Below are 114,959 nucleotides of genomic sequence, written 5' to 3' on the forward strand. Positions count from 1 at the left end.
CATCCGCTCCCTCCGCGATCCGCCGCTACGCGGCGGTCCCCTGTGCTCCTCGCGGCGCGGGGGCACGCCGCCCAAACTCGCTACGCTGCGCTCCGCTCAGACATGGGCGGCTCTTCGGCCCCCGCACCACTGCGGTGCTCGGCTCGCTCCGAAGTCGCAAGATCAACGGCAACAGCACAGCGACGGCAACGGCAACGGCAACGGCAACCGCAACCGCAACCGCAACCGCAACCGCAACCGCAACAACAACAACAACAACAAAAAACAAACACAACAACGGCAACGGCAACAGCCGACGAGCTCGCTCCCTCAGCGATCCACCCTCGCCGCCCACGCACGGATCACCTTCGCCATCTCCCGCACGCCATCGCTCAACGCAGCGGGCCCCGGCTGCAGGATGATCGGCGACTTGATTTCGTGCAGCTCACCATCGCGCACGGCCGGGATGACGCCCCAACCGGGACGTGCGGCGACCTTCTCCGGACGGAACTTCTTCCCGCACCAGGACCCCAGAATGATGTCCGGTGCACGGCGCACGACCTCATCGGGGTCTTCCAGGATGCGCTGCTTCGCCAGCGATTCGGCCGCGCGCTCGGGGAACACGTCATCGCCGCCGGCGATGCGCACCAGCTCGGCCACCCACTGGATGCCGCTGATCAGCGGCTCGTCCCATTCCTCGAAGTACACCTTCGGTCGACGCGACAGCGCTGCCGCCTCGCGTGCGATGTCGTCCAGCCCGCGCTGCAACTGGTCGGCATAGGCATCCGCACGCGCGCCCGCGCCGACCAGCGCGCCCAGGCGACGGATGTAGTCGAGGATCCCGTCGACGCTGCGGTGATTGCTGATCCAAACCTCGACGCCATGACGGATCAGCTCGCCGGCAATCTCCGCCTGGATGTCGGAGAACCCGACCACGAAATCCGGCCGCAGCTTGAGGATCTCGCCGATCTTCGCGCTGGTGAACGCGCTGACCTTGGGTTTTTCCTTCCGCGCAATGGAAGGGCGCACGGTGAAACCGCTGATGCCGACTATGCGGTCCTGCTCGCCCAGCGCGTACAGCGTTTCGGTCGGCTCCTCGGTGAGGCAGACGATTCGCTGCGGGCCGCGCTTCACGGGAACAGCATCCGCCGATGCCACTCACCGGCGACGTCGCGCTCATAGCACTGACGCTCGTGCAGGCGGAAGTTGGCGCCGTACCAGAATTCGATCACGTCCGGACGCACGCGCAGGCCGGTCCAGCGCGAAGGACGCGGCACGTCGCGGCCGTCGAATTCCCGTTCGGCCTGTGCCAGGCGCTGTTCGAACACGTCTCGCGATTCCAGCGTTTCCGACTGCTTCGACGCCCACGCGCCAAGCTGGCTGCCGCGCGGTCGTGAAGCGAAATAGGCATCGGCCTCGGCGTCGGAGACGATCTCCACCGAGCCCTCCACGCGCACCTGCACGCCGTCGCGCACGCGCGGCCAGTGGAACAGCAGCGCGGCGTGCGGATTGGCCTGCAGTTCGCGGCCCTTGCGGCCATCGAGATGGGTGTAGAACACGAAGCCGCGCTCGTCGTGCGCCTTCAGCAGCACCGTTCGCGCGGACGGTCGCGCGTCCAGGCCGGCGGTCGCGAGGGTCATCGCGGTGGGATCGGGCTCGCCGGCAACACGGGCTTCGTCGAACAGCGTGTCGAAGGTGGCGAGGGCTTCGGTCAGCAGGGCGGGGGTATCCATTGCGCTATTGTGGGCCGATGTCGCCACGGCCGCATCCCTCCACCGCACCGGGCTTCGACGCGTCGCTGGTGGAACGCGTGCTCGACGACGCCCTCACGCACGGGAGCCGCGTGTACGCGATCGCGGGGTTGCAGGGCTCGGGCAAATCCACGCTGGCCGCGCAGGTCGCGGCGCTGGCCCGGTCGCGTGGACTGCGCGTGGCGGTGCTGTCGGTGGACGATGCGTACCGTGGCCGGGCCGAACGCCAGCGCCTGGCCCGCACGGTCCATCCCCTTCTGGCCACGCGCGGCCCGCCCGGAACCCACGACGTGCCGCTGGCCTGCGCCACGCTCGACGCCCTGCGGGCGGGCAGACCGACCGCACTGCCGCGATTCGACAAGCTCGCCGACACGCGCCTGCCGCCCTCGCGCTGGCGTCGCGTCGGCGAGGTGGACCTCACGCTTTTCGAAGGCTGGTTCCTGAAGACGCCGTCGCAGGCCATCGAGGCACTGAGCACCCCGCTCAACCGCGTGGAGCGCGAGGAAGACCCGGACGGCACGTGGCGCCATTACTGCAACGACGCGCTGGCACGCGACTTTCCGGCGTTGTGGTCGCGGATCGACCGCATGCTGTTCCTGCAGCCCCCGGGCTTCGAAGCCGTGCCCGACTGGCGCTGGCAGCAGGAAGCCGCGCTGCAGGCGTCCGCGCGCACCTCCCGGCGCGGCATGGATCGCGCACAGGTCGAACGCTTCGTCCAGTTGTTCGAGCGCGTGAGCCGGCAGGCGCTGCACTGCCTGCCGAGCATCGCGGAATGGACGTTGCCGCTGGACCGGCAGCGGCGGCCGATCGGCTGATCGCCACCACGTCTCCCATGCAGCGCAGCTGGCTACAATCGCTGCATGAACCCCGCCACCAACCTCGTTCTCGTCGGCCCGATGGGCGCTGGCAAGACCTGCATCGGACGCCGCCTGGCCGAGCACTTCGGCCTGCGCCTGGCCGATGCCGACCATGAGATCGAGCAGCGCGCGGGCACGAGCATCAACACCATCTTCGAAGTGGAAGGCGAACACGGGTTCCGCACCCGCGAGCGCGCCGCGCTGGCGACGTTGCTGCACCAGGACGGCCTGGTGATTTCCACCGGCGGCGGCGCGGTCCTCGATCCGGACAACCGTCGCCTGATGCACGCGCGCGGTTTCGTGGTCCACCTGGACGTCAGCGTCGAACGTCAGCTGGAGCGACTGGCGCACGACCGCAGCCGCCCGCTGCTGGCGCGTGGCGATCGCGAGGCGGTGCTGCACACGCTGGCCGCCCAGCGCGCGCCCCTGTACGCCGAAGTCGCCGACCTGCGCTTCGACACCAACCCCTACGGCAGCGTCGAGGCCGCCACACGGCTGGCGCTGGAACTCGACGCGCACTGGCAACGCCCGGCCCTCGGCACGGCGCAGGCCGGCGTGCCCGCAAGCACGGAGTCCCCATGAGCACGATGCGCACGGTCAAGGTCGACGGCGAGGCGCGCTACGACATCAGCATCGGGCCGGGACTGCTCGGGGATCCGGTGCTGTTCGGCCATGCGCTGCGCGGTCGCCATGCACTGATCGTCAGCGACACGAACGTCGCGCCGCTGTACGCCGACACGCTGGAGGCAACGCTGCTCACGGCGCGACCGGCGATGCAGGTCGCGCGCTTCGTGATGCCTGCCGGCGAGCAGGAGAAGACGCTCGCGCGTTTCTGCCAGTGCCTGGACGCGCTGGCCGCGCTGGGCGCGACGCGCGACGCGACGGTGATCGCGCTGGGCGGTGGCGTGGTCGGCGACCTCGCCGGTTTCGCCGCGGCGTGCTGGATGCGCGGCATCGACGTGGTGCAGGTACCCACCACGCTGCTGGCGATGGTCGACTCGTCCGTGGGCGGCAAGACCGCGGTGGACCTGCCCGCCGGCAAGAACCTGGTCGGCGCGTTCCATCCGCCGCGCGCGGTGGCCGCCGACACCGCCACGCTGCGCACGCTGCCGCCACGGGAACTGCGCGCAGGGCTGGCCGAAGTGGTGAAGTACGGCGCGATCTTCGACGCGGAATTCCTGACGTGGCTGGAAGCGCGCACGCAGGCCTTGCTGGCCGGGGACGACGCGACACTCGCCGAGGCCATCGCACGTTCCTGCGAGTACAAGGCCGACATCGTCGCCCGCGATCCGTACGAGCACGGCGAACGCGCGCTGCTCAACTTCGGCCACACCTTCGGCCACGCCATCGAGGCCGAGCAGGGCTATGCGGGCGCAGGCAGCGAAGCGCTCAACCACGGCGAGGCGGTGTCGGTGGGCATGGTGCTGGCGGCGCGTCTGTCCGCGGCACTGGGCCGCTCGCCCGCCGCCGACACGCAGCGCCTGCAGGCACTCCTGCAGAAGCTGGGGCTGCCGACCGTCGTGCCGGCCGGGCTGGAACCCGAAGCGCTGCTGGCACGCATGCGCCTGGACAAGAAGGCCGATGCCACCGGGCTGCGTTTCGTGTTGTGGGACCGCGCCGGGCTGGCGAAGGTCGTCAGCGGCGTGGCGGATGAGAAGGTGCTGGACGTGCTGCGGGTGAGGTAGCCCCGGCGTCGCGGCTTCACCACCGCCCTCTTCCACTGCGGATGGGGCGTCCGTCCCGGCGGGGCCACGGGCCTCCAGTACAATGAGCCCCCATGCGCCTGCTCCTGCAACAACGGCCTGATGGCCGCGAAGCGCCGCGCTTCGTGCAACTGATGCTGCAGCCCGACCTGCTGGGCGGCTGGACGCTGGTGCGCGAAAGCGGCCAGATCGGCGGCCGCAGCACGCTGCGACGCGAGCAGTTCCTCGATCAGGCCAGCGCCATGGCCGCGCTGGAGGCCGCCCGCGACCAGCAGCTCAAGCGCGGGTTCCAGCTGATGTTCGTACAGGGCGCCGACGCACCGAAGTAAGCCCACCCCTGCAACAGTCCGGTGCGCGATGCGGCTTCGCCGCGCCGATCCATGCGTGGCGCCAGCCGCGATAATGCCGCCCTGCTCCTGCGCCCAACCGGCGCTCCCCCGCGCCGAAGGATTCCAATGACCGCCACAGCCCCCAAGAACGACCGCTTCCTGCGCGCGCTGCGCCGCGAACCCGTGGACCGCACGCCCGTGTGGCTGATGCGCCAGGCCGGCCGCTACCTGCCGGAGTACCGCGCCACGCGTGCCGCCGCCGGCAGCTTCCTGGGCATGGCGAAGAATCCCGAGCTGGCCTGCGAGGTCACGCTGCAGCCGCTGCGCCGCTTCCCGCTGGACGCCGCGATCCTGTTCTCCGACATCCTCACCGTGCCCGACGCGATGGGCGTGGGCCTGTATTTCGTCGAAGGCGAAGGCCCGAAGTTCGAGCGCCCCGTGCGCACGCATGAGGACATCGCGAAGCTGGCCGTGCCCGACATGGACCGCGAGCTGCGCTACGTGACCGATGCCGTGCGCACGATCCGCCGCGAACTCGACAACGCGGTGCCGCTGATCGGTTTCTCCGGCAGCCCGTGGACGCTGGCCTGCTACATGGTCGAAGGCGGCGGCAGCGAGAACTTCTCGAAGGTGAAATCGCTGGCGCTCAACGACCCTGCCGCGATGCACCGCCTGCTCGACGTGGTGACCGATGCCGTCATCGCCTACCTGGAAGCACAGCGCCAGGCCGGTGCGCAGGCACTGCAGGTGTTCGACACCTGGGGCGGCGTGCTGTCGCCGTCGATGTACCGCGAATTCTCGCTGCGTTACCTGCAGCGCATCGCGCAGGCGTTGCCGCGTGGCGAGGAGAAGACGCCGCTGATCCTGTTCGGCAAGGGCAACGGCGCGTACCTGGAAGAGCTGGCCGCCACGGGCGCCGAAGGCGTGGGCATCGACTGGACCGTGGGCCTGGGCGACGCCGCGCGCCGCACCGGCGGCAAGGTCGCGCTGCAGGGCAATCTCGACCCGGTGACGCTGTACGCGCAACCCGACGCGATCCGTCGCGAAGTCGGCCGCGCGCTCGACGACTATGCCGCCGGCAACGGCGGCTCGCGCGAGGGGCATGTGTTCAATCTTGGCCACGGCATGTCGCCCGACATGAGCCCGGACCATGTCGCCGCGCTCGTCGACGCGGTGCACGAACTCAGCGCACGCTGAGTTCCGGGGACATCGCGACGGCGGGCATATACCCGCCGTCGCAACCGCCTGCCTCAGAACTTCAGGTTCACGCTGGTGAAGAAGTACCGGCCGGCCTGATCGTAGCCTTGCGGTGCATTCGCGTTGTCTGCCAGCGTGTTGCCGACCATGGGCGGCGCCTTGTCGAACAGGTTGTTGACGCCCACGGTCCACTCCGCCATCGAACCGAACTGGAACGTCCCGGAGAGATCGAACCAGTTGTAGGCATCGATTCCGTCATTGCGGGCGAGCAGTTTGTCCGTGGTGGATTTCTCCCCGGTCAGTTCGTCCCGGTAAGCCAGCGACCCGTAGTAGCGCCAGCGAAGGTTCACGCTCCACGCGTCGCGGGAATACCGGATGTTGGCGATGTGCCGCCATTTCGGATTCTGGCAGGCGATGGTGATCAACCCCGTACAGTCGTAGTTGAAGCTGTCCACGCCGGGCAGCGGTTCGACCTTGAATGCCAGCTCGCGGGTTCCCACCAGCGAGACCAGCGCGCGCCCCCCGAACATCTCCCACCGGTAACTGGCATTGAGGTCGATGCCGCGGACCTGCTGATTGCCGATGTTGGCGCGCTGGTTCTCGATATAGCCCGTCGACCCCAGCCACAGGTCACCACTGGCCGGATTGCGGTGGATGCGATCGCACAGGATGGACACGCCCGACGTGGCGCAACCGTTGAGGATGTTCTGCGCACCGACCGAATCGATGCGGTTGTCGATGCGGATGTCGAAGTAGTCCACCGCCACGTCCAGGCCGCGGACCGGACTTGCGACGAAGCCCAGCGTGTAGGTGTCGGCCTCCTCCGGGGTGAGGTCCGGGTCGCCGCCGGTGTACTGGTTGTACTGGCCGGCCGGCGTGTCGGGGATCTTTCCGTACTGCGCCGCGGTCACTCCGGTGCGCTGGCATTCCGCCAGGGACAGGGTGGGCGAAGTTCCTGCGCACTCGTCCGCACCGCTGAACAGACCCAGCGACTGCGGCGAGAACAGCTCGACGATGACCGGCGCGCGGATGGCCCGGTTGTAGCCGCCGCGGATCTTGTAGTGATCGAGGAAATCACCGCCAAATCCCACTTTGTAGGTGCTCGCCGAACCTGAGCGGTCGTAATCGGAATAGCGGTAACCCAGGTCGAGATTGAAGCGGTCGACGATGCCCGCATCCTTGAGGATCGGCACCGCGGCCTCGGCGAAGAGCTCCTTCACTTCGGTCTGGCCGGAGATCGGCGGAGACGTGCCGCCGGAGCCGGCGAAGTTGCCTGCCTCGGAATTGCTGTCGGCGCGGTAGTGCAGTTCCTCCCTGCGCCACTCCGCACCCGACACCAGCGAGACGGTGTCGCCACCGGCCCACGGCAGCGCCACGCCGAGGTCGCCCGACACGTACCCGCTCACACCGGTCAGGCTTGTTTCGGTGACATCGGTGCTGACGCCCGCCAGCTGGTCCGCCGCTTGCTTCGTGACGCCGTTGGGCTTCCAGACGTTGTACAGCGAGCATCCCGGGAACGAACCCGGCGGGCAGCCCAGCAGTGCCGCCTCGACACGGTCAGAGAGGAAGTCGTTGATGCCGATCGCCGTCCGGTCGGTGCGGCCGAAGATGCCCGACACGTTGTACGTCCAGCTGCCGTCGATCGCGCCTTCGGCACCGGCCACGACGCGGTAGGAGTTGCTCTTGGTGTCCCAGAAGCGTGGCCCCCCTTCCACGTTGCGCTTGCCCACGTTGATAGTCAGGGGCCCGCTCGCATCCAGCCCTAGGTCGCCGCACATCGTGCCCAGCAACGGATCGCTGCAGGGCAACGAGAGGTCCTGCGCGAAGAACGTGCCGGACTCGGCGATCTGGGTCGAGCTGGTGCGATGGGTGAACATCAGGTCGATGAAGGGGCGGAAGTGTTCGTTCACCTCCAGCTTCAGCGAGGCGCCGGCGTTCAGTCGGTCCTCCGGCCGCTGGTAATAGTTGATCGGGGCGAAGTTGTAGACATCGTCGGTTCCCGCCGCCCAGGAGCCGTTCGGATTGAGGTGCGCGCCGAACCCGGACGCCGCGAGCGTATCGGCCGCATCGAAGACGAAGAAGTTCGGGCGCGCCGCAGTGGCCGAGCCACCGCAGGCGGTACCGCTGGCATTCAAAGCGCAGGACGAATAGTCGCGCTCGCCCTGGAACAGCGGATCGTTACGGCGCCAGGTCAGCCATGCACTCGCATGCCCCTGGCCGTCGGCCAGGCTGCTGCCCCAGATCAGGTCGATGTTGCGCGACTTGCCATCCAGGCCGGAATTGCCGGTGGGGTAGCCGAATCCACGCTTGTCCATCAGCCCCTGGAGGTACTGGCTGTCGTTGTCGTGCTGGAAGGCCGAGTAACCCAGGTTCACCTGGAAGCCCTCGAACTCATCGTCGAGCACGAAATTGACCACGCCGGCGACCGCGTCGGCGCCGTACACCGCCGACGCACCGCCGGTGAGGATGTCCACGCGCTTGATCAGACCGGAGGGAACCTGACTCAGGTCGACGCCACCGTCCGTACCGCCGGCCTGCGAGCGCTGGCCGTTGATCAGCGTCAGCGTCCGGTTGTTGCCCAGACCGCGCAGGCTCGCGGTCGGATAGCCCGTGGCTCCGTTGTTGGAGAACGAATCGAAGTACGGCGTCAGCTGCGGCATCTGGTTGACCAGATCCTCCACGCGCGTGGTGCCGGTGACCTTGAACTCCTCCCTGTCGATCTCCGCGACCGGGCTGGAAGCGGTGACGGTCTGGCTCTGGATGCGGGTGCCCGTGACGGTCACCGTGTCCAGGTCGGTGGCCGACTGCGCGGACGATGCGGCGTCCTGCGCGGAAGCGCGAGGGGCGATGGACGTTGCAGCCAATGCGAGTGCAAGAACGATCGCATCGCGCAGCTTGGATCTGTTCGGGATCATCTCTTCTCCTACTCCGTCGGGTGATGGCGGAACTTGTGAAAATCCGCAGCAGTCACCGGACGTGAAAGAGGCAGCTCGGTCATCGCATCGACATCGCGATCGAAACGCACCGCCGCATTCGCGGTCGGCGGCAACAGCGCACCGTCCGCAAAACGCGGCGAAGTTCGGTCAATGCTTCTTGCAGTGCCGGATGTGCCGTCCAGCGCTGCATTGCCGAGTCCCGCCCGTTCCCCTTTCACGTCCAGCCACTCACTGCGTGACTGGCCTATGAATGTCACAGGCGGTGGGCGCGATCATTGAGAAAGTTTCACCATCGATGATGCGAAGGCATCGATCAGCGGAATGCCGATGCGGCACGGTCTCGGATGACGTCCCTGATGAGGCAGATGCACCACTGCACGCAGCTCGTTGCGCGCATGCGACTGCACGCGACGAATCATCCAAACGAAAGTTGGGATGCGCTGGTCGTCCGTGCGTGAGGCTGGTGTCGAGGCGTCATTGCCACGCGACACTCACAAGCAGGCCGACCAGCATCGCCCTGTCACCTGCTTGAGAGCCGCGAAAACCCGCGCCCTTCCAGGCGCGCGTGCCGACTAGCGCCGCGGCACGCCCTCCAGCAGACCGGCCAGCATCGCGCCTGTCACGGGCTTGCGCAGGAAGCCCTGGAAACCCGCGGCACGCGCCTGCGGTTCCGCATCGGCATCGGCGCGCGCGGTGATCGCCAGCAACGGTCGCGTGTAACCCTGGCGACGCAGTTGCTGCGCCAGGGCCAGGCCGTCGAGACCGGGCAGATCCAGGTCCAGCAACGCCGCATCGAACGAACCGGTCGCCACTTCCGCCAACGCCGCCAGGGCGTGCGCGACGTGCGTGATGCGATGCCCCTGCGCCTTCAGCAATCCGGCGATGACCTCGGCCACGGTGGGATCGTCCTCGACCAGCAGCAGCGACAGCGGCTTTCCGCGCGAGGCCAGCAGCGATTCACCGCCCGTATGCGGCGCAGGCGCAGCCGAGGGCTTCAGTGGCAGGTCGACGATGAAGCGCGCACCGGCGCCGGGTGCGCTTTCCACCCGGATGTTGCCGCCCATCGCGATGGTCAGCTCCTGGCAGATCGCCAGCCCCAGTCCGCTGCCGCCGTAACGCGCCGTGGTGCGCGCGCCCTCGGCCTGCTCGAAACGGCGGAACAGCCGCGCCTGCTGTTCTTCGTTGAGCCCGGGACCGGTGTCCTCGACTTCCAGGCGCACACCGCCCTCTTCGAGCGCGGACGCACGCAGCAGGACTCCGCCCTGCTCGGTGAACTTGATCGCGTTGCCCAGCAGATTGAGCAGGATCTGGCACACGCGGCTGCCATCGCCGCGCAGGCCTGACGGTGTATCCGGCGCCACGTCGACGCGGAAGGCGAGACCGCGGTGGCGCGCAAGCGGCGCCATCAGCGAAGCAGCTTCGTCCACCATGGCGTGCACGTCGAAGGGCGCATCGGCCAGTTCGAGCTTGCCCGACTCGATGCGTGCCAGATCCAGCGCGTCGTTCACCAGGCGCAACAGATGGCGCCCCGCGCGGCGGATCGATTCGACATACCCGCGCTGGCTGGCGTCCAGCGGCGTGTCCAGAAGCAGTTCGCTCATGCCGAGCACGCCGGTCATGGGCGTGCGCACTTCGTGGCCCAGCGTGGCCAGGAAACGGGTCTTGGCGAGGGACGCTTCCTTGGCGACCTCACGCTCGTGCTCGGCCAGTTGCCACGCATGACGGCGCTTGAGCCGGCGACGGTAACCATCGGCCAACCACCAAGCCAGCAGCACCGCGATACCGAAGAAACCGGCCACTGCCGCCCATGTCTGCCACCACAACGGAGCGACGGTGAACGCCACGGTCTGCGGCGGCGACCACACGTGGTCGGCGGTGCGCGCCATCACCTGCAACCGATACTGGCCAGGGGCCAGGCGCGAGAAGATTCGCTCGCCCGCGGAATGCGATTCCACCCAGTCGGTGTCGTAACCGGCAAGGCGGAAGCGATAGACGTGGTTGTGCGCATCGTTGAACGACAGCAGGCGCGCGGCAATTCGCAGTTCGCGATCGTCCGGTTCGATCTCGAACGGACGCGCGGGATCGAAGGCCACGCGGCTGTCGCCACGGCGCACGTCGATGCTCTCCACGACCACGCGCGGCGGCTGCGCGTCGGGGCGCACCTGCGATGGATCGAACATCACCAGGCCTTCGGGCGAGCCGGCCAGCATGAGGTTGTCGCTCCGGCGCACGCGCGGCTGCGCGTCGAACTCCTGGCTCGGCAGACCGTCGCTGACGCCGTACACGCGTGTGGTCCGATGGACCGGATCCACTCGCATGAGACCGCGCACCGTCGTCAGCCAGGGCACGCTCGATGCGTCGATGGCGATGCCGCTGGGGGCCAGCAGCGGGATGCCATCGCTGCCCGACAGGCGCTGGTCGCGCTGCAGCGCGGCGCCATCCCAGCGAAACACGTCCACGCTGCCCAACCGGGCCAGCCATACGCGGCCGCGCGGACCGATCGCGAAGGCGTACACACGCTCGACGCCGGCACCGGGCACGGGCTCGAAGCGCCCGGCACTTTCGTTCCAGCGCGACAGCCCCTGCGACCCGGCGATCCACACGTTTCCGTCGCGACCGGTCCCCACCTGCTCGACGAAGACATCGTGCGGGAGGCCGTTGGCACCGGCGCGAAGCGTGGCGCGCACGCGCCCGTCCGTCGCACGGCGCTGCACGGTGCCGTCTTCGGTGGCCAGCCACACATCGCCGTCGACGGACTGCGCCAGGCGGCTTTCGCCCGCGAGCGATGCGTCCGCGCCGCTTTGCTCGTTCCAGCGTCGCACGTGCCCGGTGGCGGGCTCCACGCGCGCCACGCCATCGCGGTAGGTGACCCAGACCGCGCCGGTGGCGTCCTCGAGCACGTCGTCCAGGACCAGGCCCTGTCCGACATCGCGCGCCACATGCGTGACCGTGCCGCTGTCCGGGTGGAGCCGGTCGAGCACGCCACCGGTGCCGACCAGCCACATCGTGCCGTCATGCGACGGCGCGATGCTGGCGACGTTGGCATTGCCCAGCGACCCCGGATCGTCGAGCCGCCGGGAAAGCACCGCGAACTGCCGCCACTGGCGCGGCAGGTACCACAACCCGTTGCCGCTGCTGGCGAACCACAGGCCGCCTTCGCGGTCCTCCAGCGCGGCGATCCACGACGGCCGCACCATGCCCTGCGCAGCGCCGCTGTACAGCGGCACCACGCTCATCCGCCCCGCGTTGTCGCGTCCCAGGCCCTGCGGAACGTCGAACCAGTAGGTGCCGCCACGGTCATGCAGGAGCACGTGCAGGATGGTGTCTGTCAGGCCCTCGTCCCGCCAGGGCATGGCCGCGTACTGCCCGTCCGGGCGGCGCACGCCGACGCCACGCGGCGTGGCGAACCACAACGTGCCGTCGCGTTCGGCGGTGATGCCGTTGATGAGCGTGGAGGCCAGCGCGTCATCGGGAGCGCGCTCGAAGTCGCGTCCGGTCCAGCGCGCGATGCCGCCCTTGGTGCCGATCCACAACGTGCCGTCGGACGCGACCGCCAGTTGCGACACCTCCGCATCCGGCAAGCTGCGCGGGTCGCCCTCGCGTGGCATGAAGCGCGTCACCTTGCCGTCCGGATCGAGCCGGTGCAGTCCGCCGAACGGCGTGCCGAACCAGACCGCGCCATCGGGCGTGGAGGTCACGCACCAGATGATGTCGTCGCCCATCGCGGGCGTGTTGCCGCGGTTGTGGTAACGCAGGCGCTTGCGATCGCGGTCGAGCATCGCCAGCCCTGCCTTGGTGGCGATCCATACGCGGTCGGCCGCGTCGACGTGCACGGCCCAGACGAAGCTGTCGCGCAGGCCCTGCTCGGCGCGCCACACACGGAAGGCCTTGCCGTCGTAACGCGCCAGGCCATCGCTGGTGGCGATCCACAGGTACCCGTTGCGGTCTTCGGAGATGCCGTTGATCCGGTTGGACGGCAAGCCGTCGGCCACGGTGATCTGGCGCGGTCGCGGGGTCTCCGGAAGCTCGGCATGGACCGGCCACGACACCGCGAACGTCAGCAGCAATCCCCAGAGTCCCTTGAACAACATCGCGATCCGTACGTTGCGTCCCCGCGCTAGGCTCGGCCAATGCGCCCGGGTTGGCAAGCCCGTGACGGGCCTGGCCGGTCGTCGCGTGCAACGGTTCGTTACGCCGATATCGCCTGCCGCGTTCACCCGGCTGTGCCTAGAATCCCCATCGTCCCCATTCAAGGAGCCGCCGCATGCCGCTCGCCCGCCCCGCATCCGCGGCCGGCCGCGTTCCCAGGCGTTCCTTCGCGGGGATCGCGCTGGCGCTGGCGCCGTTGTGCGCGTCCGCTGCGGGACCTGACACCTATTCCCTGGATCCGGTCCACACGCGCGTGCTGTTCGCCATCGAGCACGCCGGGTTCTCCAAGGCGCTGGGCACGGTGTCCGGCAGCACCGGCACCCTGGTCTTCGATCGCGACGACTGGCGCAGCGCGCGCCTGGACGTGCGCGTGCCGCTGGAGCGCCTGGACCTGGGCGATGCGAAATGGAATCAGGCCGCGCTCGCGTCGAACCTGCTCGATGCCAAGCGCCATCCCGACGTGCATTTCGTGTCGACTTCCGTCGAGCCCGGCGAAGCGGACCACGCCCGGGTGTGCGGCGACCTGACCCTGCGCGGCGTGACGAAACCGGTGTGCATGGACGTCACGCTCAACGCGCTCAAGCGCCATCCGCTGCCCCCGTTCCGGCGCACCGCCGGATTCTCCGCGACGGCCACGCTGAGCCGCGCCGAGTTCGGCATGGATGCGTGGAAGAACGTGATCGGCGATACCGTCGAGCTGCGCATCGAGGCCGAAGCCACGCGTGCGCACGACGATGCCGCCGCGCCCGAAGGCACGACGACGCCTGCGCCGGCCGATGCCACGCCGCCGCCGCAACAGAACGAACCCCAACCTCAACCCGAACCCGAACCCGAACCGACACCATGATCCTGAAGAACACCGACGACCGCTGGGGCACCGTCAGCCAGTTCCTGCACTGGCTGATCATGGTGCTGATCCTCGCGCTGGGCGTGGTCGGCCTGGTGATGGTGGAGTTGCCCAAGTCACCCCGCTGGTTCTGGGTGTACGACCTGCACAAGTCCATCGGGCTGAGCGTGATCGCGCTGGTCGCGCTGCGCCTGGCGTGGCGCCTGTTCGCCGGCACGCCGCGGCCGGTGGCCGGTACGCCGCACTGGCAGGAACGCATCGCCTCGATCACGCACTGGATGCTGTACGCGCTGATGTTCGCCGTGCCGCTGTCGGGCTGGTTGTACGACTCGGTCAGCGGCCTGCGTCCGCTGCGGTGGTTCTGGCTGTTCAAGGTGCCCAAGCTCGCCGACCCGAGCCAGTCGCTGAAACCGCTGGTGCGCGACGCGCACGAATGGCTGTTCTGGGCGCTGATCGCGCTGGTGCTGGTGCACGCCGCCGCCGCGTTCTATCACCACGCGGTCCAGCGCGATGCCACGCTGACCCGCATGCTGCCGCGCCGACGCGGCACGCCATCTTCCCCCGCTTCGGAGATCCCCTGATGCCCCGCCCGTATTCCGTCTTCGCGACCGCCCTGGTCGCCGCCCTCTGCGCAACGCCCGCGTTCGCCGCCGACTACGTGCAGGCGGCCGGCTCCAGCCTCGTCTTCGCCAGCAAGTACGAAGGCGAAGCGTTCACCGGCAAATTTCCCAGCTTCAGCACGAAGCTCAGCTTCGATCCCAAGCAGCTGGCCGCCTCGAAGCTGGACGTGACCATTCCGCTGGCCGGCGTGACGACCGCCAACGACGACCGCGACGAATCGCTCAAGGGCAGTGACTTCTTCGCGATCGCCAAGTTTCCGCAGGCGCGCTTCACGTCCACGAAGTTCCGCAGCCTGGGCGGCAACCAGTACGCCGCGGACGGCACGCTGAGCCTGCGTGGCGCAAGCAAACCGGTGACGCTCACCTTCACCTGGACGCCGGGCGCGCAACCGGTGCTGAACGGAAAGGCGACCGTGAAGCGTCTGGACTTCGGCGTGGGCACGGGCGACTGGGCCGACACCGCGCTCATTCCGAACGAGGTGGCGGTGAGCACGAAGGTGGTGTTCGCACCGGCGAAGTAAGACGCCGTCGTTTTCGCCCTGAACGGAGCCGCAAGGCTCCGTTCGCGCATGCGCGCTGCCGTGCGTGGATTTACGCGCACACCACGCAATGATTACACCAGGCGTGCGTTGATGCGGTCGTCCCTCACGGGAGCGCAACGATGATCCGCAAGCTGTCCACCGGTGAATACCGCCTGTACTCGCGCAAGAAGGACCCGCGTACCGGAAAACGGCGCAACCTGGGCACCTTCCGCACCCGCGCGGCGGCGGAGAAGCATGAACGCGAGGTGCAGTACTTCAAGCGTCACGGCTGAACGCCGCAATCGCGAACGCCCGGATCAGCGTGCCAGGAAGCGCAGCACGCCCTCGGCGTCGAACGGCCAGTCCAGCTCGACGCCGCGCGTCTCGTCGCGCAGCACGGGCACGCGAATGCCATAGCGCGCTTCGAGCGCATCGTTGTCGTCGATGAAGACGCTTTCGAACTCCGGCGCGCGCGCATGGGCGAGCACGTCCAGCGCGAGATCGCACAAATGGCAGTCGTCGCGCTGGAACAGCGTCAGTGCAGGTGCCACGGCGGGTATGGAGTCGTCCATCTGCATGCGGCACGGTATGGCGGGGCGGGCCCGACGGGGCGCGTAGAATACCGGGATTCCCGGCGCACCCGTCGTGCGCACGCTGTCCACTTCCGGAGCCGTACGTGGCCGTCAGCAGTTTCGACCTCTTCAAGATCGGCATCGGGCCGAGCTCTTCCCACACCGTCGGGCCCATGCGCGCCGCCGCGCGCTTCGTGCAGCGGTGGCTGATCGAAGGCTGCAACGGCGATGAGGTCGACCTGGAGCGCACCGCCCGCGTGCGCGCCGAGGTGTTCGGCTCGCTTGCCCTCACCGGCCGGGGCCATGGCACCGACAAGGCCGTGCTGATGGGCCTGGAAGGCCACCTGCCCAACGAGATCGATCCGGACCTGATTCCCGCTGCGCTGGAGCGCATCCGCACCAGCAAGCGTCTGCGCCTGTTCGGCCGTCATGAGATCGGCTTCGACGAGAAGCACGACCTCATCATGAACAAGCGCCAGAAGCTGCCCTTCCACACCAACGGCATGCGCTTCACCGCGTTCGACGCGGACGGCAACGTGATCGCCACGCGCGACTACTACTCCGTCGGTGGCGGCTTCGTGGTCAACCAGGACGAAGCGGCGGAAGACCGCATCGTCGCCGACACCACCGACCTGCCCCATCCGTTCCATTCCGGCGACGAACTGCTGGCGCAGTGCCGCGAGAGTGGATTGAGCATCGCGCAGCTGATGTACGCCAACGAGCAGGTGTGGCGCACGCCCGAGCAGATCGATGCGGCGCTGGACGAACTCTGGAACGCGATGCAGGCCTGCGTGGCGCGCGGCATCCGGGAGAAGGGCACGTTGCCCGGTGGATTGCACGTGTCGCGTCGCGCACCGGCACTGCATGCCGAACTCTCCTCGCGACCGGAAGCGGCGATGCGCGATCCGCTGACCACGCTGGATTGGGTCAACCTCTACGCACTTGCGGTGAACGAGGAGAACGCCGCCGGCGGACGCGTGGTCACCGCGCCCACCAACGGCGCAGCCGGCATCATCCCGTCGGTACTGCACTACTACGACCGCTTCTGTCCCGGCGCCAACATCCAGGGCGTGCGCACCTTCCTGCTGACCGCCGCCGCGGTGGGCATCCTCTACAAGGAAAACGCCAGCATCTCCGGCGCCGAAGTCGGCTGCCAGGGCGAGGTCGGCGTGGCCTGCTCGATGGCCGCCGCGGGTCTCACCGCCGCCATCGGCGGCAGCCCCAGCCAGATCGAGAACGCGGCCGAGATCGGCATGGAACACAACCTGGGCCTGACCTGCGACCCCATCGGCGGCCTCGTCCAGATCCCCTGCATCGAGCGCAATGCGATGGGCGCGGTGAAGGCCATCAATGCCAGCCGCATGGCGATGCGCGGCGACGGCAAGCACAAGGTCAGCCTGGACAAGGTCATCAAGACCATGCGCGACACCGGCCGCGACATGCAGGACAAGTACAAGGAAACCTCGCGCGGCGGCCTGGCGGTGAACGTCATCGAGTGCTGATTCCTGCCGCCGGCGAACCTGAATGCGCCCTCCCGTCGGTCCGGCCGGTTTCATCAACACATCGCCCTAAAGTTCCGCGCGCGCCTGCCGATAGACCCTAGGCCATAGGTCTGCTTCTCTGGGGAGGGGGGCGGCATGCAGGGTTCTTACGACTACAGGGCGGTGGTCCTGTCGTTTCTCATCGCGTGGTTCGCCGCGTTCGTCGCGATCCAGCTGGTCGGCCGCGTACGCGGTGCCACGACGCGTCAGGCCACGACCTGGATCTGGGCCGGCGGCATCGCGTTCGGCCTGGGCATCTGGTCCATGCACTTCATGGGCATGCTGGCCTTCCGCCTGCCCGTGCCGATGCTCTACGACGTGCACATGACGGCGCTGTCGGTGCTGCCGGCCGTGCTGTCCTCGGTGCTGGCCCTGTACGTGGCCGGCAGGCTGCGTCGCAGCTTCGCGCAGTTGCTGCTGTCGGCCATGTTCATGGGGCTGGGCATCTGTGCCATGCACTACCTGGGCATGAACGCCATCACCTTCACCCCCAGCGAAACCTACTCACCGTTCTGGGTGGTGGCATCGGTGGTGGTGGCCATCGCCGTGTCGCTGGTGGCGCTGCACCTGCTCACCCGGTTCTCATGGGTGGAAAGCGAACCGCGCTTCGGCGTGCAGATCGCCGCCTCGGCGCTGATGGCGCTGGGCGTGTGCGGCATGCACTACACCGGCATGGCGGCATTGCAGGTGGGCCCGGACACCTTCTGCCTGACCCGCGCCGGCGCCGTACCGGGCGAGCAGCTCAGCCTGGTGATCGTGAGCATCGCGCTGCTGTACCTGGCGGCCATCACCATCGGCTCGCAGCGCGACCTCCACGCCAGTGAGCAGCGCTTCCGCGCGCTGGTGGACGGCGCACCCAACGCGATGGTGATCTTCGGCCCGGACGAGCGCATCTCGCTGGCCAACGTGGAAGCCGAACGCATGCTGGGTTACGGCCGCGGCGGGCTGGTGGGGAAGTCGGTGGACGAACTGCTGCCCGAACGCGTGGTACCGCGCGATCCGGAAGCGCGGGAACGCTTCCTCATGGTGCCGCGCCAGATCCAGCTGGGCGGCGGGCGCGATCTGCATTGCCGTCGCCGCGATGGCGTCGAGATCCCCATCGCCGTCGGCCTGAGCCCACTGACCGTGCTGGGTCGGCGCGTGGTCATCGCCTCGATCATGGACCTGACCGAACGCAAGGAAGCGCAGGCGCGCATCGAACGCCTGGCCTACTTCGATGCGCTCACCGGCCTGCCCAACCGCAGCAGCTTCGAGAACCGGCTGGCGGAAATGCTGGGCGAATCCGGCGGCGACGGCTTCGGCCTGATCTTCGCCGACCTGGACGGTTTCAAGGAGATCAACGATTCGCTGGGACACAGCGCCGGCGATCGCGTGCTCACGCAGATCGCGCACCGCCTTCGCGAAGGAGTGGGCGAACGCGGTGAAGTGTTCCGCTTCGGCGGCGACGAATTCATCATCCTGCTGCCTGACGGCTCGCCCACGCGCGACGCGGGCATCGCCGAAGAACTCATCCGTCGCATCGCGGTGCCGATCTGGATGGAAAGCAAGCAGCTGGGCGTGACGCTCAGCCTGGGCAGCGTGCGACATCCCGAACACGGTCGCGAGATGGATGGCCTGGTCAAGCGTGCCGACATCGCGCTCTACCAGGCCAAGAGTGCCGGCAAGAACGTGCACCTGTGCTTCCGTGCCGACATGGAGGAATCCGTGACACGGCGCTTCACGCTGCTCAATGATCTGCGCAGCGCGCAGGAGCTGGGCCAGCTCGCCCTGCTCTACCAGCCGATCATCGAACTGCGCACGCGACGCATCATCGGCGCCGAAGCGCTCGTGTACTGGAACCATCCGCAGCACGGGCGCATCACACCGGCCACCTTCATTCCGGTGGCGGAAGAACACGGACTGATCGAATCGCTGGGCGAATGGGTGCTGGAGGAAGCCGTACGCCAGTCCGCGGGCTGGCGTGCGCGCGGCCTGCCACCGCTGCGCCTGGCGGTGAACGTGTCGTGCGCGCAGTTCCGCGACGCCAACCGCCTGCGCAACGCGGTCGATCGCGTGCTGCGCCGTCACGGCTATCCGGCCGACGGGCTGGAGCTGGAGATCACCGAACGCCAGATCATGCGCGATCCGGAGAGCAGCATCGCGACGATGAAGGCGCTGTCGGAGCTGGGCGTGGCGATGTCGCTGGACGATTTCGGCACGGGCTATTCCAGCCTCGGCCACCTGCGCGACTTCCCGCTGCGCAAGCTGAAGATCGACCAGAGCTTCACCGAACAGATCGATCGCGACGCACCGGGCCGGGCCATCGTCCGTGCCGTGGTCGAGCTGGGCCGCAACCTGGGCATGCAGGTGGTGGCCGAGGGCGTGGAGCGCGAGGCCCAGATGGGTCCATTGCTCGCCAGCGAATGCGCGCAGGCGCAGGGCTTCCTGTTCGGCGCGCCGATGCCCGCGGCGGAATTCGAACGCCGGCTGCTGCGACCAATGACGGTCTGACACCGCCCGACGGGCGGCGGGACGGCGGCGTCCTCATGCCGCCTACGCACGGCGGTGTTTACCATCCGGCCAGGCCCGCCGGAGCGATCGCCCATGCCAGCCCGTCTGAGTCGGCGCGACTTCCTCAAGTGCAGCGTGGTGGCCGGAATCGGCGTGTACATCGCGCAACCGGGCAGCGCGGCGCTGGCGGCGTTGTTCGAACGCGAGCGCCTGCGCCCGATGCCTTGGGACGCCCACACCGGCCACATCCGTTACCGCACCGACGCCACCGCCAAGGTCACCGGCGAGAAGGTCTTCAGTTTCGACATGCGCGCGCGCGACCTGCCCGGCTGGCCGGACACGCAGGCGCACGCGATGCTGCTGCGGGTCACGCGCGCCGATCACGCCTACGCGGGTTTCGACCTGTCAGTGCTCGGCGAGGGCCTGCGCCCCGACCGCGTCGTCACCGCCGCCGACCTGCAGCGCGACGGCGTGGCGTTCCCGCCGTTCTACGGCGAGGACATGCTGCTGCCCGAAGGAAAGACGCCGGCTTACCTCGGGCATGCGGTCGCGCTGCTGGTCTGGCACGACTTCGCCCGCTTCCGTGGCGCCAAGAATGCGCTGAAGTTCCGCGATGACGTGATCGCCTGGGGTGCGCGCACCGGGCCGCTGGATCGCCCGCCGTGGGCGGCGTTCCGCTACGTGCGCGTGGGCGGCGCGACGCCGTTCGACGACGACGCGTATTCCAGCCTCAAGGACACCCCGTTGTTCCCGTCGGGCTTCGATCGCAAACGTCCCTTGTGGCCGCAGGCCGACAAGAGCGGGACGCTAGGCGCACTCGGTGCGGCGCATGCGGCCGCGATGGCGACCGAACTGGCCACGCCAACGGATGGCACGCTGGTGCTGGAACGCGAGTACTTCTCGCAGTCCATCGACACCGCCGCGCTGGAACCGGACAACGGCAACGCCTGGTTCGACGCGGCCACCGGCACGCTGCACGTGGTCTGCGCCACGCAGTCGCCGCAGGAAGTGGCCGAGGCCGGCGCGAAGATGCTCGCCGACAGCCACCTGGGCGTGCGCAATCTGGTGCTGCATCCCTGCTACACCGTCGGATACGGATCCAAGGACCACAACCCCTACCCGTTCTACGTGCTGATGGCCGGTCTGTATGGCGACGGTCGGCCCGTGCGGCTGGCCAACGACCGCTACGAGCAGTTCCAGGCAAGCCTTAAGCGCCACAGTTTCCGCATGCATTACCGCATGTCGGTGGACCGCAGGAGCGGCAAGTTCCAGGTGTTCCAGGCCGACATGCTCGGCGACGGCGGTGGTCGCCAGAACTTCTCGCCTTCGGTGTGCCTGGTGGCCGCGACGGCGGCGCAGTCGATCTACTACTTTCCGCGCAGCGACCTGGCCAGCACGGTCATCGCTTCGCGCGCGCTCGACGCCGGTTCCGCGCGCGGTTACGGCACGCTGCAGAGCATGGGCGCGACGGAAATGATGGTGGACGAGATCGCCGCCGCGCTGGCGATCGACCCCATCGAACTGCGCCAGCGCAATGTGTTCACCTCGGGCATGAAGAACACGCAGGGCGCGATTCCCGGCGGCGCCCAGCGCGCCGACGAGGTGCTCGCCGCGTGCCGCAAGCATCCGTTGTGGAGCGCGCGCGAACAGCGCAAGAAAACCTACGAGGCCGAGCATCCGGGGCACCGCTACGGCGTGGGCTTCGGCTGCGTGCAGAAAGATTTCGGTACAGGAGCCGAAGCCGCGTTCGCGGAAGTCGCGCTGTCGAAGGAAGGACGCGTGCTGCTGCGGCATATCGGCGTGGAAATGGGCACCGGCATGGCGACGAGCCAGGCTGCGGTGTGCATTCCCTGGCTGGGACGTCCGGCGGACGACGTGCTCACCGGCGAGAACGCGTGGGACGAGCTGCCAATGTTCGCCAACGCCGACCCGTGGCTGATGACGCAGGACGAGCAGGACCGCAACGTCGGCAATCCGCGCTGGACGCCGAACCACATCAGCCCGAGTAGCGCGAGCAACTCCGCGTACTTCTTCAGCCATGCCACGCGCGAAGCGGCGCGACTGCTGTTCACGCAGGGCCTGTGGCCCGCGGCGCTGGCGATCTGGGGCGAAGGCTTCGGCGGCGGACAGCTCGCGCCGCTGGTGATCCGTCGCGAGGACGCGCGCTGGGTCGAAGGCAAGCTCACAGCCGGCGGGCTGGCGCCGCTGCCGTTGGCAGCGATCATCGCGCGCGCCTACGAACTGGGCCTGGCCACCGGCGCCATCGTGCACACCTTCAACCGCTGGCAATGGGCCGAAGCGGAGTTCCCGCTGGACGGCGACGACGCGCGCCTGCCGCTGGACGGCATCGCATTGCGCTGGGGCGATGGCAGCGTGGCCGGCAAGGGCACGCCCACCGCCAACGGCTATCGCATGATCGAACGCACGCGTGCGCATTACCCGCCGGCGCAACGCAACAATGCCGGCGTCGTCTACTACAGCGCCATCGGCACGATCGCCGAGGTCGCGGTGGATACGGGCAGCGGCCAGGTGCACCTGCTCGACCACCATTCGGTACTCGAATGCGGCAACCCGATCGTGCCGGAACTGGTCTCCGGACAGCTGCAGGGCGGCTTGGCGATGGGCATCGGCCATGCATTGCACGAGTTCCTGCCGCTCTACGAAGACGGTCCCGGCGACGGCACCTGGAACTTCAACCGCTACACACTGCCGCGCGCGCATGACGTGGCGGTGTGGCAACAGAGCGGCGACATCCTGCCGGCGCTGTCGGCCACCGATCCACCCAAGGGCATGGCCGAGGTGGTGATGATCGCTGTGGTGCCCGCCATCGTGAATGCCATCGCACACGCCACCGGCCACCGTTTCCGTGAGTTGCCGGTCACGGCGGAGAAGGTGCTGGCCGCGATCGAGGCCGAACCGGCGGCGACCGCGCACGTGGAGAAGGCGTCATGAGCACGGTGCCCAGTCGCAAGCGTCCACTCACGCTGCACATCAACGGTCGATCCTTCGGCCCACTCGACGTGCCCGAAGACATGATGCTGGTCGACGTGCTGCACGAGTACCTCGGACTCACCGGAACGCGCTTCGGCTGCGGCCAGGGCGAGTGTCGCGCGTGCACGGTCATCGTCGACGACGACACGCCCGATGGAAGCCGTGGGCCGCGTGAGGTACGCAGCTGCATCACCGGCGCGCACTACTTCGCCGGCAAGCCCATCCGCACGGTCGAAGCGCACGCACGCCGCGACGAGGCCGGCGACATCGTCGAACTCTCGCCCGTGCAGCAGGCGTTCCTGGATCACTTCAGCTTCCAGTGCGGCTATTGCACGCCGGGCTTCGTCAACGCTGCCACGGTCCTGCTGGAAAGGCTGGCGAAAGCACCCATCGCGAAGGCCGACGTGGAAGCCACCGTGCTGGAGGCGCTCGACCCGCATCTGTGCCGCTGCACCGGTTACGTCCGCTATTACCAGACGGTGAAAGCGCTGGTGCTGGGCACGCCGGGTCTTGTGAAGGGGGACGCGTCATGAGCCGGGCGACCCGATTCATCGCCTGGGGGCTGCTGTTGCTGCTCGCGGTCGTGCTGATCGCGATGCTGGCGGGCTGGATCTCGCGCTGGAACGCCGCGCGCGGCCCGGTGCAGACGGTGTCGGCGAGCGCCGAACAACTCGAACGCGGTCGATATCTCGTCGTCGCCGCCGACTGCGCGGCCTGCCATACCGTTCCGGGCGGCGCGCCGTTCGCGGGCGGATTCCCCCTGAAATCGCCGTTCGGCACGATCCACGGGACCAACCTCACGCCCGATCCGGACCACGGCATCGGCCGCTATACCGCCGACGATTTCTTCCACGCACTCACGCGCGGCGAAGCGCGGGACGGGCACCAGCTGTATCCGGCAATGCCCTATGTGTCCTATCGCAACGTGACGCGCGAGGACAGCGACGCGATGTACGCCTGGTTGATGACCCGGCATCCGGTGGCGCAGGCCAATCGCGCCAACGACGTCCGGTTCCCCGCGAACATCCGCACCGCCCTGCACGGCTGGAACCTGCTGTTCGCCGGTCGAGGGATACCGACCGCATCGCAGGGCAATTCGGCGCAATGGGAACGCGGCCGCTACCTGGTCGACACGCTCGGCCATTGCGGCGAATGCCACACGCCGCGCGGCCGCCTGGGCCAGCTCAAGCTGGATCGCACGCTGACGGGCAACGCCGACCTCGGCCGCTACGCCGCACCCGACATCACACCGGACGGATTGGCCGCACGCGGCTGGGACGCAGACATGCTGCAACGCTACCTCGCCACGGGCGACAGTCCGCGCGCGGTGGCGTCCGACGAAATGCTGACGGTGGTGAACCTGTCGACCAGCCGCCTGAGCGATGGCGACCGCAGCGCGATGGCCACCTACCTGCTCGGCGACCGCGCACCGTCGCCGAAGACGGCTGCGACGCTCGCCAGTACGGAAAATGCGCCCGCCCAGCGTCTGTACTTCAACCTGTGCGCCGGTTGCCACGGACGCGACGGCGAAGGCGTGCCGAACGTCGCGGTGAGCCTGCGCGAGAACAGCAGCCTGCGCGAACCCGACGCCCGCAACCTCATCGTCGCCATCCTCGACGGACTGCCCGTGCACGACTTCCCCGGCACCGGGCGCATGCAGGACATGCCGGGCTTCGCCGCCGACCTGAGCGATGCCGAGGTCGCCGCCCTGTCCACGTGGCTGCGCCAGCGCCACGGCGGCCAGACCACGGCGGTGAACGAGACCCAGGTCCGTGATCTGCGGAAGGCCCGGCCGCGCGACACAGCGGGCGGCCACTGACCCGCACTGACCTGCCTTGTCCTGTAGGACAAGCCATCACGTCACCGCTGTGATGACTGACCGGTGCGGTCGTGATGCCCATGCCATCGCCGACAGCCGGTCGCCTTCACGCGCCGAACTGTGACGCAAATCCCGATGCCCGACCGCCCTCGCTGACAACGTTGTCAACGCAAGACACGTGCGGACGCGCCGCCCCCGGCGCCTGAAGGCTTCCTGCAGCGGGAGGTGGTGACGTGTTGGATCCCATCGGCGGTCTCCGCGACCGCACTCCTCCGGCCATGCCGACGCCCGAACCGCACTGATCCACCGGCCCCGCCCGTGCGGGCCGGCGCACTGCATCGAACTCAGTGGAAGGGAGCCGCTCCGCGCCGCGGACCGGCAGGTGATGTGACTCAACGGAGGGAAGACTGATGCAAAGGCTGATCGGAAGAAGGACGGCGCCGGCCTGGTTGCTGTCCTGCATGCTGGCCGGACTGTCGCTGCAGGCCGCGAACGCACAGACGGTGTCGTGCGCCGCGATCCCCGCATGGAACGCGTCCACCATCTACAACGCCGGCGACAAGCTGGTCTATCAGAACCGCCTGTACCAGGCGAACATCCAGATCTGGAACGCGCCACCCACGCACTGTCCCACCTGCGGCTGGTACACCGACCTGGGCGCGTGCGGCACGGGCGGCCAGAACCAGGCACCGAGCGTGACGCTAACCGCCCCCACGAACGGCGCCAGTTACACCGCCGGCAGCAACATCGCCGTCACCGCGAACGCGAGCGACAGCGATGGCACCGTGGCCAGCGTGGAGTTCTTCCGCGGCACCGTGTCGCTGGGCGTCGACACCAGCGCGCCGTACGCGGCGACCTGGAGCAACGCCACCGCCGGCAGTCACAGCTTCACCGCGAAGGCCACCGACAACCAGGGCGCGACGACGACCTCGAGCGCGGCGAGCATCACGGTCACCACCGTCAACCCGCCGACCGACACCACGCCGCCCAGCGTGCCCACGGGCCTTTCCGCCACCGCGTTGTCGTCCAGCAGCATCGCGCTGAGCTGGAACGCGTCCACCGACAACGCCGGCGGCACGGGCGTGGCCGGTTACGACGTGTACCGGGGCGGCACGCTGATCGCGTCGCCGACCACCACCAGCTACACCAACAACGGACTAGCCGCGAACACCACGTACTCCTACACGGTGCGCGCGCGCGACAACGCGAGCCCGGCCAACGCCTCGGCGCAGAGCGGCGCGGTAAGCGCGAAGACGCTCGACGTCGGCGGTGGCGGCAACAAGCGCATCATCGGCTACTTCGCGCAATGGGGCATCTACGCCCGCAACTACCGCGTGAAGAACATCGACACCAGCGGCTCGGCGTCGAAGATCACGCACATCAACTACGCCTTCGGCAACGTGCGCAACAACCGCTGCCAGGTGGGCGTGGTCATCCCGACGAACGAAGCCACCGGTGAAGGCGGCGATGCGTTCGCCGACTACACCAAGGCCTTCGGTGCGGGCGAGAGCGTGAGCGGCGTGGCCGACACCTGGGACCAGCCGCTGCGCGGCAACTGGAACCAGCTCAAGCAGCTCAAGGCGAAGTACCCGAACATCAAGGTGCTGATCTCGCTGGGTGGCTGGACCTGGTCGCGTGGCTTCGCCAGCGCGGCGCGCCCGGAGAACCGCGTGGCGTTCGTGTCCTCGTGCATCGACGCCTACATCCGCGGCAACCTGCCCGTCACCGACGGCGCGGGCGGCGCGGGTGCGGCGGCCGGCGTGTTCGACGGCATCGACCTCGACTGGGAATACCCGTCCGCCTGCGGCCTGACCTGCGGCACGCCGGAAGAGAGCGCCAACTTCACCGCGCTGCTCGCCGAGTTCCGCCGTCAGCTCGACGCGGTGCGTCCGGGCCTGCTGCTGACCATCGCCGCGGGTGCTGGCGTCGACAAGGTGCGCGTGACCGACCCGGCCACGTATTCGCAGTACCTGAACTACATCAACGTGATGACGTACGACTTCCACGGCACATGGGACGCACGCACCAACCATCACTCGCCGCTGTTCAATTCGCCCAACGACCCGTCCACGGGCGACCAGAAGCTCTACAACAGCAACGACGCGATGGAAGCGTTCCTCTCGCGCGGCGTGCCGGCGTCCAAGCTCAATCTTGGCATCGGCTTCTATGGCCGTGGCTGGACCGGCGTGCCCAACGTCAACAACGGCCTGTACCAGACCGGCTCCGCCGCGCCCGGCACGTACGAAGCGGGCAACGAGGACTACAAGGTCATCAAGGACCGCCCGGGCACCATCTACACCGATGCCAACGCGCGCGCGACGTGGAAGTACGACGGCAACACGTTCTGGAGCTACGACACGCCGGCGATGGTCACCGAGAAGATGAGCTACGTGAAGGCTCAGAACCTGGGCGGCGCGTTCTTCTGGGAGTTCAGCGGCGACGACGCGACCGGCACGCTGGTGAACACCATCAACAACGGCTTGAAGTAGGCCAGGACTCTCCCAGCTCCGACGACGGGCTTTTCCTCAGCGCCGGCCCACGTGGCCGGCGCATTTTTATGCGCCGGTTTCGCTCAGCCAGGTACGGACCAGATCCAGCACCCGCCCGGGCTCGTCGCGGTGTGGCACGTGCCCGCAGTCGGGCATCAGTTCCACGGTGGCGCGTCCGCCGGTGAGGTCGGCGATGCGCTGCGGGTGCCGCGACGATCCGAACTCGTCCAGACCGCCATGCATCGCCAACGCGGGGCAGCGCACCGCGCGCAACGCATCGTCGAGATTCCAGCCGGCGAACTCCGGCGCGAGCCAGGTATCGATCCACGCGTGCAGGACCCATTCCGCCTTGTCGCCGTGATAGCGACGCAGCCGATCGACCTGGCCGGGCTGTGCGAACGACTGCCGGGCATCGACGATGCCCTGCAGCGTGCGGTCCTCGACGAAGGTCTGCGCCGATTCGGTAATGAGCGCACGACACGCCTCGGGCCACGCCGCCGCGCAGGCGATGGCCATGCCGCCACCGACGCTGTGGCCGAACGCTACGAACGCATCGATGTCCAGTACTTCGCGCAGACGCTGGAACCCGACACGGGCTTCGTCGTGCACGAAGTTCGCGTCCAGCGTGCGCGGGTTCGCGTCCGAGCGCCCGAAGCCGAGCCGGTCATAGGCAACGACGCGTCGTCCGGTCACGCGCGCAAGGCGCTCGGGAAAGTCGCGCCACAACGCCACGCAGCCGAGCGAATCGTGCAGCAGCACGATGGGCGCCGCGTCGCGTGCGAGCGCTGGACGCCACTGCGTCGCGAACACGCGGCCGGCATCCGTCTCGACCCACGATTCCTCCATTGCCACACCGGACATCGATCGCGCACTCGCAAACCGGACGAAGCCGGCGATGCGACGATGATGCCACCAGCGCCGTCATCGCACGGTGCGTGCGATGGCGGAACGCGGGCCTCACGCCCGCTTGAACACCAGCGTCGCGTTGTTTCCGCCGAAGCCGAAGCTGTTGGACATCACCGTGTCCAGGCGCGCGTCGCGGCTCGCGCGCGCGATGGGCAGGCCTTCTGCGCGCGGGTCGAGTTCGTCGATGTGCGCCGAACCGGCGATGAAGCCGTCGCGCATCATGAGCAGGCAGTAGATCGCCTCGTGCACACTGGCGGCGCCCAGCGAATGGCCCGACAGCGCCTTGGTCGAAGACACCGGCGGAACGTTGGCGCCGAAGACTTCGCGGATCGCGTTCAGTTCGACGATGTCGCCCAGCGGCGTGGCGGTGGCGTGGGCGTTGAGGTAGTCGATGGGCGTATCCACGCCGACCAACGCCTGGCGCATGCAGCGCACCGCACCTTCGCCGGAGGGAGCGACCATGTCCGCGCCGTCGGACGTGGCGCCGTACCCGACCAGCTCGGCGTGGATGTGCGCGCCACGCGCCAGCGCATGTTCGCGATCTTCAAGCACCAGCATGCCGCCGCCACCGGCCATGACGAAGCCGTCGCGGTTCGCGTCGTACGGGCGCGACGCGGACGACGGCGTGTCGTTGCGACCGGTCGACAGCGCGCCCATCGCATCGAACAGGAACGCCATGCCCCAATGCCCTTCTTCGCCGCCACCGGCCAGCACGATGTCCTGCCGGCCGGCGCGGATGAGGTCCGCACCCATGCCGATGCAGTGCGCCGACGTCGCGCACGCTGCCGACACCGACGCGCTCACGCCGCGGATGCCGAACGCGGTGGCCAGCGTCGCCGACACGGTGGAACACATCGTGCGCGGCACCATGTACGGACCGACCTTGCGCACGCCGCGCGATCGCAGCAGATCGGCGGCTTCGATCTGCCACTGCGGAGAACCGCCGCCGGAACCGGCAATCACGCCGGTGCGCTCGCTGTGCATCTGCTCCGGCGTCAGCCCCGCATCGGCGATCGCCTGCTGCGTGGAAACGTGCGCGTACGCGGCCGCGTCGCCCATGAAGCGACGCGGCTTGCGATCGATCAGCGCGTCGAGGTCGATTTCCGGCACACCAGCGACCTGACTGCGCAATCCGGCTTCGGCGTACGCCGGCTGATGGCGGATGCCCGAGCGTCCCTCACGCAACGACGCGGACACGGTGTCCACATCGTTGCCCAGGCACGACACGATGCCCATGCCCGTGATGACTACGCGACGCATCGTCAGAAACCCTCCGTGGAGGTGAACAGGCCGACACGCAGGTCCTTCGCCGTGTAGATCTCCCGGCCGTCCACGAAGGTGCGGCCATCGGCGATCACCAGGTTGAGGCGGCCGCGGATCACGCGGCGGATGTCGATGACGTAGGAAACGAGCTTCGCGTCCGGCAGCACCTGGCCGGTGAACTTGACCTCGCCCACGCCGAGCGCGCGGCCACGCCCCGGCTCGCCCAGCCACGGCAGGTAGAAACCGGCCAGTTGCCACATCGCATCGAGGCCGAGGCATCCGGGCATGACGGGATCGCCGGCGAAGTGGCAGTCGAAGAACCACAGGTCAGGACGGATATCGAGTTCGGCGCGGATCTCGCCCTTGCCGTACGCGCCGCCTTCGCTCGCGATATGCGTGATGCGATCGAACATCAGCATCGGCGAAGCAGGCAGGCGGGCGTTTCCGGGGCCGAAGAGTTCGCCTCTCGCGCAGGCCTGGAGTTGCGCGAGATCGAACGAAGAGAGCTGATTCATGCAGGGGGACACTGTGGGCAGATTGCAGGTTCGCCGACACATCATCGCATCGCCTTGACCCAGATCAATGGCGTTTCGCCATGCGCAGGCGTACGGCGCAACCTCGCGCGTCGCGGTCGCGACGCGCTCAAACCCTGTGATTACTGGGGAAATTTCGCAAACATCTTCGTCACCGCCTGGTCCACGGCCTTGTCGACCTTTGCCGGCGACGACGACACCGTTTCCGTGGCCGTACCGCGCCAGATGGCCTTCTGCTGCTTGCTGTCGAACATGTCGACGATCAGCGTGCCGACCTCGTAATTGTGAACGCTGGTGGTGGCGGTGCCCATGCCCATGCCGCCCACGCCCCAGCCGCCGCGCCAGCCCCAGCCGCCGAGCGGCGTGCCGGTGTAGAACGTGTCGAGCGACTGCTTCTGCGACGTGGAGACGTGCGCGGCAACGGCCACGTCGCCCTGTTCGGCCAGCGTCCAGCCCTTCGCCTTCAGCTGCGCGTCGATGTTGTCGACGATGCGCTCGTCGACCAGCGGCGAACCGCCCTGTGGCTTCAACGCCCAGTAGTACGTCTTGTATGCAGAGAAGTCGGCGGCGGGATCGCGATCGACGGTGACCTTGGGCGCCGCGGTGGCCATCACCGGGAACAACAACGCGAGCAGAAGAATTCCTTTCATGACACGACCTGTGGGTTTCGTGGGGGAAAGGAGGACGGCAATGCCTTCACCGGATCTGGATGTCCTCCAGGGCCAGCATCCGAGCTGCGGCTAAAGCCTAGTTCTGCGCCGTGAAGCCACGGTCAATGATCGGCCGATGTCGATGTCGGCGCGCACATTGCTTGCACTTCCCATCATCACTGCCGCATCGCCCCTGCCCGGACGACGCGGAACGAGCGTGCGCTCAGCGCGCCAGTCGCAACACGTCGTCGAGCAATCCCGCCGCGGTGACTTCCGCGCCGGCACCCGGGCCCTGGATCACCAGGGGCTGCGAAGGGTAGCGATCCGACCAGATCGCGACGCGGTTGTCCGTGCCGGCACCGCCCGCGAGCGGGTGATTGCCGGGCAGCGATTCCAGCCCGACCTTCGCGCGGCCATCCTGCAGGCGCGCGATGAAGCGCAGTTTCTCGCCGCGCTTGTAGGCCGCGGCGAAACGCTCGCGCAGCGGCGTGTCCAGTGCGGGAAGCGCGCCGTCCAGCGCTTCCTTCGACAGGATGGCCAGCTCCGGCGGCACCAGCGAGGTGACGCTCACCTCGTCCGCATCCAGCTCCACGCCCGCGGCGCGCGCGAGGATGAGCAGCTTGCGGCGCACGTCCTCGCCGGAAAGGTCGTCCCGCGGATCGGGTTCGGTGTATCCCGCGTCGCGCGCCTGCCGCACCAGCGCGGAGAACGGACGCATGCCGTCGTAGTTGTTGAACAGCCATGCCAGCGAACCTGACAGCACGCCGGCGATGGCGTGGATACGGTCGCCACCGGCACGCAGTTCACGCAGCGAGCGCAGCAGCGGAAGACCCGCGCCGACGGTGGCGCTGTCGCCATAACCGGCGTGACCCACCGCGGACGCCGCGCGGATCGCGTGCCAGCGCGAGAGCGAGGTCCCCTGCCCGATCTTGCAGGCGGTCGCCACGTGGATGCCCTGCGCCAGCCAGTGCGCATGGCGCTCGGCGACGATCTCGCTCGCGGTCGCATCGACGACCACCCGCACACCGTCGCCGTGCAGCGCAGCGTCAACGGCTTCGATCGAGCTGGCCTGCGGTGCCAGTGCGAGCCGCTGTGTCGCCTCGCCCGGCGCCAGGCCGGAACGGTCGCTGACGGCGTGACGCGAGTTGGCCACGTGCACCAGTTGCACGCGACGACCCAGCGGCGATGCGTCCCAGGAGACCAGTCGCGACAGCACCGCGCTACCGACCGTACCCGTCCCCAGCAGCGCGATGCGCGCAGGCGCGGGGTGCGCCTGCGGGGCGACGCCGCGTGCGATCTCGACCGCCGCCAGGCTCATCGTTTCACGCGCTCGGCGATCTCCACCGCCTGCTCCGCGCGCTCCAGCGCGGCAGCGATGTCGCTCACCAGGTCGTCCACGTGCTCGATGCCCACCGACAGGCGCAACAGGCCGTCGCCGATGCCGGCGGCTTCGCGCGCTTCGGCCGACATCGCCGCGTGCGTCATCGTGGCCGGATGCGCGACCAGGCTTTCCACGCCGCCCAGCGATTCGGCCAGCGTGAAGCACTGAAGGCCGTCGAGGAACGCGCGTACGGCATCGACGCCACCATCGAGTTCGACGCTCAGCATCGCGCCGAAGCCCGTCTGCTGACGTGCGGCGACCGCGTGGCCCGGATGCGACTCCAGCCCCGGGTAGTGCACGGCGCGCACCGCCGGATGCGCGTCGAGCAGCGCCACCAGCGCCTGCGTGTTTTCCTGGTGCACGCGCAGGCGCGCATCCAGCGTGCGCAGGCCGCGCAGGGTGAGGAAGCTGTCGAACGGCGAGCCGGTCAGGCCCAGCGCGTTGGCCCACCACACCAGTTGCTGGTGCTGCTCGGCATCGCGCGCGACCACGGCACCGCCGACCACGTCGCTGTGGCCGTTGATGTACTTGGTGGTGGAGTGGACGACGAAGTCGGCTCCGAACTCGATGGGCTGCTGCAGCGCGGGCGACAGGAAGGTGTTGTCCACCACCGTCAACGCGCCGCGGGCCTGCGCGGCCTCGATCACGAAGCGCAGGTCGGTGATGCGCAGCAGCGGGTTGGACGGCGTTTCGATCCACACCACGGCAGGGTTGGTGGCCAGCGCGTCGGTGAGCGCGCGCGGGTCGGTGAGGTCGGCGGTGATGAGTTCGAACGCGCCCTTCTTCGCCAGCGCGTTGAACAGGCGCCAACTGCCGCCGTAGCCGTCGTGCGGCACGACCAGGCGATCGCCCGGCTTGAGCAGCGCATGCAGCAGCAGCGTGATCGCGCCCATGCCCGTGGCGGTGACCACGCCGCCGGCGCCGCCTTCCAGCTCGGCCAGCGCCTCGCCCAGCAGGTCGCGGGTGGGGTTGCCACTGCGCGTGTAGTCGTACTGACGCTTCTCGTTGAAGCCGGCGAAGCTGAAGTTGGACGACAGCACGATCGGCGGCGTCACCGCGCCGAAGGCGGTGTCGCGATCGATGCCGGCGCGGACGGCCGAGGTACAGCGGTTGCGCGTGCTCATGCCGCCACCTCCGTGCGCTCGGCGGCAATGCAGTCTTCCAGCGCCTCGCGCAGGATCGTCGCGATGGCCGCTTCCTCCTTGAGGAAGGCGTCGTGCCCGTACAGCGAACGCAGCACGCGCAGGCGCGTTTCGCCGCGCAGGCGTTCGACCAGGTCGTAGGCATCGGACACCGGCACCAGACGGTCGTCGGCAACGGCCACGACCGTCACCGGAATGCGGATCGCGGTGGGGTCCACCACCTGCAGGTCGATGGATTCGGACAGACGCAGGTAGGCGGTCGGCGAGGTGCGTTCGACATACGTCGCGCCGCAATGATCGAGGTAGTCCTCCGCGCCCACGCGCACACGGCCTTCGCTCACTTCCGCGGCGTCGAAGCGCGCGGCGAATTCCTCGGGCGTGCGGTAGCTGAGGATGGCCAGCTGGCGTGCCAGCGCCAGGCCGTGGGTTTCATCGCACTGCAGGGCGCCCAGCGCCACCGCGCGACGCTGCAGCGCGCGCCATGCGCTCGCATACGGATGCGCACGATGCACGCCGCTGATGGCGACCAGCTGGTCCAGTCGCTGCGCATGGCGTGCCGCGAACTGCAGGCCAACCATCGCACCGTACGAGCAGCCCACGAACGCGCGCAGCCGCGCGATGCCCAGCACGTCGAGCAGCGCGGCGATGGCGTCGGCCTGGTCGGACGGATCCAGCGGCGCGTCCAGCGTGCCGTCGGCGCCCACCCAGTCGAACGCGACCAGGCACTGTTCCTGCGGGTCCAGCGCGCGACCGGTGCCGACCTGCTGCGTCCACCAGCCAGACTCGGCAAAGGCGTTGCTGGCGGTGAGATGGCGGTGCGCCGAAATGCCACCGGCGACGAACACCGCCGGCTGGCGGCGGTCGCCGAGCAGTTCGTAGCGCAGCGTCACGCGGCGACGGCCGGCATGGCGCAGGTCGAGCTCGATGTCGCACTCGCCGCGCAGCGCGGGCACGGCCTCGTGCGAGACCGCGCGGGCGATGGAATCGAGGACGTCGACGCGTTCGCCCGGTGCGGCGTGATCGAAGGTGGAAGCGGTGGGGGCGAGGCTCATGGCGGGCATCCGAAGTGACGGGGCCATCGAGCCTGCGAGTCGCCCGCGCGCTCCTGGGCGCACGTTGCAACCATCTTCCGACCGGCGACGCCCTGGCGCCCCTGCCGCAGGAATTGGCACCTTCACTCGCCCCAAAAGGGAGGAGTTGGGTTGCCCCGGCTTCTAAGGGCCTGTCCCTCAGCCGGTCTCGATGGATGGACGCAGTCTGCAGCGGGCCGGGGACGCTGTCAATCGCTTCATCCGCATATAGCGATTTATTATGTCGGTCACGTCTGCGGCTCACACGAAACAGGCGCGCCGAATACACTTCGACCATGACTCCCCGCTTCCTTCTCCCCCCCGCCATCGCATCGTTGCTGGCGGTCCTGGTCACGGCGTGCGCCACGACGCCGTCGATCACGCCCCCACCGCCCACCACCGCCCAGGTCGCGCCCGCCGTGCGCACGGTGCTCGAACGCTACGTCTCGGCCGAAAGTCCGCAGGACGAACTCGATTCGCTGGCCACCTGGCCCACCGAGGACGGCCATACCTGGCTGATCGCCACGGCCAAGTCCACGCATCGCCTGGTCGTGTTCGATGCCGACACGGGCAAGCGCCTGCGCGAGGTCGGAGGCGAAGGCTCGCAGCCTGGGCAGTTCCGTCGTCCCAACGGCATCACGGTGTACGGCGACATGGCCTTCGTGGTCGAACGCGACAACCACCGCGTGCAGGTGCTCTCCCTGCCCGACTTCAAGCCATTGGGCAGCTTCGGCGAAAAGGAACTGCGCAGCCCGTACGGCATCTGGCTGGATGAAACCGAGCCGGGCGAGCTGGAGGTCTACGTCACCGACAGTTTCATGTACGGCAAGAAGTTCGACCAGGTGCCGCCGCTGGCCGAACTGGACCAGCGCGTTCGCCGCTTCCGCGTGCAGTTCGACCAGACCGGCCGCCTGCGCACGCACTATGCGGGCTCCTTCGGCGACACCTCCGAGGACGCGGCGCTGCGCATGGTCGAATCCATCGCCGGCGATCCGGACAACGACCGCCTGCTGATCGCCGATGAAGACCGCCGCCACGAATCCACGCTGCGCGAGTACAGCATCAGCGGCAGGTACACCGGTCGCAGCCTGCCGCAGGACAGCTTCGCCGCCGAGGCCGAGGGCGTGGCACTGTGGACCTGTGGCGACGCGTCCGGTTACTGGATCGCGGTGGACCAGCTGGCGCCGCTGACCATCTTCCACCTCTTCGATCGCGCCACGCTGGAACCGCGCGGCAGTTTCCAGGGCGAAACCACCGCGCACACGGACGGCGTCGCGCTGCACGCGGCCACCACCGCACAGTTCCCGAACGGCGCGCTGTTCGCCGTGCACGACGACAAGTCCGTTACTGCCTTCGACCTGGGCGAGGTCGCACGCGGGCTCGAACTTTCGCCTGCCTGCACGCAATAAGGCCATGTCACGCGCACGCCGCTACGGTTCGTGGTTGCTGGGCATCGCCGCGCTGTTGATGGCGTTCGGCGCCGGCGCGGCGAAGATCTACCGCTGGACCGACCGCGGCGGCATCACCCATTACGGCGACCACGTACCCGACGCCGCGCCGGCGCAGGTGCAGACGATTCCGGTTGAGGGCGAGCCCAGTGCGATCGCCCGTCTGCGCATCGAGAACGATGGCGACCGTTTCCTCGCCTTCGCCGACAACCGCCTGTCCGGACCGATCGAAGTGCAGCTGGATTTCAGCCGCGGCGAGAACGTGATCGGCCAGCCGGTGCTACCCGCGCGTGCGACCGTGGCGCCGCGCGGCAGTGCACTGGTGGCAGTGCTCAGCTCGGCTGATCCCGACCGCGGTTTCGATTTCGAATTGCAGATGGAGAGCCTGCCTGGCGATCCGACGGCGCGACCACGCGATGTCGATTACCTGTTGCCGCTGCAGCAGGCGCACTTCCGCATCGATCAGGGTTACGGCGGCCAGTTCAGTCATCGCGACGAACAGAACCGCTACGCGGTGGACTTCGCCGCCGAGATCGGGACGCCCGTGCTGGCCGCGCGCGAGGGCGTGGTGATGCAGGTGGAATCGGATTTCGACAAGGCCGGCCTCAACCTGGAACGCTACGGCGGCCGCGCCAACTTCGTGCGCATCCTGCACGACGACGGCACGATGACGCTCTACGCGCACCTCAAGGCCGAAGGCGCGCTGGTGCGCGTGGGACAACGCGTGCGCGCAGGCCAGCAGATCGGGCTGTCGGGCAACACCGGTTTCACCACTGGCCCGCACCTGCACTTCGTCGTGCAGGTGAACCGTGGCATGCGGCTGGAGTCGATTCCGTTCCGGATGGTCGGACCGCAGGGGCCGCTGCGGATATCGGGTGGGTGAGGCATCATGGCGGCACGCGAAGGGGGCGCCTGAATGATCAATCCACACCTTGAATGGCATGAGCCGCAACGTCTGAGCAGCTATCCGTATTCGCCTGACCTCGACGAAATCCCAAAGTCAGCCGGTGTCTATCTTTTCTACCGGAAGCATGGCACCAGCTTCGAAGTGTTCTACGTCGGCAAGGCCTTGAACCTCCAAAGCAGGATCAAGGGGCAACTGAACAACCTCAAGCTCATGAACAGCATCAAGTCGGCCGCGAATGGCGCGCGCATGCTGGCTTACGCGGAAATCACCCTAAGGCCGGGCCAGAGAAAGGAGTCCGCGATCGTTGCGGCGGAAAAGCTGTTGATCAGGCACTTCGTCGAGGAGGGCCATGAGCTTTTCAACATTCAAGGCGTCAAGCTTGCGGTGCAGACCCTTCGGAACGACCGACCGGCAAGCCTTCGGAAAGTGATTCCGAAGCAGACCCAGATCGAGGCCTAGGCAGAGCGCCAGTAGCAACGACGACGGCGCCAACGCCGCACCCTGCAGGGCGCGGCGTCGTGCATCTGAACCTCAGGCCGCTTCGGCCGCCGCCGGCTCGACCAGATCGCGCCATTGCGGCAGGCGATCGATGACGTTGACGTTGCGCAGGTAGGCCTCGTCCACCGGCGTGCCGGCGACCAGCGACGAGGCGACGTGCACCGCGCCCGCAACCCAGAAGCCACTGGCCTTCAGGCGACCCGGGCGATGCTGGAACGCCACGCCCTCGACGATCGGCATCGGCAAGCCCCACAGGCCGAGCAGGTAGGCGCCGGCCTCGGCGTAATGCGGTCCGGTCGAACCTTCCGTTCCGTTCGAGACGCCCGGCAGCAGCTTGCCCACTTCGGCCAGCAGGCCGGCCGTCGCGGCCAGTTCCGCACTCGGCCCCGCCAGCAGGCGGCGCGCGAGGCGCGAGGTGCGCAGGGCGCGGTCCTGGATCGCTTCGCGCTCCTTGCCGGCCAGTTGCGTCGGACCAAAGGCTTCGCTGGCCAGCACCAGGCGCAGCAACGTCTGGTGGCCCAGGCGCGTGACCGCAGCCCGGATATCGGTGATTTCGCGACCGCCGGAGAAGTACGCCGAATTGCACAGGCGCAGCACCTTGGCCACGATCGCCGGGTCCTGCGACAGCATCTGCGCGATGGCGGCATTGCTGGCATCGGGATCGCGCAGCAGGCGCGACAGTTCCAGGTAGAGGCGCGGCGGCGGCGGCAGCGAGCCGATCCGGCCCACGGCCTGCTTCAGCTCCTCGCTGCCCAGCACCTGGCGCAGCTCGGCGACGCTGTCGACGGCTTCGATCAGCTCGCCCGCGTCGAGCGGACGCGACAGCAGGCGATGGGCGCAGTCCAGGCCCTGGAGCTGGGAACTGTCCTGGTCCTGGTCGAGCAGGAGGATGCGCACCGCCTCCGGATGCATGCTGGACATCTGCCCGAGCAGCGCCGTTCCGGGCACCGCGCCCACGCGCAGGCCGCACAGGATGACGTCGACTTCGGTCAGCGACAGCGCGGCATCGGCCTCGGCCAGCCAGTGCACGTCCCAGCCCAGGTCGAAATAGCTCAGCGATTCCTCGAACTCGCCGGCGCGGCCGGCATCCTCACCCACAATGACAATGCGCACACCGCCCCCTGCTGCAAGACCGGACATTCAGGGCAGGTAGCGGCCGCGTCGGCCGTCTCTTTAGGGGTATGAACGGGGGAAACGGGCGAACTGCCAAGTGGCGCACAGTTTGGGATTCAGGGGGCGGACGCCGCCCGGCCCGGCCTCGCGCGGCGGCGGCGCGAAGGCGACCGGGCCCACACACGTATAATCGCGGCCCTTCCCGCTTCCCGATCCGCGGACCAGCTTTCCGGCCCATCCGCGCCCGCCGTTGCCATGTCCGACGTTTCCCTCGAAGCCGCCCGCCGCCGCACGTTCGCGATCATCTCGCACCCCGACGCGGGCAAGACCACGCTCACCGAAAAGCTGCTGCTGTTCGGCGGTGCGATCCAGATGGCCGGCTCGGTCAAGGGCCGCAAGGCCGCGCGCCATGCGACGTCCGACTGGATGGCACTGGAAAAGGAGCGCGGCATCTCGGTGACCAGCTCGGTGATGCAGTTCCCCTACGAGGACCGCATCGTCAACCTGCTCGACACGCCGGGCCACGCCGACTTCGGCGAGGACACCTACCGCGTGCTCACCGCGGTGGACTCGGCGCTGATGGTCATCGACGTGGCCAAGGGCGTGGAAGAGCGCACGATCAAGCTGATGGAGGTGTGCCGGCTGCGCGACACGCCGATCATGACCTTCATCAACAAGCTCGACCGCGAGGGCAAGAACCCGATCGACCTGCTGGACGAAGTGGAGAGCGTGCTGAAGATCCAGTGCGCGCCCATCACTTGGCCGATCGGCATGGGCCAGCGCCTGAAGGGCGTGGTCCACCTGGTGACCGGCGAGGTCCACCTGTACGAACAGGGCCGCAACTTCACGCGCCAGGATTCGACCATCTTTGCGTCCATCGACGATCCGGCACTGGAAGCGCGCATCGGCACGCAGATGCTGCAGGAGCTGCGCGACGAGCTGGAGCTGGTGGAAGGCGCTTCGCACCCGTTCGACCTGGCCAGGTACCTGTCCGGCGAGCAGACCCCGGTGTTCTTTGGCTCGGCGGTCAACAACTTCGGCGTGCAGCTGCTGCTGGACTTCTTCGTCGAGCATGCGCCCGCGCCCAAGCCGCGTGCGACCACCGGCCGCGAAGTCGGCGCGTACGAGCCCAAGCTCACCGGCTTCGTGTTCAAGATCCAGGCCAACATGGACCCGCAGCACCGCGACCGCGTGGCGTTCATGCGCGTGTGCTCGGGCCAGTTCAGCGCCGGCATGAAGGCCTTCCACGTGCGCAGCGGCAAGGAAGTGAAGCTGGCCAACGCGCTGACCTTCATGGCCTCTGACCGCGAGATCGCCGAGAGCGCCTGGCCGGGCGACGTCATCGGTATCCACAACCACGGCACCATCTCCATCGGCGACACCTTCACCGAAGGCGAGTCGCTCAGCTTCACCGGCATTCCGAACTTCGCGCCGGAACTGTTCCGCCGCGCACGCCTGCGCGACCCGCTCAAGCTCAAGCAGCTGCAGAAGGGGCTGGCGCAGCTGTCGGAGGAAGGCGCGACGCAGTTCTTCCGTCCGCTGATGAGCAACGACCTGATCCTCGGCGCGGTCGGCGTGCTGCAGTTCGACGTGGTGGCCTACCGCCTGAAGGACGAGTACGGCGTGGACGCGAGCTTCGAGCAGGTGAACGTGGCGACGGCGCGCTGGATCCGCTGCGACAACGAAAAGAAGCTGGAAGAGTTCCGCGACAAGAACGCGCTGAACCTCGCGATCGATGCGGCCGGCCAGCTGGTCTACCTGGCGCCAACGCGCGTGAACCTGCAACTGGCGCAGGAACGCGCACCCGACGTGCAGTTCCTCGCCACGCGCGAACACGCGCACGCCACCTCGATCGACTGACGGGCGCCGACCGATGCCGGCCTGGCTGGCGTGGTGGCTGGCGATCAACGTCGCCACCGTGTTGCTGTTCGGTTACGACAAGGCGATCGCCGGTGGACGCCGGCGGCGCATTCCGGAACGCACGCTGCTCGGGTTCGCGCTGCTCGGCGGCTCGCCCGGCGCGCTGCTGGCGATGGGTCTGTTCCGGCACAAGACCGCCAAGCCGACATTCCGGCGGGCGATGGGCGGCATCGTGGCGGCGCAGCTCGTCGCGCTGTGGTGGCTCTCGCGCCACCTGGTGGGCTGATACCTGCTGCGCGATTGTGCGGTGAAGGTCACACCGTGACGGCGACGTGAGCGCGACGTGACGTGGATCAGAGCAAATACTCCAGTCTGCGCTACCATGCTCGGGCCATGTCCCCCGCACATTCCGTCGAAGACGGCTCCCTGTCCGATGCATCGCACGGACGGCATTCGCTGCGCGAGGAGTTCTTCAACGCGCTGACCCACGGCCTGGGCGCGACCGCGGCACTCGCCGGCGGTGCGGTGCTCATCACCCTGGCCACGTTGTTCGGCGACGGCTGGCAACTGGCCGGCGCGATCGTCTTCGGCATCTGCCTGCTGCTGCTTTACCTCGCCTCGACGCTGTACCACGCGATCCAGCATCCGGTCGCCAAGGCGCGGCTGAAGGTGTTCGATCACTGTGCGATCTACCTGCTGATCGCAGGCACCTACACGCCCTTCACGCTGATCGGCCTGCGCGGGCCCTGGGGCTGGGGCTTGTTCGCTGCCATCTGGACGCTCGCGGTCGCGGGCGTGATCTTCAAGCTGTTCTACACCGGCCGCTTCAAGCTGCTGTCCACCGGCATCTACATCGCGATGGGCTGGCTGGTGGTCATCGCCATCGAGCCGATGCTGAGCGCGCTGGACACCTGGACGATGGCCTGGCTGTTCGGCGGCGGCCTGTTCTACACGCTCGGCACGGTGTTCTATCACCGCCCGTCGCTGCCCTACTCGCATGCGATCTGGCACCTGTTCGTGGTCGCTGGCAGCGTGTGCCATTACGTCGCCGTGTTCGCGCAGGTCTTCCCGGCGGGCCGATTGCTGCAGCTGAACTGAGCACAACGCATTCACTTTTGCTTGACCGGCGTGCGTCGATGGTGGACCGCGGTCCATGACGGAAGCAGGCGGTGTCCGGTCGCCGTTCGATCCCAACGCAGCACCCCAAAGATGCAGCGCGCACGGCCCGGCTGATGCGGTCGGAGTGAGCGGATGCACGGACGAAGCGCAGCCGCCACCACGGCCTGGCCGGACCGGATTCGCCGCCATCCGGTGCTGGTCGCACTGGCCTTCGTCGCGCTGGCGCTGGCGATCCTGATCGCGCTGTGGGACTGGAACTGGTTCAAGGGCCCCATCGAGCGCCAGGTGCAGGCGCGCACCGGCCGCACGTTCGACATCGGCGGCAATCTGGATGTCGACCTCGACTGGCGTGCGCCTACCGTCCGTGCCGAACGCGTGCGCTTCGGCAACGCGGAATGGTCCCGTCAACCCGAGATGGCCTACGCCGAACGCGCCGAGCTCCAGATCGCGCTATGGCCGCTGTTGCGCGGCCAGGTGCTGTTGCCGCGCATCCGCCTCGACCGCCCGCGCGTGCTGCTGGAAACCAATCCCAAGGGCGGTGCCGGGAATTGGGTGTTCGGTGAGCCCGGCGAAACCCGCATGGAGTTCCGTCGCGTGGATGTCGAACGCGGCTTCCTGCGTTTTCGCGACGTGCCGCAACGCACCGACATCCGCATCGGCGTGAGCAGCCAGCAGACGCGTGCGCGCGACGCCACGGCACCGGTGTCCGTGGTCGGTGGCGGCTCGTGGAAAGGCAATGCATTCCAGTTGAACGGAACGGCCGCGTCGCCACTGCTGCTGCGCGATCGCGAAATGCCATACCGCATCGACGTGCGCGCCTCGGCCGGGGCGACCCGCGCCCACGCGCGCGGCACGCTGCTCGACCCGTTGCGGCTGCGCGGTTTCGATCTGCAGATGCGGTTGTCCGGCCGCGACATGGCCGACCTGTACCCGTTGCTCGGCCTGGCGATTCCGTCCACGCCGCCCTATTCGCTGGACGGCCATTTCAGCCGCGAAGGCCAGGTCTGGCATTACCGCGATTTCGATGGACGCATCGGCGACAGCGACATGCACGGCGATGCCAGCGTGGATACCGCCGGCAAGCGGCCCTATCTACGCGCGAGTCTCACTTCCAAGCGGCTGGACTTCGACGACCTGGCCGGCTTCGTCGGTGGTGCGCCGCAGAGCGGGGCCGGCGAAACCGCCAACGCGGAGCAGGCGACCAGGGCAGCCAACACGGCATCCAGCGCACGGCTGATTCCCGCCAAGCCGTATGAACTGGACAAGCTGCGCGCGATGGATGCGGACGTTCGCCTGCGCGCGACGCGCATCAACGCACCCAGCCTGCCGCTGGATGACATGGACGCGCACCTGATCCTCGAGGGCGGCCTGCTGCGCCTGGATCCGCTGAACTTCGGCGTGGCCAACGGCGACATCCGTTCGCGCATCCGCATGGATGCGCGCACCGACACCATCCACACGCGCGCCGATGCCGACATCGCCGGCCTGAGCCTGGGCCCGTTGCTTCCGAAGGTGGAACTGGCCCAGAACGCCATCGGCAAGGTCGGCGGCAAGGTCTCGCTGGAAGGCACCGGCAATTCGGTGGCGGGCATGCTGGGCAGCAGCGACGGCAGCGTGTTGCTCGGCATGGGCCGCGGCCGCATCAGCAACCTGTTGATGGAGATGGCCGGCATCGACCTGGCCGAGATCATCAAGTTCAAGCTCGAGGGGGACAAGCAGATCCCGGTGCGTTGCGCGTTCGCCGACTTCACGGTGGACGACGGCGTGATGACGGCGCGCTCGCTCGCGTTCGACACCACCGACACCATCCTCGTCGGCTCGGGCACGGTGAACCTGCGCGACGAGAAGCTGGACCTGACCATCAAGCCGCGGCCGAAGGATCGAAGCCTGCTGGCGTTCCGCACGCCGCTGCGCGTGGACGGGAGTTTCCGCCAGCCGAAGGTCCACCCGGATCTGGCGCGCGTCGGTCTGCGCGGGGCCATCGCGCTGTCGCTGGCGACGATCACGCCGCCCGCGGCGCTGCTGGCCACGTTCGAGACCGGCCCGGGCAAGGATGCGGGGTGTGGCGGCCGCTACGCGGAATGAGCCGGCCGCGGTGCGTCAGCTGGCGATGTAGCGCTGCAGCTGGTCCAGTTCGAGCTGCTGGTCCTCGATGACGGCCTTGACCAGGTCGCCGATGGAGATCACGCCCAGCACCTGCTCGTTGTGCACCACCGGCAGGTGGCGGATGCGCCGGTCGGTGACGATCTGCATGCAGCGGTCGGTGGTTTCGTCCAGGCCGACGGTGACGACCTGCGCGGTCATGATGGTCCGCACGGGCGTGTCCGCGGAGGACCGCCCCTGCAGGACGATCTTGCGTGCGTAGTCGCGCTCGGAAAGGATGCCCACCAGGCGTCCGCCCTCGATCACGAGCACGGCGCCGATGTGCTTCTCGGCCATCAGCCTGATCGCGCTGATGACCGGCACGTCGGGGCCGATCGCGAACACCTCAGGCGCTTTGGCTTCGAGCAGTTGTCGCACGGTGCGCATGGCCGTCTCCTTCTGCCAGGGGGTCTTGCCCCGAGCATACTCCCCGCGCCGGCAGCCAGGTGTCGACGAGGTAGAGCGGCCGTTGCTTGGATTCCTCGTACAGCCGGCCCAGGTACTCGCCGATCAGACCCAGCGCGATCAGCTGCACGCCGCCCAGGAACAGGATCACCGACATCATCGTGGGCCAGCCGGCCACGCGGTCGCCCCAGACCAGCGCCTTGAGGATGATCACCACCCCATAGACGAAGGCGATGGCCGCCGTCAGCAGGCCCAGGTACGTGGCCAGCCGCAGCGGAACGGTGGAGAAACTGGTGATGCCTTCCAGCGCCAGGTTCCACAGGCGCCACAGGTTGAACTTGCTGCGCCCGGCCGCGCGCGGATCGCGGTGATAGGGAATCGCCGCGCGGTTGTAACCCACCCAGCCGAACAGGCCCTTCATGAAGCGGTGGCGTTCGCGCAGCTGGCGCAGTCCCGCGAGCGCGCGCGGCGACAACAGGCGGAAGTCGCCCGTGTCGGCGGGAATCGGCGTCTTCGATAGCCGGCCGATCACGCGGTAGAACGCGTGCGCCGTGGCGCGCTTCAGCCAGCCTTCGCCCTCGCGCTCCAGACGCGTGCCGTGCACGTCGTCGTAGCCCTCGCGCCACTTGGCGACGAACTGCGGAATCAATTCCGGCGCGTCCTGCCCGTCGGCGTCGAGGATCAACGCCGCGCCTTCTTCCACGCGATCCAGACCCGCGGTCAGCGCAAGTTCCTTGCCGAAGTTGCGCGACAGCCGCAACGCCGCGACGCGCGGATCGTCGGCGGCCAGGCGCTGCATGAGAGGCCAGGTCTCGTCGGTGCTGCCGTCGTCGACGTAGAGGATCTGCCCGTCGATGCCCTGCTCCAGCGCCAGCGCGTCGAGGACGGCCACGATGCGCGGCTGCAGCAACGGCAGGCTTTCGACCTCGTTGAAGGCGGCGATGACAACGGTAAGGCGGTCGCGATTCATGGCGAGATGGTAGCCGCTCGCCCCGGCGACTGGCATCACTCGATGCGCCGCAGGTAGTCGGCGCCGCCGATGTAGCGCATCTGCCGCTGGATCGCCTGCGCGCGACGCTGCACGTACGGGCCCGGCCGGGTGATGCTGTAACGGCGCGGGCTCGGCAGCACCGCGGCCATGCGCGCCGCCTCGGCGGCGGTCAGCTGACCGGCATCCTTGCGGAAGAAGGTGCGTGCGGCGGCCTGCGCGCCGTACACGCCGTCGCCGAACTCCACGATGTTGACGTACACCTCGATGATGCGGTGCTTGGGCCACAGCGCCTCGATCAGCAGCGTGTACCAGGCCTCGATGCCCTTGCGCACCCAGCTGCGCCCGCTCCACAGGAACAGGTTCTTCGCGGTCTGCTGGCTGATCGTGCTGCCGCCGCGCACCTTGCGCCCCTTCGCATTGTTCTTGCGCGCCTTCTCGATGGCCTGCAGATCGAAGCCGAAGTGTTCCGCGAAGTTCTGGTCCTCCGAGGCCACCACCGCCAGCGGCACGTAGGGCGAGATGTCCTCCATGTCGCGCCAGTCGTAGGCGACGCGGAAACGCCATTCGCCATCGCCCCAGGCTTCGAGCTGTCGCGACACCATGAAGGCGCTGAACATCGGATCGACGAAGCGCAGCGTCGCGACCTGCACCACGCTCAGCAGGACGAACAGCAGCGGCACCGCCATCAGCCATCGCAACCAGTGACGCCGACGCCGCGGCTGGGGTTGTTCCACGTTCGCGGTCACGTCTTGCACGGCGTCCACTCCATCCCCATCTGTGTCCACACCTCTCTTCACATGAGCGCGGGCATTATCCGCCAATGCCGCGCCCCAGCCGCGAGCCCCGCATGACTTCACAGCCCGACCCCACCACCCGCGACCACGACCAGTTGACCCGCTTCCTGATCGAGGGCGCCGGCGTGCGCGGCGTGCGCGTGCATCTGCACGACACCTGGCAGCAGATCCGCAGTCGCGCCGAGTACCCGCCGGCCGCCACGGAATTCCTGGGCGAAGCGGCCGCCGCGGCCGCGTTGTTCACCGGCCACGCCAAGGTCGATGGTCGCCTCTCGGTCCAGCTTCGCGGTAACGGCGCACTGCGCACGCTGTTCGCCGAGTGCACCGCCGCCGGCACGCTGCGCGGCATCGCCCAGCTGGACGAAGATGCCCAGGTTTCGCGGGATCTCAAGGCGCTCGGCCCGGACGCCGTGCTGGCCATCACGATCGAAAACCCGTCCGTCGATGGCCGCGAACCGATGCGCTACCAGGGCCTGGTGGCGCTGGAGTCGGATTCGCTCGCGGGTGCGTTCGAAGACTACTTCCGCCAGTCCGAGCAGCTGCCTACCCGTCTGCTGCTGGTAGCCGACGAACGGCAGGCCGCCGGCCTGATGCTGCAGAAACTTCCGGGGGATCATGGGGACGACGACGGGTGGGCACGCGCGGGAGCGCTGTTCGACACCCTGACGCCGCAGGAACTGCTGGACTGGAGCGCCGGCGACCTGCTCGGCCGGCTGTTCCATGAGGATGGCGTGCAGGTCCTTGGGCACAAACCGCTCCGCTTCGCGTGCTCATGTTCCCGTGAGCGCGTGGAGGCCATGCTGGTCTCGCTGGGGGTCGCGGAGGCGGGGGCCGCCGTCGAGGCGGCCGGTGGTCGGGCCCTGATCCGTTGCGAGTTTTGCGGACAGAGTTACCGTTTCGATTCGGAGGAAATCGCTAGCTTGTTTGCCGTGGCGACAGCTGAACTGGCTGCCCCGGAACGGCTGCAGTAGCCGCTCCGCGTCACCGGGGAATTGTTAAATAAACATAAACGGTCTATAGTCGCGGCCCCCAGGAGGGGGAACTCCACCGGCTTCGTCCGGTCGTACAAGACCATGAACACGCGCGTTCTACGACTGCCGTTGACCTTGATGCTCGCCCTCGGCGTGGCCTCGGGCGTCCATGCACAGGCCAAGCGCGCCCCGGTCATCGACACCACCTACCTCCCGGTCTGGAACCAGAACAGCGGCAAGCTGGAATACCTGCTCCAGCTCGAGCCGACCGGCGCACCGGTCGCCGGCGCACGCTGGCGCGTGGGCAGCAACACCCTCGACGCCGCGTTCGGACTGGAAGCCGGCGACACCCTCGGCCTGGTCTGCGATCGCAAGACCGGACTTGCCGGAGCGATCGGAAATCTTGCCAATCACTGCATGCTCGCCTCGCTCGACGAGGACGACGGCGGTGCCGCGCACCAGGGCACCGTAGGCGCCAGCCTCACCCGTGCCGGCGGCAAGGTCGGTCTGGCCTTCGGCAGCGGTCGCGACACCCTGCCCGCCTGGCTCAGCCCGACCGGCAAGGCAGGCAAGGTCGACCAGAACACGCTCACCGTCTACGGCCAGAAGAACGTCGGCCGCGAGGCCACCGTTTCCATCGGCGGAACGTGGGCGCGCGCGCGCCTGATTCCTGCGGGCGAAGTGCCCGACCTCGCCGATCGCTGGAACACCAAGAGCGTCACGCTCGGTGCGGGCCTGGGTAATTTCAGCGCGAACATCGTCGGCCGCGTGGTCGACACGCCCGGGGAGCCCGGGCAGTGGGAAGGCCTGGGCCTTGGACTGACCTGGCGCACCCCGTGGAGCGGACAGCTCACGGTTGGCGCGGAAAACGTCGTCACCCGCGGCAAGAACCCCTTCGCCCCGGACAACGGCGACAAGGACGAAGGCACCGTGCCTTACGTCCGCTACGAGCAGGACCTCTGAACTGATTTTTCGCACTCGTGCAGGCGCCAGTGGGCGCCTGTTTCGGCGTGCCTGTTGTTGCGCGGCCGCTCTCTTTGCCGAGTGTGTCTATTTGCGGGCGATCTCACCGACCCGCGCGACATTTTCGTCCCTGGGCTGCTTTCTGTGACGCACCCCTCGGAAAACGCCCCCATACGCTCCGGAACTGCGTCTTCGCGCGGTGTTCGCACGCACATAACGATACTTTCACTTTTCTCAGACACGAAGTAGGATCGGGACGCGCCTTGCCGAACTTGGCGTCAATTTTGACGCCGCCGGCTCGGTTTCCGTGGAAACTTTGGAGAGAGAGAAATGTCGTTGAAAGCCCACCCGCTCCGCAGCGCGATTACTTTCGCGCTTGCCATGAGCAGCACCACCGCCGGCATGGCCGTTGCTCAGGAAACCGAGCAGCAGGCAACCACGCTGGACCGCATCGAAGTCACCGGTACCCGCATTCGCCAGGTCGACCTGGAAACCGCGCAGCCGGTCCTGCAGATCACCCGCCAGGACATCGAGAAGCAGGGCTTCCAGTCCGTCGGTGACATCCTGCAGAACATCACCGCCACGGGTTCGCCGCCGGTCAGCCGCGCTGCTCCGCTGTCGTCCGGTGAAGCCTCCGGCGGCACCTTCATCAGCATGCGTAACCTGGGCGCCGCCCGTACGCTGGTGCTGATGAACGGCAAGCGCCTGGGCGTGACGACCGGTGGCCTGTCCGACATCTCGACGATCCCGGCTGCTGCCGTGGAGCGCATCGAAGTGCTGAAGGACGGTGCCTCCTCGATCTACGGCTCCGACGCGATCGCCGGCGTGATCAACATCATCACGCGCAGCAACTTCGAAGGCGCCGCCGCCAGCGTGTACTACGGCCAGTACGACCAGGGCGACGGCAGCATCACCAACGGCAGCTTCATCATGGGCTTCTCGGGTGACCGTGGCTCGCTGACCGCCGCTGCCGAGTGGTCGAAGGAAGACGAGGTGTGGGCGAAGGATCGCGAGTACAGCGCATTCCCGCGCTCGCAGAACCACCCGACCGACAACTGGACCCCGGTCGGCGACGACGGCGGCTTCAACAGCGTCTTCTCGCAGGGCCTGCCGAACGTCGTGTACGTGCCGGCGACCACCGCCAACCCGACCCGCTCGACGCGCGTCGTGCTGCGTGAGGGTGGCGATGCGCGTAATCCGGCTGACTGGGTTGCCCAGGACCAGAGCGTCGGCTCCTGCGCCGCCAACTCGGTCGCCAATCCGGGTCCGGGCACCTGCACGCCGGGTTCGACGCTGCACAAGTCGAACTCGAACGAGCAGATGACCCTGCGCCAGCCGATCGAGCGCGAAGCGCTGAACATCGACGGCAGCTACGACATCACGGACAACGTCCGCTTCCGCACCAACCTGCTGTACAGCCACCGCATCAGCACCCGCAACATCGCGGGCTACCCGATGCAGGCGGCGTCGTTCGGCACGCCGATGGCGGCGACCAGCTACTTCAACCCGGTGGGCACCACGATCTCCAACTGGTGGCGCCGTACGTGGGAGCAGCCGCGCGTGACCGAAAGCGACCTGACCACGTACCGCTTCGCCGGTGCGTTCGAAGGCAGCTTCGACTTCGCCGACCGCACCTTCGACTGGGACGTGTCGTACCTCAACAACACGAACCGCAACGTGCAGTCGTCGTTCGGCAACCTGAACCTCGCCAACGTGCGTAACGCCGTGGGTCCGTCGTTCCTGCAGACCGCTCCGGGCGCGACCCAGGGCCAGATCCTGTGCGGCACGCCGACGGCCATCATCGCCGGCTGCACGCCGTGGAATCCGTTCCTGCCGTTCGGCGCGACGGGCCCGGGTGCCCTGACCGGCAACACCGCGCTGCAGAACTACCTGTTCCAGGAAGAGCATTCGACCGGCGAGACCGAGACCACCGTGATGTCGGCCAACCTGGCCGGCACCATCGTCGCGCTGCCCGCAGGCGACCTGGGCTTCGCGATGGGCGTGGAAAACCGCAAGGAAGAAGGCGAGTTCACGCCGGACGCCCTGTCGGTCACCGGCGGTTCGACCAACCTCGCGGGCGGTCCGACCAAGGGCAGCTACACCGTCGACGAAATCTACGCCGAGTTGCAGGTGCCGATCCTGGCCGACATGCCGTTCGCGCGTGAGCTGACCTTCTCCGTCGCCAGCCGTTACTCGGACTACGACACCTTCGGCGACACGACCAACAACAAGTTCGGCCTGAAGTGGAAGCCGATCGACTCGCTGCTGGTTCGTGCCACCTACGCCGACGGCTTCCGCGCTCCGACGATCTCCGACCTGTACGGCGGCAGCTCGCAGACGTTCTCGCAGTTCACCGACCCCTGCGATACCGTCCGCGGTGAGGCAGCATCCAACGCCACCGTCCGCGCCAACTGCATCAACGGCGTCGGCGGCAACGGCGCGCTGGGCGCACTGGGCACCAACTACCGCCAGCTGGGCCAGGGCTTCGCTCCGGTCGGCACCACGCCGGCGCAGACCCCGGTTGCCTTCACCTCCGGTTCGAACCCGCTGCTGACCCCGGAACTGTCGAAGTCGCAGACCATCGGTTTCGTGTGGAGCCCGACCTTCATCCAGGGCTTCAACCTGGCAATCGACTGGTGGAAGATCCGCATCTCCGACACCATCGTGGCCGACTCCCCGACCACCATGCTGAACGACTGCTACGTCCTCGGCATCGCGTCGCGCTGCGTCGCTCCGGTCGGTACCGCACCGGGCTTCACGCGTGATCCGGCCAACGGCGTCCCGACCGTCGCCTTCGGCAGCCGCAACGCCGGTTTCCGCAAGGTCGAAGGCTTCGACGTCGACCTGACCTACCGCATGACCACCGAGAGCTGGGGTAACTTCACCCTGTCCTCGACCAGCACCTACACGGCGAAGGACTACCTGGTCAGCACCAACGACCCGCGTTACGCCCTGTCGACGGTGGGCCAGGCCGGTGCCGGCAACCCGCACCGCATCCGTTCGAACCTGAACCTGTCGTGGGAAATGGGTTCGTTCGGTGCCAGCTGGATGGCGCGCTACTACTCGGGCATGGCGGAAGCCTGCACGTACTTCACCCCGACCGGCACCGGCGCTCCGAACGTGACCGAGCCGCACCTCGAGTGCGACGAGATCCACTTCGCTCCGACCGGTGCTTTCCGGGCTGATGGCACCCCGGCCAGCTCGCTGGCACGTCGTCGCAACGCCGGTTCGGTCACCTTCAACGATGTCCAGGTCCGCTGGGAAGCCCCGTGGAACGCGACCGTCGCCATGGGTGCGAACAACGTGTTCGACAAGCAGCCGCCGGTCATGTACTCGCAGCCGAACTCGAACTTCAGCTTCGACGGTGAGTACGACATCGGTCGCTTCTGGTACATGAAGTACACCCAGCGCTTCTGATCCTCGGATCGAATCGCTGCTGCAACACCACTACGGCCCCGAAAGGGGCCGTAGTTTTTTGCGCCGCAGCACCGCCATCCAGCCCTCCAGGGCCAACCCACCGTCTCACGAATTCCTGATATGGGACATTAACGACACTTTAATTACTCCAGGTACCGGGCTAGTATCGGACCCGACCTTGCTGATTTTGGCGTGTCAATTTGCGCTTACAGGCGGGTCCAGGCGAACGACCTAGAACTTTGGAGAGAGAGATGACCTTCAAGACCAGCCAGCTTCGCGATGCCATTACCGTGGCGCTTGCGATGGGTGCCACTGCCGTAGCGGGCAACGCGCTCGCGCAGGAAAGCGAACAGGAAGCCACCACGCTCGGGCGCGTGGAAGTAACCGGTTCGCGCATCAAGCGAGTCGATACCGAAACTTCACAACCCATCCTCACCCTGGACCGCCAGGCGATCGAGAACTCCGGCGTCACCTCGATCGGCGACGTGCTCCAGCAGATTTCGACCAACGGTTCCGCGCTCAACACCAGCTTCAACAACGGCGGCAACGGCCAGACGCAGGTCGACCTGCGCAACCTGGGCTCCAACCGCACGCTGGTGCTGGTCAATGGCCGTCGCTGGGTGGCGGGCCAGACCGGCGCCGTCGACCTCAACACCATCCCGATCGCCGCAGTGGAACGCGTGGAAGTGCTGAAGGACGGCGCCTCCGCGATTTACGGTTCCGATGCGATCGCCGGCGTGGTGAACATCATCACCCGCCAGAACTTCGACGGTGCGTCGGCTTCGGCCTACTTCGGCACCACCAGCAAGGGCGACGGCACGCAGCAGGCGTACGACTTCATCATCGGTAGCACGTCGGAACGCTCCAACGTGATGCTGGGCGCAGGCTACGTGAAGCAGGAGCCGGTCTTCGCGGGCGACCGTGAAATCTCCGCGGTTCCGTCCTTCGGCCTGCCGGCCAACAGCGTGCTTGCCGGCGCGTCCTCGACCAGCCGCTTCGGCCGCTTCGACTTCGCGGGCAACCCGGGCACCTCCACGCTGATCCCCGGCGCGCAGGGCTGCGTCAACAACCAGGTCTGCGACCCGTCCGTCACCAGCCAGTTCCGCACCTTCGACCTCGCAACCGACGGCTTCAACTTCGCGCCGGAGAACTACCTGTCGACGCCGCAGGAGCGCATCAGCCTGTTCGGCCAGGCGCGCTTCGACATCACCGACAAGGTCTCGTTCAAGGCCGAAGCGCTGTACAACGAGCGTCGTTCGGAGCAGTACCTGGCGCCGCAGCCGATCAGCTGGGGTGAAACGCTGCCGGCCGGCTTCAACTCGCCGACGTCGCTGGCGTACACCTTCAACCTGTCTGCCGACAGCATGTACAACCCGTTCGGCACCGACATCACTCGCGTGCAGATCCGCGGTCCCAGCTTCTCGCCGCGTCGTTTCTCGCAGGACGTGGACACCTACCGCTTCAACGGTGGCTTCGACGGCACCTTCGAGCTGGGTGACCGCTACTTCGCGTGGGACGTGGGCATGTCGTACACCGACAACCACGAGGACGACACCACCACCGGCCTGCAGAACCTGGCCCGCATCCGCGATGCGGTCGGCCCCTCGATGCTCGTCAACGGCGTGCCGACCTGCGTGAGCACCGCGGGCGACGCCTCCACCGCGATCCTCGGCTGCGTGCCGTGGAACGTGATGGGCAATGCCGAGGACATCTCGCCGGAGATGATGGATTACATCAACTACGTCGACCACGGCACCGTCAAGGACGAGATGAAGTCGTACACCGCCAACATCTCGGGCGACATGTTCGAGCTGCCGGGCGGCATGGCGGCCTTCGCGGCCGGCTACGAGCGTCGCGACGTCAACGGCTCCTTCAGCCCCGACGCGCTGGCCTCCTCGGGCCTGACCACGGGCAGCCAGGCCACCGCGACGTCGGGCGGCTACAAGGTCGACGAGCTCTACCTCGAACTGAACCTGCCGATCCTGAAGGACCTGCCGGGTGCGCAGCTGCTGGAATTCCAGCTGGCTGGCCGCTACTCCGACTACTCGACCTTCGGCGACACGTTCAATCCGAAGTTCGGCTTCAAGTGGAAGCCGTTCGCCGACCTGCTGGTCCGCGGTAACTGGAGCAAGGGCTTCCGTGCACCGTCGATCTCGGAGCTGTTCGCAGGTGAAGCGGACAACTTCCCGACCCTGTACGACCCCTGCGATGCGAACAACCTCTACGCTGCCACGGTCACCGGCCAGCTCAGCGACGCGGGCGTCGCCGCGGTGTCGGCGAACTGTCTGGCCGACGGCGTTCCGGCCGACTATGCGCAGCCGAACCCGCAGATCCGTACCACGATCGGCGGCAACCCGGACCTGCAGCCGGAAACCTCGACCTCGAAGACCTTCGGCTTCGTGTGGAGCCCGAGCTTCCTGGAAGGCTTCAGCGCCAGCCTCGACTGGTGGAAGATCGACATCGACGATCCGATCCAGGTGGTCGACATCCAGGAAGCGATCGACGCGTGCTACCTCGCCGAGCCGGGTTCGCGTGACCTGAACGCCTGCGCGGTGTTCACCCGCGATCCGACCACCGGCGACGTTGCCGACGTCGACGCCACCCTGCAGAACCAGGGCTTCCGCAACGTCGAAGGCTACGACTTCACCCTGGACTACGCCTTCGAGACCGGCGTCGGCAAGTTCCGCGTCAACTGGGACAACTCGTACATCTCCAAGTACGAGACGCAGATTGCCGAAGGCTCGGCCGTGGTGTCGCGCGTGGGCAACATCTCCACGAACTTCCCGGTCTGGCGCTGGCGCTCGAACATCAACCTGTCGTGGGAACGTGGCGACTGGGATGCCTCGCTCATGGGCCGTTACTACTCGGCGCTGGACGAGGAATGCGAAGGTCCGGTCCTGGCCGCGGTGTACGAGGGCAACCCGGCGTTCGAGAACCTCTGCTCGGCTCCGCGTCGCCCGACTAGCGACTTCACCGGCACCCCCGCCGTCACCCCGGAGAACACCCTGGACGAGACGATGTACTGGGACGTGCAGGTGGGCACGAAGCTTCCGTGGAACGCCCGCGTGGCGCTCGGCGTGAACAACGTGTTCGACGAGGACCCGCCGGTGTCGTACACGGCGTTCGCCAACAGCTTCGACCCGCAGTACGAAATGCCTGGTCAGTTCTATTACATCCGTTACGACCAGAAGTTCTGAGTCCTGCCGCACCCGAAGAAGGCCCCGTCAGGGGCCTTCTTTTTTTGCACGGTTTGTTCCATAACACGTCAATGGCAACCAAGGCCCCTCCCATGAACGCGCCTGCCCTGCTCGCCCAGGCGCAGCAGTTGATCCGGCAGAAACAGCCGACGGCGGCACTGGAGGCGTTCACCCGCCTCACCACCCACTTTCCGCGCTACGCCGAAGGCTGGTTCCAGCGCAGCGGCTTCGAAGTCGGGCGTGCGCTCGGACTCACGGCCATCGCGTCCGCACGCCAGGCGCTCGCGGTGGAACCGGCGCGCGCGTTGTACCGCGCGCACCTGGCGCAGGTGCAGTTCAATTACGGCCTGTGGGGCGACGCACTGGAAACGCTCGCACCGCTGCGGCCGCTCGACCCGTCCACGATCGAGCCACGCATCGCCAACTCGGTCGGCTCGGTGCTTTCGCTGGCTGGTCTCGAACACGAAGCACAGCCGTGGTTCGATTCCGCCTCCGCGCGAGCGCTCGACAGTCCCACGTATGCCTTCAACCAGGCGCAGGGCCTGCTCTACACCGGCGATGTCGAAGGCTCACGCGCAGCGCTGGCTGCGCTGACCGGACGCTTCCCGGATTTCGCCAAGGCGCACTGGGCGCTCAGCTCCATCCGTAGCGGCGCAGCTGATCCGCAACGGCCCGACACGCTGTACGCGGCACTGCAGCGCGCGCAGAGCCCGGTCGACGAAGTGATGTACTGCTACGCGCTGTTCAACACGCTCGATGCGCTCGACCGCACCGACGACGCGTTCCAGGAGCTGGAACATGGCATGCGCCTGCAGCGTACGCGCCTGAACTACGACGGCGAGGACACGCGCGCCCTGCGCGGGATCACTGCGGCCGTGTCGGCCGACATGCCGTCGATCGACGACATGCCCATGGCGACCGACGGCGTCTGCCCCATCTTCGTCCTGGGCCTGCCGCGCTCGGGAACCACGCTGGTCGAGCGCATCCTGGGCAATCATCCGGACGTCGCCACCGGCGGCGAGATGACCTGCTTCTCGGCCGCGCTGCGCGAGCAGTGGAAGGCCGAGGTGGTGAACCCGATGCTGACCTCGTCGCCGCTGCAGAGCCTGGCTACGCCGGTGTCGCATGCGCGCCTGGCCGCCCGCTATCGCGAGCTCACCGCGTTCAAGAGCGACGGCAGGAAGTTCCTGTCCGACAAGTATCCGTTCAATTTCATGCTGGTGCCGTGGATCGTGCACGCGTTCCCGGATGCGCGCATCGTGCACCTGCGGCGCGATCCCGTGGATACCTGCTTCGGCAACCTCAAGCAGCTGTTCTCCGGCCAGTACGGCGCCTGCTATTCGCAACAGGACATGGCCGCGTACTACGACGCGTACCGCGACATGATGGCGCGGTGGGACGCGCTGTATCCCGCGCGCGTGCACCACGTCGACTACGTCGATCTGGTCACCGATCCCGAGCGCTCGGCCGCCGACCTGCTGGCCCAATGCGGACTGCCTGCCGTGGCCGATGCCTGGCGCATCGAGAACAACCCGCGCACGGTCGCCACGGCGTCCAGTGCGCAGGTTCGGCAACCGATCAACCGCAAGGGACTGGATGCATGGCGCCGCTACGCCGAGCAGCTGCGCCCGCTTGCGAACCACTTCGGCGCATCCTGACTTCCGTCATGTCCCAATCGAACTACAAGCTGTTCCCGGCGTTCGCGGTGCCCATGGCGCAGGACATGCTGCCCGACCCGGAACGCATCAACGCCGAGCTGAAGGCGCTGTTGCTGGCGCGCGAATCCGAGGGCGAGCGTTACGCCAACCCGAACCCGTCGCTGAAGCAGCAGCACGGCGTTTTCGAAAGCGATTTCAACCTGTTCTCCTGGCCGGACCCCTGCGTGCAGCGCCTGCGCCAGTTCTGCTGGGGCGTGCTGGGTCGCACGTTGCAGCAGATCAACAACTACAGCCAGGACGAGATGTCGCGGCTGCAGATCTACTCGCACACCTGGTTCCACGTGACCCGCAATGGCGGCTTCACCATCCTGCACACGCATCCCATGGCGTCATGGTCGGGCGTGTACTGCGTGGCGCCGGGCGAGACGCCGGAAGATCGCCCCGAATCGGGCGTACTGCGCTTCCACAACCCGCACCACTACGCCAACTACTTCCTCGACCCGGGCAATGTCCGCCTGCAGATGCCGTATCACCACGGCACCTACAACGTGCGTTTCCGCCCGGGCCAACTGGTCCTGTTCCCCTCGTGGCTGCAGCACGAGGTGCTGCCGTTCTTCGGCAACGACGAGCGCATCACCATCGCGTTCAACTGCTGGTTCTCGATGCGGGAGGACGGCGGTGGTGGCGGAACCTGATCTCGCCGATCCACGCTGGTTTCCCGCCGACTACGACGCCGGGTCCGGGCGGTTCCGCTTCGTCCATGTGGAGCTGTCCGACCTGGGCGATGCGCCTTTCCTCGACCGGCGCCTGGCCATCGACTGGGCGCACGGCTTCGATGTCGCGGTGCGCGACCTGCCAGACCACGTGGACGCGCACGCATCGTTCCTGTTCCACACGGCCTTCTGCGGATCGACGCTGCTCGCCCGTGCGCTGCATGCGCCGCCGCGCGCGGTGTCGTTGAAGGAGCCACTGGCGCTGCATGCGCTGGCGATGGCGCGCCTCAAGGCGCGCACTGCCCAGGAGTTGGGTGAGGTGGCTGCAGCCCTGCCACGCTATCTCGCCCTGGTCTCGCGGCCGTGGGCCGAGGGCGGGCGCGTGCTGATAAAGCCGGCCAACCAGGCCAACGGACTGCTGGATTCGATCCTCTCGGCCCAGCCTCGGGCACGTGCGGTGCTGTTGTATTCCAGCCTGCGCAGCTTCATGGTCTCGTGCTTCAAGAAGTTGCCCGATTCGGAGCAGCGCATCCGCTGGATGGCGCAGGCACTGCTGCGCGACACGCAACTGTCGCGGCGCCTGGGTATCGAACCGGGCGGCGCGTTCAACCTGGTCGAGTCCTGCGCGCTGGCCTGGTACGCGCAGATGGAGCGCTATGCGTTGGCCCTGGACGCCGACACCGACGACCGCCTGCGCACGCTGGACTTCGACGAGGTGCTCGCCGCACCGTCCGATCGCGTGCGCGACTGCGCCGGCTGGCTGCAGCTGGCCGACGAGGGGCTGGACGAGCGCGTGCCGCGCGTGTTCTCGCGCCATTCCAAGGGCAGCTCGGCCGCTTACGACAGCGAAGAACGCGATCGCGAGAACGCGCGCGTGCTGGACGCTTTCGGCGAGACGATCGACCGCGCGGTGGACTGGGCCGAAGGCAGCATCGGGCCGGCGGCGCTGATGCCGCGATGGAAGCCGCTGCACTCCGGGTGACGCGCGCTCAGCGGGGGACCGGCACGCGTTCGAACTTGACGGCGAAGGTGTAACGCGGCGCGTAGCAGATGCGGTTCGGTGGGCGTCCGACGTGCTTGATCGCGCCGTCGAAGATCACCAGACGACCGGGCTGCGGGCGGATCGCGCAGGCCACTTCGTCCTGCGCGTCGTAGAACATCGTCTCGCCGCCCCACTCCACGTCCCAGCGCTCGCACAGGTACCACAGCGCGGTCAGGTCGTGCTGGTCGGGCAGGCAGTCGGTGTGGGTGAACAGCATGTCGCCGTAGCTGGCGACATTGGTGTAGGCACGGTAGGGACGGTAGCCGTATTCGGCGGTGGCGAATCCCATCGCCGCACGTCGCGTGATGTCGAAGATCGGCTGCTGCACCAGTGCCTCGATCTTCACCTCCGTCGCCCAGTGACGGTACTCGGCGGTATCGGGCCGCGCGATCTCGGTGCGCGTGAACGCGGCCTTGGACAGGCCGCGCACGTAGTCGCCGACGTTGGGCAGATGGCCATCGAACACCCGCAGCGGGCGGCCGTCGATCACGAGTTCACGACTGGCCGCGAGCGCGGCGGGGTTCGTTGTCATGCGATCCTCAGTTCGAAAGGGCCTTCGCGATGCGCTGCTGCTCGTCCTTCAGGGCCTGCGGCATGCGCGGGCCGTATTCGTCCAGGTACTCGCCGATGCTGGCGAATTCGGCCTGCCAGCCGGCATGGTCGAAGCCGAACAGCTTGGCCTTCGCTTCCTCGCCCAGGGCGATGCCGTCGAGGTTGATGTCCTGCACGGACGGCAGGTGGCCGATCGGCGTTTCCACCGAAGCGGCCTGACCCTTCACGCGCTGGATCATCCACTCCAGCACGCGCAGGTTGTCGCCGAAGCCCGGCCACAGGAACTTGCCGTCGTCGCCCTTGCGGAACCAGTTGACGTGGAAGACCTTAGGCAGCTTCGCGCCGCTCTGGTCGAACGAGAGCCAGTGGCTGAAGTAGTCGGCGAAGTTGTAGCCGCAGAACGGCTTCATCGCCATCGGGTCGCGGCGCATCACGCCCACCGCACCGGTCGCGGCAGCCGTGGTTTCAGAACCCATCGCGGCGCCGACCAGCACGCCGTGCGTCCAGTCGCGCGCCTCGAACACCAGCGGCACGAGCGAAGCGCGGCGGCCGCCGAAGACGATGGCGCTGATCGGCACGCCGGCGGGGTTCTCCGCTTCGGCCGAATAGCTGGGGCATTGCTTCGCCGAGACGGTGAAGCGCGAGTTCGGATGCGCGGCCGGGCCCTTGGCTGCCTCGAACGGACGTCCGCGCCAGTCGGTGACCGGCTGCGCGCCGTTGTCCAGGCCTTCCCACCACGGCTGGTTGTCGGCGGTGACGCCGACGTTGGTGAAGATGGTGTTCTTCTGGATCGACGCCAGGGCGTTCGCGTTCGACTTGTCGGACGTACCCGGCGCGACGCCGAAGAAGCCGGCTTCCGGGTTGATGGCGTACAGGCGGCCATCGGCGCCCGGGCGCATCCAGCAGATGTCGTCGCCCACCGTCCACACCTTCCAGCCCTGGGCGCGGTAGCCCTCCGGCGGAATCAGCATGGCCAGGTTGGTCTTGCCGCACGCCGACGGGAACGCGGCGGCGATGTAGTGCGTCTCGCCCTGCGGATTCTCCAGACCCAGGATCAGCATGTGCTCGGCCAACCAACCTTCCGAGCGTGCCTGGTGCGAGGCGATGCGCAGCGCGTGGCACTTCTTGCCCAGCAGCGCGTTGCCGCCGTAGCCCGAGCCGTACGACTTGATCGTCAGCTCTTCCGGGAAATGCATGATGAAGCGGCGCTCCGGGTCGAGCTCGCCGATGGAGTGCAGGCCGCGCACGAAGGTGCCTTCGCGCTCGATGCGCGCCAGCGCCGGTGCGCCCATGCGCGTCATGATGCGCATGTTCGCCACCACGTACGGGCTGTCGGTGATCTCGACGCCGCAACGCGACAGCGGAGAATCGATCGGACCCATGCAGTAGGGAATCACGTACATCGTGCGGCCCTTCATGCAGCCGTCGAAGAGCGCATCCATCTTCGCGTGGCCGTCGGCCGGCGACATCCAGTGGTTGTTCGGGCCGGCGTCGTCCTGCTGCGTGGTGCACACGAACGTCAGGTGTTCGACGCGGGCGACGTCGTCCGGATGCGAGCGGTGCAGGTAGCTGTTGGGATGGGTTTGTTCGTTGAGCTTGACCAGCGTGCCATCGCGCTGCATCTGCTCGACCAGCGCGGCGTTCTCGGCATCGCTGCCATCGCACCAGTGGATCGCGTCGGGCCGGGTCAGCGCGGCGACCTCGGCGACCCAGGCGTTCAGGGCGGCGAGCTTGCTGCCTTCGCTCCCCGGCGCGACGGCAGGTTTCGAGACGTCATGGGAAATGGCATTCATTGCGGAACTACCTCCAGCGGGGGCCGGTTTCTAGGGATTCAGGCTGACGGGTCATGCCGACGGGATCAGCGTAGCCATCATGTGCTCGACATACGCCTCGAATTCGTCGTGCTGCATGCGTGCCTGGTGCAGCTGCAGGTTCAGCTGCAGGAAGCCCACGTAGGCGGCATAGAGCAGGCGCGCGCGGTGCTGGGCGTCGGTGCGGCTGAGCCCGGCCTGGCGGAACGACGCGGTGAGGTAGTCGAGCCGGCGTTCGGAAACGCGACCGATGACCGGCTGGACCGCCGGGTGGTCGAGCGCCTTGAGCAGCTCGGAATAGATGACGTGCGACTTGAACTCGTGCGCGACGAGGGTGAACAACGCACGCAGTCGTTCGCGCGGATCGGAGATGGGCTCGAGCTGGCCGAACACGGTTTCCTGTTCGACCTTCTCCCAGCGCTCCAGCGCCGCGACGAGCAGCGCATCACGCGAAGGGAAGTGCCAGTAGAAGCTGCCTTTCGTCACGCCGAGGCGGCGCGCGAGCGGCTCGACCGCCACGGCAGCCACGCCCTGCTCGGCGATCAGATCCAGGGCGGCCTGCGCCCAGTCGTCGGCGCTCAACCGGCCTGTCCGTTCCGGGACCGGGCGTTCGGCGGCGGTTCGATCCTCGCCGGTGCGGCCTTGCCCGGCTCCTTCCTGCTTGGTCTGCGGATTAGAGCTCATGGTCTATATTTTAACCATACGCCAGCGGCTGTAACAGTATGCACGCCTTCCGGAACCCCGCCGTCAACGCATCGTGAGGGGCCGGTTGACAGCGAGAGGAGAATCTTACCATACTCGGCCGTATGTTGAGTGTTTGATGCGCGCGCTTGAATGCCGGCCCCAGGGCCCCGTGTCACCGCCGCATCGCCTCGATCCCATTAGCCTGCTGTCACCGCGCCGCGCCGGAGCGCCGTCATGAGTATCGTGATTCCCTTCCTCGCTTTTCTGCTGGTCGGCGCCATCGCCGCCTACCACCGCCTGCGTCTGCCGGTATGGGCCGCACTCACGGCCAGTGCGCTGGTCGCCTGCTGGCTGTTGGGCGCGAACGGCGCAGCCACTGTCGTCGCCGCCATCGTCACCGCGCTGATCGCGGTGCCGTTGCTGCTGCCGCAGATCCGCCTGCCCTTCATCACCAAGCCGCTGCTGGGCTTCTACACCAAGATCCTGCCGCCGCTGTCGGAAACCGAGCGCGTCGCGCTGGAAGCCGGCACCGTGGGTTGGGAAGGCCAGCTGTTCTCCGGCAAGCCGGACTGGAACGTACTGGCGAACCAGCCCAAGCCCACGCTGAGCGCCGACGAACAGGCCTTCATCGACGGCCCGGTCGAAGAGCTGTGCAAGATGGTCGACGACTGGAAGATCACCCACGTCGATGCCGACCTCTCGCCGGAGCTGTGGGACTACATCAAGAAGAACAAGTTCTTCGGCATGATCGTGCCGAAGGAGTACGGCGGCCTGGGCTTCACCGCGCTGGGCAACCACAAGGTCATCCAGAAGCTGGCATCGATCTCCTCGGTGGTCTCCTCCACCGTGGGCGTGCCCAACTCGCTCGGCCCGGCCGAGCTGCTGATGCACTACGGCACGCAGGAACAGAAGGACCATTACCTGCCGCGCCTGGCCGACGGCCGTGAAGTGCCGTGCTTCGGCCTGACCGGTCCGTGGGCCGGCTCCGATGCGACGTCGATCCCCGACTACGGCATCGTCTGCATGGGCGACTGGAACGGCGCGCGCGTGGTCGGCGTGAAGCTGACCTTCGACAAACGCTACATCACGCTGGCGCCCGTGGCGACGCTGATCGGCCTGGCTTTCCGCATGTACGACCCGGAAGGCCTGATCGGCGACAAGCAGGACATCGGCATCACCCTGGCGCTGCTGCCGCGCGACACCGCCGGCGTCGAGATCGGCCGCCGCGCGATGCCGCTCAACAGCCCGTTCCAGAATGGTCCGATCCGCGGCAAGGACGTGTTCATCCCGCTGAGCCAGCTGATCGGTGGAGAAGCCTACGCCGGCAAGGGCTGGCAGATGCTGGTGGAATGCCTGTCGATCGGCCGCTCCATCACGCTGCCGTCCACGGCCTCCGGCGGCACGAAGTTCGGCGCGGTCGTGACCGGCGCCTACGCACGCATCCGCAAGCAGTTCGGCCTGTCGGTCGGACGCTTCGAGGGCGTGGAAGAGGCGCTGGCGCGCATCGGCGGCAACGCCTACACCATCAGCGCGCTGGCCGAGGCCTCGGCCGCGGCGGTGGCGCGCGGCGAACTGCCGGCCGTGCCGTCGACCATCTCCAAGTACCACTGCACCGAGCTGGGCCGTGAAGTCGCCAAGGACGTCATGGACATCATCGGCGGCAAGGGCATCATCCTGGGCCCGCGCAACTTCGCCGGTCGCAATTGGCAGGCCGCGCCGATCATGATCACGGTGGAAGGCGCGAACATCATGACGCGCTCGCTGATGATCTTCGGCCAGGGCGCCATCCTGTGCCATCCGTGGGTACTGAAGGAAATGAAGGCGGCCACGCTGCCCGATCCCGAGGAGCGCCTGCGCGAGTTCGACCGCAACCTGTTCGGCCACATCGGCTTCGCGATTTCCAACGCTGTGCGCTCGTTCTGGTACGGCCTGACCTCGGCGAAGTTCGGCAAGGCGCCGGGCGATGCCTATACCCGCCGCTACTACCGCAAGCTCAACCGTTACTCGGCGGCGCTGGCGCTGTGCGCGGATACCTCGATGCTGCTGCTGGGCGGCAAGCTGAAGTTCAAGGAATCGCTGTCTGGCCGCCTCGGCGACGTGCTGAGCAACCTGTACATCGCCAGCGCCCTGCTCAAGCGTTACGAGGACGAAGGCCGTCCGGTCACCGACCAGCCGCTGCTGGCCTGGTCGATCCACAACGCCACCTTCAAGATCGAGAAGGCGTTCTCCGGCGCGCTGCGCAACTTCCCGATCCGTCCGATCGGCTGGCTGCTGTGGACGCTGGTGTTCCCGCTGGGCCGCCGCGCGCAGTACCCGAGCGATCGCCTGGGCCACAAGGTCGCGTCCCTGCTGATGTCGCCGAACGAAGCGCGCGACCGCCTCGGCAAGGGCGTGTTCCTGACGCCGACCGCCAACAACCCGGGCGGCCGCATCGCCAGCTACCTGCAGAAGGCCGTCCTGGCCGAGCCGGTGGAGCGCAAGTTCCTCAAGGCGCTGAAGCAGCACGACATCGAAGCGCACGATTTCGCCTCGCAGCTGGACGAAGGCGTGCGTGAAGGCTGGATCACCGCCGACGAACGCCGCCAGCTGGAAGAGCTGCGCGAGCTGACCATCGATACGATCAGCGTCGACGACTTCGATGCCGATGAACTCCGTTCGGCCAGCTATCGCGCCGGCAAGCACGACAGCCGCGAAGCCGCCTGACGCGCGCGCAACGCACTTCGCTACACACGACGGCGGGCTTGTCCCGCCGTCGTTCCATCCGGCCTTCGCGTTCCCGAGCCCGCCATGTCGACACCACTGCTTTCGCTGTACCGCCGCATCACGCGCTGGCCGGCCGGCCACTGGCTGTTCTCGCGCGCGATCTGCTTCAAGGCGCCCTACTTCGCCACCATCGCGCCGCGCTTCGTCGCGCTGGCACCGGGTCGCTGCGAAGTGCGCATCCACGATCGTCGCCGGGTGCACAACCACATCGGCACGGTGCACGCGATCGCGCTGTGCAATCTGGCCGAACTCGCCGCCGGCGTGATGACCGATGCCAGCCTGCCCGCATCGATGCGCTGGATTCCCAAGGGCATGACGGTCGAGTACCTGAAGAAGGCCAAGGGCACACTGCATGGCGTGGCCACGCCGGACCGTGCCCTGGTGGAATCCGACACCGGCTACGACCTGCCCGTCACGGTGGTCGTCACCGATGCGGGTGGCGATGCGGTATTCCGCGCGAGCATCGCGATGTGGGTGTCGCCGCGGAAGTAACGTACGGCCTCACGCGCCGCGCAGGGTTTCCGTTTCGCGCAGACGTTTTTCCAGGAAACGCCGTTGTGCGGACTGCGATGTCAGCTCCAGCGCGCGCAGGTACGACGCACGGGCCTGTTCGTGGCGCGACAGGCGGCGGCACAGATCGGCATGCGCCGAATGCGCGGGCGCGTAGCGCCGCAGTTCGTCGTTCTCGAGCAATCCCGAAATCAGCGCCAGCCCGGCTTCCGGGCCATCGCGCATGGCGATGGCCGCGGCGCGATTGAGTTCCACCACCGGCGAGGGATCGGCGCGCAACAGCAGGTCGTAGAGTGCGACGATCTGACTCCAGTCGGTATCCTTCGACGAAACGGCCGCTGCGTGCACGGCGCCGATCGAAGCCTGCAGTGCGTACGGACCAAAGCGGCGTGCGTTCCAGATGCGCTGCACCAGCGCCCGGCCTTCGGCGATCAGCGTGCGATCCCATACGCCGCGGTCCTGCTCTTCCAGCAGCACCAGGTCGCCGTTGGCATCCGTACGCGCGGTACGCCGCGATTCGTGCAGCAGCATCAGTGCGAGCAGGCCCAGGGTTTCGGGGTCGGGCAGCAGCTCCACCAGCAGGCGCCCCAGGCGGATCGCTTCGCCGCTCAGGTCGTGTCGCGTGAGCGAATCGCCGGCACTGGCCGCGTAACCCTCGTTGAACACCAGATAGACCACGTGCAGCACGATGTCCAGGCGCTCGGGCAACTCCTCGCGTGACGGCACGCGGTACGGAATGCCCGCCTGCCGGATCTTTCCCTTCGCGCGCACGATGCGCTGGGCGATGGTGGACGGTGAGGACAGGAACGCATGGGCGATCTCCTCCGTCGTCAGGTCGCACACTTCGCGCAGCGTCAGCGCGAGCTGCGCATCGGCCGGCAACGCGGGATGGCAGCAGGTGAAGATCAGGCGCAGGCGGTCGTCCTCGAGGTCTTCCTCGTCGCCGGCTTCGGCCTGCAGGTACAGCGTGTCGGCGATCTGCGCCAGCGACGCGTCGAAACGCGCGCGCCGGCGCAGACCATCGATGGCCTTGAAGCGCCCGGTGGAGACCAGCCACGCACGCGGCTGATCCGGCACACCGGTCTGCGGCCATTGCTCCATCGCCGCGCGGAAAGCATCGTGCAGGGCTTCCTCGGCAAGGTCGAAATCGCCGAGCAGGCGAATCAACGTGGCCAGCACTCGCCTGGATTCGCGCCGGTACACCGCCTCCAGCTGCGCCTGCACCGGTGCGTCCACGGACTCAGGTTTCCCGGTTGCGGTAATCCATGATCGGCCGCACCTCGATGCTGCCCCAGCGCGCCGATGGAATGCGTCCTGCGATGCGGATCGCCTCGTCCAGGTCCTTGGCGTCGATCAGGTAGAAACCGCCCAGTTGCTCCTTGGTTTCGGCGTAGGGGCCGTCCGTGGTGGACAGTCGCCCGTTGCGCACGCGCACCACGGTCGCGGTGCTGACCGACTGCAAGGCTTCGGCCGCGACCATCTGCCCGCCCTGCGTGAGTGAGTCGGTCAGCGCGAAGTATTCGCCCAGGATCGAGTCGATCTGCTGCTTGGGCATTTCATCGAACACTTTCTCTTCGTCGTAGATCAGGCACACGTACTTCATTTCTTGGCTCCTGCGTGGAATGAAGAACGGGTCGAGCCGGCCACCGGATCGCCCTCCTCGTGGGATGGTCGTTCTCGCGAGGCGCGATTCGACAGGCGCCGATCGACCGGTCAGGCGGTCAGCCGGAGCGCCACGAGCGCCAGCAGCGCCGGCAGGGCCTGGATCAGGAAGATGCGCCGGTTCACCGTCACCGCGCCGTACGCGCCGGCCACGACGACGCAGACCAGGAAGAAGGCCGCCACATCCACCCGCTTCCCGCCCAGCGACCAGATCAGGCCGGCCGCGAGGAACCCGTTGTAGAGACCCTGGTTGGCGGCCAGCACGCGCGAGAGTTCGGCCTTCTCGCGCGACTGGCGGAACACCTTCAGGCCGAGCGGGCGCGTCCACAGGAACATCTCCAGCACCAGGAAGCCCAGGTGCAGCAGCGCGACGAGAGCGATCAGCAGCATGGCAAGCGCGGACATGTGGACCTCCTGCGCGGGGTTTCGCGCGAGCTTACCGCGCCGTCATCGCCATGGCGGCTGGCTCAGGCGGCAGGCGTTGCGGGCCGTGCGTGCCACGCCGCCAGCAGTTCCGCCTCACGCTGCGGCGACAGGCCAGCCTTTGGTTTGGCGCGGCGTTCCGCCGGCAGGCTGCGCCAGTAGGCCAGCGTGTCGCGCACGGTTTCTCGCAGAGGGCGGTACGTAAGGCCTGCGGCCTGCGCCTTCGCCACGCTGGTGCGGCCGAAGCCAGCGTATTCGCCCTGTGCGGGAATCCACACCGGCAGGTCCTGCCAGGGCGAAGCCTTGTTGGTTTCGAGGAAGTCGGCCGATACCCACGTAACGGTCGACGCCGGCGCGCCCATGTCGCGCGCGACCGAACGCGAGGTCTCGACCAGGTCGCCCATGCTGAGCTTCCCGGCCGGCGCGTCGGCGTTGAAGGTGCCGACATTGCGTTGTTCGATCAGATGCAGCAGGAAGGCCGCCAGATCGCGTACGTCGATGCACTGGATTGGATCGGCCGCCGTGCCCGGCGCGAGGATCTCGCCGCCACGGTCGGCACGCGCCGGCCAATAGGTGAAGCGGTCGGTGGTGTCTCCGGGGCCGACGATCAGACCAGGCCTCACAACGGTGACGCGCCCCGGCATCGCCGCTTCGGCGGCCTTCTCGCACAACGCCTTGAGCCCGCCATAGGTGTCACCGGTGACCTCGGTGACGGTGGGATCGGCCAGCTGCGCCACCGCGGCCGACTCGTCGGCGTTGGGAACGTCGTTCTTCGCATAGACCGAAATCGACGAGATCACCATGTATTGCTTCACCCGCGGCGCGAGCAGCGTCGCCGAACGGGTGACGTCGGCCGGGATGTACGCGGAGGTGTCGAGCACCGCGTCCCACTCGCGCTTGCCTTCCAGCGCGGTCATGTCGGTCTTGCGGTCGCCGTGGAGCGTTTCGACGCCCTTGCGCCCTTCGAACTTCGTCGGGTTGGTCTTGCCGCGGTTGAACAGCGTCAGTGTGTGGCCGCGTGCGAGTGCGGCGTCGACGAAGTGCGGACCGAGGAACCCCGTGCCGCCCAGCACCAGCAGCTTCAACGGTCTGGGCGCACGCTCACGCGCACCAGCCGGCAGGCCCAGCAATGCGGCACCGGCAAGTGCGGCGGACAGGAACTGGCGACGATCGGTCATGGCGGTCCTTCGGCGTGGCGACGATGCCCCGCAGCGTGCGCTGCGCCGGAATGCGGCGCCATGCGTCGAAGGTCATGACGCCACGGGCTGGCCGGTGGGCGCGGCGGGCGTCTGCTCCACACGGCGCGACAACCGCCAGCCCAGCGTTGCGGCGGCGAATGCGGCCAACGCGCTGAGGCTCGCGAAGCCGCCGGTACTCATGCCCAGCGCGCGCAAACCGTTCATGCCCAGCGCGATGGCGGTGTCGCCGAAGCGCCACACCGCGGTATCCACCGCGTTCTGGCCTTTGTAGCGCACATTGCGCGGCACGCGGGTGTACAGGCTGTGGCGCGCCGGCTCGGCCATGCCATAGGCGAGGCCGCGGCTGACGATCAACGCCAGCGCCACCGCCGGCATGCCGGCCAGCAGCGGCGCATGCGGATCGGGCGAGAAGATCACCAGGCACAGCGCCAGCATGCTCACCACCGCCCACACCAGGATCACCGCGCCCGGGCCGCGTCGCGGCAGCAGCCAGCGCGTGAGGAAGAGTTGTGTGAGGACGGTCAGCGCATTGGCGTACTGGTCCACTTCCGCCGCAAAGCGGGTGCGCGAGACCGCATCGACGAAGGTCGCGCCGGAATAGTCCGCGACCAGCGCGTAGTTCACCGTGCCGATACCGTCGGCCAGCAACAGCAGGATCGCCATGCCCCTCATGAAGGGATCGGCGAAGACCTGCCTGAGGCCGTCGAACATGCTTCCGCCAACCGGCGCACCCTGCGCCGCATCCGAACGCGGCGCGCCGTGCATGCGCGCCCAGCGGCCCAGCAGCACGATGCACACCAGCGCCACGCCCAGCAGCGCCGCCGAGACCAGCAGCAATGGCGCCACGCCGATCACGTCCACCAGTGAGCGCGTCAGCGCCGGCCCGGCCAGCGCGCCGAAGGTGCCGGCGACGGCGATGATCGGGAACAGGCGACGGGCCTGCTCGGTGTTCCAGATGTCGGACATGAAGATCCAGAACACCGACACCACGAACAGGTTGAACACGCTCACCCAAACGAAGAACACCGTGCCGAGCGTGCGCGGACTCAGCAGGTCCGGCCGCGCGAACAGCGGCACGAAGGCGAACAGGCAGGCGATGAAGAACGCGTAGACCAGCGGCACCACGATCCGTCGTGGCCAGCGCGCGATGAGGCCGGCGAAGACCGGCGTCAGCGCCAGCGTCGCGAGGAAGGTCGCGCCGTAGAACCAGGGCAGCTGGGTCGAGCCCACCGCGGCCGACAGCTGCTCGCGCACGGGCCGGATGACGTAGTACGCCGCCAGAACACAGAAGAAATAGGCGAACGACAGGGCGACGGCATGCCATTCGCCGCTGTGGACACGTCGTTGCGGCTGTTCAGTCGTGGCGTGGGAGGCCATCGCCCGGGCTCCGGGAAAGCTGGCGGCACGTTAGCCCATGCCGGGACCGCCCGCTACCGCGCTGTCTGGCGGAACATCCACTGCCCCCGACGGACGAGCGGGAGCATTTGCTCTAATGGGCGCTCCTAGTGTCGCCCGTTTGCAGGGCCGCATTACCCCGGGGAGCGCCGAGCGGACGTGTTCGACTACATCATCATCGGAGCCGGTTCGGCCGGCTGCGTCCTCGCCAACCGGCTTTCCGCCGACCCCGACGTCCGCGTGCTGCTGATCGAGGCCGGCCCTCGCGACAGCCATCCCTTCATCCACATGCCCGCCGGGCTGGCCAAGCTGGTCACCAACAAGCGGGTCAACTGGGATTACCACACCGCGCCGGAAGCAGCGCTGGAGAACCGCGCCCTGTGGTGGCCACGCGGCAAGGTGCTGGGCGGATCCAGTTCGATCAACGCCATGTGCTACACGCGCGGCGTACCGGGCGACTACGACGAGTGGGCCTCGCTGGGCGCCGATGGCTGGGGATGGTCGTCGGTGCTTCCGTACTTCCGCCGCAGCGAGCGCAATGCGCGCGGCGCGAGCGCGCTTCACGGCGACGAAGGCCCGCTGTACGTGTCCGACCTGCGCTACAGCAACCCGCTCTCGCGCGCGTTCGTCGAAGCCGGTCGCCAGGCCGGCTATCGGCTCAATACGGATTTCAACGGCGCCAGCCAGGACGGCTTCGGCCTGTACCAGGTGACACAGAAGAACGGCGCGCGATGCTCCAGCGCCGTGGCCTACCTGGATCCCGTCCGCGAACGCCGCAACCTCACCATCGTCACCGGCGCGCAGGCAAATCGCATCACCTTCGAGCGCGGTCGCGCCAACGGCGTGGTCTACATCGCGGGCGGCAAGGCGTTCCACCAGTCCGCCTCGCGCGAGGTGCTGCTGTGCGGCGGCGCGATCAACTCTCCGCAGTTGCTGATGCTGTCGGGCATCGGCCCGGCGATGGCGCTGCGACGCCTGGGCATCGATGTGATCGCCGATGCGCCGGACGTCGGCGGAAACCTGCAGGACCATCTCGACATCTGCACGCTGCGCCATACCACGCAGCACATCACCTACGACAAGCTCAACGACGTCAAGGTCGCTTTCGACTACTACCTGCGCGGTCACAGCGGCGTGGGCAGCAGCAACATCGCCGAGGCCGGCGCGTTCGTGCGTTCGCACCTGGCCACGGATGCGCGGCCGGACATCCAGCTGCACTTCGTTCCGGCGATGCTCGACGACCACGGCCGCCATCGCCTGCAGGGCGAGGGCTACACGGTGCACGCCTGCTTCCTGCGTCCGCGCAGCCGCGGCCGCATCTCCCTGGTAAGCGCGCGCGCCGGCGACAAACCGCGCATCGAGGCCAACTACCTCAGCGATGCCGAAGGCTTCGACCTGAAGATGATGGTCGAGTGCGCGAAGCTCTCGCGCGAGTTGATGGCACAGCCCGCGTTCGACGCCTATCGCGGCGCGCCGATCTTCCCCGCGCGCGATGACCTGGACGACGCGGGACTGGAAGCCTTCGTGCGCGCCAAGGCCGAGACCATCTATCACCCCGTGGGCACGTGCCGCATGGGCAACGACACGATGTCGGTGGTCGATCCGCAACTGCGCGTGCGCGGCGTGGACGGACTGCGCGTGGTCGATGCGTCGGTCATGCCGACCCTCATCGGCGGCAATACCAACGCCCCCACGATGATGATCGCCGAGCGCGCGGCGGACCTGATCCTGGGCGGTTGAAAGGCCCTGCTCGCGGGCGCGGGCATGCCTCGCGCGCGCGCCTTGTGCGGTGCCGCATGGATGCCTCGCGCATGCACATTCGTGAATGGCCCGCAGGGCCGGTCACGAACTGCGATGGAGCGCACTAAAGCCTGCAAAATCAGCCGGCTGGTCGCCAATGTTGCCTTGGCCCCTGAGATCGGCGGTATTATCCCGACGACTCGTAGTGCAGGGGCGAAGGCCATGAATTGCAACAAGAAAAGGCGTTCGCGCGTATTGCCCCGCCTCGGCGCCATCGCGCTGTTGATGCCACTCACGCTGGGATCCACGGCCCAGACGCCGCAGCACGGCAATGGCGCCGTCACGATGCAGAACGCATCGGCAACCGCCGTCGCTCCGTCCGCTCCACTGCCTCCGGCCGCACCGCTTGCGGCCGGTTTCGATGTGCGCCAGTTCGAATCGATGGCGCAGCAGCTCGTCGCCGGCCAACGCGTTCCCGGCCTGGCGATGGCGATCGTGCACAACGGGCAGATCCTCAGCGCGCGCGGGTTCGGCGTCACCGACGTGAGCCGTGCGCAGCCGGTGGATTCGCACACCGTGTTCCGCCTGGCCTCGCTGTCCAAGAGCTTCGCCGGCACCATGACCGGCCTGCTGGTCAACGACGGTTCGCTGCGCTGGGACAGCAAGCTGGTGAACTACCTGCCCACCTTCCGCCTCAGCGACGCGAGCGCTTCCCAGCAGCTCACCGTCGCCGACCTGCTGAGCCATCGCGTCGGCCTCACCCACAACGCCTTCGATCGCGACCTGGAACAGTACGCCGACTACCACACGCTCACCCAGAAGCTGGCGTACGCGCCGCTCAAGTGCGCGCCGGGTACCTGCTACAGCTATCAGAACGTCGCCTTCAGCCTCATCGGCGACGTGGTCTTCGCCGCGACGGGCGACTTCTACGCGCAGGAAGTGCAGCGCCGCATCTTCAAGCCGCTGGGCATGAACGATGCGAGCCTGGGCCTGGAAGGCATCCAGGCCAGCCCAAGCTGGGCGCGTCCGCACGTGCGCGGTCGCGGCGGCTGGGTGTCGATGATGCCCAAGACCACCTATTACCAGGTGCTGCCGGCCGCCGGCGTCAACGCCAGCGCAAGCGACATGGCGCAGTACCTGCTGGCCCACACGGGCCATCGCCCCGACGTGCTGCCTCTGCCGCTGCTGGCGACGCTGCACCAGCGGCTGGTCGACACGCCGAGCGAGATCCGCGGATCGTCCTGGCGCCGCACGCGCCTCAATTCGGCCGGCTATGCGCTGGGCTGGCGCACGTACAACTACGCCGGGCACGACGTCGTGTTCCATGGCGGCGCCGTGCAGGGCTATCGCGGCCTGATCGCGATGGTGCCGGAACTCGACTTCGGCGTGGCGATGCTCTGGAACAGCGAAAGCTCGCTGCCCTCCGGCCTGCTGCCGACCATCCTCGACAGCGCGCTGGGACTGCCGGAAGGACGCTGGCTCGATGACAACATCGACCCGACGCTGTACGCCGATGCGACCGACGAGACGGCGCCCAACCCGCAGGGCGCGCATGCTTCGGCTTCGAGCGCCGCGCCGAATTAAGCGCCGCGCGATCGGATGACCCACGACGCCGCCTGCGGGCGGCGTTCGCGTTTCCGCGATCCGTGGCACCGCACCTGATCCGCTACCCACGGGTGCGACGGGTGAATCCGCGTCGACCGACGGCAGCGGGGCGAAAGCGCGGCTGCCTTTCGGTGCCCCCTAAAAAAAACTCTCCCCCCGCCTGGGCTGCGGGGAGAGAGCTGGATTACGGTCTTCGGGGCTTTCTTAGATCATCGGAGCCGGGGTAGCCGGCATCGCGCTCACAGCCGCCTTCTTGGCGGTCTTCTTGCGGCTGGCCTTGCGAGCGGCCTTCTTCGGGGCCTTCTTCGCAGTCTTCTTGGCAGCCTTCTTGGCGGTCTTCTTGGCGGCCTTCTTTACGGTCTTCTTGGCAGCCTTCTTCGCCGGACGCTTGGCAACCTTCTTGGCGGCCTTCTTGGCGGTCTTCTTCGCAGTCTTCTTGACGGCCTTCTTGACGGCCTTCTTGGCGGTCTTCTTGGCGGCCTTCTTGGCGGTCTTCTTCGCCGGACGCTTCGCGACCTTCTTGGCAGCCTTCTTCGCCGGACGCTTGGTCGCCTTCTTGGCGGCCTTCTTCACGGTCTTCTTCGCAGCAGCCTTCTTGGCGACCTTCTTGGTCGATTTCTTGGCGGCGGTCTTCTTCTTCGCAGCTTTCTTCATGGCCATGAGATGGCTCCTCGTCAGTGGTTGATCAGGTCTTGATCAGTGGTCTTGCAGGTCTTGAAGCCCAGTAGAACCAGAGCCGCGGGAGTCGGACCCGCGTGCAGCCGTCGACGCGCGACGCGCGCCAAAACGGATTCGGTGCCGTTGCCCACACCTTGCGGGCAAACAAAAACCCGGCCCTCCGAGAGCGGACCGGGTTGGATGAGGTGCGACGCCTGCGAGGCGGTACGCATTTTCTCGAGGGAAGCGAACCCTGCGTCCACCGTTTCGACTGCCCGGTCGGAGGTCTGCTTTGTGCCGCGAGTTGTCGCGTTGTCTGTACTCACTCGCTTCCGCAGGAAACGTCTGCTGGGCGAAACCTAATCACGCTTTTTCGGACTGTCAACAACTTCGCTCATTTTTTTTTAAGCCATGTCGGCGCGGCGTCACCGTCGACGCCGCCCGCCAGCTATCGCTGGAGGAGTTGGAAGCGAACCTTCGATACGCGCGATCGAACGCGCGCATTTCGAAAGTAGCTTTATTTAAGGGGTTTCATAAAACGCATTCTCGCGCGTGCACATTCCGACGCGTCGGCGCGACATCGCGTGGACTGCCCTTTCGACCCACCTTGCAGGCGCGGAAGAAGAGGTCTCGCCGATGTCGCTGGACGGCGCCGATCTGGCGCCGCACAAGCCGATTTGCGCGAAAGTGCGCGAACCCTGGGCGACCTCATGCGGGGTGCGCGACACCCGATCGACGCGCTCATCGCGACGCTCGACGACCACGACGAAGGCAACGTCGAAGGTGCCGATGCACCGCGGCCGACCATCGGAATACCGATCGCGACGCTGCCGTGCATGCCGCCGCACGTGTCATCGGCAACAAGACGACGCAGTGCAGGGACGCTCACCCACCCGTCACGAATCCGGCCGACGGACGCGTCGGTGCAGCACCGGCCGCCGCCATCGCGGACACGCGGCTTGCCGACCTTCCGCGTGCCGCAAGCATCGGGACGAGCTGCCTCCACGCGACGACGGTGCGCCGCGACACGGCTCGGCACGGCGACAACGACGAATCCGGACGGCAGAAACAGAACCGGCCGCACTGGGCGGCCGGTCGTCGGTCGCCGGTGGGCGACCGTCATTGGGAAGGCGCGGCGCGTGCCGCGCGCGGACCTCAGTGGTCCTCTTCCTCGAGCAGTTCGCTGTAGTCGTCGGGCGTGAGCAGCTCGTTGAGCTGCTCGGCGTCCTCGATCTCGACGGTGAAGATCCAGCCTTCGCCGTAGGCGTCCTCGTTGATGGTTTCCGGCTTGTCGGTCAGCGCCGAGTTGACCGACACCACCTTGCCGGTAACCGGCGCGTACACATCCGAGGCGGCCTTCACCGACTCCACCACGGCGCAGCCGGTACCGGCTTCGACGCGGTCGCCGACGTTCGGCAGTTCGACATAGACCAGGTCGCCCAGCAGGCCCTGAGCATGATCGGAGATGCCCACGGTGACCTTGCCGTCACCATCGACGCGGGCCCACTCATGGGACTTCATGAACTTCAGATCGCCGGGGATTTCACTCATGACGGACCTCGAAACTTTGCGGGGGCTGGGAACGGCGCCTAGTTTAACGGTGCGGACGGGGCGTGCGACAGGGTAGGCCATCGCCCCGCGCCGCGGCATGCTGCCGCGACGGACGGCGCACGGCCTGGCGGCTCAGCCGAGCACGCCTTCCTGCGCCTGGCCGTCGCGCACGAACGGGAACTTCACCACGCGCACCGGCACTTCCTTGCCGCGGATGTCCACGCGCACGTGGCCCAGCGCGCCGGCGGGCACGCGTGCGAAGGCGATGGCCTTGCCCAGCGTCGGCGAGAACGTACCCGAAAGGATTTCGCCGTCGCCACGGTCGGTCAGCACCTTCTGGCCGTGACGCAGCACGCCCTTCTCGTCCATCACCACGCCGATCATCTGGCGCGGCGCGCCGGCGGCCTTCTGCTGCTCGAGCACATCGCGGCCGATGAAGTCGCGCCCTTCGTCCAGCGCCACCGTCCAGGCCAGCGCGGCTTCGTACGGCGAGACGCTGTCGTCCATGTCCTGTCCGTAGAGATTCATGCCGGCTTCCAGGCGCAGCGTGTCGCGCGCGCCCAGACCCGCCGGCTTCACGCCCGCCTCGAGCAGGGCGTTCCAGAAGGCGACCGTCTGCGCTTCGGGCACGACGACCTCGAAACCGTCTTCGCCGGTGTAACCGGTGCGGGCGACGAACACGTCGATACCGTCGACCGTCTTCGCCTCGGCGGCGGCGAACTTGCCGAGCTTGGCCGCGGCGGCACGGTCGTCATCGCGCAGCAGGCCCAGCACCTTCTCGCGCGCGGTCGGGCCCTGCACGGCGATCATGCCGAAGTCGGGGCGCTCAGTGACCGTCACCTCGAAGGCCTTGGCCTGTTCCGTGATCCACGCCAGGTCCTTCTCGCGCGTGGCGGCGTTGACCACCAGGCGGAAGAAATCCTCGGCGCGGAAATAGATGATCAGGTCGTCGATGACGCCGCCCTGCGGGTTGAGCATGCAGGTGTACAGCGCCTTGCCCGGCACCTTCAGCTTGTCGACCGAATTGGCCACCAGGCGGCGCAGGAACTCACGCACGCGCGCACCGTGCAGGTCGACCACCGTCATGTGGCTGACGTCGAACATGCCGGCGTCGCGGCGCACCTGGTGGTGCTCCTCGATCTGCGAACCGTAGTGGATCGGCATGTCCCAGCCACCGAAGTCGACCATCTTGGCGCCAAGGTCGCGGTGGGTCTGATTGAGGATGGTCTTCTGGGTCATGGCGGTACGAAGCCTGTGCGGGAGCGAGCCCGCGATTATCCCAGAAGCGGCCGGAGCGATGGGTCGGCACGTTGCCACCTACGCCGGCGAATGGAGCGGCTACTCGCTGGTGCCTTCGTTGTAGCAGCGCACCCGCCCCGGCGCGACGCGCACGAAGCGGCCGGTGTCGCGGTCCAGCCGGACGGCCCAGCGCACCGCCGGGAGCATGTCCAGGCCCGAGGCGCCCTCCACGCCGGTGTCGATGATCGCCGCCACGCCGGCGTCATCCACGCCGTCGCGCTGGCAGGTGGCGATGGCCACCAGTTCATCGCGACGCAGCGCCGGGTACGGCACGGCATCGGTGATGCGCCAGCGCGGCTCGTCGCCAAGACGGTCGACGAACTCCGCCGCCAGCAACTGCAGCGTGCGGTCCTGATCGTCGTCGAGCGTGGCGATGCTGCGCGCGCACAGTTGCTCCGGCTCCGAACCGGAGCCGACGCAACTGCCCGTGTTGGAGCGGTATCCCTGCGGATACGGCGGCACCACCTTGCCCACCAGGTTGGGCGGACCGGCCCACACCGCCTGGGCCAGGCAAAGGCCTGCGATGGCGGCGGCGGTGATGCGCACGGAGGGCGTCGCCCTCACACCGCCGGCTCGACGAGCAGGCTCATGCCACGGCTGGCGACGACGCGCACGACCGTGCCGGCCGGCAGCTCCGGCCCCGTCACGTCCCAGAACGCATCGGCGATCTGCACACGCCCGTGGCCGTTGACGATGGCCCGCTCCAGCGGCACCACGCGTCCGATCAGCGCTTCGGCGCGACGGTTGAGCGTGGGGCGATCGCTGCGCGGCTCACGGCCGCGGAACCAGGTACGGTAGACCTGGATCGACACGAAACTCAGCAGCACGAACGCCGCCACCTGCGCCAGCACCGGAACGCCCGGCACCACCAGCACGATCAGGAACACGGCGGCCGCGGCGAAGCCGAGCCACAACATGAACGCACCGGGCGCCATCGTCTCGGCCGCGAACAGCAGCAGCGCCACCGCGGCCCATGTCACCGTTTCCCAGTTCCACTGCATGTCAGCCCCCCGCACGCGGCGGTGGCGGCACGACGCGTGGCGGCTGACGGTCGAACGCTTCCTTCGTCAGCTCGGCGATGCCGGCGATCGATCCGATCACGCCCGCCGATTCCATCGGCATCATCACGAACTTCTGGTTCGGCGCCTCGGCCAGGGCCTTGAAGGCTTCGATGTATTTCTGCGCGACGAAATAGTTGATGGCGTTGACGTTGCCGGCGGCGATGGCATCCGACACCAGCTGCGTCGCCTTCGCCTCGGCTTCGGCCAGACGCTCGCGCGCCTCGGCTTCACGGAAGGCGGCTTCGCGCTTGCCCTCGGCGGCCAGGATGGCGGCCTGCTTGTCGCCTTCGGCGCGCAGGATCTCCGACTGGCGATGGCCTTCGGCTTCCAGGATGTTGGCGCGCTTCTCGCGCTCGGCCTTCATCTGGCGCGCCATCGAATCGACCAGGTCGCGCGGCGGCTGGATGTCCTTCAGTTCGATGCGGTTGACCTTCAGGCCCCACGGGTGCGTTGCCTGATCCACGGCCACCAGCACCTTGGCGTTGATCTCGTCGCGCTTGGACAGCGATTCGTCCAGGTCCAGCGAACCGATCGCGGTGCGGATGTTGGTCATCACCAGGTTCAGGATCGCGACCTCCAGCTGTGCCACCTCATAGGCCGCCTTGGCCGCATCGAGCACCTGGAAGTAGACGATGCCGTCCACCTTCACCACCGCGTTGTCCTTGGTGATGACGTCCTGGCTGGGGACCTCCATCACCTGTTCCATCATGTTTATCTTGCGGCCGACGCCGTACATGATCGGGACCAGGAAGTGCAGGCCGGGGTCCATGGTGTGCGTATAACGGCCGAAACGCTCCACCGTCCACTCGTACCCCTGCGGCACCACCCTCACCGCCTTCAGCACCAGCACCACGCCGGCAAACAGCAAGACCACGCTCAGTACCGCGCTCAGGCCCATGATCCCCTCCTTGTAGATGGGTCCGAGTATAGGCCGAACGCCCGTTGCGACGGTTTTCCGGGCCGCCGCATCTAGGGGAATGACATGCCACCGCCCCCCAGCCCCGAGCCCGTGACGCCAGCGACGACAACGGCCCCGCGCAGCAGCTTCGCCATCGACGTGCCCGACGGCCTGCTGGCCCGCGCGCGCAACGGCGACCGCGCGGCGTTCGAGCAGCTCTACCGCTGGTTCGAGCGCCCCGTGTTCAACCTGGCGCTGCGGATGCTCGGCGGCGCGCACGGGTCGGACCGCGAAGAGGCAGCCGACGTGCTGCAGGAAACGATGATCAAGGTGTACGGAAAGATCGGCGATTACCGCGGCGGCGACGCCGGCGGACCGTTCTGGGGCTGGGTCCGTCAGATCGCCGTGAACGAAGCGTTGATGCGGCTGCGCAGCAATCGCCGACATCACTTCGACGTGCCGCTGGACGGCGACGACATGGCGGTCGATCCCGGCCCGCTGCCCAGCGCCGCCGCCGACGCTGCGACGCTTTCACGCGCGCTCGCACGCCTGCCGTCGTCCACTCGCAGCGTGCTCTGGCTGTACCACGCCGAGGGCTACACGCACGAGGAAATCGCGGCGTTGATGCAGCGCACGCCCAGTTTCTCGAAATCCCAACTCTCGCGCGGCGGACGTCGCCTGCGCGAACTGCTCGAACCGGAGACGGCCCATGCCTGACGCCGACACCCCCCGCACCCCCGCACCGTCCGACTGGAGCGCCGCCTTCGCTGCGCTGCCGATGGAAACGCCGCCAGCCGATGGCTGGAAGCGCGTGGGCGATGCACTGGACGCGCGAGCGCATACATCCCGCGCGCCGCACCATCGACGCCGCTGGCCGACGTGGATCGCGGCCGCCGCGGTGCTGTCGGCGGTCGCACTCGTACCGATGCTGAGGCGCGATCCCGGTGCGCCCACGCCGCAGGACACCGTCATGGTCGCCACGACGAAGCCTGCGTCCACCGCCGCGTCGATGCCTGCATCACCCGCACGCGATGCGAGCCGCACAGCTCCAGACATCGCGGTGGCCTCGACCCCGCCGGCGCCGCGCATCGAAGCCGGCAGCGCGACGGCACGGCCGCCAACCGCCGTGCCGCGCAAGCGCCGCAACTCGGTGACCACGCCGCCGCATGCCGCCGAGCCGCGCCGCCTGGTGGCGGATGCGACGGCGTCCATGCCGGACGCCCCCAACACCGTCGCCACCGCGCCGACCATCGACGACGAGGCGAACCGCGGCGATGCCGTCGCCGTGCAGTCGCTGCAGGCCGAATCCGCACGGCTCGAAGCGCTGGTCGCCCTCGCCCGCGACGACCGGGTGGCATCGGCCAATGGTGCCGCGCTGACCACGCAGCTCGACGAACGCATCGGCCGCATCGACGCCTCGCTGTCGCAACCGGGCCTGGCCGATGGCGACCGCACCCTGCTCTGGCAGGAACGCGTCGTCGCGATGCGCGAACTGGCCGGCATCGAAACCACGCAACGCTGGCTCACCACCCATGGTGAGCGCTACGACGGCGCCCTTGTCAGCGTCGACTGATTCCACCTTCCATCTGCCGCAGGACACTGCACCCATGACTCCGCTCCGTTCCAAGCCGACGCTGCTGGCCGCATCGCTCGGACTGCTGCTCGCCTGCGCCGCCAGCGCACAGACCGGCAAGGACGCCGCACAGTCGCGCGAACTGGAAGCCGCGCGCGCCGACCTCAACCGCGCTGCCAAGCGCTACGCGGAACTCTCGCGCGAGAACGCACCGTTCGACCGCGCCGTGTTCGAGCGCGAGTTCGAGCGTCGCTTCATCCAGCGCCCGGTGCTGGGCGTGGTGCTCGCACCCGAACCCAAGGTCGGCGTCCGCATCGCGGCGGTCACGCCCGACAGCGCGGCGGCGAAGGCCGGCCTGCGCACGGGCGACGTGCTCACCTCCATCAACGACACCAAGCTGGATGCCGCCTCGTCCGAGCAGCGCCTCGCCCAGGCCCGCGAGCAACTGCGCAGCCTGGACACGAAAGCGCAGGTCGCTCTGGCCTATCAGCGCGATGGCCGCGCCGCCACGGTGCGCGCCACGCCGCAACTGGGCGAACGCGTCGTGATGATGCGCGACGCCGACGGCAACCCGATCGAGCGCTCGCTGCCGCTGATTTCGCCGCAGGTGCGCAGCGAACTCATCCGCCTGGGCCCGATGGGCGACTGCGATGGCGAGGACTGCCACCTGCCGATGCTGTCGGAGGCCTTCCGCTGGAGCGGCATCAACCTGGCCACGGTCGATCCACAACTGGGGCGTTATTTCGGCACCGATCGCGGCGTGCTGGTACTCAGCACCGGTCCGGAACTCACGGGCCTGCAGGCGGGCGACGTGATCCAGCGCATCGATGGCAAGCCGGTGGGTTCGCCGCGCGAGGCCATGGCAGCACTGCGAGGCAAGCCGGAGGAGAGCCGCGTGGATGTGACCTATCTGCGCGACCGCAAGAGCGCGACCACCAAGGTCACCGTGCCCAAGGTGGCGATGCTGCGCCTGCCGGCGCCACCCGCACCGCCATCCCCTCCTTCGTCGCCGGCTCCGCCCGCCGCGCCGGCTACGCCCCCCACGCCTCCGTCGGCGCCGACACCCCCGACGCCTCCGCAGGCACTCACGCCGCCGGCTCCGCCCGCGCCACCGTCCCCGCCCGCGCCACCCGAAGGGGCGTACGCGATCGTCATCGCGGTCTGAACGAAAAGAAGCCCGGCGCGAGCCGGGCTTCTTCGTTGGATCAACGCGGGACGCTCAACGCTGCGACGCGACGGCCTCCGTGGGCGCATGCTCGACCCACTTCTCGAACACTGCGTCGATCTGCGCATCACGCACCTTCTTTCCGTCCTCGATCGAGCCGGCCTGCTCGAACAACGGAATGATCATCGCCATGCCATCGACCTTGGTCTTCAGATGCACGCCCGGGGCCTGGCCCAGGAACCGCTCCCAGCGCGCGCGAACCTTCGCCCAGTACTCCTTCGTGGCATTCCAGTACGTGTAGGCCGGCTTGAAGTCGACCTCGGTGGTCTTCTGGTAATCGTTGAAACCGAACTCGCGCGCCAGTTCCACCTGCGTGCCGTCGGGCTTGCGCAACACCTTGGTGTTGAACTGCTCGTGCGTCCACCCGCCCGGCGTGAGCGTGTGCCGGTTCACGGCGCTGATCGCGTTGTAGTCGCTGCGCTTGGTGTATTCCCGGCGCGGCAGCGGACGCCAGCTGACGTCGCTGGTCCACATCGCCACGCCGTTGTCGTAGGTCCAGCGGCCGGTTCCGCAATAGCGCGGCGCATCGCTGACCTCGTACACGCATTGCGTCCAGGCACCCTGCGTGAGCGCAGCCGGGATCGAACGCAACTGCCAGGTCTGGTCGGCGCTGAACTCGAAACGCGTGGGCGCCTCGTATGTCCAGTCCTGGCGCCAGTGCTTGGTCACGTGCCCGCTCTTCTCGTCCACCAGCAGGTGCTGCAGGACGATCTTCGCCGGCGAGTCCTGCACCACGATCACCACCTCGTTGCCACCGCTGCGCATCGCCGGTTGGCGTTCGTAGCCCGGTTGCAGCAGGACGGTTTCATCGAACGCGAAGTCGACGAGGTATTCACCCTGCATCGCCAGGATGGACGTGCGATCGCGGGACGTGTCCGCGACGGGAGCGCCAACGGCGATACCGGGAATGATCAGGGCAAGCAGGGAAGCGGAGAGCAGGCGGATGTTCATGGCTGGCTCGATTCGAGTGGAACGTTGAAGGGTGCGTGGCGCAAGGTGCATGGCCGGAATCACCAGCTCACCGCGAGGCTTGCGCCGACGCTGCGGCCGGGTCTGGTGTAGCGGTCGAGCACGGTGCTGCTCGCGAGCGTGCCGGCCGGCACATCGCCCGCGTCCCAGTACTTGCGGTCGCCGAGGTTGAACACGCCGATGTCGAACACGGCACCCGGCGCGAAGTTCCAGTGGGCAAGCAGATCGAACACGCCGTAGCCCGGTATCTCGAACTGGTTGGCGGCCGGTAGCTCGTCCTTGCGGCCGGCGAAACGGCCGGCCAGTTCGACGCCCCACGTGTCGCGGTCGTAGGCGATGCCCAGCGTCGCGCGCAGTGGATCGATGGATGGCAGCGCTTCGTTCGTCGAGCGGTCTTCGCCCTTCGACCAGGCCACTGCGCCTTTGACCGACCAACCCGCGAAGGTCTCGTTGAGCATTCCCAGGTCCGCGCCGGCACGCGCTTCGAGGCCATGAATCTCGGCATCGGCGATGTTGCGCGACTGGAACACGATCAACGGGGTCTGCGGCGGCTGGCTCACCTGCACCGCCGACTCGATGAAATCGTCGTAACGGTTGTAGTATGCGGACACTTCCGCGTAGACGGCCTCACCCGAGAAGCGCAAACCCAGTTCCACCCCGTTGCTCGTTTCCGGCTTCAGGTCCGGGTTCGGGATGGCCGTGTAGCCGAACTGCAGATTGGTGAAACCCAGATTGACGTCGCTGTAGGGCGGCGCGCGGAAGCCATGCTGGTAGCCGCCGAACAGCGACCAGTCCTGAGTGAAGTGCCACACCGCGCCCAGCTTCGGCGACACGCTGGTCTCGCTCAGGTCCGACACGACCACGCCGGGATTGTCGCCGGCGAAGATGGGATCCAGTTCCGGGTCGAGCTTGTAGTAGTCCACGCGCACCGCGGGGATCAGGCGGAATTCGCCGTCCGCGAACGACATCTCGTCCTGCACGTACAGCGCGGCCTGCGAGGTCTGGCTGACCGGGAAGTCGCGCACCGGGAACGTGTCGGGCGAGATGACGTTGCTCACCGTACCGGTGAGCAGGTTGGTCGCGCGACCGTCACGCTTCTGCCTGAAGTCGGTGCGCGTGAGTTCGACACCATAGGTGAAGGCATGGTCCACGAAACCGGTGCGCAGGTCCTTGTGCAGAACCGCATCGAAGCCGGTCAGGCGCTGGTCGAAGTTGAACTCGCGCTCGCGCAGCACCGGATTGATCGCCACGCCGTTGCGCAACGTGGCACGTTCTTCGCGTGTTCGCTGCGTCGTCTCGCTGTCCTGGCGATAGATCTGCCATTGCAGCGAATCGGCGAGCGCGGCGTCCAGCGATTCGATTTCATGCGCGAAGGCCACGCGCGCGCGGGTCTGGTGGTCGTCGCCCGTCTGCGATGCCACGCGTACCGACGGCGGCGCTCCCGGGATGGTGGACGTATCGCCGAGTGCGCTGAGCACGTCGGTCTCGACGCTGTCCTCGTTGCCTTCCACGGTCAGCTTGAAGCGCTGGTTCTGGCTGGGCGCGAAAACCAGCTTGGCCAGCAAGCTGCGACCGTCACTGTCCTGCGGATTCGGTGCGGTGCGCGTGGCGCCACTGCTGCGGTTCTCGCCCATGTTCTCGCGCTCCTGGCCCTGGCGGTGGCCGACGGCCACCAGACCCGACCATCGCTCGCCACCGAACGCAGCGGTGGCGCTGCCGAACAGGCTGTTGTCCTCGCCGAGGTAGCCGAGCTTGAAACCGAAGTAGGCGTCCTTGCCTTCGCCGAGGTAGTCGGACGGATCCTTCGTGACGAACGAGACCACGCCGCCCAGTGCATCCGAGCCGTACAGCGCGCTGCCGGGGCCGCGCACCACCTCCACGGTCTTCAAGGTGTCCAGGTCTACGAAGTTGCGGTTGGCGTTTGAGAAGCTGCCGATGGAGAACGCGTCGGGCACCGCGACGCCGTCGGTCTCGATGCGCACGCGATTGCCGCCGAGCGCCCGGATGCGGATGTCGCCGATCCCGCCGAAGCGGCCCGCCCCACCGGTCACGGTGATGCCCGGCTCGTAGCGGAACAGGTCTTTCAGATCGCGCACGAGTTCGCGATCCATGCGTTCGCGATCGATCGCGGTGACGACATTCGGCACATCGTCCAGCGCGCGCTCGGTGCGCGTGGCGGTAACGACGATGCGGTCGAATTCGTTCATCGCGCCGGCCGCGGCCGCGGCAGCGACGAGGGATTGCGGATCGGTGCCGCCGTCGGGCGCGGCCTCGGCGGCGGCGCTCACCGCAGGAATGGCGAACAGGAGGGCAAGGGCAAGAGTGCTGGGAACGGGATGCATGCGCGTACTCGGAAGGACCGAGGCGGGCTGGCAGCCGTTGTGCGGCGAGCTTGCGTGCCTGGAGAGATAGATATGGAAAGGAGAAGGACGCGACCGGGCGGTCGCCGCACGCCGCCCTTCCCCAAGGGCTTGCGCGCAGTGCAGTGCGACGCCGCCTGCGAGGCGGCGCCGGGGACCGGTTACTTGGTCAGGATCAGCTTGTCGTTACGCGTATGGCGCAGGCGATAGACCTCGCCACCGTGGCGAATCAGCACTTCCCGCCCGCCGCGAAGCAGGTCGTCGCTGTCCACAAGGCCAGCCGCGAACGGCAGGCTCGGCGCTGCGACCGCGGCGATGGGCGGGGTCAGCAATTCGGAACGTGGCTTGAGCTGCAGCAGCGTGGGACGCAGTGACATGGTCGTGGCTCGTTCGAGGGCTCACGACGGATGATAATGATTCTCATTCATGAGTCAACCGTCAGCCGACGGCCGCCTCGACCCGCTGCCATTCGCCCTCGCCCACCCGCTGCGCCAGCTCCAGCGCCTCCAGGTTCTGCAGGAGTTGCTCGGGACGGCTCGCGCCGAGGATCACGCTGGAGACATGCGGATTGCGCAGGCACCAGGCGATCGCCAACGGCGCCGGCGCGATGCCCAGCTCGCTCGCCAATGCGACGAAGCGGCCCGCGCGTTCCACCCGTTCGCCTTCGCTGCCCAGCACGGTGCGCTGCAGCCAACCCAGGCCTTCGCGCCCCAGGCGCGCTTCGGTGGGCACACCGGCGTTGTACTTGCCGGTCAGCAACCCCGACGCCAGCGGCGACCAGGTCGTCGTACCCAGACCCACCTCGGCGTAGAGCGGCGCGTACTCCAGTTCGACCCGTTCGCGATGCAGCAGGTTGTATTGCGGCTGCTCCATCGTCGGCGCATACCAGTTGCGCGCCCGGGCGATCTTGTGGGCCTCGCGGATCTGCGCCGCGGTCCATTCCGACGTGCCCCAGTACAGCACCTTGCCCTGGCGGATCAGCGCATCCATCGCGCCCACGGTTTCCTCGATGGGCGTATCGGGATCGGGACGGTGGCAGTAGTAGAGGTCCAGGCAATCCACGCGCAGGCGCTTGAGTGCGGCGTGGCAGGCATCGGTCACGTGCTTGCGCGACAGGCCCTTCTGGGTCGGACCGGGTTCGGCCGCCGAGCCGAAGAAGACCTTGCTGGACACGCAGAATCCGTCGCGCGGCAGGCGCAGGTCGGCGATGACATCGCCCATCACCCGTTCGGCCTCGCCGTTGGCATAGCCCTCGGCGTTGTCGAAGAAATTGACGCCGTTGTCCCACGCTGCGGCGACGAGGTCGCGCGCAGTGGAGCGGCCGATCTGGGCGCCAAAGGTCAGCCAGGCGCCGAAGGAGACGGCCGAGAGCTGCAGGCCGGACGAGCCGAGGCGGCGGTATTGCATGGGGGGACGCTCCAGGGACAGTTCGGTTCAGTTTAGCCCTGCCCCTGTCATGGCCCGGCCTGTACAATGCGCGCACTTCCTCCTCCGGGGAGTAGCCCATCCGCCCCAGCGGCGGAGAACCGACGTCAACACACTTGGCCCACAGGCCATGGCGCGGGAGCGGCAGTCAGCCGAAACACACGTGACGGCGAGCGACCACGGGCAAGACCGAAGGCAGGCGTCGCGTGAGCAACTGGCATGAGCCGGGTCGGGCCGCGTGGCGTTTGCCTTTCGCGTCCACGCGAAAGCCCGGCCCTGGAGTCGCAATGGATCACTTCCCGCTGATGACGGCCGTCGTTTCGACCGGCACCGTCGCCCTCGCCGAAATCGGCGACAAAACCCAGCTCCTGGCACTGCTGCTGGCGGCGCGGTTCCGCAAGCCCTGGCCGATCGTGGGCGGCATCCTGGTCGCCACGCTGCTCAACCACGCGCTCGCCGGTTGGCTCGGCACACTGGTCGCGCAATGGTTGCAGCCGGAGGTGTTGCGCTGGGTGGTCGCCGCCAGTTTCCTGGCCGTGGCCTTGTGGACGCTGAAGCCGGACAAGCTCGACGACGCCGAAAGCGGCATCCCCGCGAAGGGCGCGTTCGTCGCCACCACCGTCGCCTTCTTCATTGCCGAGATCGGCGACAAGACGCAGATCGCCACGGTGCTTCTGGCGGCCAAGTACTCGCCGTTGTGGCAGGTGGTCGTGGGCACCACCGCGGGCATGCTGCTGGCGAACGTGCCGGTGGTGCTGCTGGGCAGCAAGCTGGCCGATCGCCTGCCGCTGAAGGCCGCGCGCTACACGGCTGCGGTGGTGTTCCTCGCACTGGCGGCCTGGGCGGCGATCCGCGGCATTGGGTGAGGCAGGCCGTCATGCGGCACTGCCGCGTGGCCTGCTGAACGCCCGGCCATGGATGGCCGGGCAGGGTGACCCGAAGCCGGTCGCGTGACGCCATGAAGGGCAGCGACAATCTCACCGACCGCTCGTGCCGCACCGCCCTTCCCCACCCTCCACCATCCAGCCCAAGCGCCACCCCGCCGCGCTATGCTCGGCGCGGCCGTCTACGGCCATCACGGGGGACGGGATGCTCGGCACCGGTGGCAGGGTCCGCGATGTCATCGCCGCGTTGTTGGCGAGGCCGGACGAAATCATGCTGGAGATCGGCGCCGGCGGCGAGCTGATGGTCGCGCGCCTGCGCGTGGTCATCGCCGCGATGCTGCTGGTGTTGCCGGTGGCGAACGCCCTGGGCGGCGGCAGCGTGAAGGACACCATGATCGGCCTGGCCGGCGCGATCCTGGTGAACGTGTTCGCCCACCTGTGGCTGTCGCTGGCACGGCGCCGGCGCTTGTTCCGCTGGTTGCCGTTCGCCTCATCGGCCTTCGACGTGACGGCCACGACGGTGCTGCTGATCCTGCTTGCCGCCGACCACCTGCCGGCGGGCCTGAACAACCTCACCGCGTGGTGCGGCTACGTGGTGGCCATCGTCCTTACCGCGCCGCGCAGCGATGGACGCATCGCTTTGTTCGCCGGCGCGCTGGCGATCGGGCAGTACGCGCTGCTGGTGCTGGCGGTGTTCGCCACGGCCGCCTCGCCCGAACAACTGATCTCCAGCGACTACGGCGCGATCACCTGGGCCGGGCAGGCTCAGCGCGTGCTGCTGTTGATGATCTTCACCCTGATCACCGCGATGGTGGTCTACCGCATGCAGCGCCTGGTGGAGATGTCCGGCACTGACGGCCTCACGCGCCTGCCCAATCGCACCTGGCTGATGTACCGCGTGCCGCGCCTGTTCGACAGCGTCCGCCATGACGGCGACAGCCTGACCCTGGCGCTCATCGACCTGGACCACTTCCGGCGCATCAACGAAAGTCACGGCCACCACGCCGGCGACCGCGCCCTGCGTCACGTGGTCGCGGTGCTGCGCGAGCTGTCCGAGCCGGGGGAATGGCTGGTGCGCATCGGTGGCGAGGAGTTCGTGCTGCTGCTGCGCAAACCCATCGGCACGGCGTGGGAACGCGTGGACGCGATCCGCCGGGGTCTTGGGGAACGCCCGTTCGAACCCGAGCGCGGCGCGGACAACGTCGCGCTGAGTTTCAGCGCCGGCCTGGCGGGCTTCCCGCACGAGGGCACGGACCTCTCCCGCCTGCTGCGCCGGGCCGACGGCCGCCTGCAACAGGCCAAGCTGCAGGGCCGCAATCGGGTCGTCGCCCGCGACGGCTGAGGCTGGACCGCGCGGTTCCCCCACCCCGCCAGCGCCGCGAGCCCGGGATGGACGCGGCCACCGTGCGGGCCGGCGCGCGCAGCGTAAACTAGCGCCGCCGCAGCCATGACCCGCCCCCGCAGGGACCAGGGCCGCATACCTTTCGACGACAACGACTCGCTGCCGGCCGCCGGTTGCAATGGGGAGAACTGAGTGGAAGCCATTACCCGGGTGGCCTTTGGCCTGTTTGGTCTTGCTGTGCTTGTCGGCATCGCGTGGCTGGCCTCGAACAACCGCCGTCGCGTGGACTGGAAGCTGGTCGCCACGGGCGTGAGCCTGCAGATCGCCTTCGCCGCACTCGTGCTGCTGGTGCCGGGCGGCAAGGACGCGTTCGACGCGATCGGCCACGGCTTCGTGAAAGTGCTCAGCTTCGTCGGCGAGGGCTCGAAGTTCATCTTCGGCAGCCTGATGGACGTGAACACCTACGGCTTCATCTTCGCCTTCCAGGTGCTGCCCACCATCATCTTCTTCGCCGCACTGATGGGCGTGCTGTATCACCTGGGCGTGATGCAGGCGGTCGTGCGTGCGATGGCGTGGGTGATCACCAAGGTCATGCGCGTGTCCGGCGCGGAAACCACCAGCGTCTGCGCCAGCGTCTTCATCGGCCAGACCGAGGCGCCGCTGACGGTGCGCCCCTATATCCCGAAGATGACCGAGTCGGAGCTGATCACGATGATGATCGGCGGCATGGCGCACATCGCCGGCGGCGTGCTCGCCGCGTACGTGGGCATGCTGGGCGGCGGCGATCCGGAACAGCAGGCGTTCTACGCCAAGCATCTGCTGGCGGCGTCGATCATGGCCGCGCCGGCCACGCTGGTCATCGCCAAGATCCTCGTGCCCGAAACCGGTGAACCGCTCACCCGCGGCACCGTGAAGATGGAAGTGGAGAAGAACACCGCCAACATCATCGATGCCGCTGCTGCGGGCGCCGGTGACGGCCTGCGCCTGGCGTTGAACATCGGCGCGATGCTGCTGGCCTTCATCGCACTGATCGCGCTGGTCAACTGGCCGTTGACCTGGCTGGGCGACGTGACCGGCATTTCCGCCGCGATCGGCAAGCCGTTCGACCTGGCCACCATCTTCGGCTACGCCCTCGCGCCGCTGGCGTGGGTGATCGGCACGCCGTGGCAGGACGCCCCGGTCGTGGGCAGCCTGATCGGCCAGAAGGTCGTCATCAATGAATTTGTCGCGTACCTGCAGCTGGCCGACATCGTCAATGGCAAGGTCGCCGGTGTGACGCTGACCGACCAGGGCCGCCTGATCGCCACCTACGCGCTGTGCGGCTTCGCCAACTTCAGCTCGATCGCGATCCAGATCGGCGGCATCGGCGGCCTCGCCCCGGAACGTCGACAGGACCTGGCCCGCTTCGGCCTGCGCGCGGTGCTGGGCGGCTCGATCGCCACCTTCATGACGGCAACGATCGCCGGCGTGCTGACCTGGTTCGGCAGCTGACGTGATGGATGGCGCGCGCGTCGTCGTCGTCGGCTCGTTCAACGTCGACCACGTGTGGACGGTCGCAGCACTGCCGCGACCCGGCGAAACGCTGAGTGGCCATTACCACACCGGCCCCGGCGGCAAGGGCTTCAACCAGGCCACCGCTGCCGCACGCGCCGGCGCAACGACGACATTCGTCTGCGCGCTCGGCGACGATCTGGGCGGACAGCTCGCACGGGCGCTCGCCACGGCCGACGGCATCGACCTGCGCGACCATGCCAGCGAAGCGCCGACGGGTACGGCCGGCATCTACGTGGACCACGATGGACGCAACTCGATCGTGATCGGTCCGGGCGCGAACGCGGACCTCGGCGCGGATTTCGTGCAGACCCAACAGGCCGCGATCGCGAAGGCGCACGTGGTGCTGGCCCAGCTGGAATCCCCGCTGCCCGCGGTGGAGGCGGCATTCGCCGCTGCCCGCGCCGCAGGTGTTCGCACCGTGCTCAACCCCGCGCCGGCCGATGCGCTTGCGCCGGCGTCGCTGCTCGGGCTGGCGGATGTCATCACGCCGAACGAAACCGAATTCTGCGCACAGCTGGCGCGCCACGCCGGCGAGCGCCTGGATGCTGCCACGCTCGTCGCGCACGACGACGACACCCTGCACGCGCTGTGCCGCCGCCTGCTTCCGCAGGGCACCGTGGTCATCACGCTGGGCGCCGCGGGCTGTTTCGTCTCCCATGCGCCAGGGCGCCTGCACGGCGATGCACGGACGCACTACCGCGTCGCCGCCGCACACGTGCAACCGCAGGACACCACCGGCGCGGGCGATGCGTTCAACGGCGCGCTGTCGGCGTCGTGGGCGCGGAATCCCACTGCCGCGTTCGCCGACCACCTGCACTACGCCAACCGTTACGCAGCCCTGTCGACCGAACGTGCCGGTGCCGCGGCGTCGATGCCGCACGACGCCGACGTGCGCGCGCGGTTCGATTGAAGCAGCCGGATCGGCACACCCACCCGGCTTGATTTGGGTCAAGCAGGCGCGCTTTCAGGCGCCTCGCCCGCTGCCCGACCTATCAAACGAGAATGCTTCGCATTAACATAGTGGGCTGATCCAGTCGTCACGGACCCCCGCATGCCCCGTCGCCACCTGCTCGCCAGCGCCCTGCTGGCCGCCTTCGTCGCACCCGTCGCCCACGCCGAAGACACCACCGACATCGACCGCATCACCGTCTCCGCCAGCACCAGTCGCGTTCCGGATTCGGAAGCGGCGCTGCCCAACACCATCACGATCATCGACCAGAAGCAGTTGCAGCAGCAGCTGGCGGTCACGCAGGACCTCTCGCAGGTGCTGGCCAACCTGATTCCGTCGTTCGCGCCCTCGCGCCAGAAACTGACCAACAGTGGCGAGACGCTGCGCGGCCGCAAGCCGTTGTACCTCGTGGATGGCGTGCCGCAGTCCACGCCGCTGCGCGAGGGCGGTCGCGACGGCCACACGATCGATCCGTCGATGATCGAGCGCATCGAGGTCATCCACGGCGCCAACGCGCTGCAGGGCCTGGGCGCATCGGGCGGCATCATCAACATCATCACCAAGCGCGCGCCGCGCCAGGACGGGGCGACCTTCCAGGACGTCTCGGTGTCGGGCAGCTCCGCCCTGCCGCACGAAAGCGACAGCACCGGCTATCGCGCCTCTTACCTGTTCGGCACGCGTCGCGGCAGTTTCGATTTCGTCGGTGGCGCGTCCTACGCCAGCGAAGGCCTGTACTACGACGGCGACGGCAACCCTCTGGCCGTCAACGCCGTGCAGGGTGACCTGATGGATTCGGAAAGCTACAACCTCTTCGCCAAGACAGGCTGGAACTTCGACGAAGAGCGCCGCCTGCAGCTGACCGCCAACCACTACGAACTGCAGGGCAACAACGACTACGCGGTGGTCAACGGAAACGCAGTCAACGGCATTCCCGCCAGCTCCGTGCGCGGCACGCCGCTGGGCGAAGGCCCGCGCAACCGCTCCACTTCGCTGTCCCTGGACTACATCGACAAGAACCTCGCCGGCGGCTACCTGCAGAGCCAGCTGTACTGGGTCGATTTCAAGGGCCTGTACGGCAGCAGCGACTGGGGCAACTTCTGGGGCGATGGCCGCGACCCGGCATGGTGGGACCAGTCGCAGAACGTTTCCGAGAAGGTCGGTGGCAAGTTCAGCTGGTCGCGGGGCGATCTGTTCGGACTGCGGCTGCGTGCCACGCTGGGCCTGGACCTGGCCCGCGACACGACCTCGCAGGAACTGGTGCGCGCCGGCCTGGACTGGGTACCCGAGACGACGTACCAATCCTGGTCGCCGTTCGTGCAGGCCGAGTGGTGGGTCAGCGATTCGGTGATGATCTCCGGCGGCCTGCGTTACGAGCACGGCAAGCTCGAAGTGGACGACTACACCACCATCCCGGCCAACGCCGGTGGCAGCCAGTTCGTGCAGGGCGGTACGCCGACGACGAGTGAAACGCTCCCCAACCTGGGCATCGTGTGGGAAGCGACGGACGCGCTGAAGTTCTATGCGTCGTACTCGGAAGGCTACAGCGTCGCCGACATCGGCCGCGTGCTGCGCGCGATTGCCCGACCGGGCCAGCGCGTGGACAACCTGGTCGACCTGAAGCCGGTCATCGCCGACAACCAGGAGATCGGCCTGGACTACGACGACGGTCGCTGGATCGTGCACGTGGCGGCGTTCTGGTCCGACTCCGACTTCGGCTCGCGCCTGGACTACGACGCGGCCACGCAGACCTACAACGTCGCCCGCGAACGCACGGAAATCAGCGGCTTCGAAGGCAGTGCCGCGTTCCAGTTCTCCGACGCCGGTCGCGTCGGTCTGGCCTACGCAAGCACGGACGCGCGTTACGACAGCAACAAGGACCAGCGCGTCGATGCGGACATGCCCGGCGCCAACGTCAGCCCCGACCGCCTCACCGCGTTCTGGGACCAGAGCTGGAACGCCACCGTATCCACGCGACTGCAGCTCAGTCATGCCTTCGACCGCGACTTCCAGTACCCCGGCGTGACGGCGTCGAACGACCATTTCGAGGGTTACACCACGGTCGACGTGCAGACGCGCGTGCAGCTGCCGGTGGGCTACCTCAACGTCGGCATCGAGAACCTGCTGGGCGAGCAGTACATCAGTTACAACTCGCAGGTTTCGCCGCCGCGCAACGACACCTACACCGCCGGCCGCGGCCGCGTGCTGACGGTGGGATGGCAGCACAGGTTCTGATACACCGTTCCGGATGGACATGGCCTCGACTCCGCTGACCACCCACGCGCCGCCCCGGCGACGCGTGCGTGCAGTGCTGTCGTGGCTGCATCTGTGGGTGGGGCTCACGGTGGGCATCGTGTTCGCGCTGTGTTCGCTGGCGGGCACGGTGCTGGTGTTCCATGTCGATCTTCTGAAGCTGCAGCACCCGCAGCTCGCGCAGCATGCGCCCGTCGCCGACGGACGCGTGCTCGCGCGACTGATCGAGCGCTGGGGCCCGGAGGGCATGCGTTCGCTCGACCTCCCGCGCGAAGACCTGCCGGTCTGGCAGGCCTACTTCGAGGATGGGCACCGGCAATACTTCGCGCCCGAGGATGGCGCGCTGCTGCTCTACCGCAGCCATCACGACGACGTGCTGATGTGGCTGCACGAATGGCACGTGGAACTCCTGGGCGGCAAGACCGGCAAGGAAGTGCTGGGCGTGTTCGGCTGGACCTCGCTGGCGCTGGTGCTGATCGGGCTGTACCTGTGGTGGCCGCGCAGCGGCCGGTATCTGGCACAACTCAAAGTGCACGCCGGCCCGCCCGTGCGCCGCTGGCTGAGCTGGCACCGCAGCAGTGGCGTGGTCCTGTTGCCGTTGCTGTTGCTGGCCACGGTGACGGGCATCGGCATGGTGTACGGGCGTGGCTTCCAGAAGGTTTTTGTCGCCGCGTTCGGCGGCGAGAACGTGAAGGCACCGGAATTGCCGAAGGACACGGCGTCCATCGACTGGACCAAGGCCATCGCGCAGGCGCGCGCAGCCCTGCCCGACGCGCGCCTCGCGCGCGTGTCGGTGCCCGACCCCGACGAAGGCGTGGTCGCCTTCCGCGCGCAGGCAAACGGCGAATGGCATCCGGTCGGTCGCAGCACGGTGTCGCTGTCGCGCGAGGGTCGCGTGCTGCAGACCGTCGATGCCACCACGCATCGCCTGGGCTTGCGCATGAGTCAGGCGCTGTATCCGCTGCACGTAGGCGCGGTCGGCGGCACTACGATGAAATGGGTCACCGCCGTCATCGGCCTGTTGCCCGCGTTCCTGCTGGTTACGGGCTTCCTGTTCTGGCGGCGCCGGCGCGGGCATCGCTGAGCGACCCGCGCGGGACGCCCGTTACAATGGGCGCATGTCGAACGCCTCCTTCCGCATCGGGCCACACGAGATCGCGCCGCGCGTGATCCTCGCGCCCATGGCGGGCGTGACCGACAAACCGTTTCGCGTGCTGTGCAAGCGCCTGGGCGCCGGCCTGTGCGTGTCGGAGATGACCACGTCCGATCCGCGCTTCTGGAACACCGCCAAGTCGCGCCATCGCATGGACCACGAGGGCGAACCGGCGCCGATCAGCGTGCAGATCGCCGGCACCGTGCCGGAGGTGATGGCCGATGCCGCGCGCTACAACGTCGACCATGGCGCGCAGATCATCGACATCAACATGGGCTGCCCGGCGAAGAAGGTGTGCAACGCCTGGGCCGGATCGGCGCTGATGCGCGAGCCGGAGCTGGTCGCGCGCATCCTGGAGGCGGTCGTGAAGTCCGTCGATGTGCCGGTCACGCTGAAGATCCGCACGGGCTGGGCGACCGATCAGCGCAACGCGATGCAGATCGCGCGCATCGCGCAGGACGCCGGCATCGCCGCGCTCGCGGTGCACGGCCGCACGCGCGACCAGCAGTACACCGGCACTGCCGAGTACGACACCATCGCCGAGGTGAAGGCGGCGCTGTCTATCCCGGTGTTCGCCAATGGCGACATCGATTCGCCGCACAAGGCGGCGCAGGTGCTGGCACGAACTGGCTGCGATGCGGTGCTGGTCGGCCGCGCCGCGCAGGGCCGGCCGTGGATCTTCCGGGAGATCGCGCATTACCTGGCACATGGCGAACTCCTGCCCGAACCCTCGCTGGCCGAAGTGCGCGACGTGTTGCTGGGCCATCTGGAACACCTGCACGCGTTCTATGGCGAACCCTCCGGCGTGCGCATCGCCCGCAAGCACCTGGGCTGGTATGCGAAGGACCGCCCCGAGAACGCGGCGTTCCGCTCCGTCGTGAACCGCGCCGAATCCGCCGAGGACCAGCTGCGACTCACCCGCGACTACTTCGACGCCCTGATCGCCGGCGTGGTGCCGCACCTGCCTGCCGCGGCCTGATCGCCGACCGCTGACCGCCGTCGCCCTCAACGATTCCTGACACGCCCTGTGCCAGCATCGCAGCCTGCCCTCACGAGGCCGCTGCCATGTCCGACGAACGCCCTCCCGAACGCAGCTGCGATTTTCCCTATCTGCACGGATTTTCCAGCACCGAGCAGGCACGCCTGGTCAAGCAGGCGAAGCTGGCCGAACCGACCGTCTTCCACGACATCGACTACACCGGCGCCCGCAATCTGCTGGAAGTGGGCAGCGGCGTGGGTGCGCAAACCGAGATCCTGTTGCGTCGCTTCCCCGACCTGCGCGTGACCTGCGTCGACCTCAACCAGGCGCAACTGTCGGCCGCGCGCACCAACCTGGACGCGATGCCGTGGCTGGACGGCCGCTATGCGCTGCATCGCGCCGACGCCACCAACCTGCCGTTCGAGCCGCGCAGCTTCGATGCTGCATTCCTTTGCTGGGTTCTTGAACACGTGCCCGCGCCTGCGCGCGTGCTCAACGAAGTGCGTCGCGTGCTGTCGCCCGGGTCGCCGGTGTACATCACCGAAGTGATGAACTCGTCTTTCCTGCTCGACCCGTACTCGCCGAATGTCTGGCGCTACTGGATGGCCTTCAACGACTTCCAGTACGAAAGCGGCGGCGATCCGTTCATAGGCGCGAAGCTGGGGAACCTGCTGCTCGCCGGTGGGTTCCGCGACGTCACCACCGAGGTCAAGACCTTCTACTTCGACAACCGGGAGCCAGCGCGCCGCAAGACGATGATCGCGTTCTGGGAAGAGCTGCTGCTTTCCGCCGCCGACCAGTTGCTGTCCGCGCAGCGCGTGACGCCCGATGTGGTCGACGGCATGCGGCGCGAGATGCAGCAGGTACAGAACGATCCGAACGCGGTGTTCTTCTACGCTTTCGTGCAGGCGCGCGCGACGGTGTATTGACCGCATTGCATAACGCAATGTGCACAGGTTTCCAGTGAAAGCATTTCGTATGTAACGGTCTTGTCATTCCACACACACGATTGAACGCATCGCGTTGTGCGCATCGATGCATCGCGACCAACGGTGCAGGTCATAAGTAACAAGCCCCTTTGGGCGATGTATTCCCATCGCATTGTCGGCAACCTGACACGGTCGGGGCGACCTCCCACTGCGGACCCCGCCGCAGCGCCTCGGCGACCCCAGGAGGCTGTCATGAAAGCCAAGATCGCATTCATCGCGCTCGCGATGGCAACAACGGCGCCCGCATGGGCCGCCGAAGATCCTATCGGTGACCTGTCGAAGATCACCGGCCTGACCGAACGCAAGGTACAGATGGTGCTCGGTGCGCGCACCGCGTTCGCTGAGTATCCGTACACCTACGATCGCTCGCTGCACAAGTTCGTCGCAGCCGTCGGCAAGGACAACTACTACCGGCTGATGAACGGCGAATCGGTGGCCCTGCGCGACAAGGAAGGCCATCAGTACATCGTGCAGATCCCGCGCGACGTCGCGGGCGACAAGGCACTGTGAAGCCCATGGCGGATCGCGGGCACGACAGGGTGTGTCGCCGCTGATCCGGGCCGCGTGCTCGCCACGCGGCCCGGGATGGAGCGTTTGCCGCAGTCAGCTCAGCGCGGCGCGCGTGGACCGGCCGAGGATTGCGACAGCACTGTACGTTTGCTCACAGCATCCGCGTCATGGTCGTCGGGCATGTGCCAGATGCGCTGCCACATCGCCCCAAGGCGGCGGCCCGCGTGCCAGGGCCACTGCAATTGTTCCGGCGGAATCTCGCGCCAGCCCTCGCCTTCGCGCTGGGCGACGGCGAAGCGGAAGGTGTAGTCCGGCTCGGCTCCCATGCGCAGGTCGGAGAGCACCAGGCGGTCGTCGCGCACCTGCGCCTTCATGAATCCACGATTGAACCAGTTCAGGCGCTGCACGCTGGGGTAGTCGAACACCTGCGACAGCGCACGCACATCCGAGCGGTACTCACGCAGGTGCATGGGCCCGCGGTCGGCCACCAGCGATCGCTCGCCTTCCACGAACCCCTCCGGCGTCATCGCCACCACGCGCCACAGCAGGATGTTGAACGGCATGGGCACCGAGAAACGCGGTGCGTCCTGCAGGTTCAGCGTGGCCAGCGCCCGGTCGGCTTCGCGCTCCACCGCCTGTTTGGCCAGCAGCGATGCGCCCAGGTACGCCGTACTCAGGGCCAGTCCCGCCAGCAGCGCGGGCCTGGCGATGGGGCGTTCCCGCGCGAACCAGGCGATGACGCAGGCCAGCAGGAGCCACACGGTATAGAGCGGGTCGATGATGAACACGCTCGACCACATCACCGGCTTCACCGGCAACGGCCACCACAGCTGCGTCCCGTAGACGGTGAAGGCATCCAGCACCGGATGCGTGAGCAACGCGGCCTGCATGGCCCAGAACCAGCGCGTCGGCGACTGCGCCACTCGCCCGCCCCGCGAGCGGCACCAGGCCCAGATCGCCCATGCGACGAACGGCAGCACCAGCAGTGAGTGACTCGCGCTGCGATGCCAGGTCATCCGCGCGACCGGGTCGTCGGTGAGCAGATTGACGGGCAGCACATCGAGGTCGGGCAAAGTGCCCAGTGCGGCGCCAGCCAGGAGCGCCGCACGGCGGTGTTGCGGCGGCGCGATGGCAGCGGCGAGGGCCGCGCCGAGCACGATCTGGGTCAACGAGTCCATGAACCGATGCTACGCGGCCGTGCGCGATGGCGGCATGTGCCGGTGGGGGCGCCATCACGCCACGGTCGAGCTCACGCGCACCATCGCGTCTGGCTAGGCGGCATCGGGCATCGTGTGCGGCAGGCGTGCGCGTGCGGGCAGCAGTGCCAGCGTCTCGCCCGTGTGGGCGAGCAGGCGCAACGTGCCGTCGGGATCCTCGACCAGGGCGGTGAGGCTTTCCACCCAGTCGCCGTCGTTGGCGTACAGGCATCCGTCGCGCTCGAACAATGCGGCGCGATGGATGTGACCACAGACGATGCCGTCCAGTCCGCGCCGGCGCGCGTCGGCCAGGCCGGCCTGGACGAAGCGTTCGATGTAGCGTTCAGCCGCACCGCTTTGCCGCTTGAGGAATTCAGACAGCGACCAGTAACGCCGACCGCAGGTGCGACGCAGGCGGTTTAGCCACTGGTTTCCGGTGAGGATGCGGTAGTACAGCCAGTCGCCGAACTGTTCCTGCAGACCGCCGAAGTGCGTCACGCCGTCGTAGTCGTCGCCGTGGCTGACCAGCAGGCGACGGCCGTCGGCGGTGACGTGGATCGCTCGGCGACGCACGCTCATCCGCGGCAGCGCGAGGCCGCAGAAGCGGCGGATCGGGCGATCGTGGTTGCCGGGCACGTACACCAGCTCGGTACCGGCGCGTCGCAGTGCGTGCAGCGTCTCGACCACGCGGTTGTGCGCGGCATCCCAGCGCGCGCGACGTTGCGCCATCCACCACAGGTCGACGATGTCGCCGACCAGGTACAGGCGATCGCAGCGCAGCCGGCCGAGAAAGTCGGCCAGTTCGTCAGCGTGGCAGTGTTTGGAACCCAGGTGGACGTCGGACACGAACACCGCACGGTGGCGCGGCGGCAGTGACGGCACGGACGTCATCCTGCGGCCTCCGTGATGGTCACCGCGCGTGGCGCGCCGAGGTAGCGTTCGCGCTTCTTCGGCCGCAGGCGGTGCAGATCGACCTCGATCAGTCCGTCGACCGCATCGCTGAATGCCGGATCCACGCCGAAGGCGAGGAAGCGCGCGCCGCCGGGTTCGCACAGTTCGGTGTACTGGCGGTAGAGCATCGGCAGCGTGGCTCCGAGGGCGTCCAGGTTCTGCTTGAGCACGGCGAATGCGGTGGCGGCGTCCACCTCGCCGAACTGCGGCGGCGCCTCGCGGTACACGAACGGCTGGCGCGAGGCCGCGCAAGGCCGGTCGGTGCCGAAGTAGCGCGCGTAGTACGCCACGATCTGCTCACGCGCCTGCGCCGGCAGCGCGGCGCTGATCGACACCGGACCGAACAGGTAACGCACGTTCGGATGCCGCGCCAGGTACGCGCCGATTCCCTGCCACAAATAATCGATGCTGCGACTGCCCCAGTAGTCGGGCACCACGAAGCTGCGACCCAGCTCCATTCCCTGCGCGATGCGCATGACCGCGTCGTCTTCGTAGCGGAACAACGAAGCGGTATACAGGCCCGCAAGTCCGCGCTCCGCCAGCACGGCGGCACCGCGCGCGAGGCGATAGGCGCCGGCGATCTTCGCGGCCTGCGCGTCCCACAGCACGATGTGTTCGTACCAGCTGTCGTAGACGTCCACGTCCAGGCGCTGGCCGGTGCCCTCGCCCACCGCACGGAACGTCAGCTCGCGCAGGCGCCCTACCTCACGCAGCAGCGGCGAACCGGCCGCCAGCCGTCCGGCGCGGATCTCCTTGCCATCGAAGGTGCGCCCCAGCAGCGGCATCGCTTCCACGCCGGCGCGCACGGCCTCCACGTCCAGCGGATCGATGAGGGGCTCCGGACCCGATGGCGCCGGGGCCGCGCCCTGTTCGCGGCGACGTCCCAGAGAGAACAGCTCCCGGCGGACATCGCGCAGCACGCGCTGCGGGTCCATGCCCTCGGGCAATTGCAGGGGCCGGCCGATGCGCAGCGCAATGCGATGCGCCCGGCGCGCGAACATCTCGCGCGCCAGCAGCGCCGTACCGGCGGGCTTGAACAGCACCGAGGCGCCGTAGAACAGCGCGGAGTTGCGCGCCTCGATGCGCACGGGCAACACCGGCGCACTACTGCCACGCGCGAAACGCAGGAAGCCGCGGCGCCAGCGACCGTCGGTGACGCCGCGCAGGCCCAATCGCGCGACCTCGCCCGCGGGAAAGACGATCACACACTGCTCCGCCTGCAGCGCGTCGTCGATGGCATGCAGGCTCTGCGGGCTCGGCCTGCCGCCCAGAATGCGCACCGGCGACAACAGCCCGGACAGCGGCTCCAGCGCGGAGAGCAGATCGTTGGCGACGATCTTCACGTCGCGGCGCACCCGTCCCACCAGGTCCAGCAGCGCGAGCGCGTCGATCGCTCCGGAGGGATGGTTGGCGACGATCAGCAACCGGCCCGAGGCCGGAATGCGGGCGAGCTCCAGCGGATCGGCCTGGTAGCGCACCTGCAGATGATCCAGCGCGGCGGCGACGAACTCGAAATCGCGCAGATGACCGTTGGCGGCCAGGAAGGCCTCGACCTGGTCGAAGCGGGACCAGCGACCGATCGTGCGCAGCAGCGGCCGGGCGACGCTGGCGCGGCGGCCCCGGAACCAGTGCGGAAAGTGTTCCTGCAGGCGACGTTCGAGGGGCATGCGAGGTGATACATCGCCCCGGCGGGGCGTCTCGCCGCGCAAGGCTGGGCCCGACCGGCGACAGCGCAATGGCGGTTTGGGGTCAGAACGGTGACAGCGGCCGCCCGCCGCCCAGGCGTGGCCCCGGACGCCCTGGACGGCCGGAAATGAAGCCCCCGCTTAACCTGTCCGCAACATCTCCATGGCGCACAATGCGCCGACCGGCCCGAGCCTGTATCATGCCGGCCCATCCTTTCATCCGAATCAAGGGATATTGACCTCGATGTCCAGCTACCTGTTCACCTCCGAATCCGTCTCCGAAGGCCATCCGGACAAGATTGCCGACCAGATCTCCGACGCCGTCCTCGACGCGATCCTCGCGCAGGACAAGCGCGCGCGCGTGGCCTGCGAGACGCTGGTGAAGACCGGTGCCGCCATCGTCGCCGGCGAAGTCACCACCACCGCGTGGGTCGACATCGAGTCGCTGGCGCGCCGCGTGATCAACGAGATCGGCTACAACAACTCCGATGTCGGCTTCGACGGCCACACCTGCGCGATCATCAACATGCTCGGCAAGCAGTCGCCGGACATCGCCGCGGGCGTTGACCGCAAGAAGCCGGAAGAACAGGGCGCGGGCGACCAGGGCCTGATGTTCGGCTACGCCTGCAACGAGGCGCCGGAATTCATGCCGGCCCCGATCTACTACTCGCACCGTCTGGTCGAGCAGCAGGCCAAGATCCGCAAGAAGAAGAACTCGCCGCTGCCGTGGCTGCGTCCGGACGCGAAGTCGCAGGTCACCCTGCGCTATGACGCCAACCACAACGTCGCCGGCCTCGACGCCGTCGTGCTGTCCACGCAGCACGATCCGGGCATCAAGCAGAAGGATCTGGTCGAGGGCGTGTACGAGCACATCCTCAAGCCGGTCCTGCCGAAGAAGTGGCTGGAATCGCTGCCCAAGAACAAGATCCACATCAACCCGACCGGCATCTTCGTGATCGGCGGCCCCGTGGGCGACTGCGGCCTGACCGGTCGCAAGATCATCGTCGACAGCTACGGCGGCATGGCCCGTCACGGCGGTGGTGCGTTCTCGGGCAAGGACCCGTCGAAGGTCGACCGTTCGGCCGCCTACGCCGCGCGTTACGTCGCCAAGAACATCGTCGCCGCCGGCCTGGCCGATCGTTGCGAAGTGCAGGTCTCCTACGCCATCGGCGTGGCCGAGCCGACCTCGATCTCGGTCACCACCTTCGGCACCGGCAAGATTCCGGATGAGAAGATCGAGAAGCTGATCCGCAAGCATTTCGACCTGCGCCCGTACGGCATCGTGAAGATGCTCGATCTGATCCACCCGGTGTACCAGGAGACGGCCGCCTACGGTCACTTCGGCCGCAAGCCGAAGGAAGTGTCGTACGTCGACGGCGCCGGCAAGAAGCAGACCGCCACGGCCTTCTCGTGGGAGAAGACCGACCGCGCCGACGCGCTGCGTTCGGATGCGAAGCTGAAGTAAGCGGTACGCGACGCCGCGCTGTGCGCGGGTCGTGATCCAAAAACGAAACGGGCCGCTCGTCGGCCCGTTTCGCTGTCCGGCATGCAGGCCGCCGGGGCCCGTCGAGTTCATCCACGGACAACCCCCAGCGGCTAGAATGCCGGCTCCCACCGAGGGGCGCTGCAAGTCCGGCATCCGGAATCAGGCTCGGCGGGAGTTCCAGAACAACGGCGCCCGGTTTGGCGAGCCGCACACGGCCGCCCTCACCCCATCCCTCCCCCGAAACGCGGGCGAGCGGGACGAAACCGGAGCAATCGATGAACGCGCAAATCAAGACCTTCTCCACCGAAGGCGACTACAAGGTCGCCGACATCTCCCTGGCCGACTGGGGCCGCAAGGAGCTCGACATCGCCGAGCACGAGATGCCGGGCCTGATGTCCATCCGCAAGAAGTACGCCGCCACGCAGTCGCTCAAGGGCGTGCGCGTGACCGGCTCGCTGCACATGACCATCCAGACGGCCGTGCTGATCGAGACGCTGCGCGACCTGGGCGCCGACGTGCGCTGGGCCTCGTGCAACATCTTCTCGACGCAGGACCACGCCGCCGCCGCCATCGCCAAGTCCGGCACGCCGGTCTTCGCGTGGAAGGGCGAAACGCTCGAGGAATACTGGGACTGCACGCTGGCCGCGCTGACCTTCCCGGGCAAGGGCGCCGACAAGTACCTCGGCCCGGAGCTGGTCGTGGATGACGGCGGCGACGTCACGCTGCTGATCCACAAGGGCTACGAGCTCGAGAACGGCAGCGACTGGGTCAACACTCCGTCGGGCAACCACGAAGAGCAGGTCATCAAGGATCTGCTGAAGAAGGTGCACGCCGAGCGTCCGGGCTTCTGGCACACCGTCGTGCGCGACTGGAAGGGCGTGTCCGAAGAAACCACCACCGGCGTGCACCGCCTGTACCAGCTGGCCGAAGCCGGCTCGCTGCTCGTGCCGGCGATCAACGTCAACGACTCGGTCACCAAGAGCAAGTTCGACAACCTCTACGGCTGCCGCGAGTCGCTGGCCGACGGCCTCAAGCGCGCGATGGACGTGATGCTGGCCGGCAAGGTCGCCGTCGTGTGCGGTTACGGCGACGTCGGCAAGGGTTCGGCGCACTCGCTGCGTGCCTACGGCGCGCGCGTGGTCGTCACCGAGATCGACCCGATCAACGCCCTGCAGGCCGCGATGGAAGGCTTCGAGGTCAACACCGTCGAGTCGACGCTGGGCCGTGGCGACATCTACGTCACCACCACCGGCAACAAGGACGTGCTGACGCTCGAGCACATGTCGCAGATGAAGGACCAGGCCATCGTCTGCAACATCGGCCACTTCGACAACGAGATCCAGGTCGACAAGCTCAATGCCTCGGGTGCGGTCCGCCTGAACATCAAGCCGCAGGTCGACAAGTACACCTTCAAGAACGGCAACGCGATCTTCCTGCTGGCCGAAGGCCGCCTGGTGAACCTCGGCTGCGCCACGGGCCACCCGAGCTTCGTGATGTCGAACTCGTTCTCCAACCAGACGCTCGCGCAGATCGACCTGTGGGCGAACAAGGACACCTACGAGGCCAAGGTCTACATCCTGCCGAAGAAGCTGGACGAGGAAGTCGCACGCCTGCACCTGGAGAAGATCGGCGTGAAGCTGACCACGCTGACGGCCGACCAGGCCGCCTACCTCGGCGTCGCCGTGGAAGGCCCGTACAAGCCGGACCATTACCGCTACTGATCCACGGCGGCATTGCAGTACACGGAAACGGGCGCTTCGGCGCCCGTTTTCCTTTTGCGCGGTCGGACGCTACAGCGCCAGTCGTTCGCGCAGTTCGCGCGCCTGCCGCCGCGACACGTCCACGCGGCTGCCGTCCTTGAGCTCCAGTTCGTAGCCGTCGTGCACGGCCAGGTCCACGCCCTTCACCATGCGCAGGTTCACCAGCGTGTTGCGGTTGGCGCGGAAGAACATCCCCGGGTCCAGCCGCGATTCCAGCGCCGACAGGCTGCGCCCCAGCAGCGCGCATTCGTTGCGGAACCAGACGCGCGCGTAATTGCCATCCACCACGATGCGTGCGATCTCGCGCACCGCAACGAACCAGCAGCGATCGCCTTCGCGCAGGAACACCTGGTCGTCGGCACCCAGCATTCCGCGTGGTTCCACCTCGGCTACGGCGTCGGGGAGGCGCGCGCGTGCGCGTTGCAGTGCTTCGCCCAGTCGCGCCGGCTCGACCGGCTTGACCAGATAGTCCAGCGCATTGCGCTCGAAGGCACGCACGGCGTAGTGGTCGTACGCGGTGGTGAACACCACCGGCGGCGCGGGCTCGAGCCCGTCAAGCACGTCGAACCCGGTGCCCGACGGCATCTGGATGTCGAGCAGCACCAGGTCGGGACGCAGCGTGTCGATGGCAGTGCGCGCCGCGGGCACGTCGTCGGCCTCGCCCACCACGTCCACGTCCGGAATCGAGGCGAGCAGCGTGCGCAACTCCTGCCGCGCCAGCCGCGTGTCGTCGACGATCAGCACGCGCAGCGGCCGCATGGCGGTCATTGCGGCAGCTCCAGTCGCGCCAGCACGCGCGCGTCGTCCTGACGCAGCTCGAAGCGGCCCGGTGCGTCGCCGCGCTCCAGGCGCGTGCGCAGGTAGGCCAGGCCCACGCCCTGGCGCGAGGTATCGACGACGATGCGCCCCGGACTGCCGACTTCCACGTGCAGCGCACCGTTCTCGCAGCGCGCGCGCAGCGTCACCTCGCCACCGCCGGGCTGGCGCGCGATGCCGTGCTTGATCGCATTCTCGACCAGCAACTGCAGTGCCATCGGTGGCAGTCGCGCTTCGAGTGCGCCAACGCCGATCTCGCGCCGCACGCGCAGGCGTTCTTCGTAATGCACGCTTTCCACCGCGAGGTAATCGTCGACCACGCCCAGCTCCTCACCCAGCGTCGCCCAGTCGCGCTGGCTGTGCTCCAGTGCGTGGCGCAGGATGTTGGACAGGCGCGTGACGGTTTCCCGCGCGCGCGCCGGATCTTCGTTGATCAGCGCACGCACGTTGTTGAGGGCGTTGAAAATGAAATGCGGATTCAGCCGTGCGCGCAGGGCGTCCAGTTCGAGCGCGCTGCGCTGCGATTCGGCGCGCAGGCGCGCGATCTCGCCGTGGCGATAGCGCGCCAGCGCGCTCCATCCGGCCCAGAACGCGGCCCACAGACCGATGATGATGGCCACATTGGCCCAATAGCCGACGAGTTGCCCGGCGCTGCTTTCCTGCGGTACCGGGATCCATCCGGCCAGTACGGCGATGCGAATGGCGAGGTTGACCAGCACCATCGTCGCCGTGGCGGCCAACAGCACGCCGGCGACCAGACGCAGCACGAACGACGCACTGCCCCGTTCCAGCCATCGCCGGCGCACGGCGAGAATGCGCAACACGCTGGTGCCGATCCACACGCCCACGCCCAACGACACCGCGACCAGAACGCCGATGGCGTTGAGCCGGGTGAAGATCGAGAAGAACAGCAGGTTGAAGGCGGCATACGCGATGCCGAACAGGCTGTTGAAGGCGACGAAGCGAAGCTCGTTACGGGTCATCGTGGATATCCGCTCGGGTTCGTCCGGGCGCGCGAAGGCCGGCATGTGCCGGCCGTCGCGAGCTGCGGCTGTTGCGGTCATTTCCCCGGGGCCGGCGATGCGATGAAGCCACGCACCTGCGCCAGCACCCACTGCGGATCATCCCACATCAGGAAGTGATAGCCGTCCTGGCTCATCTCGATGCGCACGCCGGACAGGTTCGCGTACTCGCGCGCGAAGATGGCCCGGGTCGATTCGAGCGTGGCGCCATACGGCGCGTAACCGGCCCAGGAGCCGAGCACCAGCGTGGGCGTGCGGATCTTCGACAACTGCGGACGCAGGTCCACGGTCATCAGTTCGTACATGGCCTGTGTCGTGGTCGCGCGGTCGGAGGCTTCGCCCCAGCGCTGCAACGTGGCCACGCGCTCGGCCGCATGCGCCATGCCCTTCACGGCGGCCAGCGCGCCAGCGCGGTAGGCGGCGTCGTCCTGCTTCAGCATCCTCTGGCGCATGCCTTCGGCCATCGGACGCACGGCGTCGGTCGTCGCAGCGGGGTTGGTGGCCGCCGGGAAGAACGGCAGCGAGTCGACGACCACCAGCCCCTCCAGCAATTCCGGTCGCGCGATCGCCATCTGCAGGCCCAGTTCGCCACCGAGGCTGTGACCGACGACCACCGGGCGCTTCAGGCCGCGTGCGTCGATGTAGGCCAGCAGGCGGTCGCGCATGTCGGCCAGCCACGCGTCCTTGCTGGCGTCCTTCGCCGCGGGCAGGCCGGCAAAGCCCGGGAGCTGCACGAGATGGCACTGCACATGATCGGCCTGCAGCGCGGCGCAGGTCTCGCGCCACGTGTCGGGGCCGCTGTTGAGGCCGGGGATCATCAGCACGGGGCGGCCCTTGCCGATCACTTCGACCTGCAGCTCCTCGAACGCCTGCGGCGCCGCAAAGGCGCGACCGGACAGCAGCAGCACGCCGAACATCAGGTAGCCGGTGAGGCGGAACACGCTCTTGTGAGCCAGGCTCTTGCGGATCATGACGGTCTCCAACGGTGGGTGTGTGAGGCCATCGTGCGGACGGGGTAGCCCGCCCGGTTGCGGAAGATGAGGAGCGGCCGGCTCTGCGGGCGAACGGCGATCCGGCAGGACGAACGGCGGCGGCCGCGGAATCGCCACTATTCGTTTCAATTCATCGCGATGAAGCGATAGACTTAGCGCACCCAACGCGAGCGGTCCGGCATGCCCACGCCTCCCATCAGCTTCGAGTTCTACCCGCCCAAGACCGACGAACAGCGCGCGCAGCTGGACAAGACCGCGACGAAGCTGAAGTCGCTTTCGCCGGAGTACGTGTCGTGCACGTTCGGCGCGGGCGGTTCGACACTGAGCTACACGCCGGAAACCGTGGAGCGCCTGCGCCGCGAACACGGGCTGGACGCGGCGCCGCACCTGTCCTGCGTCGGCGGCACGCGCGCCGAACTGAGCGCGCTGCTGGAGCGCTACAAGGCCATGGGTTGCCACCGCATCGTCGCGCTGCGCGGCGACCTTCCCTCGGGCATGGGCCACACCGGCGATTTCCGTTTCGCCAGCGAGCTGGTGGAGTTCATCCGCCGAGAGCACGACGGCTGTTTCCACATCGAAGTGGGCGCCTATCCGGAATGCCATCCGCAATCCGACGATGCACTCGCCGACCTGCGTCACTTCAAGGCCAAGATCGACGCCGGTGCCGACGGCGCGATCACGCAGTACTTCTACAACGCCGATGCCTACTTCCGCTTCGTCGACGACGCGCGGCGGCTGGGCGTCGAAGTGCCGATCGTGCCCGGCATCATGCCGATCTCGAACTTCACGCAGCTGCGCCGCTTCTCCGACGCCTGCGGCGCGGAGATCCCGCGCTGGATCGGCAAGCGCTTGCAGGCCTACGGCGACGACGTCGAAGCCATCCGTGAATTCGCCGCGGATTTCGTCGCCGACATGTGCCGTCGTCTCATCGAAGGCGGCGCGCCTTCACTGCATTTCTACACGCTGAACCTGAGCAAACCCACGCTGTCGGTGCTCTCGCGCCTGCGCTGAGCTCACACGCGTCATTGACGCGGCCAGGGGGACGATGAGCGCTCCCGCTCCCCCCGGGCCGACCCATGTCATCGCCGCGATCCACGGCGGCATGGAGCCTGATCCTGGCGGCGCTCTGCGCGATTGCCCCCGCGCATGCCGCCGGTGGACTCCACCGCTGCCAGACAGCCGACGGCATGTCGGTTTACACCGACAGCGCCTGTACGGCGGTGAATGCGCGTCCGGCACCGATGTCGGCCGATCTGCTGACCCGTCTGGAAATGGACCGCGCGGTATTCGGCGGCGGTGTCATCGATACACGTGTATCCAGCACCGCCATCCGGGTGCGCCGCGCGCCCCAGGACGGCTGCGCGCGCAACCCCGCGCAACTGTCGGCGGACCTGCTGGGTGCCTTCGCGATGGGCGACGTCAACCGCATCGCCGAGAGCGTCCACTGGCCGGGACTGCGCCATCAGCAGGCGCATGTGGTGATGCAGCGGCTGCAGATGCTCGCCAGGCAGTCGCTTGTCGATGCCAGCTTCTGGCCCGGGCTCGGCATCGCCGGTGCGGGCGCGATGCAGCTGACCTTCGCGCAGCCGCAGCAGCACGTCATGGAACTAGGCGTGGAGCATTACGCGGGCTGCTACTTCGTGCGTTTCTGAACCTCCGGACTGCGGGGGCACGACGCGATGAACGGAATGCGATGTACGCACGGTCGGCCCGCGGGATCGCTGGGTAGGCTGCCGCGATGTCCGAGCTCTGCCGTTTCCTGATTGTGTCGTGTGCGGGCGCGTTGGCGCTCGCCTGGGGCCCGTCCTGCATGGCGCAGGTGCAGCACTGCGTCACGCCCGACGGCATGCAGGTATTCACCGACCGCGGCTGCGCGGAAATCGGCGCGGTCGAACAGGCGCCCGCGCGCCCTGCCCTGTCCACACCGCAGAAGGCCCGCGCGGGCGGCTGCGCGCGCAGCGTGGACGATCTGCTGTTCGAGATCACCGGCGCGTTCGGCGCGCACGACGCGAACCGCCTGGCCAACGTCTACCACTGGGCCGGGATGGGCGGCGACGCCGCCTATGACGTGATGGCCCGGCTGGACGCCATGGTGCAGCGACCGCTGCTCGACCTCGTGCCGGTGATGCCGGAAGCGCCTGCAGAGACGGAGCCGGCCGTCGCGACGCTCGACGAAGCCGGCGCCGCGCCCTCGAAGCCAGCGATTCCCGTGGGCCTGCGCGTGGAGCAGACCCTGGCCAACGGCATCACCCCCTCGCGGACGGTGTTCGGCCTGCAGAAGCACTTCGGTTGCTGGTGGATCAAGGGCTGAGCCGGCGCGCCGGCACACCGCGGCAGTGGGACGGACCCGGCGCGCAGGGCACAATAGCGGTTTCCCCCTGACGGACGCCGGCGATGCAATACCCCGACTGGATCTGGCACAACGGCGCGATCAAGCGCTGGGCCGAAGCCACCACCCACGTGATGTCGCACGCCCTGCACTACGGGTCGTCGGTGTTTGAAGGCATCCGCTGCTACCAGACGCCCCAGGGCCCGGCGATCTTCCGCCTGACCGACCACAACCGCCGCCTGTTCGCCTCGGCGAAGATCTACGACATGCCGGTGCCGTACTCGCTGGACCAGATCAACGCCGCGTGCCGCGAGGTCATCCGCGCCAACGAGAACACCACCGACTACCTGCGTCCGGTCGCGTATCGCGGCCTCGGCGGTTTCGGCCTGTCGGCCGATACGCCCACCGACGTCGCCGTGGCGACGTGGAAGATGGGCCAGTACCTGGGCGCCAGCGTGCTGGAAACCGGCATCGACGCCTGCGTGTCGAGCTGGCAGCGCTTCGCGCCCAACACCATCCCGGCCGGCGCCAAGGCGGGCGGCAATTACCTCTCGGGCCAGCTGGTCGCGCGCGAAGCACGCCGCCTGGGCTTCGGCGAAGGCATCGCCCTGGCCTCCACGGGCCTGCTCTCCGAAGGCGCGGGAGAGAACCTCTTCCTGGTCTTCGACGGCGCGCTGCACACCACGCCGGTCAGCGCCGCGCTGCTCAACGGCATCACGCGCAACACCATCATCACGCTGGCCCGCGACGCCGGCATCGACGTGATCGAGCGCGACCTCCCGCGCGAGTACCTGTACCTGTGCGACGAGCTGTTCATGTGCGGCACGGCGGCGGAGATCACCCCGATCCGCTCGGTGGACGGCCGCCAGGTGGGCGCCGGCAAGCCGGGCCCGGTCACGCGCCGCATCCAGGAGCTGTTCTTCGGCCTGTTCGACGGCAAGACGCCGGACAAGTACGGCTGGCTGGAAGCGCTCTGACGATCATCGACATGCGGTAACGAAACGGGGCGCCCATGGCGCCCCGTTTCCGTTCTGCCAAGCGCGATGGTTCAGCCGACGACGGGCGGCAGCGAATCGAAGGTCAGCGTGGCCACCACGCCACGCCGCTCGCCCGGACGCACCTGTACGTCCCAGCCATACAGCGCGCACAGCCGGCGCACGATCGACAGGCCGATGCCGCCGCCCTGCGAATGACCCGCGTGCGTGCCGCGATAGCCACGCTCGAACAGCTTGGCGGCGTCTTCTTCGCTGAGGCCCGGGCCGGAGTCGACGACGTCGACCGAACGCTGCCCGATGCGCACGACCACCGCGCCTTCGGTCGAATATTTCACCGCGTTGCCGATGAGATTGCCCAGCGCCACCGACACGGCGGCCTCGGGCGAATCCACGACCAGGCCCGGATCGCCCTCCACGCGCAGCTCCAGCGGCTTGCCACCCAACTGCGCGCGGTGCGCTTCGAGCAACTGCTCGGCAACCTTGGCCACGTCCGTCGCACCGTGGCCACGCTCGTTGCGCGACAGCAGCAGCAATGCGTTGATCAGGTCCGTGCACTGCTGTTCGGCGCGCTGGATGCGCAGCAGGCGGTTGCGGGTTTTTTCATCCACATCGGGACGCGACAACAGCAGCTCCACCGCGCCCTTGATCACCGCCAGCGGCGTGCGCAGCTCGTGGCTGACGTCGGCGTTGAACTCGCGATCGCGCTGGACCACCTCGGTCAGGCGTTCGGCGTAATCGTCCAGCGCTTCGGCCAACTGTCCGACTTCGTCGTCCGGGAAGTGCGAGGCGAGGTTTTCCGGCTCCGAGCTGCGTCCGGATTGTTTGAGCCGGTTGGCCAGCTCCGACACCGGGCTCATCACGCGCGATGCCGACCACCAGCCGACCAGCAGCGACAACAGCGTGAACAGGAAGACCGATGCCCACACGGCGCGCTGGAACTGCGCCTCGCCGCGCGTCGTCTGCGACATGTCGTAGGCCAGGAAGAACCAGGCCTTGGGCGTCTTGCGTACCGCCAGCTTGTAGGCGAACGGTTCGCCGTTGGCGACGCCGGTCATGCCGTAGATGCCGTCCGACAATTCGTACCACTCCGGCCAGTTCACGCGCACCGAATCGAACTTGTCGGGCGTGTAGACGTAGCCGCGCATCTGGTCGACGGCGAACTGCGGATCCTCGGGGTTCTGCTCGAACTGGCGCGCGGCCATTTCGATGTTGCGGTTCATCACGTCTTCGACCAGCTGGTTCTCGACGCGGTTGCGCGTCCAGTTGGTCGCCCACGCGAACAGGCCCGTCAGCCCGAAGCCGAGCAGGACGAAGGCGAGGATGATGCGGCTGCGGAGCTGTCGGCGGAAACGCGTCCGGCGCTGCGGCGGAGGCGCGTCTTCGACGGCGGCCATCCGGTCAGCCGTTGTCGGGCGCGGCGATGCGGTAACCGATGCCATGTCGGGTCTGGATCAGGGGCACTTCGAAAGGCTTGTCCACCACGGCGCGCAGGCCGTGGATGTGTACCCGCAGGCTGTCGGAATCGGGCAGCTCTTCGCCCCACACGCGGGTTTCCAGTTCCTGGCGCGTGACCACGGCCGGCGAGGCCTCCATCAGCGCCTGCAGGATCTTCAGCGCGGTCGGGTTGAGCTGCAGCAGTTTGCCCTGGCGGCGCACTTCCAGCGTGTCCAGGTTGTATTCGAGGTCGGCGACGTTGAGCACGCGCGTCTGCACGCCGCGGCCGCGCCGCGAAAGCGCATTCAGGCGCACTTCGACTTCCTGCAGCGCGAAGGGCTTGATGAGGTAGTCGTCGGCGCCGGAATCGAAACCGGCCAGCTTGTTCTCCAGCGAATCGCGCGCGGTGAGCATGAGCACGGGCGTCTGCTTGCGTGCCTCGTTGCGCAGCTTGCGGCAGACCTCCAGGCCATCCAGGCCAGGAAGGTTGAGGTCGAGCACGATCGCATCGAAATCATGGACGACGGCCAGGTGCAGGCCGGTGACGCCGTCAGCGGCGAAGTCCACCGTGTGGCCGCGGTCTTCGAGAAAGTCGCCGAGATTGGCGGCGATGTCCTGGTTGTCTTCGATGACGAGAATGCGCATGTGACCTTTCCTGGGTAATGGGCGTTCGACCCGCCGCGCTCGTCGTGGTTCCTGACGACATGAACACGCGTCGATTGGCGATCGTCGGAGCTTAACGATTCTGCCAGAGCGCACGCAGTGCACCGATCACTCCGGACGCACACGCGTAAAAAACAAGGGCCCAGACACGGGGCCACCGTGCCTGGGCCAAAAAGGGTATTGCCCCGATTACCGTAACCTGCATCGACCAGAGTCTGACTTTGGAAGCGGCAGTGCTGCGGTAGGCACAGGCTACGCCGAAATCGGTTAGGCCGTCGTTAAAAACACGCGTTAAATTTCTGTTATTCAGTCGTGCAGGGGGCCGAACGCGCGGGCAATTTCGCCGAAATTCGTCGAAAAGTGGCAAACCGGCATGAACGCGCCGATTACCGGCTGGCGGCCCGCTTCACCGCCCGGCGGCGGACCCGCTCGGCCAGGTAGGAAACGACCTCACCGGCCACGTCCACTCCGGTGGCGTCCTCGATACCTTCCAGGCCCGGCGACGCGTTGACCTCGAGCACGAGTGGGCCGCGACGCGAACGGATCAGATCGACACCCGCGACACCAAGTCCCAGCACGCGCGCCGCACGGATCGCGACATCTTCTTCCTCGACGCTGGAGCGCACGCCCTTGGCTGTGCCGCCGCGATGCAGGTTCGAGCGGAAGTCGCCCTTCGGCGCCTGCCGCTTCATCGCCGCGACCACCCGGCCACCGACCACGAAGCAGCGCAGGTCGGCGCCACGCGCCTCCTCGATGTATTCCTGCACCAGGAAGTTCGCGTACAGGCCGCGCAGCGCCTCGATCACGCCCTGCGACGCCGAGAGCTTCTCGGTCAGCATCACGCCCGCCCCCTGGGTGCCCTCGTTGAGCTTGATGACGTGCGGCGGCGCGCCGAGCATCGACAGCAGGTCGTGGGTGTCGTCGGGGTTGTCGCCGAACACCGTGGTGGGCAGCCCGATGCGCTCGGCGGCCAACAGCTGGTGGCAGCGCAGCTTGTCGCGCGCGCGCAGGATGGCGTCGGACGAGTTCGGCGTGAAGGTGTCCATCAGCTCGAACTGGCGCAGCACCGCCGAGCCGTAGCGCGTGATGGAGGCGCCGATTCGCGGGATCACCGCGTGGTAGCCGGCGATCGGCTTGCCCTTGTAGCGCATGCTGAACCCGTCGCTGGCGATGCGCATGTAGCAGCGCAGCGGGTCGAGCACGCGCACACTGTGTCCATGCTCGCGTGCGGCTTCCACGAGGCGCCGGGTGGAGTAGAGCTTGCTGTTGCGCGAGAGGATCGCCAGCTTCATCGGATCGACTTGAGTGAAGGCAGGCGCGCCGTGCTCGACGGCAGGCGCCCATGCAGGAAGGAACGCGCGGGATCGACGGTGAACACCCTCGCCAGCGCGGTACGGCCGAGCAGCATCGGGAACAGCATGCCGCGCCGGTCGGACAGATTGATTTCAATGACCCGGTCCACACCCGCCAGCGACAGCGTCGTGCGGACGAACACACGACGGGTGCAGTGACCGCCCGAATCGGTGACCTCGCGCACGTCGAACACCGGCGCGACGCCCTCGATCATTCCCGCGCCATGGCCCGGACTGAGCCGGAAACCCACCCAGGGCTCGCCGCGTTCGTGGAAATGCCACTGCCCGTCCACGTGGAGGGCAGAGCTGCGCGCGCCACTGTCGACCTTGGCGCGCAGCCGGCCGATGCCGAGGTCGGGCAAGCCGACCCATTCACGCCAACCCAGCACGATCTTCGTCGCCATCGCGCCTCCAGGAATGCGTCCTGAAAGACAAAAACGGCGGCCACTGTAAGGCAGGCCGCCGCTTGAGATGTTTGGAGCGGGTGATGGGAATCGAACCCACGCTAGCAGCTTGGGAAGCTGCAGTTCTACCATTGAACTACACCCGCGTGCGGCGAAGTCTATGCCTCCCGTCGGAGGCTTGGCAACGCGGCGCGAAGGTCGCGCCGCGTGCCGGTTCAGCCTGGCACGTGCGACCGGATCAGAAGCTGCCGCCCACGCTGAGGAACACCGTCGCGTCGTTTCCGCCGCGCTGGCCGACCGTGAGGCTGGTGCCCAGATCCGCCTGCACGCCGAACAGCTGCGTGCGCGCACCCATCACCAGCGTGCCGTAGTTCTGGTCGTACGAGACGCCCGGCACCGAGTATGCCGGCACGCCCGCCATCGAGCGCAGCGAGGCCGAGACTTCGTCTTCGGCGTCCTCGAACTCGTGGTCGTAGGTCAGCTTCGCGTACGGGCGCAGGTGCTCGTTCAACGAATAGTCGACCTGCCAGCCCACGCTGCCGATCAGCGAGTCGAACTCCTGCTTGCCGAACGACAGGGCGGTGGACTCGGTGCTGTTCTCGTCGAAGCCGTCGACTTCGATCGTCTGCGACAGCAGCTGCACGACCGGGCCGTGCTTGAGCGCGCCCTCGCCGAAGTTCCAGCCCGCCGAGAACGCCGCGGTGAGGTTGGTGCCGTCCGGCGAGGCGCTGTGCGTGCGCGACGTCGGGCCGAGCTTCACGCGACGGCTCACGTCGTACGACAGCCACGTGTAGCTGACCTGGCCGTTGATCCACGCCGCGCCGCTGCTCCAGCCCAGGTAACCGCCGAGCGTGGCGTCGTCCTGGTCGAAGTCGCCGCGGTTGAGGCCCCAGTCCATGAACTGCCGGCCGTAGCCGACGAAGCCGCCGTAGGTCAGGTCGCCGCTGGCCCAATCCAGGCCGAAGCTGAGCGACGGACCCATGCCGTCGTAGTTGTCGCCATCGCCGTAGCGCTGCGAGTCGCCGCGGACGTCGGCCCACCAGCGCATGTCCTCACCGTCCGGACGCGAACCGATCTGGGCAGCCACGCGCTCGGCGCGGGCGCGGCCCACCACCGATGCCGAATGCGGCAGCACCGCGATCTGGCGCGGGGCCTCGAGGATCGAGATGGCGTAATCGCCCAGGATCGCGTGCGCCTTCAGGGTGGGATGCACGCCGTCGGCGAACACGTAGGCGTCCGGCGCGTCCGGCGCGGCATACGACGCCGGGTTGCAGAACAGCGACGAGCTGCCCGCCGGAGCCGGCTGGGTGAGGCAGGCGGGGCTGGTCGTGTTGCGGATGCCGTACGGCGCCGGGTTGGCGATGATCTCGCCGAGCAGGTGGAAGGTATCCAGCGGGATCACGCGCAGGTTCGCGCTGGCCAGGCCGGCGAAGAGCGCGTTGTTGTAGCCCGTGGACAGCGCCGTGCCGAAGGCGATGCCGGCCGCGCCGTTCGCACGGTACTGCGGGGTCGCGCCCAGGTCCGGCACGGTCGGCACCAGCACGTAGCGCGCACCGGCGCCTTCGAGCGTGGCGACGTTGGTGACCTGCGCGGTGACCGCGGTGCCGATGGCGGTCTGGATCTGCGCCGCCGTCATCGTCGGCGAGATCGCGAACAGGTCGTTCGCGCCGCCCCACACCGTGTAGAGCGCATTGGCATCGGCACGCCCGCCGTTGGCGGTGAGGTGCGTGGTGATCTGCGTGCTCAGCGCGGGAATCGCGCCGAAGGGGCTGGTGCCGTTCACGGCGTTACGCGCGCCGCCGACGGCGTAGTTGGTGCCGCCCTGGTTCGCCGGGTTGGCACTGGCGTCGTAGTAGTCCGCCACGTATTCCGCCCAGACCAGGCCCGGATTGGTGGTGAAGCGACCGAGCAGCGCGCCGTTCGGACCGACCGCCTGGATGAGCCCCGGACGGAACGAACCCGAATCGGTAAGGCTGTCGCCGAAAAAGATCGTCTTCGAATACGTCTGGGCGAAAACCGGTGCGGTCGCGAGCGCCAGGGCGGCGGCCAGCACGGAGCGGACGGGTGTCATCATCGGGTTTTCCTGGTGGCGGTGGTGGGCTCCGCGGTACATACGCCCGCGGATGGCGAATCGAAGCATGCGGCGTTGCGGCACACACGCCGCACTGCGTCAAAAACCGTGCCGGGTGGCCGGCGCCGGTGCTGGCGGCGACAATACACGCATGGACATCGTTCTGAACGGCGAGCCGCGCGCGATCGCGGCGCACACCACGGTCCTCCAACTTCTGCAGGCCGAAGGCCTCGGCGAACGCCGCGTGGCGGTGGAGGTCAACAGCGAGATCGTGCCCCGCAGCCGGCACGGCGAACACGCCCTGGCGGACGGCGACCGCGTGGAGATCGTCCACGCGCTGGGAGGAGGATGAGGCAGGCCGCTACGCGGCACTGCCGCGTGGCCTGCCGAATGCCCGGCCACGGATGGCCGGGCCGGGCGATCCGAAGCCCGCTCCGCGACGCCATGGACGGCAACCGCAAGTTCATTGAACGCCCGTGCGTGCGCGGCATGCCGCGCAGCTCGGGCGAATGCCCGGCCATGGATGGACGGGCCGGGCGATCCGAAGCCCGCTCCGCAACGCCATGGACGGCGACCGCTACCTCATTGAACGCCCGTGCGTGCGCCGCACTCCGCATCGCGTTCATCGCGACCTGTCGCGCCCCCACTCCGCCAACCCTCACCCCACCCCCTCTCCAGCGGGAGAGGAGCTGCGCCGCGCTGCTAAACTACGGCGATGACTGCTCCGCTTTCCCCCACGTTCCCCGCCGATCCGCTGGTGATCGCCGGCAAGCCCTACGCATCGCGCCTGCTCACCGGCACTGGCAAGTTCGCCGACCTCGAGCAGACCCGTCTGGCCACCGAGGCCGCCGGCGCGC

Annotated in this window: 99 protein-coding genes, 1 tRNA gene and 2 riboswitches (1 of these 102 running past the window's edge); of the genes, 53 read left to right on the forward strand and 47 right to left on the reverse strand. The window is 67.8% G+C overall.

Annotated features, from left to right (window positions below):
- Positions 1–309 precede the first annotated feature (309 nt).
- Both QLQ15_RS00005 and pdxH read right to left on the reverse strand, forming a co-directional pair.
- Complete coding sequence (locus tag QLQ15_RS00005; protein ID WP_283210826.1) at positions 310–1,113, reverse strand: cobalamin-binding protein; 804 nt, start codon at positions 1,111–1,113, stop codon at positions 310–312.
- Entirely contained in the window at positions 1,110–1,712 is a 603-nt protein-coding gene (gene pdxH / locus QLQ15_RS00010; protein ID WP_283210827.1) for a pyridoxamine 5'-phosphate oxidase, read from the reverse strand. The genes QLQ15_RS00005 and pdxH overlap by 4 nt, the downstream gene beginning before the upstream one ends.
- 17 nt (positions 1,713–1,729) lie before the next feature.
- Between pdxH and QLQ15_RS00015 the strand changes: the two genes are divergently transcribed.
- The 5 genes from QLQ15_RS00015 to hemE all read left to right on the forward strand — a co-directional run bounded on the left by QLQ15_RS00015 (position 1,730) and on the right by hemE (position 5,816).
- Complete coding sequence (locus QLQ15_RS00015) at positions 1,730–2,545, forward strand: kinase (RefSeq protein WP_283210828.1); 816 nt, start codon at positions 1,730–1,732, stop codon at positions 2,543–2,545.
- A gap of 45 nt (positions 2,546–2,590) precedes the next feature.
- Positions 2,591–3,169, forward strand: a complete 579-nt coding sequence (locus tag QLQ15_RS00020; protein ID WP_283210829.1) for a shikimate kinase — start codon at positions 2,591–2,593, stop codon at positions 3,167–3,169.
- Positions 3,166–4,272 (forward strand): 3-dehydroquinate synthase, encoded by a 1,107-nt coding sequence (gene aroB / locus QLQ15_RS00025; protein ID WP_283210830.1) that lies wholly within the window; start codon positions 3,166–3,168, stop codon positions 4,270–4,272. The genes QLQ15_RS00020 and aroB overlap by 4 nt, the downstream gene beginning before the upstream one ends.
- Positions 4,273–4,364: 92 nt before the next feature.
- Positions 4,365–4,619, forward strand: a complete 255-nt coding sequence (locus QLQ15_RS00030; protein WP_158985250.1) for a WGR domain-containing protein — start codon at positions 4,365–4,367, stop codon at positions 4,617–4,619.
- A 126-nt stretch (positions 4,620–4,745) separates the two neighbouring features.
- Positions 4,746–5,816 carry a uroporphyrinogen decarboxylase gene (gene hemE, locus QLQ15_RS00035; RefSeq protein ID WP_283210831.1) on the forward strand — a complete coding sequence of 357 codons (1,071 nt, stop codon included), beginning with the start codon at positions 4,746–4,748 and terminating at the stop codon, positions 5,814–5,816.
- Between the two features lie 53 nt (positions 5,817–5,869).
- Here the strand turns inward: hemE and QLQ15_RS00040 are convergent, their stop codons facing one another.
- From QLQ15_RS00040 to QLQ15_RS00050, 3 genes are all read right to left on the reverse strand, one after another.
- Positions 5,870–8,731: a TonB-dependent receptor domain-containing protein gene (locus QLQ15_RS00040; RefSeq protein ID WP_283210832.1), complete on the reverse strand. Its 2,862-nt coding sequence runs from the start codon at positions 8,729–8,731 to the stop codon at positions 5,870–5,872.
- 8 nt (positions 8,732–8,739) lie between these two features.
- Entirely contained in the window at positions 8,740–8,970 is a 231-nt protein-coding gene (locus tag QLQ15_RS00045) for a hypothetical protein (RefSeq protein WP_283210833.1), read from the reverse strand.
- 354 nt (positions 8,971–9,324) lie between these two features.
- A complete protein-coding gene (locus QLQ15_RS00050) occupies positions 9,325–12,843 on the reverse strand; it encodes a hybrid sensor histidine kinase/response regulator (RefSeq protein WP_283210834.1) in 3,519 nt (1,172 codons plus the stop codon).
- Between the two features lie 173 nt (positions 12,844–13,016).
- Here QLQ15_RS00050 and QLQ15_RS00055 point away from each other — a divergent pair, with 173 nt between their 5' ends.
- From QLQ15_RS00055 to QLQ15_RS00070, 4 genes are all read left to right on the forward strand, one after another.
- Positions 13,017–13,748 (forward strand): YceI family protein, encoded by a 732-nt coding sequence (locus QLQ15_RS00055; RefSeq protein WP_432277756.1) that lies wholly within the window; start codon positions 13,017–13,019, stop codon positions 13,746–13,748.
- Positions 13,745–14,329: a cytochrome b gene (locus tag QLQ15_RS00060; RefSeq protein ID WP_283210835.1), complete on the forward strand. Its 585-nt coding sequence runs from the start codon at positions 13,745–13,747 to the stop codon at positions 14,327–14,329. Before QLQ15_RS00055 ends, QLQ15_RS00060 begins: the two co-directional genes overlap by 4 nt.
- Positions 14,329–14,889: a YceI family protein gene (locus QLQ15_RS00065; protein ID WP_283210836.1), complete on the forward strand. Its 561-nt coding sequence runs from the start codon at positions 14,329–14,331 to the stop codon at positions 14,887–14,889. Before QLQ15_RS00060 ends, QLQ15_RS00065 begins: the two co-directional genes overlap by 1 nt.
- 140 nt (positions 14,890–15,029) lie before the next feature.
- On the forward strand, positions 15,030–15,182 hold the full coding sequence (locus tag QLQ15_RS00070) for a hypothetical protein (protein WP_283210837.1): 153 nt from the start codon (positions 15,030–15,032) through the stop codon (positions 15,180–15,182).
- Positions 15,183–15,206: 24 nt separating this feature from the next.
- Here the strand turns inward: QLQ15_RS00070 and QLQ15_RS00075 are convergent, their stop codons facing one another.
- A complete protein-coding gene (locus QLQ15_RS00075; RefSeq protein WP_432277757.1) occupies positions 15,207–15,440 on the reverse strand; it encodes a glutaredoxin family protein in 234 nt (77 codons plus the stop codon).
- Between the two features lie 125 nt (positions 15,441–15,565).
- Here QLQ15_RS00075 and QLQ15_RS00080 point away from each other — a divergent pair, with 125 nt between their 5' ends.
- From QLQ15_RS00080 to QLQ15_RS18320, 6 genes are all read left to right on the forward strand, one after another.
- Positions 15,566–16,963 (forward strand): L-serine ammonia-lyase, encoded by a 1,398-nt coding sequence (locus QLQ15_RS00080; protein WP_283210838.1) that lies wholly within the window; start codon positions 15,566–15,568, stop codon positions 16,961–16,963.
- Between the two features lie 135 nt (positions 16,964–17,098).
- Positions 17,099–19,492: an EAL domain-containing protein gene (locus tag QLQ15_RS00085; protein WP_283210839.1), complete on the forward strand. Its 2,394-nt coding sequence runs from the start codon at positions 17,099–17,101 to the stop codon at positions 19,490–19,492.
- A gap of 93 nt (positions 19,493–19,585) precedes the next feature.
- On the forward strand, positions 19,586–22,444 hold the full coding sequence (locus tag QLQ15_RS00090) for a xanthine dehydrogenase family protein molybdopterin-binding subunit (RefSeq protein WP_283210840.1): 2,859 nt from the start codon (positions 19,586–19,588) through the stop codon (positions 22,442–22,444).
- Positions 22,441–23,016, forward strand: a complete 576-nt coding sequence (locus QLQ15_RS00095; protein ID WP_283210841.1) for a (2Fe-2S)-binding protein — start codon at positions 22,441–22,443, stop codon at positions 23,014–23,016. The genes QLQ15_RS00090 and QLQ15_RS00095 overlap by 4 nt, the downstream gene beginning before the upstream one ends.
- Entirely contained in the window at positions 23,013–24,302 is a 1,290-nt protein-coding gene (locus QLQ15_RS00100) for a cytochrome c (protein ID WP_283210842.1), read from the forward strand. The genes QLQ15_RS00095 and QLQ15_RS00100 overlap by 4 nt, the downstream gene beginning before the upstream one ends.
- A gap of 410 nt (positions 24,303–24,712) precedes the next feature.
- On the forward strand, positions 24,713–26,791 hold the full coding sequence (locus QLQ15_RS18320; protein ID WP_345782408.1) for a glycosyl hydrolase family 18 protein: 2,079 nt from the start codon (positions 24,713–24,715) through the stop codon (positions 26,789–26,791).
- Between the two features lie 66 nt (positions 26,792–26,857).
- Here QLQ15_RS18320 and QLQ15_RS00115 read toward each other — a convergent pair whose 3' ends face one another.
- The 7 genes from QLQ15_RS00115 to metX form a co-directional block, all read right to left on the reverse strand.
- Complete coding sequence (locus QLQ15_RS00115) at positions 26,858–27,652, reverse strand: alpha/beta fold hydrolase (protein ID WP_283210843.1); 795 nt, start codon at positions 27,650–27,652, stop codon at positions 26,858–26,860.
- Between the two features lie 96 nt (positions 27,653–27,748).
- The gene (gene fabB / locus QLQ15_RS00120) at positions 27,749–28,957 is read right to left on the reverse strand and encodes a beta-ketoacyl-ACP synthase I (protein WP_283210844.1); all 1,209 of its coding nucleotides are present in this window, start codon (positions 28,955–28,957) and stop codon (positions 27,749–27,751) included.
- A gap of 2 nt (positions 28,958–28,959) precedes the next feature.
- Positions 28,960–29,475, reverse strand: a complete 516-nt coding sequence (gene fabA / locus QLQ15_RS00125; RefSeq protein WP_283210845.1) for a 3-hydroxyacyl-[acyl-carrier-protein] dehydratase FabA — start codon at positions 29,473–29,475, stop codon at positions 28,960–28,962.
- 140 nt (positions 29,476–29,615) lie between these two features.
- Positions 29,616–30,143 carry a DUF4136 domain-containing protein gene (locus QLQ15_RS00130; protein WP_283210846.1) on the reverse strand — a complete coding sequence of 176 codons (528 nt, stop codon included), beginning with the start codon at positions 30,141–30,143 and terminating at the stop codon, positions 29,616–29,618.
- 223 nt (positions 30,144–30,366) lie between these two features.
- Positions 30,367–31,461, reverse strand: a complete 1,095-nt coding sequence (locus QLQ15_RS00135; RefSeq protein ID WP_283210847.1) for a homoserine dehydrogenase family protein — start codon at positions 31,459–31,461, stop codon at positions 30,367–30,369.
- Positions 31,458–32,648: an O-succinylhomoserine (thiol)-lyase gene (locus tag QLQ15_RS00140; protein WP_283210848.1), complete on the reverse strand. Its 1,191-nt coding sequence runs from the start codon at positions 32,646–32,648 to the stop codon at positions 31,458–31,460. Before QLQ15_RS00140 ends, QLQ15_RS00135 begins: the two co-directional genes overlap by 4 nt.
- Positions 32,645–33,718: a homoserine O-succinyltransferase MetX gene (gene metX / locus QLQ15_RS00145; RefSeq protein ID WP_283210849.1), complete on the reverse strand. Its 1,074-nt coding sequence runs from the start codon at positions 33,716–33,718 to the stop codon at positions 32,645–32,647. The genes QLQ15_RS00140 and metX overlap by 4 nt, the downstream gene beginning before the upstream one ends.
- Before the next feature lie 67 nt (positions 33,719–33,785).
- Positions 33,786–33,915, reverse strand: a riboswitch (SAM riboswitch).
- A gap of 117 nt (positions 33,916–34,032) precedes the next feature.
- On the opposite strand from metX, the gene QLQ15_RS00150 reads away from it, so the two are divergent.
- The 3 genes from QLQ15_RS00150 to QLQ15_RS00160 are packed head-to-tail and all read left to right on the forward strand — an operon-like array spanning position 34,033 to position 36,550.
- A complete protein-coding gene (locus QLQ15_RS00150) occupies positions 34,033–35,145 on the forward strand; it encodes an NHL repeat-containing protein (RefSeq protein ID WP_283210850.1) in 1,113 nt (370 codons plus the stop codon).
- Positions 35,146–35,149: 4 nt separating this feature from the next.
- A complete protein-coding gene (locus QLQ15_RS00155) occupies positions 35,150–36,067 on the forward strand; it encodes a peptidoglycan DD-metalloendopeptidase family protein (RefSeq protein ID WP_283210851.1) in 918 nt (305 codons plus the stop codon).
- A gap of 33 nt (positions 36,068–36,100) precedes the next feature.
- Complete coding sequence (locus QLQ15_RS00160; RefSeq protein ID WP_283210852.1) at positions 36,101–36,550, forward strand: GIY-YIG nuclease family protein; 450 nt, start codon at positions 36,101–36,103, stop codon at positions 36,548–36,550.
- A gap of 72 nt (positions 36,551–36,622) precedes the next feature.
- Here QLQ15_RS00160 and QLQ15_RS00165 read toward each other — a convergent pair whose 3' ends face one another.
- Entirely contained in the window at positions 36,623–37,702 is a 1,080-nt protein-coding gene (locus tag QLQ15_RS00165) for an HDOD domain-containing protein (protein WP_283210853.1), read from the reverse strand.
- A gap of 255 nt (positions 37,703–37,957) precedes the next feature.
- Between QLQ15_RS00165 and QLQ15_RS00170 the strand changes: the two genes are divergently transcribed.
- From QLQ15_RS00170 to QLQ15_RS00185, 4 genes are all read left to right on the forward strand, one after another.
- Positions 37,958–39,562 (forward strand): peptide chain release factor 3, encoded by a 1,605-nt coding sequence (locus QLQ15_RS00170; RefSeq protein WP_283210854.1) that lies wholly within the window; start codon positions 37,958–37,960, stop codon positions 39,560–39,562.
- 13 nt (positions 39,563–39,575) lie between these two features.
- A complete protein-coding gene (locus QLQ15_RS00175) occupies positions 39,576–39,848 on the forward strand; it encodes a DUF1294 domain-containing protein (protein WP_283210855.1) in 273 nt (90 codons plus the stop codon).
- Positions 39,849–39,955: 107 nt separating this feature from the next.
- On the forward strand, positions 39,956–40,660 hold the full coding sequence (gene trhA, locus QLQ15_RS00180) for a PAQR family membrane homeostasis protein TrhA (RefSeq protein ID WP_283210856.1): 705 nt from the start codon (positions 39,956–39,958) through the stop codon (positions 40,658–40,660).
- Positions 40,661–40,813: 153 nt separating this feature from the next.
- The gene (locus tag QLQ15_RS00185) at positions 40,814–42,766 is read left to right on the forward strand and encodes an AsmA family protein (protein WP_283210857.1); all 1,953 of its coding nucleotides are present in this window, start codon (positions 40,814–40,816) and stop codon (positions 42,764–42,766) included.
- Positions 42,767–42,781: 15 nt separating this feature from the next.
- Here QLQ15_RS00185 and QLQ15_RS00190 read toward each other — a convergent pair whose 3' ends face one another.
- The 3 genes from QLQ15_RS00190 to mtgA are packed head-to-tail and all read right to left on the reverse strand — an operon-like array spanning position 42,782 to position 44,905.
- Positions 42,782–43,210, reverse strand: a complete 429-nt coding sequence (locus tag QLQ15_RS00190; RefSeq protein ID WP_283210858.1) for a CBS domain-containing protein — start codon at positions 43,208–43,210, stop codon at positions 42,782–42,784.
- Positions 43,170–44,198, reverse strand: a complete 1,029-nt coding sequence (locus QLQ15_RS00195; protein WP_283210859.1) for a glycosyltransferase family 2 protein — start codon at positions 44,196–44,198, stop codon at positions 43,170–43,172. The genes QLQ15_RS00190 and QLQ15_RS00195 overlap by 41 nt, the downstream gene beginning before the upstream one ends.
- A 35-nt stretch (positions 44,199–44,233) precedes the next feature.
- Positions 44,234–44,905: a monofunctional biosynthetic peptidoglycan transglycosylase gene (gene mtgA / locus QLQ15_RS00200; protein ID WP_432277830.1), complete on the reverse strand. Its 672-nt coding sequence runs from the start codon at positions 44,903–44,905 to the stop codon at positions 44,234–44,236.
- Positions 44,906–45,066: 161 nt separating this feature from the next.
- On the opposite strand from mtgA, the gene hslO reads away from it, so the two are divergent.
- From hslO to QLQ15_RS00235, 7 genes are all read left to right on the forward strand, one after another.
- Positions 45,067–45,984, forward strand: a complete 918-nt coding sequence (gene hslO, locus QLQ15_RS00205) for an Hsp33 family molecular chaperone HslO (RefSeq protein WP_283213889.1) — start codon at positions 45,067–45,069, stop codon at positions 45,982–45,984.
- A 138-nt stretch (positions 45,985–46,122) separates the two neighbouring features.
- Positions 46,123–46,947 (forward strand): XOO1806 family protein, encoded by an 825-nt coding sequence (locus QLQ15_RS00210; RefSeq protein ID WP_283213890.1) that lies wholly within the window; start codon positions 46,123–46,125, stop codon positions 46,945–46,947.
- A 330-nt stretch (positions 46,948–47,277) separates the two neighbouring features.
- Entirely contained in the window at positions 47,278–50,364 is a 3,087-nt protein-coding gene (locus tag QLQ15_RS00215; RefSeq protein ID WP_283210861.1) for a TonB-dependent receptor domain-containing protein, read from the forward strand.
- Between the two features lie 251 nt (positions 50,365–50,615).
- Positions 50,616–53,561, forward strand: a complete 2,946-nt coding sequence (locus QLQ15_RS00220) for a TonB-dependent receptor plug domain-containing protein (RefSeq protein WP_283210862.1) — start codon at positions 50,616–50,618, stop codon at positions 53,559–53,561.
- 92 nt (positions 53,562–53,653) lie between these two features.
- Entirely contained in the window at positions 53,654–55,219 is a 1,566-nt protein-coding gene (locus tag QLQ15_RS00225; RefSeq protein ID WP_283210863.1) for a tetratricopeptide repeat-containing sulfotransferase family protein, read from the forward strand.
- Between the two features lie 8 nt (positions 55,220–55,227).
- Positions 55,228–55,914, forward strand: a complete 687-nt coding sequence (locus tag QLQ15_RS00230) for a putative 2OG-Fe(II) oxygenase (RefSeq protein WP_283210864.1) — start codon at positions 55,228–55,230, stop codon at positions 55,912–55,914.
- The gene (locus QLQ15_RS00235; RefSeq protein WP_283210865.1) at positions 55,901–56,914 is read left to right on the forward strand and encodes a hypothetical protein; all 1,014 of its coding nucleotides are present in this window, start codon (positions 55,901–55,903) and stop codon (positions 56,912–56,914) included. Before QLQ15_RS00230 ends, QLQ15_RS00235 begins: the two co-directional genes overlap by 14 nt.
- A gap of 7 nt (positions 56,915–56,921) precedes the next feature.
- Here QLQ15_RS00235 and QLQ15_RS00240 read toward each other — a convergent pair whose 3' ends face one another.
- Genes QLQ15_RS00240 through QLQ15_RS00250 form a run of 3 tightly spaced genes read right to left on the reverse strand, consistent with a single transcriptional unit; the run spans position 56,922 to position 60,021 of the window.
- Complete coding sequence (locus QLQ15_RS00240; protein ID WP_283210866.1) at positions 56,922–57,506, reverse strand: 2OG-Fe(II) oxygenase; 585 nt, start codon at positions 57,504–57,506, stop codon at positions 56,922–56,924.
- A gap of 7 nt (positions 57,507–57,513) precedes the next feature.
- Positions 57,514–59,319: a phosphoenolpyruvate carboxykinase (GTP) gene (locus QLQ15_RS00245; protein WP_283210867.1), complete on the reverse strand. Its 1,806-nt coding sequence runs from the start codon at positions 59,317–59,319 to the stop codon at positions 57,514–57,516.
- Between the two features lie 51 nt (positions 59,320–59,370).
- Positions 59,371–60,021: a TetR/AcrR family transcriptional regulator gene (locus tag QLQ15_RS00250; protein ID WP_283210868.1), complete on the reverse strand. Its 651-nt coding sequence runs from the start codon at positions 60,019–60,021 to the stop codon at positions 59,371–59,373.
- A 234-nt stretch (positions 60,022–60,255) separates the two neighbouring features.
- Here QLQ15_RS00250 and QLQ15_RS00255 point away from each other — a divergent pair, with 234 nt between their 5' ends.
- Positions 60,256–62,724 (forward strand): acyl-CoA dehydrogenase, encoded by a 2,469-nt coding sequence (locus tag QLQ15_RS00255; RefSeq protein WP_283210869.1) that lies wholly within the window; start codon positions 60,256–60,258, stop codon positions 62,722–62,724.
- A gap of 84 nt (positions 62,725–62,808) precedes the next feature.
- Positions 62,809–63,276, forward strand: coding sequence for a hotdog fold domain-containing protein (locus QLQ15_RS00260; RefSeq protein ID WP_283210870.1), 468 nt, complete (start codon positions 62,809–62,811; stop codon positions 63,274–63,276).
- 9 nt (positions 63,277–63,285) lie between these two features.
- Here the strand turns inward: QLQ15_RS00260 and QLQ15_RS00265 are convergent, their stop codons facing one another.
- The 5 genes from QLQ15_RS00265 to QLQ15_RS00285 form a co-directional block, all read right to left on the reverse strand.
- Complete coding sequence (locus tag QLQ15_RS00265; RefSeq protein WP_283210871.1) at positions 63,286–64,530, reverse strand: RNA polymerase sigma factor; 1,245 nt, start codon at positions 64,528–64,530, stop codon at positions 63,286–63,288.
- A 4-nt stretch (positions 64,531–64,534) separates the two neighbouring features.
- Positions 64,535–64,897 carry a YciI family protein gene (locus QLQ15_RS00270; protein ID WP_283210872.1) on the reverse strand — a complete coding sequence of 121 codons (363 nt, stop codon included), beginning with the start codon at positions 64,895–64,897 and terminating at the stop codon, positions 64,535–64,537.
- Between the two features lie 110 nt (positions 64,898–65,007).
- Positions 65,008–65,361: a DUF1304 domain-containing protein gene (locus QLQ15_RS00275; protein WP_283210873.1), complete on the reverse strand. Its 354-nt coding sequence runs from the start codon at positions 65,359–65,361 to the stop codon at positions 65,008–65,010.
- A gap of 62 nt (positions 65,362–65,423) precedes the next feature.
- The gene (locus tag QLQ15_RS00280) at positions 65,424–66,557 is read right to left on the reverse strand and encodes an NAD-dependent epimerase/dehydratase family protein (protein ID WP_283210874.1); all 1,134 of its coding nucleotides are present in this window, start codon (positions 66,555–66,557) and stop codon (positions 65,424–65,426) included.
- Between the two features lie 72 nt (positions 66,558–66,629).
- The gene (locus QLQ15_RS00285) at positions 66,630–67,955 is read right to left on the reverse strand and encodes an NTP/NDP exchange transporter (protein ID WP_283210875.1); all 1,326 of its coding nucleotides are present in this window, start codon (positions 67,953–67,955) and stop codon (positions 66,630–66,632) included.
- A 177-nt stretch (positions 67,956–68,132) separates the two neighbouring features.
- Here QLQ15_RS00285 and QLQ15_RS00290 point away from each other — a divergent pair, with 177 nt between their 5' ends.
- Complete coding sequence (locus QLQ15_RS00290; protein ID WP_283210876.1) at positions 68,133–69,713, forward strand: GMC family oxidoreductase; 1,581 nt, start codon at positions 68,133–68,135, stop codon at positions 69,711–69,713.
- A 222-nt stretch (positions 69,714–69,935) separates the two neighbouring features.
- On the forward strand, positions 69,936–71,297 hold the full coding sequence (locus QLQ15_RS00295) for a serine hydrolase domain-containing protein (protein WP_283210877.1): 1,362 nt from the start codon (positions 69,936–69,938) through the stop codon (positions 71,295–71,297).
- Positions 71,298–71,522: 225 nt separating this feature from the next.
- Here QLQ15_RS00295 and QLQ15_RS00300 read toward each other — a convergent pair whose 3' ends face one another.
- The 6 genes from QLQ15_RS00300 to QLQ15_RS00325 form a co-directional block, all read right to left on the reverse strand.
- Positions 71,523–71,978 (reverse strand): hypothetical protein, encoded by a 456-nt coding sequence (locus tag QLQ15_RS00300; RefSeq protein WP_283210878.1) that lies wholly within the window; start codon positions 71,976–71,978, stop codon positions 71,523–71,525.
- A 1,152-nt stretch (positions 71,979–73,130) separates the two neighbouring features.
- Positions 73,131–73,526 carry a glycine cleavage system protein GcvH gene (gcvH, locus tag QLQ15_RS00305; RefSeq protein ID WP_283210879.1) on the reverse strand — a complete coding sequence of 132 codons (396 nt, stop codon included), beginning with the start codon at positions 73,524–73,526 and terminating at the stop codon, positions 73,131–73,133.
- 132 nt (positions 73,527–73,658) lie between these two features.
- Positions 73,659–74,765: a glycine cleavage system aminomethyltransferase GcvT gene (gcvT, locus tag QLQ15_RS00310; protein ID WP_283210880.1), complete on the reverse strand. Its 1,107-nt coding sequence runs from the start codon at positions 74,763–74,765 to the stop codon at positions 73,659–73,661.
- Between the two features lie 99 nt (positions 74,766–74,864).
- Positions 74,865–75,389, reverse strand: a complete 525-nt coding sequence (locus tag QLQ15_RS00315) for a hypothetical protein (protein ID WP_283210881.1) — start codon at positions 75,387–75,389, stop codon at positions 74,865–74,867.
- Positions 75,386–75,826 carry an NfeD family protein gene (locus tag QLQ15_RS00320; RefSeq protein WP_283210882.1) on the reverse strand — a complete coding sequence of 147 codons (441 nt, stop codon included), beginning with the start codon at positions 75,824–75,826 and terminating at the stop codon, positions 75,386–75,388. Before QLQ15_RS00320 ends, QLQ15_RS00315 begins: the two co-directional genes overlap by 4 nt.
- A 1-nt stretch (position 75,827) precedes the next feature.
- Positions 75,828–76,784 (reverse strand): SPFH domain-containing protein, encoded by a 957-nt coding sequence (locus tag QLQ15_RS00325; protein ID WP_283210883.1) that lies wholly within the window; start codon positions 76,782–76,784, stop codon positions 75,828–75,830.
- A gap of 84 nt (positions 76,785–76,868) precedes the next feature.
- Here QLQ15_RS00325 and QLQ15_RS00330 point away from each other — a divergent pair, with 84 nt between their 5' ends.
- The 3 genes from QLQ15_RS00330 to QLQ15_RS00340 are packed head-to-tail and all read left to right on the forward strand — an operon-like array spanning position 76,869 to position 79,522.
- Positions 76,869–77,501, forward strand: a complete 633-nt coding sequence (locus QLQ15_RS00330; protein WP_283210884.1) for an RNA polymerase sigma factor — start codon at positions 76,869–76,871, stop codon at positions 77,499–77,501.
- Entirely contained in the window at positions 77,494–78,357 is an 864-nt protein-coding gene (locus tag QLQ15_RS00335; protein WP_283210885.1) for a hypothetical protein, read from the forward strand. The genes QLQ15_RS00330 and QLQ15_RS00335 overlap by 8 nt, the downstream gene beginning before the upstream one ends.
- A gap of 34 nt (positions 78,358–78,391) precedes the next feature.
- Positions 78,392–79,522: a PDZ domain-containing protein gene (locus QLQ15_RS00340; protein WP_283210886.1), complete on the forward strand. Its 1,131-nt coding sequence runs from the start codon at positions 78,392–78,394 to the stop codon at positions 79,520–79,522.
- A gap of 54 nt (positions 79,523–79,576) precedes the next feature.
- Here the strand turns inward: QLQ15_RS00340 and QLQ15_RS00345 are convergent, their stop codons facing one another.
- The 4 genes from QLQ15_RS00345 to QLQ15_RS00360 all read right to left on the reverse strand — a co-directional run bounded on the left by QLQ15_RS00345 (position 79,577) and on the right by QLQ15_RS00360 (position 84,318).
- Positions 79,577–80,533: a DUF6607 family protein gene (locus QLQ15_RS00345; protein ID WP_283210887.1), complete on the reverse strand. Its 957-nt coding sequence runs from the start codon at positions 80,531–80,533 to the stop codon at positions 79,577–79,579.
- A gap of 59 nt (positions 80,534–80,592) precedes the next feature.
- The gene (locus QLQ15_RS00350; protein ID WP_283210888.1) at positions 80,593–82,893 is read right to left on the reverse strand and encodes a TonB-dependent hemoglobin/transferrin/lactoferrin family receptor; all 2,301 of its coding nucleotides are present in this window, start codon (positions 82,891–82,893) and stop codon (positions 80,593–80,595) included.
- Between the two features lie 179 nt (positions 82,894–83,072).
- Positions 83,073–83,288, reverse strand: a complete 216-nt coding sequence (locus tag QLQ15_RS00355; protein WP_283210889.1) for a hemin uptake protein HemP — start codon at positions 83,286–83,288, stop codon at positions 83,073–83,075.
- 61 nt (positions 83,289–83,349) lie between these two features.
- Positions 83,350–84,318, reverse strand: coding sequence for an aldo/keto reductase (locus tag QLQ15_RS00360; protein WP_283210890.1), 969 nt, complete (start codon positions 84,316–84,318; stop codon positions 83,350–83,352).
- A 305-nt stretch (positions 84,319–84,623) separates the two neighbouring features.
- On the opposite strand from QLQ15_RS00360, the gene QLQ15_RS00365 reads away from it, so the two are divergent.
- The 9 genes from QLQ15_RS00365 (at position 84,624) to QLQ15_RS00405 (ending at position 94,946) form a co-directional block, all read left to right on the forward strand.
- Entirely contained in the window at positions 84,624–85,202 is a 579-nt protein-coding gene (locus tag QLQ15_RS00365; RefSeq protein ID WP_283210891.1) for a TMEM165/GDT1 family protein, read from the forward strand.
- 223 nt (positions 85,203–85,425) lie between these two features.
- The gene (locus QLQ15_RS00370; RefSeq protein WP_283210892.1) at positions 85,426–86,562 is read left to right on the forward strand and encodes a GGDEF domain-containing protein; all 1,137 of its coding nucleotides are present in this window, start codon (positions 85,426–85,428) and stop codon (positions 86,560–86,562) included.
- Between the two features lie 192 nt (positions 86,563–86,754).
- A complete protein-coding gene (locus QLQ15_RS00375; RefSeq protein ID WP_283210893.1) occupies positions 86,755–88,053 on the forward strand; it encodes a NupC/NupG family nucleoside CNT transporter in 1,299 nt (432 codons plus the stop codon).
- Positions 88,054–88,057: 4 nt separating this feature from the next.
- Positions 88,058–89,026: a ribokinase gene (locus QLQ15_RS00380; RefSeq protein WP_283210894.1), complete on the forward strand. Its 969-nt coding sequence runs from the start codon at positions 88,058–88,060 to the stop codon at positions 89,024–89,026.
- A gap of 141 nt (positions 89,027–89,167) precedes the next feature.
- On the forward strand, positions 89,168–91,297 hold the full coding sequence (locus QLQ15_RS00385) for a TonB-dependent receptor (protein ID WP_283210895.1): 2,130 nt from the start codon (positions 89,168–89,170) through the stop codon (positions 91,295–91,297).
- 19 nt (positions 91,298–91,316) lie between these two features.
- The gene (locus QLQ15_RS00390; RefSeq protein ID WP_283210896.1) at positions 91,317–92,399 is read left to right on the forward strand and encodes a PepSY-associated TM helix domain-containing protein; all 1,083 of its coding nucleotides are present in this window, start codon (positions 91,317–91,319) and stop codon (positions 92,397–92,399) included.
- A gap of 34 nt (positions 92,400–92,433) precedes the next feature.
- Positions 92,434–93,447, forward strand: a complete 1,014-nt coding sequence (dusB, locus tag QLQ15_RS00395; protein ID WP_283210897.1) for a tRNA dihydrouridine synthase DusB — start codon at positions 92,434–92,436, stop codon at positions 93,445–93,447.
- 86 nt (positions 93,448–93,533) lie between these two features.
- Positions 93,534–94,376: a class I SAM-dependent methyltransferase gene (locus QLQ15_RS00400; protein ID WP_283210898.1), complete on the forward strand. Its 843-nt coding sequence runs from the start codon at positions 93,534–93,536 to the stop codon at positions 94,374–94,376.
- Between the two features lie 252 nt (positions 94,377–94,628).
- Entirely contained in the window at positions 94,629–94,946 is a 318-nt protein-coding gene (locus tag QLQ15_RS00405) for a hypothetical protein (RefSeq protein ID WP_283210899.1), read from the forward strand.
- 98 nt (positions 94,947–95,044) lie between these two features.
- Here QLQ15_RS00405 and QLQ15_RS00410 read toward each other — a convergent pair whose 3' ends face one another.
- From QLQ15_RS00410 to olsF, 3 genes are all read right to left on the reverse strand, one after another.
- On the reverse strand, positions 95,045–96,124 hold the full coding sequence (locus tag QLQ15_RS00410) for a metal-dependent hydrolase (RefSeq protein ID WP_345782409.1): 1,080 nt from the start codon (positions 96,122–96,124) through the stop codon (positions 95,045–95,047).
- Positions 96,125–96,217: 93 nt separating this feature from the next.
- Complete coding sequence (locus tag QLQ15_RS00415; protein ID WP_283210900.1) at positions 96,218–97,033, reverse strand: UDP-2,3-diacylglucosamine diphosphatase; 816 nt, start codon at positions 97,031–97,033, stop codon at positions 96,218–96,220.
- Positions 97,030–98,760, reverse strand: coding sequence for a bifunctional ornithine lipid synthase OlsF (gene olsF / locus QLQ15_RS00420; RefSeq protein WP_283210901.1), 1,731 nt, complete (start codon positions 98,758–98,760; stop codon positions 97,030–97,032). Before olsF ends, QLQ15_RS00415 begins: the two co-directional genes overlap by 4 nt.
- Before the next feature lie 262 nt (positions 98,761–99,022).
- Here olsF and metK point away from each other — a divergent pair, with 262 nt between their 5' ends.
- Both metK and ahcY read left to right on the forward strand, forming a co-directional pair.
- The gene (metK, locus tag QLQ15_RS00425) at positions 99,023–100,243 is read left to right on the forward strand and encodes a methionine adenosyltransferase (RefSeq protein ID WP_283210902.1); all 1,221 of its coding nucleotides are present in this window, start codon (positions 99,023–99,025) and stop codon (positions 100,241–100,243) included.
- 145 nt (positions 100,244–100,388) lie between these two features.
- A riboswitch (S-adenosyl-L-homocysteine riboswitch) is annotated at positions 100,389–100,465 on the forward strand.
- Between the two features lie 74 nt (positions 100,466–100,539).
- The gene (ahcY, locus tag QLQ15_RS00430) at positions 100,540–101,985 is read left to right on the forward strand and encodes an adenosylhomocysteinase (RefSeq protein WP_283210903.1); all 1,446 of its coding nucleotides are present in this window, start codon (positions 100,540–100,542) and stop codon (positions 101,983–101,985) included.
- 69 nt (positions 101,986–102,054) lie between these two features.
- Here the strand turns inward: ahcY and QLQ15_RS00435 are convergent, their stop codons facing one another.
- From QLQ15_RS00435 to QLQ15_RS00445, 3 genes are all read right to left on the reverse strand, one after another.
- Positions 102,055–102,792 carry a LytR/AlgR family response regulator transcription factor gene (locus QLQ15_RS00435; RefSeq protein WP_283210904.1) on the reverse strand — a complete coding sequence of 246 codons (738 nt, stop codon included), beginning with the start codon at positions 102,790–102,792 and terminating at the stop codon, positions 102,055–102,057.
- Positions 102,789–103,823 (reverse strand): sensor histidine kinase, encoded by a 1,035-nt coding sequence (locus QLQ15_RS00440; protein WP_283210905.1) that lies wholly within the window; start codon positions 103,821–103,823, stop codon positions 102,789–102,791. Before QLQ15_RS00440 ends, QLQ15_RS00435 begins: the two co-directional genes overlap by 4 nt.
- A gap of 77 nt (positions 103,824–103,900) precedes the next feature.
- Positions 103,901–104,833, reverse strand: coding sequence for an alpha/beta fold hydrolase (locus QLQ15_RS00445; RefSeq protein ID WP_283210906.1), 933 nt, complete (start codon positions 104,831–104,833; stop codon positions 103,901–103,903).
- A gap of 201 nt (positions 104,834–105,034) precedes the next feature.
- Here QLQ15_RS00445 and metF point away from each other — a divergent pair, with 201 nt between their 5' ends.
- The 4 genes from metF to QLQ15_RS00465 all read left to right on the forward strand — a co-directional run bounded on the left by metF (position 105,035) and on the right by QLQ15_RS00465 (position 108,160).
- Positions 105,035–105,865 (forward strand): methylenetetrahydrofolate reductase [NAD(P)H], encoded by an 831-nt coding sequence (gene metF / locus QLQ15_RS00450; RefSeq protein ID WP_283210907.1) that lies wholly within the window; start codon positions 105,035–105,037, stop codon positions 105,863–105,865.
- 65 nt (positions 105,866–105,930) lie between these two features.
- Positions 105,931–106,506, forward strand: a complete 576-nt coding sequence (locus QLQ15_RS00455; RefSeq protein ID WP_283210908.1) for a hypothetical protein — start codon at positions 105,931–105,933, stop codon at positions 106,504–106,506.
- Between the two features lie 86 nt (positions 106,507–106,592).
- Positions 106,593–107,165, forward strand: coding sequence for a hypothetical protein (locus QLQ15_RS00460; protein ID WP_283210909.1), 573 nt, complete (start codon positions 106,593–106,595; stop codon positions 107,163–107,165).
- A gap of 83 nt (positions 107,166–107,248) precedes the next feature.
- On the forward strand, positions 107,249–108,160 hold the full coding sequence (locus QLQ15_RS00465; RefSeq protein ID WP_283210910.1) for a branched-chain amino acid transaminase: 912 nt from the start codon (positions 107,249–107,251) through the stop codon (positions 108,158–108,160).
- A gap of 71 nt (positions 108,161–108,231) precedes the next feature.
- Here the strand turns inward: QLQ15_RS00465 and QLQ15_RS00470 are convergent, their stop codons facing one another.
- The 6 genes from QLQ15_RS00470 to QLQ15_RS00495 form a co-directional block, all read right to left on the reverse strand.
- Positions 108,232–109,572, reverse strand: a complete 1,341-nt coding sequence (locus QLQ15_RS00470) for a sensor histidine kinase (RefSeq protein ID WP_283210911.1) — start codon at positions 109,570–109,572, stop codon at positions 108,232–108,234.
- Positions 109,573–109,576: 4 nt separating this feature from the next.
- Positions 109,577–110,257, reverse strand: coding sequence for a response regulator transcription factor (locus QLQ15_RS00475; protein ID WP_158984602.1), 681 nt, complete (start codon positions 110,255–110,257; stop codon positions 109,577–109,579).
- A 404-nt stretch (positions 110,258–110,661) separates the two neighbouring features.
- Positions 110,662–111,567: a 30S ribosomal protein S6--L-glutamate ligase gene (gene rimK / locus QLQ15_RS00480; protein WP_283210912.1), complete on the reverse strand. Its 906-nt coding sequence runs from the start codon at positions 111,565–111,567 to the stop codon at positions 110,662–110,664.
- Positions 111,564–112,031, reverse strand: coding sequence for an ATP-dependent zinc protease family protein (locus QLQ15_RS00485; protein WP_283210913.1), 468 nt, complete (start codon positions 112,029–112,031; stop codon positions 111,564–111,566). The genes rimK and QLQ15_RS00485 overlap by 4 nt, the downstream gene beginning before the upstream one ends.
- Before the next feature lie 72 nt (positions 112,032–112,103).
- A tRNA-Gly gene (locus tag QLQ15_RS00490) sits at positions 112,104–112,177 on the reverse strand.
- A gap of 92 nt (positions 112,178–112,269) precedes the next feature.
- On the reverse strand, positions 112,270–114,081 hold the full coding sequence (locus QLQ15_RS00495) for an autotransporter outer membrane beta-barrel domain-containing protein (protein ID WP_283213891.1): 1,812 nt from the start codon (positions 114,079–114,081) through the stop codon (positions 112,270–112,272).
- Between the two features lie 172 nt (positions 114,082–114,253).
- On the opposite strand from QLQ15_RS00495, the gene thiS reads away from it, so the two are divergent.
- Entirely contained in the window at positions 114,254–114,454 is a 201-nt protein-coding gene (gene thiS / locus QLQ15_RS00500; RefSeq protein ID WP_283210914.1) for a sulfur carrier protein ThiS, read from the forward strand.
- 363 nt (positions 114,455–114,817) lie between these two features.
- A protein-coding gene (locus QLQ15_RS00505) for a thiazole synthase (RefSeq protein ID WP_283210915.1) crosses the window boundary here: on the forward strand, positions 114,818–114,959 show its 5' portion. It continues 665 nt past the right edge of the window; only the first 142 of its 807 coding nucleotides appear in the window; its start codon is at positions 114,818–114,820; its stop codon lies off the right edge, out of view.

Source organism: Lysobacter stagni (assembly GCF_030053425.1).
Lineage (GTDB): Bacteria > Pseudomonadota > Gammaproteobacteria > Xanthomonadales > Xanthomonadaceae > Lysobacter_J > Lysobacter_J stagni.

Excerpts from the sequence above, each read along its gene's own strand:
- hemE (WP_283210831.1), top strand. The coding sequence starts at position 4,746 with ATGACCGCCACAGCCCCCAAGAACGACCGCTTCCTGCGCGCGCTGCGC.
- QLQ15_RS00160 (WP_283210852.1), top strand. The coding sequence starts at position 36,101 with ATGATCAATCCACACCTTGAATGGCATGAGCCGCAACGTCTGAGCAGC.
- gcvT (WP_283210880.1), bottom strand. The coding sequence starts at position 74,765 with ATGACCCAGAAGACCATCCTCAATCAGACCCACCGCGACCTTGGCGCC.
- aroB (WP_283210830.1), top strand. The coding sequence starts at position 3,166 with ATGAGCACGATGCGCACGGTCAAGGTCGACGGCGAGGCGCGCTACGAC.
- QLQ15_RS00100 (WP_283210842.1), top strand. The coding sequence starts at position 23,013 with ATGAGCCGGGCGACCCGATTCATCGCCTGGGGGCTGCTGTTGCTGCTC.
- QLQ15_RS00460 (WP_283210909.1), top strand. The coding sequence starts at position 106,593 with ATGTCCGAGCTCTGCCGTTTCCTGATTGTGTCGTGTGCGGGCGCGTTG.
- QLQ15_RS00015 (WP_283210828.1), top strand. The coding sequence starts at position 1,730 with ATGTCGCCACGGCCGCATCCCTCCACCGCACCGGGCTTCGACGCGTCG.
- metX (WP_283210849.1), bottom strand. The coding sequence starts at position 33,718 with ATGAGCCTCGCCCCCACCGCTTCCACCTTCGATCACGCCGCACCGGGC.
- thiS (WP_283210914.1), top strand. The coding sequence starts at position 114,254 with ATGGACATCGTTCTGAACGGCGAGCCGCGCGCGATCGCGGCGCACACC.
- rimK (WP_283210912.1), bottom strand. The coding sequence starts at position 111,567 with ATGAAGCTGGCGATCCTCTCGCGCAACAGCAAGCTCTACTCCACCCGG.
- QLQ15_RS00230 (WP_283210864.1), top strand. The coding sequence starts at position 55,228 with ATGTCCCAATCGAACTACAAGCTGTTCCCGGCGTTCGCGGTGCCCATG.
- QLQ15_RS00050 (WP_283210834.1), bottom strand. The coding sequence starts at position 12,843 with ATGTTGTTCAAGGGACTCTGGGGATTGCTGCTGACGTTCGCGGTGTCG.
- QLQ15_RS00210 (WP_283213890.1), top strand. The coding sequence starts at position 46,123 with ATGCTCGCCCTCGGCGTGGCCTCGGGCGTCCATGCACAGGCCAAGCGC.
- mtgA (WP_432277830.1), bottom strand. The coding sequence starts at position 44,905 with ATGGCGGTGCCGCTGCTGTTCGTCCTGCTGAGCGTGGTGCAGGTCGCG.
- QLQ15_RS00405 (WP_283210899.1), top strand. The coding sequence starts at position 94,629 with ATGAAAGCCAAGATCGCATTCATCGCGCTCGCGATGGCAACAACGGCG.
- QLQ15_RS00325 (WP_283210883.1), bottom strand. The coding sequence starts at position 76,784 with ATGGGCCTGAGCGCGGTACTGAGCGTGGTCTTGCTGTTTGCCGGCGTG.
- QLQ15_RS00135 (WP_283210847.1), bottom strand. The coding sequence starts at position 31,461 with ATGAGCCTGGCGGCGGTCGAGATCGCACGCGGCGTCGCCCCGCAGGCG.
- QLQ15_RS00115 (WP_283210843.1), bottom strand. The coding sequence starts at position 27,652 with ATGTCCGGTGTGGCAATGGAGGAATCGTGGGTCGAGACGGATGCCGGC.
- QLQ15_RS00055 (WP_432277756.1), top strand. The coding sequence starts at position 13,017 with ATGCCGCTCGCCCGCCCCGCATCCGCGGCCGGCCGCGTTCCCAGGCGT.
- QLQ15_RS00260 (WP_283210870.1), top strand. The coding sequence starts at position 62,809 with ATGTCGACACCACTGCTTTCGCTGTACCGCCGCATCACGCGCTGGCCG.
- QLQ15_RS00190 (WP_283210858.1), bottom strand. The coding sequence starts at position 43,210 with ATGCGCACCGTGCGACAACTGCTCGAAGCCAAAGCGCCTGAGGTGTTC.
- QLQ15_RS00340 (WP_283210886.1), top strand. The coding sequence starts at position 78,392 with ATGACTCCGCTCCGTTCCAAGCCGACGCTGCTGGCCGCATCGCTCGGA.
- QLQ15_RS00440 (WP_283210905.1), bottom strand. The coding sequence starts at position 103,823 with ATGACCCGTAACGAGCTTCGCTTCGTCGCCTTCAACAGCCTGTTCGGC.
- QLQ15_RS00060 (WP_283210835.1), top strand. The coding sequence starts at position 13,745 with ATGATCCTGAAGAACACCGACGACCGCTGGGGCACCGTCAGCCAGTTC.
- QLQ15_RS00380 (WP_283210894.1), top strand. The coding sequence starts at position 88,058 with ATGGATGGCGCGCGCGTCGTCGTCGTCGGCTCGTTCAACGTCGACCAC.
- QLQ15_RS00330 (WP_283210884.1), top strand. The coding sequence starts at position 76,869 with ATGCCACCGCCCCCCAGCCCCGAGCCCGTGACGCCAGCGACGACAACG.
- QLQ15_RS00485 (WP_283210913.1), bottom strand. The coding sequence starts at position 112,031 with ATGGCGACGAAGATCGTGCTGGGTTGGCGTGAATGGGTCGGCTTGCCC.
- QLQ15_RS00215 (WP_283210861.1), top strand. The coding sequence starts at position 47,278 with ATGTCGTTGAAAGCCCACCCGCTCCGCAGCGCGATTACTTTCGCGCTT.
- QLQ15_RS00355 (WP_283210889.1), bottom strand. The coding sequence starts at position 83,288 with ATGTCACTGCGTCCCACGCTGCTGCAGCTCAAGCCACGTTCCGAATTG.
- QLQ15_RS00350 (WP_283210888.1), bottom strand. The coding sequence starts at position 82,893 with ATGCATCCCGTTCCCAGCACTCTTGCCCTTGCCCTCCTGTTCGCCATT.
- trhA (WP_283210856.1), top strand. The coding sequence starts at position 39,956 with ATGTCCCCCGCACATTCCGTCGAAGACGGCTCCCTGTCCGATGCATCG.
- QLQ15_RS00245 (WP_283210867.1), bottom strand. The coding sequence starts at position 59,319 with ATGAATGCCATTTCCCATGACGTCTCGAAACCTGCCGTCGCGCCGGGG.
- QLQ15_RS00095 (WP_283210841.1), top strand. The coding sequence starts at position 22,441 with ATGAGCACGGTGCCCAGTCGCAAGCGTCCACTCACGCTGCACATCAAC.
- QLQ15_RS00140 (WP_283210848.1), bottom strand. The coding sequence starts at position 32,648 with ATGAGCACGCGCAACCGCTGTACCTCGGCCGTCCGCGCCGGCATCGAT.
- QLQ15_RS00280 (WP_283210874.1), bottom strand. The coding sequence starts at position 66,557 with ATGACCGATCGTCGCCAGTTCCTGTCCGCCGCACTTGCCGGTGCCGCA.
- QLQ15_RS00065 (WP_283210836.1), top strand. The coding sequence starts at position 14,329 with ATGCCCCGCCCGTATTCCGTCTTCGCGACCGCCCTGGTCGCCGCCCTC.
- dusB (WP_283210897.1), top strand. The coding sequence starts at position 92,434 with ATGTCGAACGCCTCCTTCCGCATCGGGCCACACGAGATCGCGCCGCGC.
- QLQ15_RS00220 (WP_283210862.1), top strand. The coding sequence starts at position 50,616 with ATGACCTTCAAGACCAGCCAGCTTCGCGATGCCATTACCGTGGCGCTT.
- hslO (WP_283213889.1), top strand. The coding sequence starts at position 45,067 with ATGACTTCACAGCCCGACCCCACCACCCGCGACCACGACCAGTTGACC.
- QLQ15_RS00270 (WP_283210872.1), bottom strand. The coding sequence starts at position 64,897 with ATGAAGTACGTGTGCCTGATCTACGACGAAGAGAAAGTGTTCGATGAA.
- QLQ15_RS00250 (WP_283210868.1), bottom strand. The coding sequence starts at position 60,021 with ATGAGCTCTAATCCGCAGACCAAGCAGGAAGGAGCCGGGCAAGGCCGC.
- QLQ15_RS00225 (WP_283210863.1), top strand. The coding sequence starts at position 53,654 with ATGAACGCGCCTGCCCTGCTCGCCCAGGCGCAGCAGTTGATCCGGCAG.
- QLQ15_RS00455 (WP_283210908.1), top strand. The coding sequence starts at position 105,931 with ATGTCATCGCCGCGATCCACGGCGGCATGGAGCCTGATCCTGGCGGCG.
- QLQ15_RS00150 (WP_283210850.1), top strand. The coding sequence starts at position 34,033 with ATGACTCCCCGCTTCCTTCTCCCCCCCGCCATCGCATCGTTGCTGGCG.
- fabB (WP_283210844.1), bottom strand. The coding sequence starts at position 28,957 with ATGCGTCGCGTAGTCATCACGGGCATGGGCATCGTGTCGTGCCTGGGC.
- QLQ15_RS00155 (WP_283210851.1), top strand. The coding sequence starts at position 35,150 with ATGTCACGCGCACGCCGCTACGGTTCGTGGTTGCTGGGCATCGCCGCG.
- metF (WP_283210907.1), top strand. The coding sequence starts at position 105,035 with ATGCCCACGCCTCCCATCAGCTTCGAGTTCTACCCGCCCAAGACCGAC.
- QLQ15_RS00195 (WP_283210859.1), bottom strand. The coding sequence starts at position 44,198 with ATGAATCGCGACCGCCTTACCGTTGTCATCGCCGCCTTCAACGAGGTC.
- QLQ15_RS00130 (WP_283210846.1), bottom strand. The coding sequence starts at position 30,143 with ATGAAAGGAATTCTTCTGCTCGCGTTGTTGTTCCCGGTGATGGCCACC.
- QLQ15_RS00400 (WP_283210898.1), top strand. The coding sequence starts at position 93,534 with ATGTCCGACGAACGCCCTCCCGAACGCAGCTGCGATTTTCCCTATCTG.
- QLQ15_RS00300 (WP_283210878.1), bottom strand. The coding sequence starts at position 71,978 with ATGGCCATGAAGAAAGCTGCGAAGAAGAAGACCGCCGCCAAGAAATCG.
- QLQ15_RS00020 (WP_283210829.1), top strand. The coding sequence starts at position 2,591 with ATGAACCCCGCCACCAACCTCGTTCTCGTCGGCCCGATGGGCGCTGGC.
- gcvH (WP_283210879.1), bottom strand. The coding sequence starts at position 73,526 with ATGAGTGAAATCCCCGGCGATCTGAAGTTCATGAAGTCCCATGAGTGG.
- QLQ15_RS00040 (WP_283210832.1), bottom strand. The coding sequence starts at position 8,731 with ATGATCCCGAACAGATCCAAGCTGCGCGATGCGATCGTTCTTGCACTC.
- QLQ15_RS00295 (WP_283210877.1), top strand. The coding sequence starts at position 69,936 with ATGAATTGCAACAAGAAAAGGCGTTCGCGCGTATTGCCCCGCCTCGGC.
- QLQ15_RS00335 (WP_283210885.1), top strand. The coding sequence starts at position 77,494 with ATGCCTGACGCCGACACCCCCCGCACCCCCGCACCGTCCGACTGGAGC.
- QLQ15_RS00370 (WP_283210892.1), top strand. The coding sequence starts at position 85,426 with ATGCTCGGCACCGGTGGCAGGGTCCGCGATGTCATCGCCGCGTTGTTG.
- QLQ15_RS00410 (WP_345782409.1), bottom strand. The coding sequence starts at position 96,124 with ATGGACTCGTTGACCCAGATCGTGCTCGGCGCGGCCCTCGCCGCTGCC.
- QLQ15_RS00240 (WP_283210866.1), bottom strand. The coding sequence starts at position 57,506 with ATGACAACGAACCCCGCCGCGCTCGCGGCCAGTCGTGAACTCGTGATC.
- QLQ15_RS00175 (WP_283210855.1), top strand. The coding sequence starts at position 39,576 with ATGCCGGCCTGGCTGGCGTGGTGGCTGGCGATCAACGTCGCCACCGTG.
- QLQ15_RS00470 (WP_283210911.1), bottom strand. The coding sequence starts at position 109,572 with ATGGCCGCCGTCGAAGACGCGCCTCCGCCGCAGCGCCGGACGCGTTTC.
- olsF (WP_283210901.1), bottom strand. The coding sequence starts at position 98,760 with ATGCCCCTCGAACGTCGCCTGCAGGAACACTTTCCGCACTGGTTCCGG.
- QLQ15_RS00320 (WP_283210882.1), bottom strand. The coding sequence starts at position 75,826 with ATGCAGTGGAACTGGGAAACGGTGACATGGGCCGCGGTGGCGCTGCTG.
- QLQ15_RS18320 (WP_345782408.1), top strand. The coding sequence starts at position 24,713 with ATGCAAAGGCTGATCGGAAGAAGGACGGCGCCGGCCTGGTTGCTGTCC.
- QLQ15_RS00385 (WP_283210895.1), top strand. The coding sequence starts at position 89,168 with ATGCCCCGTCGCCACCTGCTCGCCAGCGCCCTGCTGGCCGCCTTCGTC.
- QLQ15_RS00475 (WP_158984602.1), bottom strand. The coding sequence starts at position 110,257 with ATGCGCATTCTCGTCATCGAAGACAACCAGGACATCGCCGCCAATCTC.
- QLQ15_RS00255 (WP_283210869.1), top strand. The coding sequence starts at position 60,256 with ATGAGTATCGTGATTCCCTTCCTCGCTTTTCTGCTGGTCGGCGCCATC.
- QLQ15_RS00070 (WP_283210837.1), top strand. The coding sequence starts at position 15,030 with ATGATCCGCAAGCTGTCCACCGGTGAATACCGCCTGTACTCGCGCAAG.
- QLQ15_RS00085 (WP_283210839.1), top strand. The coding sequence starts at position 17,099 with ATGCAGGGTTCTTACGACTACAGGGCGGTGGTCCTGTCGTTTCTCATC.
- pdxH (WP_283210827.1), bottom strand. The coding sequence starts at position 1,712 with ATGGATACCCCCGCCCTGCTGACCGAAGCCCTCGCCACCTTCGACACG.
- QLQ15_RS00285 (WP_283210875.1), bottom strand. The coding sequence starts at position 67,955 with ATGGCCTCCCACGCCACGACTGAACAGCCGCAACGACGTGTCCACAGC.
- QLQ15_RS00365 (WP_283210891.1), top strand. The coding sequence starts at position 84,624 with ATGGATCACTTCCCGCTGATGACGGCCGTCGTTTCGACCGGCACCGTC.
- QLQ15_RS00415 (WP_283210900.1), bottom strand. The coding sequence starts at position 97,033 with ATGACGTCCGTGCCGTCACTGCCGCCGCGCCACCGTGCGGTGTTCGTG.
- QLQ15_RS00030 (WP_158985250.1), top strand. The coding sequence starts at position 4,365 with ATGCGCCTGCTCCTGCAACAACGGCCTGATGGCCGCGAAGCGCCGCGC.
- QLQ15_RS00445 (WP_283210906.1), bottom strand. The coding sequence starts at position 104,833 with ATGATCCGCAAGAGCCTGGCTCACAAGAGCGTGTTCCGCCTCACCGGC.
- fabA (WP_283210845.1), bottom strand. The coding sequence starts at position 29,475 with ATGAATCAGCTCTCTTCGTTCGATCTCGCGCAACTCCAGGCCTGCGCG.
- QLQ15_RS00465 (WP_283210910.1), top strand. The coding sequence starts at position 107,249 with ATGCAATACCCCGACTGGATCTGGCACAACGGCGCGATCAAGCGCTGG.
- QLQ15_RS00360 (WP_283210890.1), bottom strand. The coding sequence starts at position 84,318 with ATGCAATACCGCCGCCTCGGCTCGTCCGGCCTGCAGCTCTCGGCCGTC.
- QLQ15_RS00275 (WP_283210873.1), bottom strand. The coding sequence starts at position 65,361 with ATGTCCGCGCTTGCCATGCTGCTGATCGCTCTCGTCGCGCTGCTGCAC.
- QLQ15_RS00345 (WP_283210887.1), bottom strand. The coding sequence starts at position 80,533 with ATGAACATCCGCCTGCTCTCCGCTTCCCTGCTTGCCCTGATCATTCCC.
- QLQ15_RS00170 (WP_283210854.1), top strand. The coding sequence starts at position 37,958 with ATGTCCGACGTTTCCCTCGAAGCCGCCCGCCGCCGCACGTTCGCGATC.
- metK (WP_283210902.1), top strand. The coding sequence starts at position 99,023 with ATGTCCAGCTACCTGTTCACCTCCGAATCCGTCTCCGAAGGCCATCCG.
- QLQ15_RS00435 (WP_283210904.1), bottom strand. The coding sequence starts at position 102,792 with ATGACCGCCATGCGGCCGCTGCGCGTGCTGATCGTCGACGACACGCGG.
- QLQ15_RS00390 (WP_283210896.1), top strand. The coding sequence starts at position 91,317 with ATGGCCTCGACTCCGCTGACCACCCACGCGCCGCCCCGGCGACGCGTG.
- QLQ15_RS00090 (WP_283210840.1), top strand. The coding sequence starts at position 19,586 with ATGCCAGCCCGTCTGAGTCGGCGCGACTTCCTCAAGTGCAGCGTGGTG.
- QLQ15_RS00185 (WP_283210857.1), top strand. The coding sequence starts at position 40,814 with ATGCACGGACGAAGCGCAGCCGCCACCACGGCCTGGCCGGACCGGATT.
- ahcY (WP_283210903.1), top strand. The coding sequence starts at position 100,540 with ATGAACGCGCAAATCAAGACCTTCTCCACCGAAGGCGACTACAAGGTC.